The 103,985-nt window shown below is 63.8% G+C and carries 99 protein-coding genes; 48 read left to right on the top strand and 51 right to left on the bottom strand.

The genetic code is table 11. The features are described 5' to 3' along the window. The first annotated feature begins 634 nt into the window (after positions 1-634). Both AB0362_RS24235 and AB0362_RS24230 read left to right on the top strand, forming a co-directional pair. Positions 635-2,971, top strand: a complete 2,337-nt coding sequence (locus tag AB0362_RS24235; protein WP_149405190.1) for a hypothetical protein — start codon at positions 635-637, stop codon at positions 2,969-2,971. A gap of 239 nt (positions 2,972-3,210) precedes the next feature. Next, complete coding sequence (locus tag AB0362_RS24230) at positions 3,211-3,462, top strand: GIY-YIG nuclease family protein (RefSeq protein WP_283347120.1); 252 nt, start codon at positions 3,211-3,213, stop codon at positions 3,460-3,462. A 493-nt stretch (positions 3,463-3,955) separates the two neighbouring features. On the opposite strand, the gene AB0362_RS24225 is transcribed toward AB0362_RS24230, so the two are convergent. Together AB0362_RS24225 and AB0362_RS24220 are read right to left on the bottom strand one after the other, a co-directional pair. Continuing rightward, positions 3,956-5,137 carry a lipase family protein gene (locus AB0362_RS24225; RefSeq protein ID WP_149405191.1) on the bottom strand — a complete coding sequence of 394 codons (1,182 nt, stop codon included), beginning with the start codon at positions 5,135-5,137 and terminating at the stop codon, positions 3,956-3,958. Between the two features lie 247 nt (positions 5,138-5,384). Next, positions 5,385-6,242 (bottom strand): alpha/beta hydrolase, encoded by an 858-nt coding sequence (locus AB0362_RS24220; RefSeq protein WP_262498264.1) that lies wholly within the window; start codon positions 6,240-6,242, stop codon positions 5,385-5,387. 295 nt (positions 6,243-6,537) lie between these two features. Between AB0362_RS24220 and AB0362_RS24215 the strand changes: the two genes are divergently transcribed. After that, positions 6,538-8,031, top strand: a complete 1,494-nt coding sequence (locus AB0362_RS24215) for an MFS transporter (RefSeq protein WP_149405192.1) — start codon at positions 6,538-6,540, stop codon at positions 8,029-8,031. 35 nt (positions 8,032-8,066) lie between these two features. Here the strand turns inward: AB0362_RS24215 and AB0362_RS24210 are convergent, their stop codons facing one another. From AB0362_RS24210 to AB0362_RS24200, 3 genes are all read right to left on the bottom strand, one after another. Further along, a complete protein-coding gene (locus AB0362_RS24210; protein ID WP_149405193.1) occupies positions 8,067-9,251 on the bottom strand; it encodes a PrsW family intramembrane metalloprotease in 1,185 nt (394 codons plus the stop codon). Next, positions 9,248-9,874 carry a hypothetical protein gene (locus AB0362_RS24205; RefSeq protein ID WP_149405194.1) on the bottom strand — a complete coding sequence of 209 codons (627 nt, stop codon included), beginning with the start codon at positions 9,872-9,874 and terminating at the stop codon, positions 9,248-9,250. Before AB0362_RS24205 ends, AB0362_RS24210 begins: the two co-directional genes overlap by 4 nt. Before the next feature lie 586 nt (positions 9,875-10,460). Further along, on the bottom strand, positions 10,461-10,739 hold the full coding sequence (locus AB0362_RS24200; RefSeq protein ID WP_149405195.1) for a hypothetical protein: 279 nt from the start codon (positions 10,737-10,739) through the stop codon (positions 10,461-10,463). Positions 10,740-10,917: 178 nt separating this feature from the next. Between AB0362_RS24200 and AB0362_RS24195 the strand changes: the two genes are divergently transcribed. Further along, positions 10,918-13,371 (top strand): excinuclease ABC subunit UvrA, encoded by a 2,454-nt coding sequence (locus AB0362_RS24195; RefSeq protein WP_149405196.1) that lies wholly within the window; start codon positions 10,918-10,920, stop codon positions 13,369-13,371. Positions 13,372-13,406: 35 nt separating this feature from the next. Here AB0362_RS24195 and AB0362_RS24190 read toward each other — a convergent pair whose 3' ends face one another. Together AB0362_RS24190 and AB0362_RS24185 are read right to left on the bottom strand one after the other, a co-directional pair. Next, positions 13,407-14,720, bottom strand: coding sequence for a lipase family protein (locus tag AB0362_RS24190; protein WP_149405197.1), 1,314 nt, complete (start codon positions 14,718-14,720; stop codon positions 13,407-13,409). Continuing rightward, positions 14,717-15,280, bottom strand: a complete 564-nt coding sequence (locus AB0362_RS24185; RefSeq protein ID WP_188078545.1) for a TetR/AcrR family transcriptional regulator — start codon at positions 15,278-15,280, stop codon at positions 14,717-14,719. The genes AB0362_RS24190 and AB0362_RS24185 overlap by 4 nt, the downstream gene beginning before the upstream one ends. A gap of 77 nt (positions 15,281-15,357) precedes the next feature. On the opposite strand from AB0362_RS24185, the gene AB0362_RS24180 reads away from it, so the two are divergent. Together AB0362_RS24180 and AB0362_RS24175 are read left to right on the top strand one after the other, a co-directional pair. Next, positions 15,358-16,155 carry an SDR family oxidoreductase gene (locus AB0362_RS24180; protein WP_149405198.1) on the top strand — a complete coding sequence of 266 codons (798 nt, stop codon included), beginning with the start codon at positions 15,358-15,360 and terminating at the stop codon, positions 16,153-16,155. 41 nt (positions 16,156-16,196) lie between these two features. Continuing rightward, positions 16,197-17,147 carry an alpha/beta fold hydrolase gene (locus tag AB0362_RS24175; protein ID WP_149405199.1) on the top strand — a complete coding sequence of 317 codons (951 nt, stop codon included), beginning with the start codon at positions 16,197-16,199 and terminating at the stop codon, positions 17,145-17,147. Positions 17,148-17,970: 823 nt separating this feature from the next. Here the strand turns inward: AB0362_RS24175 and AB0362_RS24170 are convergent. From AB0362_RS24170 to AB0362_RS24160, 3 genes are all read right to left on the bottom strand, one after another. Beyond that, a complete protein-coding gene (locus AB0362_RS24170) occupies positions 17,971-19,287 on the bottom strand; it encodes a PQQ-like beta-propeller repeat protein (RefSeq protein WP_262498265.1) in 1,317 nt (438 codons plus the stop codon). Then, positions 19,284-20,663: a hypothetical protein gene (locus AB0362_RS24165; RefSeq protein ID WP_149405200.1), complete on the bottom strand. Its 1,380-nt coding sequence runs from the start codon at positions 20,661-20,663 to the stop codon at positions 19,284-19,286. The genes AB0362_RS24170 and AB0362_RS24165 overlap by 4 nt, the downstream gene beginning before the upstream one ends. Positions 20,664-20,766: 103 nt before the next feature. Next, positions 20,767-21,105 (bottom strand): hypothetical protein, encoded by a 339-nt coding sequence (locus AB0362_RS24160; RefSeq protein ID WP_149405201.1) that lies wholly within the window; start codon positions 21,103-21,105, stop codon positions 20,767-20,769. Between the two features lie 69 nt (positions 21,106-21,174). On the opposite strand from AB0362_RS24160, the gene AB0362_RS24155 reads away from it, so the two are divergent. Beyond that, positions 21,175-22,404 (top strand): hypothetical protein, encoded by a 1,230-nt coding sequence (locus AB0362_RS24155; RefSeq protein WP_149405202.1) that lies wholly within the window; start codon positions 21,175-21,177, stop codon positions 22,402-22,404. A gap of 88 nt (positions 22,405-22,492) precedes the next feature. Here AB0362_RS24155 and AB0362_RS24150 read toward each other — a convergent pair whose 3' ends face one another. Continuing rightward, positions 22,493-22,771: a hypothetical protein gene (locus tag AB0362_RS24150; RefSeq protein ID WP_068046628.1), complete on the bottom strand. Its 279-nt coding sequence runs from the start codon at positions 22,769-22,771 to the stop codon at positions 22,493-22,495. 378 nt (positions 22,772-23,149) lie between these two features. Here AB0362_RS24150 and AB0362_RS24145 point away from each other — a divergent pair, with 378 nt between their 5' ends. The 5 genes from AB0362_RS24145 to AB0362_RS24125 all read left to right on the top strand — a co-directional run bounded on the left by AB0362_RS24145 (position 23,150) and on the right by AB0362_RS24125 (position 28,462). After that, positions 23,150-23,938, top strand: a complete 789-nt coding sequence (locus AB0362_RS24145; RefSeq protein ID WP_366236172.1) for a GGDEF domain-containing protein — start codon at positions 23,150-23,152, stop codon at positions 23,936-23,938. Positions 23,939-23,960: 22 nt separating this feature from the next. After that, positions 23,961-25,274, top strand: a complete 1,314-nt coding sequence (locus tag AB0362_RS24140; protein ID WP_188078547.1) for an EAL domain-containing protein — start codon at positions 23,961-23,963, stop codon at positions 25,272-25,274. 151 nt (positions 25,275-25,425) lie between these two features. Continuing rightward, complete coding sequence (locus AB0362_RS24135) at positions 25,426-26,934, top strand: acetyl-CoA acetyltransferase (RefSeq protein WP_262498267.1); 1,509 nt, start codon at positions 25,426-25,428, stop codon at positions 26,932-26,934. A 40-nt stretch (positions 26,935-26,974) separates the two neighbouring features. Then, positions 26,975-27,574, top strand: a complete 600-nt coding sequence (locus AB0362_RS24130) for a TetR/AcrR family transcriptional regulator (protein ID WP_317532661.1) — start codon at positions 26,975-26,977, stop codon at positions 27,572-27,574. Positions 27,575-27,670: 96 nt separating this feature from the next. Beyond that, complete coding sequence (locus tag AB0362_RS24125; protein ID WP_317532662.1) at positions 27,671-28,462, top strand: enoyl-CoA hydratase-related protein; 792 nt, start codon at positions 27,671-27,673, stop codon at positions 28,460-28,462. 18 nt (positions 28,463-28,480) lie between these two features. Here AB0362_RS24125 and AB0362_RS24120 read toward each other — a convergent pair whose 3' ends face one another. From AB0362_RS24120 to AB0362_RS24100, 5 genes are read right to left on the bottom strand one after another with little or no spacing between them, the layout of a single operon-like run. Next, the gene (locus AB0362_RS24120) at positions 28,481-29,794 is read right to left on the bottom strand and encodes an MFS transporter (protein WP_317532663.1); all 1,314 of its coding nucleotides are present in this window, start codon (positions 29,792-29,794) and stop codon (positions 28,481-28,483) included. Positions 29,795-29,815: 21 nt separating this feature from the next. After that, on the bottom strand, positions 29,816-31,045 hold the full coding sequence (locus tag AB0362_RS24115) for an alpha/beta hydrolase (protein WP_317532664.1): 1,230 nt from the start codon (positions 31,043-31,045) through the stop codon (positions 29,816-29,818). Further along, complete coding sequence (locus tag AB0362_RS24110; protein WP_068046732.1) at positions 31,042-31,287, bottom strand: hypothetical protein; 246 nt, start codon at positions 31,285-31,287, stop codon at positions 31,042-31,044. The genes AB0362_RS24115 and AB0362_RS24110 overlap by 4 nt, the downstream gene beginning before the upstream one ends. Beyond that, the gene (locus AB0362_RS24105; RefSeq protein WP_068046735.1) at positions 31,284-31,919 is read right to left on the bottom strand and encodes a VOC family protein; all 636 of its coding nucleotides are present in this window, start codon (positions 31,917-31,919) and stop codon (positions 31,284-31,286) included. The genes AB0362_RS24110 and AB0362_RS24105 overlap by 4 nt, the downstream gene beginning before the upstream one ends. Before the next feature lie 29 nt (positions 31,920-31,948). After that, positions 31,949-32,701, bottom strand: coding sequence for a maleate cis-trans isomerase (locus tag AB0362_RS24100; protein ID WP_317532665.1), 753 nt, complete (start codon positions 32,699-32,701; stop codon positions 31,949-31,951). Between the two features lie 252 nt (positions 32,702-32,953). Between AB0362_RS24100 and AB0362_RS24095 the strand changes: the two genes are divergently transcribed. Genes AB0362_RS24095 through AB0362_RS24075 form a run of 5 tightly spaced genes read left to right on the top strand, consistent with a single transcriptional unit; the run spans position 32,954 to position 41,347 of the window. Beyond that, entirely contained in the window at positions 32,954-35,056 is a 2,103-nt protein-coding gene (locus AB0362_RS24095) for a hydantoinase/oxoprolinase family protein (protein ID WP_317810834.1), read from the top strand. A gap of 19 nt (positions 35,057-35,075) precedes the next feature. Continuing rightward, complete coding sequence (locus AB0362_RS24090) at positions 35,076-37,397, top strand: hydantoinase B/oxoprolinase family protein (RefSeq protein ID WP_317810835.1); 2,322 nt, start codon at positions 35,076-35,078, stop codon at positions 37,395-37,397. Further along, complete coding sequence (locus AB0362_RS24085) at positions 37,394-39,073, top strand: AMP-binding protein (RefSeq protein WP_317810836.1); 1,680 nt, start codon at positions 37,394-37,396, stop codon at positions 39,071-39,073. Before AB0362_RS24090 ends, AB0362_RS24085 begins: the two co-directional genes overlap by 4 nt. Then, entirely contained in the window at positions 39,070-40,599 is a 1,530-nt protein-coding gene (locus tag AB0362_RS24080; RefSeq protein WP_317810837.1) for an FAD-dependent monooxygenase, read from the top strand. The genes AB0362_RS24085 and AB0362_RS24080 overlap by 4 nt, the downstream gene beginning before the upstream one ends. Before the next feature lie 25 nt (positions 40,600-40,624). Further along, positions 40,625-41,347: a TetR/AcrR family transcriptional regulator gene (locus AB0362_RS24075; protein WP_255183352.1), complete on the top strand. Its 723-nt coding sequence runs from the start codon at positions 40,625-40,627 to the stop codon at positions 41,345-41,347. 26 nt (positions 41,348-41,373) lie between these two features. Here the strand turns inward: AB0362_RS24075 and AB0362_RS24070 are convergent, their stop codons facing one another. Beyond that, a complete protein-coding gene (locus AB0362_RS24070) occupies positions 41,374-42,162 on the bottom strand; it encodes an alpha/beta fold hydrolase (RefSeq protein ID WP_317810838.1) in 789 nt (262 codons plus the stop codon). Between the two features lies 1 nt (position 42,163). Continuing rightward, on the bottom strand, positions 42,164-42,691 hold the full coding sequence (locus tag AB0362_RS24065; RefSeq protein ID WP_317810839.1) for a phenolic acid decarboxylase: 528 nt from the start codon (positions 42,689-42,691) through the stop codon (positions 42,164-42,166). Between the two features lie 65 nt (positions 42,692-42,756). Between AB0362_RS24065 and AB0362_RS24060 the strand changes: the two genes are divergently transcribed. The 5 genes from AB0362_RS24060 (at position 42,757) to AB0362_RS24040 (ending at position 47,083) form a co-directional block, all read left to right on the top strand. Further along, positions 42,757-43,230: a MarR family transcriptional regulator gene (locus AB0362_RS24060; RefSeq protein ID WP_149405209.1), complete on the top strand. Its 474-nt coding sequence runs from the start codon at positions 42,757-42,759 to the stop codon at positions 43,228-43,230. 263 nt (positions 43,231-43,493) lie between these two features. After that, positions 43,494-44,315, top strand: coding sequence for a mycofactocin-coupled SDR family oxidoreductase (locus AB0362_RS24055; RefSeq protein WP_149405210.1), 822 nt, complete (start codon positions 43,494-43,496; stop codon positions 44,313-44,315). A gap of 9 nt (positions 44,316-44,324) precedes the next feature. Beyond that, complete coding sequence (locus tag AB0362_RS24050; protein ID WP_094639745.1) at positions 44,325-45,158, top strand: mycofactocin-coupled SDR family oxidoreductase; 834 nt, start codon at positions 44,325-44,327, stop codon at positions 45,156-45,158. After that, the gene (locus tag AB0362_RS24045) at positions 45,155-46,090 is read left to right on the top strand and encodes a MoxR family ATPase (RefSeq protein ID WP_317810840.1); all 936 of its coding nucleotides are present in this window, start codon (positions 45,155-45,157) and stop codon (positions 46,088-46,090) included. The genes AB0362_RS24050 and AB0362_RS24045 overlap by 4 nt, the downstream gene beginning before the upstream one ends. 69 nt (positions 46,091-46,159) lie before the next feature. Continuing rightward, positions 46,160-47,083, top strand: a complete 924-nt coding sequence (locus AB0362_RS24040; protein WP_317810841.1) for a VWA domain-containing protein — start codon at positions 46,160-46,162, stop codon at positions 47,081-47,083. A gap of 73 nt (positions 47,084-47,156) precedes the next feature. Here AB0362_RS24040 and AB0362_RS24035 read toward each other — a convergent pair whose 3' ends face one another. Then, positions 47,157-47,732, bottom strand: coding sequence for a GNAT family N-acetyltransferase (locus AB0362_RS24035; RefSeq protein ID WP_317810842.1), 576 nt, complete (start codon positions 47,730-47,732; stop codon positions 47,157-47,159). A gap of 107 nt (positions 47,733-47,839) precedes the next feature. Here AB0362_RS24035 and AB0362_RS24030 point away from each other — a divergent pair, with 107 nt between their 5' ends. Both AB0362_RS24030 and AB0362_RS24025 read left to right on the top strand, forming a co-directional pair. Next, the gene (locus AB0362_RS24030; protein ID WP_149405214.1) at positions 47,840-48,328 is read left to right on the top strand and encodes a nucleoside deaminase; all 489 of its coding nucleotides are present in this window, start codon (positions 47,840-47,842) and stop codon (positions 48,326-48,328) included. A gap of 47 nt (positions 48,329-48,375) precedes the next feature. Next, a complete protein-coding gene (locus AB0362_RS24025) occupies positions 48,376-49,710 on the top strand; it encodes an alpha/beta hydrolase (protein ID WP_188078548.1) in 1,335 nt (444 codons plus the stop codon). 11 nt (positions 49,711-49,721) lie between these two features. On the opposite strand, the gene AB0362_RS24020 is transcribed toward AB0362_RS24025, so the two are convergent. The 6 genes from AB0362_RS24020 to AB0362_RS23995 all read right to left on the bottom strand — a co-directional run bounded on the left by AB0362_RS24020 (position 49,722) and on the right by AB0362_RS23995 (position 53,757). Then, complete coding sequence (locus AB0362_RS24020; RefSeq protein WP_149405216.1) at positions 49,722-50,474, bottom strand: ferredoxin reductase; 753 nt, start codon at positions 50,472-50,474, stop codon at positions 49,722-49,724. Between the two features lies 1 nt (position 50,475). Continuing rightward, the gene (locus AB0362_RS24015; protein ID WP_149405217.1) at positions 50,476-51,075 is read right to left on the bottom strand and encodes a sulfite oxidase-like oxidoreductase; all 600 of its coding nucleotides are present in this window, start codon (positions 51,073-51,075) and stop codon (positions 50,476-50,478) included. Next, entirely contained in the window at positions 51,066-51,365 is a 300-nt protein-coding gene (locus AB0362_RS24010) for a hypothetical protein (protein ID WP_262498268.1), read from the bottom strand. Before AB0362_RS24010 ends, AB0362_RS24015 begins: the two co-directional genes overlap by 10 nt. Before the next feature lie 24 nt (positions 51,366-51,389). Then, positions 51,390-51,812, bottom strand: a complete 423-nt coding sequence (locus AB0362_RS24005; protein ID WP_188078549.1) for a YqhA family protein — start codon at positions 51,810-51,812, stop codon at positions 51,390-51,392. A 129-nt stretch (positions 51,813-51,941) separates the two neighbouring features. Continuing rightward, positions 51,942-53,225, bottom strand: a complete 1,284-nt coding sequence (locus tag AB0362_RS24000; protein WP_149405219.1) for a competence/damage-inducible protein A — start codon at positions 53,223-53,225, stop codon at positions 51,942-51,944. A 376-nt stretch (positions 53,226-53,601) separates the two neighbouring features. Continuing rightward, positions 53,602-53,757: a hypothetical protein gene (locus AB0362_RS23995; protein ID WP_188078550.1), complete on the bottom strand. Its 156-nt coding sequence runs from the start codon at positions 53,755-53,757 to the stop codon at positions 53,602-53,604. A 131-nt stretch (positions 53,758-53,888) separates the two neighbouring features. On the opposite strand from AB0362_RS23995, the gene AB0362_RS23990 reads away from it, so the two are divergent. The 6 genes from AB0362_RS23990 to AB0362_RS23965 all read left to right on the top strand — a co-directional run bounded on the left by AB0362_RS23990 (position 53,889) and on the right by AB0362_RS23965 (position 61,077). Continuing rightward, positions 53,889-54,536, top strand: coding sequence for a hypothetical protein (locus tag AB0362_RS23990; RefSeq protein ID WP_149405220.1), 648 nt, complete (start codon positions 53,889-53,891; stop codon positions 54,534-54,536). A gap of 164 nt (positions 54,537-54,700) precedes the next feature. Then, positions 54,701-56,407 carry a transposase gene (locus AB0362_RS23985; RefSeq protein ID WP_317534359.1) on the top strand — a complete coding sequence of 569 codons (1,707 nt, stop codon included), beginning with the start codon at positions 54,701-54,703 and terminating at the stop codon, positions 56,405-56,407. A gap of 155 nt (positions 56,408-56,562) precedes the next feature. Next, a complete protein-coding gene (locus AB0362_RS23980; protein WP_149405221.1) occupies positions 56,563-57,222 on the top strand; it encodes a response regulator transcription factor in 660 nt (219 codons plus the stop codon). Between the two features lies 1 nt (position 57,223). Continuing rightward, a complete protein-coding gene (locus tag AB0362_RS23975) occupies positions 57,224-58,624 on the top strand; it encodes a HAMP domain-containing sensor histidine kinase (protein WP_262498269.1) in 1,401 nt (466 codons plus the stop codon). 124 nt (positions 58,625-58,748) lie between these two features. Beyond that, a complete protein-coding gene (locus tag AB0362_RS23970) occupies positions 58,749-60,113 on the top strand; it encodes an MFS transporter (RefSeq protein ID WP_149405222.1) in 1,365 nt (454 codons plus the stop codon). Between the two features lie 25 nt (positions 60,114-60,138). Next, complete coding sequence (locus AB0362_RS23965; protein WP_317808560.1) at positions 60,139-61,077, top strand: TAXI family TRAP transporter solute-binding subunit; 939 nt, start codon at positions 60,139-60,141, stop codon at positions 61,075-61,077. A 22-nt stretch (positions 61,078-61,099) separates the two neighbouring features. Here the strand turns inward: AB0362_RS23965 and araA are convergent, their stop codons facing one another. From araA to araB, 3 genes are read right to left on the bottom strand one after another with little or no spacing between them, the layout of a single operon-like run. Next, entirely contained in the window at positions 61,100-62,584 is a 1,485-nt protein-coding gene (gene araA / locus AB0362_RS23960; RefSeq protein WP_317808561.1) for an L-arabinose isomerase, read from the bottom strand. 37 nt (positions 62,585-62,621) lie between these two features. After that, the gene (locus AB0362_RS23955; RefSeq protein WP_149405225.1) at positions 62,622-63,299 is read right to left on the bottom strand and encodes an L-ribulose-5-phosphate 4-epimerase; all 678 of its coding nucleotides are present in this window, start codon (positions 63,297-63,299) and stop codon (positions 62,622-62,624) included. Continuing rightward, positions 63,296-64,969: a ribulokinase gene (araB, locus tag AB0362_RS23950; protein ID WP_317808562.1), complete on the bottom strand. Its 1,674-nt coding sequence runs from the start codon at positions 64,967-64,969 to the stop codon at positions 63,296-63,298. Before araB ends, AB0362_RS23955 begins: the two co-directional genes overlap by 4 nt. 255 nt (positions 64,970-65,224) lie before the next feature. On the opposite strand from araB, the gene fdhA reads away from it, so the two are divergent. Next, positions 65,225-66,442 carry a formaldehyde dehydrogenase, glutathione-independent gene (gene fdhA / locus AB0362_RS23945; protein ID WP_068046827.1) on the top strand — a complete coding sequence of 406 codons (1,218 nt, stop codon included), beginning with the start codon at positions 65,225-65,227 and terminating at the stop codon, positions 66,440-66,442. Positions 66,443-66,468: 26 nt separating this feature from the next. Continuing rightward, a complete protein-coding gene (locus AB0362_RS23940; RefSeq protein WP_068046830.1) occupies positions 66,469-66,672 on the top strand; it encodes a zinc-ribbon domain-containing protein in 204 nt (67 codons plus the stop codon). Positions 66,673-66,732: 60 nt separating this feature from the next. Here the strand turns inward: AB0362_RS23940 and AB0362_RS23935 are convergent, their stop codons facing one another. Then, positions 66,733-67,890, bottom strand: coding sequence for a beta-ketoacyl synthase N-terminal-like domain-containing protein (locus AB0362_RS23935; RefSeq protein WP_317532133.1), 1,158 nt, complete (start codon positions 67,888-67,890; stop codon positions 66,733-66,735). 191 nt (positions 67,891-68,081) lie between these two features. Here AB0362_RS23935 and AB0362_RS23930 point away from each other — a divergent pair, with 191 nt between their 5' ends. Continuing rightward, entirely contained in the window at positions 68,082-69,689 is a 1,608-nt protein-coding gene (locus AB0362_RS23930; protein ID WP_317532134.1) for a diguanylate cyclase, read from the top strand. A gap of 113 nt (positions 69,690-69,802) precedes the next feature. Beyond that, positions 69,803-70,735, top strand: a complete 933-nt coding sequence (locus AB0362_RS23925; protein WP_317808803.1) for an arabinofuranosidase — start codon at positions 69,803-69,805, stop codon at positions 70,733-70,735. 14 nt (positions 70,736-70,749) lie between these two features. On the opposite strand, the gene AB0362_RS23920 is transcribed toward AB0362_RS23925, so the two are convergent. From AB0362_RS23920 to AB0362_RS23910, 3 genes are all read right to left on the bottom strand, one after another. Beyond that, positions 70,750-71,775 (bottom strand): phosphotransferase family protein, encoded by a 1,026-nt coding sequence (locus AB0362_RS23920; protein WP_317808563.1) that lies wholly within the window; start codon positions 71,773-71,775, stop codon positions 70,750-70,752. Further along, complete coding sequence (locus tag AB0362_RS23915; RefSeq protein ID WP_317808565.1) at positions 71,772-72,983, bottom strand: acyl-CoA dehydrogenase family protein; 1,212 nt, start codon at positions 72,981-72,983, stop codon at positions 71,772-71,774. Before AB0362_RS23915 ends, AB0362_RS23920 begins: the two co-directional genes overlap by 4 nt. 91 nt (positions 72,984-73,074) lie before the next feature. Beyond that, the gene (locus AB0362_RS23910; protein ID WP_317808567.1) at positions 73,075-73,692 is read right to left on the bottom strand and encodes a TetR/AcrR family transcriptional regulator; all 618 of its coding nucleotides are present in this window, start codon (positions 73,690-73,692) and stop codon (positions 73,075-73,077) included. Between the two features lie 153 nt (positions 73,693-73,845). Here AB0362_RS23910 and AB0362_RS23905 point away from each other — a divergent pair, with 153 nt between their 5' ends. From AB0362_RS23905 to AB0362_RS23895, 3 genes are read left to right on the top strand one after another with little or no spacing between them, the layout of a single operon-like run. Further along, positions 73,846-75,483 (top strand): AMP-binding protein, encoded by a 1,638-nt coding sequence (locus AB0362_RS23905; RefSeq protein ID WP_317808569.1) that lies wholly within the window; start codon positions 73,846-73,848, stop codon positions 75,481-75,483. Then, positions 75,480-76,772: an MFS transporter gene (locus AB0362_RS23900; RefSeq protein WP_068046850.1), complete on the top strand. Its 1,293-nt coding sequence runs from the start codon at positions 75,480-75,482 to the stop codon at positions 76,770-76,772. The genes AB0362_RS23905 and AB0362_RS23900 overlap by 4 nt, the downstream gene beginning before the upstream one ends. A gap of 54 nt (positions 76,773-76,826) precedes the next feature. Then, positions 76,827-77,615, top strand: coding sequence for a MerR family transcriptional regulator (locus AB0362_RS23895; RefSeq protein ID WP_149405232.1), 789 nt, complete (start codon positions 76,827-76,829; stop codon positions 77,613-77,615). Here AB0362_RS23895 and AB0362_RS23890 read toward each other — a convergent pair whose 3' ends face one another. Continuing rightward, a complete protein-coding gene (locus AB0362_RS23890) occupies positions 77,616-78,182 on the bottom strand; it encodes a TetR/AcrR family transcriptional regulator (protein ID WP_149405233.1) in 567 nt (188 codons plus the stop codon). It abuts the gene before it with no gap. A 68-nt stretch (positions 78,183-78,250) separates the two neighbouring features. Here AB0362_RS23890 and AB0362_RS23885 point away from each other — a divergent pair, with 68 nt between their 5' ends. Both AB0362_RS23885 and AB0362_RS23880 read left to right on the top strand, forming a co-directional pair. Beyond that, positions 78,251-78,628 (top strand): hypothetical protein, encoded by a 378-nt coding sequence (locus AB0362_RS23885; protein WP_149405234.1) that lies wholly within the window; start codon positions 78,251-78,253, stop codon positions 78,626-78,628. 110 nt (positions 78,629-78,738) lie between these two features. Beyond that, positions 78,739-79,563: a dienelactone hydrolase family protein gene (locus AB0362_RS23880; protein ID WP_149405235.1), complete on the top strand. Its 825-nt coding sequence runs from the start codon at positions 78,739-78,741 to the stop codon at positions 79,561-79,563. A 41-nt stretch (positions 79,564-79,604) separates the two neighbouring features. On the opposite strand, the gene AB0362_RS23875 is transcribed toward AB0362_RS23880, so the two are convergent. After that, positions 79,605-79,970 (bottom strand): DUF1330 domain-containing protein, encoded by a 366-nt coding sequence (locus tag AB0362_RS23875; RefSeq protein WP_149405236.1) that lies wholly within the window; start codon positions 79,968-79,970, stop codon positions 79,605-79,607. Between the two features lie 159 nt (positions 79,971-80,129). Between AB0362_RS23875 and AB0362_RS23870 the strand changes: the two genes are divergently transcribed. Further along, entirely contained in the window at positions 80,130-81,029 is a 900-nt protein-coding gene (locus tag AB0362_RS23870; protein ID WP_149405237.1) for a 3-hydroxyacyl-CoA dehydrogenase, read from the top strand. 98 nt (positions 81,030-81,127) lie between these two features. On the opposite strand, the gene AB0362_RS23865 is transcribed toward AB0362_RS23870, so the two are convergent. Further along, complete coding sequence (locus AB0362_RS23865) at positions 81,128-82,330, bottom strand: helix-turn-helix domain-containing protein (RefSeq protein WP_317808571.1); 1,203 nt, start codon at positions 82,328-82,330, stop codon at positions 81,128-81,130. Between the two features lie 98 nt (positions 82,331-82,428). Between AB0362_RS23865 and AB0362_RS23860 the strand changes: the two genes are divergently transcribed. After that, complete coding sequence (locus AB0362_RS23860) at positions 82,429-84,093, top strand: FAD-binding dehydrogenase (RefSeq protein ID WP_317808572.1); 1,665 nt, start codon at positions 82,429-82,431, stop codon at positions 84,091-84,093. Further along, a complete protein-coding gene (locus tag AB0362_RS23855) occupies positions 84,090-85,025 on the top strand; it encodes an MBL fold metallo-hydrolase (protein WP_317808573.1) in 936 nt (311 codons plus the stop codon). Before AB0362_RS23860 ends, AB0362_RS23855 begins: the two co-directional genes overlap by 4 nt. An 8-nt stretch (positions 85,026-85,033) precedes the next feature. Here AB0362_RS23855 and AB0362_RS23850 read toward each other — a convergent pair whose 3' ends face one another. From AB0362_RS23850 to AB0362_RS23840, 3 genes are all read right to left on the bottom strand, one after another. Beyond that, positions 85,034-85,795 carry an alpha/beta hydrolase gene (locus AB0362_RS23850; RefSeq protein ID WP_317808574.1) on the bottom strand — a complete coding sequence of 254 codons (762 nt, stop codon included), beginning with the start codon at positions 85,793-85,795 and terminating at the stop codon, positions 85,034-85,036. After that, positions 85,792-87,204, bottom strand: coding sequence for a hypothetical protein (locus AB0362_RS23845; RefSeq protein ID WP_317808575.1), 1,413 nt, complete (start codon positions 87,202-87,204; stop codon positions 85,792-85,794). Before AB0362_RS23845 ends, AB0362_RS23850 begins: the two co-directional genes overlap by 4 nt. A gap of 380 nt (positions 87,205-87,584) precedes the next feature. Next, positions 87,585-87,980 (bottom strand): LuxR C-terminal-related transcriptional regulator, encoded by a 396-nt coding sequence (locus tag AB0362_RS23840; protein ID WP_317808576.1) that lies wholly within the window; start codon positions 87,978-87,980, stop codon positions 87,585-87,587. A gap of 204 nt (positions 87,981-88,184) precedes the next feature. Between AB0362_RS23840 and AB0362_RS23835 the strand changes: the two genes are divergently transcribed. Continuing rightward, a complete protein-coding gene (locus AB0362_RS23835; RefSeq protein WP_317808578.1) occupies positions 88,185-89,432 on the top strand; it encodes a TetR family transcriptional regulator in 1,248 nt (415 codons plus the stop codon). A gap of 26 nt (positions 89,433-89,458) precedes the next feature. Here AB0362_RS23835 and AB0362_RS23830 read toward each other — a convergent pair whose 3' ends face one another. The 7 genes from AB0362_RS23830 to AB0362_RS23800 form a co-directional block, all read right to left on the bottom strand. Continuing rightward, positions 89,459-90,739 (bottom strand): PP2C family protein-serine/threonine phosphatase, encoded by a 1,281-nt coding sequence (locus tag AB0362_RS23830; RefSeq protein WP_317808579.1) that lies wholly within the window; start codon positions 90,737-90,739, stop codon positions 89,459-89,461. Positions 90,740-90,754: 15 nt separating this feature from the next. Continuing rightward, the gene (locus AB0362_RS23825) at positions 90,755-91,204 is read right to left on the bottom strand and encodes an ATP-binding protein (RefSeq protein ID WP_317808581.1); all 450 of its coding nucleotides are present in this window, start codon (positions 91,202-91,204) and stop codon (positions 90,755-90,757) included. Positions 91,205-91,232: 28 nt separating this feature from the next. Next, positions 91,233-91,622 (bottom strand): anti-sigma factor antagonist, encoded by a 390-nt coding sequence (locus AB0362_RS23820; protein WP_149405242.1) that lies wholly within the window; start codon positions 91,620-91,622, stop codon positions 91,233-91,235. Between the two features lie 31 nt (positions 91,623-91,653). Further along, positions 91,654-92,010, bottom strand: coding sequence for an anti-sigma factor antagonist (locus tag AB0362_RS23815; protein WP_317532145.1), 357 nt, complete (start codon positions 92,008-92,010; stop codon positions 91,654-91,656). A gap of 157 nt (positions 92,011-92,167) precedes the next feature. After that, positions 92,168-93,760, bottom strand: coding sequence for an NAD(P)/FAD-dependent oxidoreductase (locus AB0362_RS23810; RefSeq protein WP_366236168.1), 1,593 nt, complete (start codon positions 93,758-93,760; stop codon positions 92,168-92,170). After that, positions 93,757-95,076: an APC family permease gene (locus AB0362_RS23805; RefSeq protein WP_262498270.1), complete on the bottom strand. Its 1,320-nt coding sequence runs from the start codon at positions 95,074-95,076 to the stop codon at positions 93,757-93,759. Before AB0362_RS23805 ends, AB0362_RS23810 begins: the two co-directional genes overlap by 4 nt. Beyond that, entirely contained in the window at positions 95,073-95,510 is a 438-nt protein-coding gene (locus tag AB0362_RS23800) for an SRPBCC family protein (RefSeq protein WP_149405246.1), read from the bottom strand. Before AB0362_RS23800 ends, AB0362_RS23805 begins: the two co-directional genes overlap by 4 nt. Before the next feature lie 210 nt (positions 95,511-95,720). On the opposite strand from AB0362_RS23800, the gene thiD reads away from it, so the two are divergent. From thiD to AB0362_RS23785, 3 genes are all read left to right on the top strand, one after another. After that, on the top strand, positions 95,721-96,512 hold the full coding sequence (gene thiD, locus AB0362_RS23795) for a bifunctional hydroxymethylpyrimidine kinase/phosphomethylpyrimidine kinase (protein WP_149405247.1): 792 nt from the start codon (positions 95,721-95,723) through the stop codon (positions 96,510-96,512). Positions 96,513-96,615: 103 nt separating this feature from the next. After that, the gene (locus tag AB0362_RS23790; protein ID WP_149405248.1) at positions 96,616-96,921 is read left to right on the top strand and encodes a hypothetical protein; all 306 of its coding nucleotides are present in this window, start codon (positions 96,616-96,618) and stop codon (positions 96,919-96,921) included. Continuing rightward, positions 96,918-98,438: a UDP-N-acetylmuramoyl-L-alanyl-D-glutamate--2,6-diaminopimelate ligase gene (locus AB0362_RS23785; protein ID WP_317808586.1), complete on the top strand. Its 1,521-nt coding sequence runs from the start codon at positions 96,918-96,920 to the stop codon at positions 98,436-98,438. The genes AB0362_RS23790 and AB0362_RS23785 overlap by 4 nt, the downstream gene beginning before the upstream one ends. On the opposite strand, the gene AB0362_RS23780 is transcribed toward AB0362_RS23785, so the two are convergent. The 6 genes from AB0362_RS23780 to AB0362_RS23755 all read right to left on the bottom strand — a co-directional run bounded on the left by AB0362_RS23780 (position 98,435) and on the right by AB0362_RS23755 (position 101,906). After that, positions 98,435-98,662 carry a hypothetical protein gene (locus AB0362_RS23780; RefSeq protein WP_149405249.1) on the bottom strand — a complete coding sequence of 76 codons (228 nt, stop codon included), beginning with the start codon at positions 98,660-98,662 and terminating at the stop codon, positions 98,435-98,437. The genes AB0362_RS23785 and AB0362_RS23780 overlap by 4 nt on opposite strands. 28 nt (positions 98,663-98,690) lie before the next feature. After that, positions 98,691-98,951, bottom strand: coding sequence for a lipopolysaccharide assembly protein LapA domain-containing protein (locus AB0362_RS23775; RefSeq protein ID WP_068046905.1), 261 nt, complete (start codon positions 98,949-98,951; stop codon positions 98,691-98,693). Positions 98,952-99,047: 96 nt separating this feature from the next. Next, positions 99,048-99,218, bottom strand: a complete 171-nt coding sequence (locus AB0362_RS23770; RefSeq protein ID WP_008718579.1) for a CsbD family protein — start codon at positions 99,216-99,218, stop codon at positions 99,048-99,050. Between the two features lie 117 nt (positions 99,219-99,335). Continuing rightward, the gene (locus AB0362_RS23765; RefSeq protein ID WP_068283468.1) at positions 99,336-100,142 is read right to left on the bottom strand and encodes a transglutaminase family protein; all 807 of its coding nucleotides are present in this window, start codon (positions 100,140-100,142) and stop codon (positions 99,336-99,338) included. 83 nt (positions 100,143-100,225) lie between these two features. Continuing rightward, positions 100,226-101,245, bottom strand: coding sequence for an LLM class flavin-dependent oxidoreductase (locus AB0362_RS23760; RefSeq protein WP_317808588.1), 1,020 nt, complete (start codon positions 101,243-101,245; stop codon positions 100,226-100,228). 79 nt (positions 101,246-101,324) lie between these two features. Then, a complete protein-coding gene (locus AB0362_RS23755) occupies positions 101,325-101,906 on the bottom strand; it encodes a TetR/AcrR family transcriptional regulator (RefSeq protein WP_230074079.1) in 582 nt (193 codons plus the stop codon). Between the two features lie 95 nt (positions 101,907-102,001). On the opposite strand from AB0362_RS23755, the gene AB0362_RS23750 reads away from it, so the two are divergent. Together AB0362_RS23750 and AB0362_RS23745 are read left to right on the top strand one after the other, a co-directional pair. Continuing rightward, a complete protein-coding gene (locus AB0362_RS23750) occupies positions 102,002-103,144 on the top strand; it encodes an acyl-CoA dehydrogenase family protein (protein WP_094668771.1) in 1,143 nt (380 codons plus the stop codon). 50 nt (positions 103,145-103,194) lie between these two features. Beyond that, positions 103,195-103,985: carboxyl transferase domain-containing protein (locus AB0362_RS23745; protein ID WP_366236165.1), on the top strand; the 791-nt coding region annotated here is incomplete at its 3' end.

Here is a 103,985-nt window from a genome sequence, read left to right as displayed (position 1 = left end):
CACTACGCGATGGCCCACCCACAACACGGGTACGACACGCCCGAGCTGCGGCTACGCCGCCTCACCGAATGTCCACCACCCCACGGGACTTACCCTGCTGACGCTAGCCCTCGTGTACAGACGAAAGTTTGAGCGTCTCGAAGAAGTGGAGAGCGCATGAACGTGGTCCTCTGTCCCGGAGGGCTATGACGATTTCGTCGAACAGCTCTAGCTCTGGCCCGTATCGACTAAAACAGGCAGTCCGCGGCTTGAAGCGCGGTAGTCCGTTTATACAGGGGGCGCAGGCCACGAGTTGGTAGGCATCACCGGTCATGTCGACTGCGACCGGCCGATCCGAGAACTCGGTCGAGCATCGTTTCGTCGACGCCGTCTATTCTTGGCGCTCGAAGCTACGTTCCATTGTTCCGGCGGAACAACGTAAGTGCGCGACAGCACACGGCTTAGAAGGGTAAGTTGCTTTATGGCAAACCATGGTGGGTCAGGTTCCGCCACGCTTGAACACCGGACTGTATCCACAGGCTTGAGGGCGCCCCGCGTCGCGATAGTCATCCCCGGTGGCCCAGATTGGCACTTTTGGGCACGAACAGCCATGCACACGGCATGTGTGACATGGGGTGGTCGTGGATTCATCCTCGTGCCGACCGAAGAGGATGTCGTCAGCCCCGTCATGGTGGCAGCGGTAGTAGCGTACGACCCTGACTACGTCGTCACCTTAGGGGTGACGTACCAAACTCTCGAGCGATTGCAACCGGGCCACATCCGCGAGACCCTCGAAAAATCTGGGATAGCCAGTGAAGATTTTGATCGTCTCGGCGCTGAGCTTGCCGAACGAGTTGTGATGTTCGAGAATCTCGAAACTGCGAGAAAGCTCCTCGTCGACCAAGTCGGTTCGTACCGCCTCATCACACCTGCTACTGGTGGGCGGACACCAACTGAGGAGATCACTCACGAGCGCGTGCGGACCATTCACGAATCCTCTGACCGAGGCCCGCTGATCGGACTCCGCTCAGTGCTAGCAACATCGGACCCGTCTGTGTTCGGAGTATCCGAGCACCTCGACGGAACGCTCGGCGTCGCGGCGACCGCACGCATCGGCCTGGTGAACGCGCCCTCACAGCCTGGCTGTGAACTGAATGGCGACGAAAAGTCGGATGTAGTCAGGTGGCTCGTGAGAACTCCCGGGTCGTATCCCATCGCTCCGCCGGCGCGCATCCTCGACACGTCCCGCACCTTGGGTGCCACGAACGGACCCAGCGCATGGGACATGTCAGTGACCGAGTTAGTAAATGTGTCAGCCGGTGACACAATACGAAACAACGGACTTCTGGTCGTGGGCGATAGCCCCGAGGACTTCTGTCTTGCTATGGCATGGGACCGAACTTACGGAGCGGGTCTCTGGATCGCAGAAGAGTGGTGGGCAGGTGGCGTTAGTGACACGTCGGCGACTCTTTTGGAAGGTCTGCACGATCTCCTCAAACTGGATCGCCGCACGGATTTGCAAGACTGGATTGTCACCTCGGTGTCGCTCGACGAAGAGCGTGTCGCGGACTTTCGTGATGCGGTCGTCACCAGCGCTTCACAGTTCAGTTCGAGTAGCGACAAGGGTCTTTCTCATGCTGATCTATCGGTTTGTGGTTTGGATGTCGACCTGATTTTCCCAAATTCAGGCAAGTATCACTTTGCGGTCGTGGACCAATATAGCAAGAGCACGACTATGCCCGTGCTGGTTGATTCTCAAGGGTCGGTAACACTCGCTGCAGCACCCAACCCGCCTCTGTTGTTGAATAATAGGCTGGCCGAAATTCGCGAGTTTTCTTGGCACGTGGATATCGATATCGCGGCGACTCTGAATCCGTCGTGCAGGTATACGCCTGCTGAATCCCTGCTCAGTCGCGACGAGCCGTCACTTCATACGTGGATTCGGACGGGCCGCCGGGGGCTGTCATACGAAGCCCCGTCGTACGGATTCGTTCCAGCAGGGGCAGCACCGGAGGATCGGTTGAGTCGGCCAAAAGTCCGAAAGCCTAGCTTATTCGCCTGGGCCGAGTCTAAAGCTGCAGGAAATGGATATACTGTCTCGTCGTCCGGTGCCGGTTTGCACGGTGAACTGCTCTCGACGATGCTCGGGTCACGCGAAGGCATCGTAGACACGATGAGTGGACAGATGAGGGCCACGCTACGCTCGTTTATCGCGGACGCGAAGAACGCGCGAAAAGAGTTTTCAGACGGAGGCGGTTGCATCGTCCGAGATAGTGTGTTCCTTACGTTCAGGGAGATGACGCGACGCTTCCCAGGTGAAACTGAAGAACTACGAGAAATACTTGACGAACACTTGTCGAAGGGATTACTGAGACGAGGGCTAGTTCTCGGCTGTGCGTTATGCAATCACGTGGTGTTCCAGCCAGTTGACAAACTTGCAAGTATAAACGAGTGTCCCAGGTGTGGTAACAGAAATGCGCTGCAGCAACCGCGTTGGCGCATACCGCATGATGAGCCGGAGTGGTTTTACGACCTGCATCCCACAGCCGTGCTCCTTATGCGACAAAACGGTGATATCCCAATGCTACTCTCCAAACATCTTCGATCCCGAACATCGCGCCAGTTCGCCTACGTGGACACTTCTGAGTTTGAGTTGAAAAAAGCTGGTAAATCCATTGCGGAGCTCGATCTATTGGCTTTGTCTGAAGGTGATGTATTTGTCGCCGAAGTCAAAATATCAAACGACATTGATTCGAAGTCAAATCGCCTCAGGACAGCACGTAAGAAGGTCTTACTTGCTGAAATCTTTGATGCGAGCCAGATTATTTTGGCCACAACTCAACGCCGCTGGGGTGAGGCGTCGGTGGCAGCGATGAACACTGCGCTCAGAGAGCTGAATCAGCGTAGATACCGTAATGTCCAGCTAAGACTCATCACAGGACTGGGTACGGAGCACGTAGAGGACCAATTTTATAGAGATTGTGCTATTTGAGCTCTAAATACTAACTTGCCTAACCAGTGCAGGACACGCGGAGTCACTAACTCGGTCGATGGCGTAGTCGCTCGTATCGTGCATACCTCGTCGGGCGTGTCGATTCGGTAGGCTGGCATTAGTCGTTAATGCGGTGGGAGCGCGGCGTCCGCAGCCCGATCACAGGAACTTAGTCGCTGCGCCCGTGATTGCGCCGGCTGAAGCCGATGGACTGGGTGTGTAAGCTTTAAGATGCGTTGGTGCCGTTCCGATTCGATGTGCACGCACTGTTCTTCGCGGACGAAGCGGTTTCGGTGGAAGCGAAATTGCGCCGACTCTTTGCGGCCCGGCTAGTGAATCAGGTCAATCAACGACGCGAGTTGTTCTCTGCGACTCCGTCCGAGGTGCTTGAGGCTTTGCGTCGCGATGTCGGTGAAGTCATTTCGTTCACCGAAGCGCCGGAAGCCGAGGAGTGCTTGGTGAGTATCGGGAGGAGATCAGCGTGTTTATGAATTGCCAGGGAAGCCACGGCTTTCCTATCGTTCGAATTCGAAGGAGAAGAGCGGGAGGTTGCCGATGATGGCTCCCAGAACGACGGCTAACAGCGTTCAGACCAGGGTGCAGATTACGAGGCTCGTGCTGTAGTTGGCGGAACAGAAGAGGCGATGGTGGTGGCTGTCGGTGTCACAGGATCCGCTGCCACTCTCCTTGGTAGCTCGACCGTTTGTCCGTCGCATTCCACAGCGGTCCGTGTTCGTTTGGCGCGGTCCGAGGCGCTCGCAGTGTGCAGAGTTCGGTATCACGAGGGTGTCACAAGTGGGTACATTCGTCCCTGGACTGTGTTGGTCGAAGATGAACGAAAAGCGTTGCAATACAATGAAAAAGGCGTCCATGTGGGTCCGCCTGAATCCACTTCTAGGGACTTAAAATCCGCACAGTGTCGGTTCGAGTCCGACTGGGGGCACCATATTCTCCCTGCTCGCAGCGCTATGTCGCTTCGGCGAGCTAACCCGAACCACTGACCGCGAATTGCTTTGCAGTCCAACGCAACGCGAATGGCAGACCGGTCATGGCACCGATGAAGTGGTCGCCTGCCACGGGCTCGTAGTGCACGTCGGCACCCTTGCTGCGCCACTGCTCGATCAGGGTAGTCACGCCGGCCTCGGGGATGAAGCGATCGCCGATCCACTTGCTCGCGGAACCGTGGAAGAACGCGACCGGCGCCGACGGCGCGTCTGCGCCCGGACGGTTCGCGGCGATCACCCGCCGCGCGATGTCGGAGTCGAACGGGTCGGGCTCGGACGCCAAGTCCTCGATTCGCATGCGTACCAAACCACCCAAGGCCAGGGGGAGCACGGACATGTCCTTCACCCACGAGGCCAACAGCAGCCCCTTCGGGCCGAACAACTCCACCATCTCGGGGTGCTCACGCGCGAGACCCATGCTCGCCGCACCCAGCAGGCCGGCCGCGACGGTGCCGTTCATGGTGTCCAGCAGCATCGAGAAGTCGGTGGGCGTTCCACCGGCGACGGCGCCCACCAACCTCACGTCCGGCGCGTACCTCGGCTGCAGTTGCGCCGTCCACGTGGTGGCGATCGCGCCGCCGCTGTAGCCGTAGGCCACAACGGGGCTGTCGGCGAGCTCCGGGGCGACGACCGTCATCCCGCGTAGCGAGTCCAGGACGGCATGCCCGGCCATCGTGCCTTCGGAGTACGACATCCGCGGGCCTTGGTGATCGGCGACGAGGACGGCGTATCCGCGGGCGAGCCAGAGCGGCATCACCGGCGGGAGGTCGGCACCGACGCCGTGCACGAGCCGGTACGACGGCGTGCTCTTGGCTCCGAGGGAATCGATGGCCACGTTGTGGGCAACGACGGGCCGCGGTCCGCGCCCGGTCCACGGCCGCTTCGGAATCAGCAGCGAGGCGGTGACGCCGGCGGGCAGACCTCGCGCGTCGGTAGATCGCACCATGAACTGATGCAGGGCGGTTCGCGGCCGGGGCACCAGACCGCGGGTCGTGCGCTGCCGAATCACCGCACCGGGTGCGAGGTCCTCGATGCCGGGAGGGGTGAGGAAGAAGGCGTCGTTGCCGATCGGGGTTGGAAGGATCGCGGCGTGGGGATCGTCCGGAGGCTCCAGGGGCAGTCGTTTGGTCAATACGCGATCGAGCACACCGAACAGAGTCATGATCCCCCGACATTCTTCTTTAGCCGTACCGATCCCCGCGGTCACCGTACAGTGCGAGGCGGTCGGTGAACGCAAAATGGAGAAGTCCCCGCGGCCCTTGGCTCCCTCGAAATCTGCACAGTGTCGTTTCGAGACCGACTGGGAGCACGGGAGTTCGTATGAATCCAGCGTTGTGAACGAGAACGGCGGGTTCCCGCCCTCTCTATCGCTGCTTCGGATACAGCTGGCGGTGACCAGACAACAGGTGTCAGTGCAGGGCGCTCAGTAGCACGGCATCGAGTTCCCCGGCGGGCAGCATCGGCAACATGTGGTGGCTGCAGCCGGGCAGGACAACGGTATGTGCGTTCGGGAGAACCTTCCCGACTGCGTCGGCAGCACGAGAACTGTTGTGCACCTTGCTCTCGCCGGCAAAGACGACGGTGACGTCCGCGGAGAGCGTCGCCCATCGATCTCCCTTGGGGCGCCGTGGGACCACTGGTTTCGCCGACGGGAAGTCGGTGCCTCGCTCGGTGAGATCGAGCCAGTCGGTGTCGACCGGCGCGTTCTGCGTTTCCCACCGGATCAGAGAACGCATACGTTCGCGAGTCGGTCGCACCAGAAGTGGCACCGCGTGCAGAAGGTACGCCAGGCGCATGCCGGCGAAACACGAAGGGGGATCCAGCAGGACGAGTGCGCCGACGCGCTCCGGTCGGTGCAGCGCGTACGCGAGCGCCACCGTTGCCCCGTACCCATGTCCGACCACCGAAGTTCGCGGGGCATCGAGCGTTTCGAGAACGTGATCGAGCCAGGACATCAGGTCATCGACCGTGCGGATCGGTGTCTCACCGACCACGCTTCGTCCGGGATCACCCATCGGGTCGATTGCGAAGACCCGGTTCTCTCGGGCCAGGGCCGCGATGTTGGCGAACCAGACGGTCGAGGTTGCTCCGCCACCGGGCAGCAGCACCACCGGAGGTCCGTCGACGGGTCCGGAGGCGTTGACTCGGGTTGTGCCGTAGTCGGATTCGACGTCGATGGCGTCGATGGGCGGCGGCCATTTCGCCAGAACACGGTCGTAAGCCGAAAAGAATCCCTCGGCTGCGGGGCTATCACTGAACCGACTCACTGAACCTCCCAAATACCTCGACGATCAAGATATTAGATCATCGTAATAAATTGGGCAACACTCCTCCGGGGGTCTGTGATCCGGAAGAGCTTGCGGTGTAGATGATTTCGCTGTTTGAACCGCAATGGCGAGTAGGCGCGGCACTAGCCGCCGATCAGCAGTCCAGCAACGAAGTCGGGTTCCTTTTGCCTGTTGCTGGCTGTTAGAGTCGGATCACCGGAAGTAAAAGCGAGGGCTTCAGCCCCGTTCATACGCCGCTCACCGAGCTGCCACTTCTCCTTGGATGGAGACGTGTATGCGCCTGAAAAATGAGCGACCAGCCAACACAGACGAGGCGCAGACCTCTTCGACGCGGCACCGTCCGCAGACGCTGAAAGCCGCCGCGGTGGCACTGGCCGGCCTTTCTGCAGTGTTTCTTTTCGAGATGCTCGACAACTCGATCCTCAACGTTGCCCTACCAACCATCGGGCGTGAACTCGGTGCATCGACCACCGCGTTGCAGTGGGTCTCCGGTGTGTACGCGGTCGTTTTCGGGGGACTGATGCTGCTGTTCAGCGCCATCGCAGACCGATTCGGCCGGCGCCGAGTAATGCTGGTCGGCCTGACATTGCTGGCGCTCGCCAGCGCGGCTACCGCCCTCGTCGAGACTCCCGAGCAGCTCATCACCGTCCGCGCCGCGATGGGCGTCGCCGCAGCCATGACCACCCCCGGCTCTATGGCGCTCGCGTTTCGGCTCTTCGATCAGGAGTCCTTACGCGTTCGAGCCCTCACCCTGATTTCGACAGTCGGCCTGGTCGGGTTGGCGATCGGACCGACGGCAGGAGGCTTCGTTCTCGCCTTCGCGCCCTGGCAGGTCCTGCTCCTGATCAACGTACCCATCGCGATTCTCGCGTTCGTCGGAATCCGCATGGGCGTCGCGAAAGACCTCCCAGAGGAGTTGCACCGCGACCCCCTCGATGTCGCTGGGGCGGTGCTCGGCACAGCCACCATCGTCCTGGCACTCCTCGCGCCGACCCTGTTCGTCGAGGTGGGTCCCGCTTCATGGACGCCGTGGGCAGCAACTGTCGGAACCCTTTCCGCAGCAGCAGTCTTCGTCGTCCGCGCTCGCACGGCGAGGTACCCGCTCCTGGACCTCGAACTCGTTGCGCTGCCCCTCGTGTCCAGCGGTCTTGCCTACAAAGCCGCGTCCGGGCTCGCCGTTGCCGGCCTCGGCTACATGGTCACACTGCAGCTGCAGTTCGTATGGAGATGGTCGCCTGCCCTCGCATCGATAGGGATGCTCCCTCAGGTCGTCGTGCTGCTCTTCAGCGGCCGCCTCGTCGCGCCGTTCCTGCGACGAGTGGGGATGAACCACGCCGCCTGGATGAGTGCGGCGGCGGTAGTGCTCGGGTTGGCGGTCTTCGCCGTAGGTAGCCGATTCGGCTATGTCTGGGTCGCTCTTGCCCTCGTCCTCGTCGCGGTAGGTATGCGCATAGTCGGTGTCGTCGCAGGTACCAACGTCATGACCGGTCTCCCCGAGAGCCGCACCACCATCGGGGCCGCCATGGTCGACACGTCGAGTCAGGTCGCCACCGGCGTCGGGATCACCGTCACCGGCACCATCATCGCGGCGCTCTTCACGGGCAACATCTCGAGTGCCACGTGGAGCGCCGAGCAAGCGGCCTCGTTCCAAACCGGAGTCACAGTGGCGGGGTTCGCCATCACGGCTGCGGCGGCAGCACTGGTGTTGCTTGGGATGAGCCGGGCGAGGGCAAGTCGTGGCGCACCAGTAGCACCGGGGGCACCGTGACGACCTGCATGCCCTGGTTCCGGTCCGGTTGTCGGTCAGCCGGCCTTGACGCGCAGACGCTCGACCTCGGAGCGAGAGTGACGCACGGCTTCGGTGTCGGCTCCGTTGTCGTTTGCAAGGTCGTGGGCGAGGTCGAGAATTGCCCGACGTAGGTGCTTGCGTGCTCGGCGCGACTTGTGGTGGGGCGCGGACTTGATGAATGCCTTTCGCGCTTTCTTGTCCAGGATGCCGTCGACCTCGGCGTCCGTCACGGTTCCTGCTTCGACCTCGGGGGCGAGGATGTCGCGGACGAACTGGTACTCGCGCGGCGCTGCTCGCCGGAACGCGATCGTCAAGACCGTGAACCCGAGCACGATGGAGCCGAGCATGACGGGGAAGGTCAGGATGCCACCTCGGCCGAGACCGCCGGCGTCGTCCCAGGTGAAGTGCAGAAACATTCCGACCAACACGAACGCCACACCGCGGCCGATCCGGCGTGGCTGGGCCGCCGTGCCGAGGATGTAGATGACACCGGTGCAGACGAGGGCACTGAACAGCGGGTGAGAGACGAAGCTGACCGCTATGCGCGTGAACGACATCTGCACGGCGTGGTCGACCGGATCGGTACCGAACGCCTGAGCTGTGGAGTTGGCGGCGTAGAGGAAGTCCTCGAAGATCGCGAACCCGAGCCCGATGAACGCGCCGACGATCAGCCCGTCGTTCGCGGTCCGAATCAATCGCGGGGCAAGGCTCATGAGGAGTATGAATCCGCAGAGCTTCGCGGCCTCTTCGGTGATCGGTGCGGTGGCTCCGGCTGCCCAGTTGGCACTCCACACTTGACCGAAAAGCTTGTTGTAAATGCTGATCATTGCGTTGTTCGCGGTGAGGGCGAATGCGAAGGTGGCCGGAATTGCGCCCCACACGAGCGCGGCGAGGATGAGTCGGCCCGGTTGGCGTTCCCATCGGTCGATATGACGGAACCAGGCGAACCACGCCAGCCCGCACAATCCGCACAGCACTGCCGAGATCGCGAAGGCGTCGGCGTACAACCCGGCCTTTGGCGCGAAGTACGCCCATACCTGGAACGCGCCGATTCCGGTCAGCACGACGAACACCCAGAAGGACAGATTGTGGGGTTTCACGAAGTGGAAGCGCTCACCCCACCCGGAGACCTCCATTGCTCTGGCCTGCCGTTGCCGGGCCCCGGAGCTGCTAGTGGTGTCGGTGCCGGTCTCGGTCATGGGTTGTTCCCGTCGACGGTGCGGATACTGGCGATCATGGTCTGGATGTTGTCGACGGCCGCGGTCATCTGAGCGGGAGGACCGTAGGCGGTGATCTTCAGACCCCTGCCGGCGATGACGAATGCTGCGACCACACCGTCGCCGGTCACGCTGCTGTAGGGCTGTGCGACACCGCTCTCGCCTGACGTCGTGGTGAGAGTGGTCCTGTCGCCGTCGACCCTGAAGGTCGGGTCGTCGGTGCGGGATGTGACCTTCTCCACTTGGTCCAACAATTCGTCCGGAGTGCCCTCGAACGTGTCCGACGAGACCTGGAAGGTGACGCCCTTCCCAGCGACGGTGGCGTCACCGGAACGACGGCTTTCGTCGTCGACACGAAAGCCGGCCTCGACATCCCAGCCGGTAGTCGGCGTGAAGACGACGGAGTCCGTGAGCGCGAGTTGCTCACCGGCGAGAACGGGGTCATCCCAGCCGATGGCCGCGTCGACACGTGGGAGGATCACGGTCCAGACGAGAAAGATCGCGACGACGAAGAGTGCCGGTGGAAACGTGCGTCGGTCGAGACCGAGCACACGATGCTCCGCCGGCACCCGATGTTTGTGTGTCGCAGCATGTATCTGTGTCACGGGTACTCCTCGGTGCTGAGTGTCGTTCGTACCCGCCCACGGACCTCATGATCGGTGCAGTCCAGCAGAGGTGGAATGAGCAGGGTGGTGCTTGCTGTTCGGTGTGAACAAGAAAATTTCGATCGGTTTGCAGCAACGAAGCTGCGGTCCCTCATTGCCAGATTCATTGATATCAAGGCAAGTGAAAATCCGTTGTGGCTCTGCTCGAAAAAAACCGAAAGTACATTTACTTCGAGCAAATCGGAAGTTCGACGCGTCGAAATACGGCAATAGCATGCCGTGTTCTGCCATCGATTTCCGCGAAGGATTCGGGAGCCACCGTAATTCTTTGTAGGTGAACCGTACGAAAGGGTCGGCGGATATTCGATCCAGCATTGTTCACGGGATGCAGCCAGGGCGGGAGCGTAGGCGGCCGTCGGTGATGATCCGATCCTCGATGTGGCCCTTGCGAAGGCTGACTACTCGGGTGCCTGCGTCCGTGCGTCGTTCGATGGCCGGCAGGTGGATGGACGACGTCGGTTGGCGAGAGGTATTGCATAGCAACCGATAACAAAGGTTTTCGTGGCACTGCTCACTCTGTCATCGTTCACACGATGGTGGCCGCGTACGCCACGAACACCACGAACATGGCCGCGCCGCCGAGGGCTGCGCTGATCATGGCCTCGCGGCCATTTGTCGCGAGGCCCTTCTCGTCCCGGCTCACCCCGACCCACCCGCACACCACAGCGGCGACACCGGTCGGGACAGCTACGAAATCTCCGATGAAGGGTACGAACGCGCAGATCAGAGCGATGATGCCCAGGATCACCGCGGCACTGCCGGCACCGTTGCGAAACAGCGGCCGTGTGCTGTACTCCTCGGCCATGCCGTCTCCTTCTTCACGGTCCTGATGCAGTGGTTGGATGCCCGTTCGTCGCTCGCGGCACGACGAGCAGACCCACCCGAAAACATACCCTCGATCTCCTCGTGGGCGCGATGGCACCGATGCATCGCATCTCGCACTTCTGGGCCCTCGGTTCGAGGATGCCAGCTAGGCTCGTTCGGTGACGGACTCAACGTGGGACGGGTACGTCCGTGTGCGCGGCGCTACCGAGCACAACCTGGCAGCTGTCGATGTCGACATACCCCGCAATGCATTCGTCGCGTTCACCGGAGTGTCGGGGTCCGGAAAGTCGTCACTGGCTTTCAGCACCTTGTACGCCGAAGCGCAGCGACGCTACTTCGAATCGGTCGCCCCCTACGCGCGTCGACTGCTTCAGCAAGTGGGCGCACCCCACGTTGCCTCCATCACCGGCCTTCCCCCAGCCGTTGCCCTGCAGCAACGCCGGGGTTCGCCCAGCTCGCGCTCCAGCGTCGGCACCATCACCACCATGTCGAACCTGCTCCGCATGCTCTACTCCCGGGCCGGTACCTATCCCGACGGTGCGCCGCTGCTGTCGGCGGAAGCGTTTTCACCCAACACTGTCGCCGGGGCCTGCCCGCGATGCGGCGGTTTGGGCGAGTTCCATGATGTGACAACGGAATTGCTCGTTCCCGATACGTCGCTGAGCATTCGTGAGGGCGCGATCGCGGCGTGGCCGGGTGCCTGGCAGGGCGCGAACCTGCGCAGCATCGTCAGCGGCATGGGTATCGACATCGACGTACCGTGGCGCACGCTGAAGAAGAAGGACCGAGAGTGGCTTCTCTTCACCGACGAGCACCCCAAGGTGTGGATAGAACCGGAAGAGGGCCGAGTCGACCACAGTTACGAAGGCAAGTTCTGGAGTGCCCGCAGCCATGTCATGCATGTTCTGTCCGACTCGAACAGCGAGCGCATGCGAGAACGCGCCCTGCAATTCACCGAGACCGTCCGCTGCCCTATGTGCTCCGGCAGCGGACTGCGCGCCGACGCGCTGGCCGTCACCATCGCGGGCCGCTCGATCGCCGAGATCAATGCGCTCTCACTGACAGAACTTGCCGCCGTACTGCGCCCGATAGCCGAACAGTCGGGGGAGACCACGGAGGTGGCGGTACGCATCACCGCCGACCTGCTGGCCAGGATCGACGTGTTGCTCGAGTTGGGCCTGGGATATCTGGCGCTCGGCCGTAGCTCGACGACGCTGTCGCCCGGCGAGACGCAGCGGTTGCGGATCGCCACTCAGCTCCGTTCGGGTCTGTTCGGGGTGGTGTACGTGTTGGACGAACCCTCCGCAGGACTGCATCCCGCCGATGCCGAGCCACTGCTCGACGTCCTGGACCAGCTGAAGGCGTCGGGAAACTCCTTGTTCGTCGTCGAACACGACATGGACGTGGTGCGCCGCGCCGACTGGGTGGTCGACATCGGACCCGCAGCGGGTGAGGGCGGCGGACGGGTGCTGTACAGCGGTCCCGTCGCGGGTTTGGAGGAGATCGAGGAGTCGGTCACCAGTAGGCACCTCTTCGGTCGAGCGGAATCCGTGCAGCGGGAGGCGCGCCCCACCCAGGGCTGGCTCACTCTGGCCGGGGTCACCCGGCACAATCTGCGGGAGTTGACGGCGGACTTCCCGCACGCGGTCCTGACGGCAGTAACGGGTGTGTCGGGCTCCGGCAAGTCGACACTCGTCAGCCAGGTCTTGTTCGAGGTGGCGCGCCACCGACTCGAGACCGCGGCAGACGAGGACGACGGCATGCAGATCGAGGTCGACGTGGCCGAGGTCTCCGGAATCGAGACGTTCACCCGCCTGGTCCGGGTGGATCAACGGCCCATCGGCCGAACACCCCGATCGACGCTGGCCACCTACGTCGGAATGTTCGACATCGTCCGCAAACTGTTTGCCGCCACCGATGAGGCGAAGGCCCGCGGATGGGCACCTGGACGGTTCTCCTTCAATGTCGCGGACGGACGATGCCCCACCTGCCAGGGCGACGGTTTCGTCGAGGTGGAGCTGCTGTTCCTCCCCGGCACCTATGGTCCCTGCCCCACCTGCCACGGTGACCGGTACAAACCGGAGACTCTCGAAATAACGTGGCGTGACAGGACAATTGCCGAGGTACTGCACATGTCGGTGGACGAGGCTGCGATGTTCTTCGCCGACATCACGGGAGCATCCCGCAGTCTGGAGACGTTGCGCGACATCGGGCTCGGTTACCTTCGACTCGGTCAACCCGCCACCGAGCTGAGCGGCGGTGAAGCGCAGCGCATCAAGATTGCCACCGAATTGCAGCGCACCCGACGCGGCACTGCCCTGTATCTTCTGGACGAACCGACCGCAGGGCTGCATCCCGCCGACGTCGCACTACTCATGCGCCAGCTGCACCTGCTTGTCGACGCCGGCAACACCGTGGTGATGGTGGAGCACGACCTGGATGCCATAGCCTCCGCAGACTGGGTCATCGATCTCGGTCCCGGTGGTGGCGACAACGGGGGCTCCGTGGTATCAACCGGGACGCCTGCCGAAGTCGCGGTGTCCCCGAACAGCATCACGGGACCGTATCTGGCTCGACGGCTCCGATCCTCGACTGCCGCTTCGTCCAATTGAGCTTCAGCATCTCCGGGTCTCGATGTGGTTGTGTATCAACCGATTCGGCCGGCGAATGCGCGTCCGGTGGACACGGCGAGTCCGAGCAATCCGCGCAACCCCGGCAAAGATCCGGCCAGTGACCACACGGTGATCGTCGACGATTCGTCGGTCGGCTTGCCCGCGAAGCGATCCGAGAGCCAATCCAGAGTGACGGGGGCTGCTATCGGGTGCAGCGACAGGTGTTCGCTGAGACGATCGCGGATGTAGGTGACGTTCGCTCCCGCAGCGCGATACCGGCGTACTTGCCCGTCCACGTCGTCGACGTCGATCATCGGATCATGCACCGCCTGCACCACGAGAAGCGGAAACTCGGGTGCCGACTTGCCGGGCTGGATATCCTGAAAAATCTGCACCATCTCGGGTGTCGCCAAGAGGTCTGCCATCGGCATATCGAGGTGCCGCTCCAGATCGTGCATCACCATGGACGCGACGGCGTGCACTGTCGTCTTGCGGTGCAGGGATGAGAGGGTCTCGAGCCCGGCAGCAGCGACGTGTTCGCGAACGAGGCGGTCGAGTACGGGGTAGGTGCGACGGAGGCCTTCCACCACCATCGCGGGCAGCGCCGCGAAGATCGTGCCGTTGAGGCGGGAGAATGCAGATCCGGGGTCGCCGACGGGCGATCCGAGTGCTGCGCCGACGATGTCGAGTTCAGGGGCGTAGCCGGCCGCAGCCTCGGCGGCCCATGACGTCGCCAATCCGCCGCCCGAGTACCCCCACAGCGCGACAGGGGTGGTGGCTGTGAGGTCGAGCGGCTCGAAAGACAGTGCCGCGCGGACGCCGTCGAGTGTGCAGTAACCGGGCTCGATCGGTGCTCCCCACAGCCCGTCCATGCCCTCGTGATCGGGAAGGGACAGAACCCATCCGCGGCGCAGTGCGTACAGGATGATCATGAACTCGAACTGCGGTACGGAGCCGACGGCTCGAGCGCCCGCCCGCAGAACGTAGGACGGGAAACACCGATCCGACACGGCGTCGATCGCGCACTGATAGGACAGCAGTGCTCGCTCCGGTCGCGCTCGGCCCCCGACGGGAAGAACCACCGTCGTGACCGCGACACGCGCTGCCCCGTCGAGGCTGGTGGTCCGGTACAGAAGTTGCCACGCCGACACCTTCTGCCGAATGACACCGAACAACGCGAGGGTCACCGCGCGGGACCGCAATACGGTCCCCGGCTCCGCATACTCGAAACCGGCAGGTGCCCGATAGAACGGGTCCATGCTGGGAATTGCGATGATCGATTCCGAGTCGGCGTGGTCGGCCGCGGCTCGCGGACGACCGGTCGACGCGGTATCGGGTTCGGTACTCATAGTGGATTACTTCCTGATGAGGGTGCGATGGTGTCGACGAGTTGCTCGATGACTGCTCGGGAGACTTCTGGCGACGCCGCGTGAGTCAGCAATCCCTCGACGACGAACGTACCGATACGGAGCATGGCATCGGCCGCCTTTCCGGGCAGTCCTGCAGCCGCGATATCGGCGGCAAACAGCGATTCCGCGAAGGCATGAAACCCGTTGTGCCACTGATCGATGGCCTCGGACTCGGTCACCCGATCGTGCACGGTGGAGACCAGTGGGCCGACTCTGCGGAGCCGCTCCACCAGCCAGAACAGCCGGTCGACAAGTGGTAGATCGACGATCTGGAGATAGTCCGTGGCGTCCTCGGCGGCGATTGCCGTCAGAACAGCGACCAGGATGTCGTCCTTGTCTCCGAAGTACCAATACAGCGTGTTCGCAGTGACGCCTGCTGCTTTCGCCAGACGACTGATCGAGGTGCGATCGAAGCCGTCGGACACGAACATTTCGCGGGCGGCGACCACGATGTCCTCGCGCTTGCTCTCCCGGTCGTGAAGTCCGCGATTCCTGGGCATACGACCAACCATATCTTGAATGGTCTTCAAGACCCTGCTACCTTCCTTGAATACCGTTCAAGAGTGGAGGCCCGTCGATGGCGAAGACCGGAAGAACCGCGCTGATCACCGGAGCATCAGCGGGCATAGGCGCGGCATTTGCTCGACACCTCGCCGCCGAAGGGCACAACCTCGTGCTCGTCGCGCGACGCGAGGACCGGCTCACCGCCCTGGCGGACGAGCTGTCGTCTCGGCACGATGTGCGATGCGACGTCGTGCCCGCGGATCTCGCCGATCCCGCTGCGCCCCGGGCCATCGTCGAAGAAACGAAATCCCTCGGCGTCGACGTCGACATCCTTGTCAACAACGCGGGCATGTCGGGGAACTCCACCTTCGCAGATGCGCCGTTCGACGCACTCGCCGCGGAGATACAGGTGATGATCACTGCCGTCACCGAACTCTCTCATCTCACGGTGCCCGGCATGAAAGAACGCGGATACGGCCGAATCGTGAATCTGTCGTCGTTGGCGGCATTGCTTCCCCCTGGTGCAAGTCTGCTGTACACCGGAATCAAGTCCTATGTGCTCGACATCTCGCAAGCACTCGACATGGAGTTGCGGCCGCATGGCATCCACGTGACTGCGCTCTGCCCCGGCTTCACCCACAGTGAGTTCCACGACGTGATGGGAACCCGAGATGCAGCGACCTCCAAGCTGCCAGCTCTTCTGTGGCAGAGCCCCGAGGACGTCGTCCGAGAAGGTTGGCAGGCCGTGAACAACGGCACGCCGGTGTGCGTGCCCGGGATGGTCAACAAGGTGACTGCTGCTGCCGCGAAGCCGATTCCGACTCGCATCGGCTACTACCTCGGCAAGACCCTCAATCCTTTCAAGCTGTGAGATCCGATCACCACCCTGCTGTAGAACAGAGAGACGAACGCATGACCACCGACGAACATTCCGGCTTCACCCGTACCGAAACGTCGTTTGTGTCGGACGGAGTTCGTTGCGCGGCAACGGTCTTTCGTCCCGCGGTGTCCGCCGCCGTGCCACTACCGGCAATCGTGATGGCGCACGGATTCGGCTCACCTCGGGCGATGCGCCTGTACGCCTACGCCGAGCGTTTCGTCGAGGCCGGCTACGTGGTCTGCGTCTTCGACTATCGGTACTTCGGGGACAGTGAGGGCGAACCGCGCCAGTTGTTGGAAGTGGATGCTCAGCTTGCCGATTGGCGAAACGCAGTCGACTTCGCTCGCTCTCTCGACGGCGTCGACGAGAACCGAATCGTCGGGTGGGGCACGTCCTTCGCCGGCGGCCACGTACTCACGTTGGCGGGCAACGGCGTTCGGTTCACAGCGGTCATCGCACAGGTGCCCCACATCGACGGTATCGCCGCCGTTCGCGCAACCGGGTTCAGGCAGGCACTGCGGCTGGCACCGGCCGCCATCACCGACAGCGTCCGCGCCGCCCTCGGACGGTCGCCGCACTACGTCGACAGTGTCGGGCTACCTGGCACACGCGCTGTGATGGTCTCACCCGACGCGATGAAAGGGCGTGACCGCCTGGTCCTCGAGTCGGGCCTGACCGACGGCGACTACCCCGAGACCGTGGCGGCGCGGATACTGCTGAAAATCTGGCGGTACTCCCCGGGTCGCACGATGTCGGCAATCGACTGCCCAACGCTGGTGCAGATCGCGTCCGAGGATTCCGTCACCCCGGCGTCCGTCGCGCAACGCGCCGCGGCGAAAGTTCGCAAAGCCAAGGTGCGCACCTATTCGGGCGGTCACTTCGATCCGTACGTCGAACCCCTGTTTTCATCGGTCATCGGTGATCAACTCGCATTCCTCGCCGACAACGTGCCCTTGAAATTGCGTACGGTTCCCTCCATCTGATCGTGCGGTTCGCTGCACCCGTCGTTCTCGGATTGGATCACCATGCCCGACGGTACGAACAACTCTGAACTTTGGCTGTTGCGAACATATTTCGGCGATGGCGACGATCCCGCGTGGACGAGCCTGACGGAGCAGGCCCGCCACACGCGATCTTCGGTGTCAGGTGCCGCGCTGGTCGTTTCCTCGGACCGAACGCAGTGTCAGCAACGTATTCGTCGGGTCCTCACGAGACTGGCCACGCGTGCCGAGGCGAACGACGGCTTGTACGTTGTCATTGCAGACAAGCAGACGTTCGTGCGCCACGATCGAATGCTGCTCACCATCGATTGTTCTGCAGTGACACGAAACGCCGAACGTCTTCCCACCATCCATATGGCCCCGCCCGATGCCTTTCGGTTGGGGATAGATGGCCGATCGCCGAATACCCGGCGCTCGATCGAGCCGGTTCGCCGACCGACAACGGAACTCGAACCTGCACAGATCGATTCCGAGCGAACGGTCGCCGAACTCACGGCAAGCGTAGGCGACGCGATCCGAGCCAGTCTGCGGTGGCGAACGGAGATGACGCGAGACGGTTCCTGTGGGTAGACACCGGGAATCGCCGTCGAGAACCCACGGATATCACCCACCGGTCTTCCCCTCACAGTTGAGCAATGGGCATCCGGCCTGTGCGCATTCTGGACCGAGATGGTCGCCTACGGACGCATCGGCGACTTCCGTGCGCCCTGGGTAGGACGGTGACGAATCTACTAGTTTCCCAAGCGCCGGATCGGATGTCGCAACGATCGCGGTTCGGTCGAAGCAGATCGACCTGAGTCGAGGCTCAACGAAGCAAGTTCATTCGCTTCTCGTTGACTGCCACAACGCCGCCGCCAGTGGCAAGCAGTGCAACCCTCTCGGACCGTCCACCGGTATTGCCGAGCAAATCCTCGATCGCGATTGTTTCGAGGCGAGCGCCGGTTTCGGGCTCGATCGCGAGGATCTCCCGAGAATCGGCTACATAGGCCAGGCCCTCGCGCACAGCGGTAGGCATGAAAGGTAGAGATTCGACGTCGGGACCCCACGCCGGATCCCCGGTGAACAGGTTGCGTGCGAGTGGACCGATACCCAAGACGACATCACCGACAATCGCGATGTCCCCCCCGGTGCCGGCGTCGTCCGAGGTCCACAGTTTCTGCCCCGTCGTAGGGTCGAAGGCGCTGCTGCCCAACACAACCGGATCGTCGGGGTCGTTCGCTGCGTCGACCGTCGTGCGCTGGTAGACCTCTTCGTCGGTGGTCGCGACAACTCGTCCGGTGGAATCGACCAGGTCGGTGCGAAACTCGAACAGGTCAGAGCATCGGCGGCCGGCAAGAACGTAGATCTGATCGCCTCGATCGAACTGGTCGCGCGCGCAGTCGGGGGACGAGATGTTGTCGGTGATGTCACCGGATCTGGAGTCGAACAGTGCTGTGCCCGAGGAGAACCGGGCCACTCCCGCATTGCCTGCGAACGCGAGGATTTCTCGTGAGTTGTACGGGTCGACCCAGGTGTCGTCGAGGGTGAGGGACCACGACGCGTCGGGGTCGTCGATCGTTCCTCGATGGATCCGGACGGTGTACCCGTCATTCTCGCCCTCGACCACGTAGAGGTCTTCGCCGTCGGTGCCGACTGAGAATATGTTCCAGTCGGTATCGTGTCGGGTGGCGGTTCCGGTTGCACTGTCGATCGTCACGATCTGATCGGTGCTCCGGCACAGCAGCAGTGTGTCGAGTACGTGGGACGAACAACTTTCGATCCCGTCGGCGGGTGTTTTCCACCGCACCAGACCGGTTGCCGCATCGAACCCGATCAGTTGGGACTGCTCGAACTCGTCCGTCTCCTGATTGATCAACCCTGCCTTGGCGACAAGAATGTCGTCGGCGTCTATGACGCCGCCCTCGACCTCGCCGAATCGTCCACCCACGGGATCATCGAAGGTGGCGAACGGATTGCCGAGCACGTCGGCGGCGTCGAGCGTCCACACAGCGCCGGGCGACGTCGGAGTCTGTGCTGCAAAGGGTTCGGCGTCATGGGGGCCCGTTGCCACCAGCGCGACGGCCGCGCCGACGCTTACGAAAGCCACCGCAGCGGTGACGGCAAGCCGTCGGTACGGGTTCACAGCACATCCAATCCGTCGGCGGTGGCAATGGTGCGCAATGTGTTTGCGCTCAGTGGTTCGTCCGGACGCTCGGCGTGCGATCGGACTTCGACCTCGGTTCCCGACGGGTAGGTGACGGTCACGGTACGGCGCATCCCGCCGTTCGGTCCCTCGGGCAGTGCAGGCGAGTACGAATAGGGTGCCTCTTCGATCCGCAGCACCGCACCGCCGTCGAGCGTCTCGAAGTCGGTCGGCCGATTCTGGTAGGCGGGGTCGTAAATGTCCGGCATCACGGGGAGTTCCTGTCCGCCTCGTATGGATATGGTCAGGTCGGCACCGGTGCCGACGGCATCGACGTGCGTACACACCACACCGGTCTCGAAGTCGGCGAGCCTGAGCGTGTTCAATCCGGGATCGAACCGCTCACCTGCATCGACGCGCTCCAACGCGGTGTTCAAGTTGGTGGCGAGTTCCGCGTCGATCGCTGTGTCGCCGGAGAAGAGGCCGAAGGAGTCGTCGCATCCTTCGCGAGGTTCGGGTGTGTCGGCGGGGACAGGTGCCGATATCCGCAGCTCCGGTAGTGTCACAAGAGCTTTCAGCTCATCGATGGTGAGAACGATGTCGCGGTCTCCGGTGTTGGTCGACTGAAATCCCTCAGCGTCCGATGCGGTTGCGGTGATGTGCGTGCCGTCGGGTGCGTAGGCGGTGACCGTGCGGTAATTGGTTCTCGTACCGCCGAATTCGGACCACGATACGTTGGTGTCGACCACGGTGCCGTCCGCCGATGTCGTGCGTTCCTGCACTGATCCGGCCCTGCACGGTGGCACACCCGTGTTGTCCTGCGCCACGGATACTGCCAGCAGGCCTAGTGTGTTGCCGCGTCCGAGCTCGGCCGATGCCGTTGCCCAACCGGGTTCCTGAGGCTGGCCTGGTTCGCTGGAGGTTTGGGGGATCGGCTGAAACACCAATGACTCGCGCAGGCTTGCGAACAGAACCTCGACACCATGCGGAAGGGCTTCGGCGACAGCATCGGTCATCATCACCGACCTGGGTCCCGAGTACCACGAGGCCTGAGGGTTGTCGTATGCATCCTCGCTGGTGGTGATCCGTCCCCACACCGATGACGTCCCGTCCGGAGGTTCGACGACGTCGCATCCGGAGATAGCCGTCGGGAATATCGCCTCGGGCGTTCTGTAGGTGGTGTCGACGGGTGCAGAAGGGCCAGGAGTGATGGAGTGTGTGGTGGTCGTGGCTACTGACTCGGCGCGGTTCTCGGGCTGCTCTGGCGGTGCGCCGCGCTCGACGAGCGCTGCTACGCACACCCCGATGGCGACGATGGACACGATCGTGAGCGCATCGGCCCACATCCCGGCACGCTGAGGACCAAGTCTGCTCACCGCGTCAAGATACCTGTCATGTGCATCCGATCCGCGCACGGTTCAAAGCTGACCAAAACCGCAATGATCCCCGGTCTCTCTGCGGGCCAGGGCAACTGAATCATCAGAACAGTTGCTCGAACTGGTACCAGTCGCCGTCGAACTTTTCGTACCCGATATCGCCCTCGTGCTGGGGCTCACCGATATACGGTGCGCCGTCGGGGAAGTGCGCCAGGCCGATGGAGTTCAACAGTCCGCCTTCGATGAAGAACAGGCAACCGCCCTCGACGGGCTGGGTCCGATACACCCGGTAGACACCGAGGGTGGTGCCTTCGAACGACTGCACGCAGTGGTCCGCTGCGGTGCTGAGCGAGCGTTCGACACTGCGAACGCAACCTTCGGCGGCGATGCTCGGTAGGTCGCCATCGCCCAGCGCTCCGTTACACACGCTGAGAACGGTCACATTGTGACAGGGTGGGCGCGTGAGAAACCTGTGGGTGTCGATGCCAGCGGTCATCACTCGGGTGACGCGATGAATACCGCTGCACGACGACTACTTCCCCCCGTCACCGTTCTCGTCGGTGCGTTCACGGCGGTCCTGGCTTTGACGACGCCGGTACCGCGCAATTTTGCGTTCGTTGCTGGCGGCGACAGGCTCGATATCCTGCTCGACAGTAGCGCGTCCGCCTGGTCACTCGGCGCGATCGTTGCCGTCGTCACCGCGGTATTCGCGACGCGGAAGCAATCAGCTCTCATTGTGGCAGCCGTTGGCGTCGCGGCCCTGTCGGTTCTACTGTCGGTGCCGATTCCTGCAGAACTGCAGCTTCGGGCGATCGCAGCCGGTTTGATCCTGGGTGGTGCCGCGGCGGTGACCGCCCTCAGTCGAATCCTGCAGCACGCGTTGCTGTTCGGCGCTATCGGCGGTCTGGCGGCATCGAGTGTGTTGCAGAACGTCCCCAGCCAGTACGTGGACTACGCCGGTTCCGCCTTCCAGCAGGCACCGCAGACGCCAGTGCTGCTCGCCCTGGTCGTCTTCGCGGCGCTGCTGGCGGTGTCGTCGTGGGCGAAAGTGTTCGAGGAAGTATCGCCGGTGCAGTCGCGCGGTCGAGTGCTCGCGGTGGGGATCGTCATTCCTCTCGTGGGTCTGGTCTTGTACTGGCTGTTCGAGCGGTCGGTGAACTCGCTCGGTCCGGGCGGTGCAATGCAGAACCGGTGGTTCTTGGGTCTCGCGGTCATACCGCTACTTGTCGGTGCGGCGTTTGTGCTGCCCGCGGTGACAGGAGCGATCCTGCTTGCGGCACTTGCCTTCCTATCGGCCCCGACAGTGGGATCCCTGACGTGGGGGACAGCTTTGGTGTTCGTCGCGATGTTGGTGCTGGGCGGGGTGGTCGGCCATCGTCGGCCGTCTCCGATGGTGGGGTTCGTAGTACTGGCCGTCGTCGCAGCTACGGGAGTGTTCACCGGCCCACCCTTGGACACCGTCAATATCGTTGCGACCCTCGTGGTTCTGCCGCTCGGAGTGGGCGTGGCGTATGCGTCGTTGTTGCCGACAACCGCCCCTGTTGCGGTGATGTCGGTGACGACGCCCATCGTGGTATCGGTTCCCGTCGTCGCCGAATTCGGTTGGACCGCTTACTCTCCGCTGGTCGAGCTCGAGCCCACGTTCTCGCCGAGCACGTGGGTGTGGGTGTCGACGGGCATCTCTGTGGTGTCGGTTCTGGTGGCGGGTGCGGCTCTGGTCGTGTTGAGGCGAAGGGAATAGTCCGACCGGAGATGCCGATTCTGCGCAATCGTGCGAGAGGTATTGCACAGCAATCGATGCATGAGATTTTCGTATTACTGCTCATCGTTCACACAACGGTGGCCGCATATGCCACGAACACCACGAACATGGCCGCGCCGCCGAGAGCTGCGCCGATCATGGCCTCGCGGCCATTGGTCGCGTGGCCCTGTTCGTCCCGACCGACGCCGACCCACCCGCACACCACCGCGGCGACACCCGTGGGGATAGCGACGAAATCCCCGATGAAGGGTACGAACGCGCAGACCAGAGCGATGATGCCCAGGATCAGTGCGGCGCTGCCGGCGCCGTTGCGAAAAAGCGGCCGTGTGGAATGTTCCTCGGCCATGCCGCCTCCCTCTTCGCGGTCCTGATGCAGCGACTCGATGCCCGTTGGTCTCACGCGACACGGCGAGCTCATACACCAAAACATACCCTCGCGATGCTCGCAGGCGCGACGACACCGATGCACTGCATCTTGCCGCCCACGTGCCATCGAGGGGTATCTCTCGCCGGTCTGGATCTTGTCGGCGAGGTCGGTGTCCGTACATAGCACGGGACCGATTCGGCCCGACGGCTTCGACCCTGAACTGGGCTGTCGGTCAGCGCGGCGTAGTTTCTCGCCGTAGGCTTCAGTAACGGCTCGGGGGCCCGTGTGCGCCTACTTCCGCGACAGTCGTTCACTGCGTGCGAGGTGTCGAATTGTCAGGAGTTGCTTGTGCCTCGGATGTGCAGCCATTCGCCCCCGTGCGTTCGGCCCGTGCCGGATGCCGGTGACGATCGTGACGTCGCGGCAGCGGCTCGCGACGCCGTAGCCGATCGAGCCGACCGTGCTGCTGATGCCCGTGATGCGGTGGCCCTGAGCTTGGATTGTGACGACCGATCACACGATCAGTGCCACGGGCGGGGCCGAGCGTATCGGCTCACCGCGGCCGGTGACCGTGCCCGGGCCGGCGCGGATAGGTCCGCGTCGCGCCAGGATCGGATCGCAGCAGCGCATGATCGCCGTACTTCGGCCACCCATGACCTGACCTCTGCATACCGCCGGGACGCGGGGATCGGTCAACTCGAACGCAGCCTCGGTATCGCCCGCGACTCGGGTACCGCCATGGTCGTTTGTTTTGTCGATGTGGACGGCCTCAAGACCATCAACGACACCGACGGACATCCGGCCGGTGATCGCATACTCCGACGGGTCGCCGAGGTCATCGATGATCATTTGGACTGCGACGACACCCTGTTGAGGTACGGGGGTGACGAGTTCATCTTCTCCGTGCTCGGTCCGGCTGCTCTCGACATCGACGACACCACCGATGCAATCGAAGCGAGACTTCGCGAAAGCGATGACATAGCGATCACATGTGGCATCGCGTTCGCGCGCGAGAGGGACACAGTCGCCGATGTGATCGAAAATGCAGACAGGGAGCTGTACCGCCAGCGCCGTGCCTCCCGGACCACAGTTGCTCCACCTACGGCCGCAGACGCGATTCCTGGTCACCGACCGGCCCGATCATGATGAAGAGGAGCACGAGGAAACCTTGACTTCCAGCGCCGTTCGCAGCATCCTCGCGGATCCTCGGTCCGTTCGTCCGCACTACCAACCGATCGTCGAACTCGACAGTGGCAAGGTAGTCGGCTACGAAGCTCTTGCACGGTGGCCGGGCCACCCGTCGGTGGACCCCGGTGCTGTGTTCGCGAGTGCTGCCGAATGCGGAGTGATCGACGAGGTCGATTGGGCTTGCCGGTGCGCTGCGATGACCGGCGCACTCGATGCCGGTATGCCAGAGAATGTTTCGCTGTTCATCAATATCGAGCCGCAATCCTCGCGCATCGTTCCCGCGTACGCGCGCGAGATCATCGGTATGGCTGCGAACCGGTTGAATGTCGTAGTCGAGCTCACCGAGCGCTCACTGTTGGCCAACCCTGCAGAGCTACTCGAAACGGTGGCGCGTGCACGAAAGAGCGGTTGTCTGATTGCCCTGGACGATGTCGGATCGCATCCCGACTCGCTCGCTCTGCTGGAATTCGTTGCCCCGGACATCATCAAGCTCGATTACACTCTCTCGCAGTCGGATCCATCGCCGCAGCAGGCTGCAGTCGTCCTCGCCGTCGCTGCGTACGTGGAGTCGAGTGGGGCGCGGATAGTTGCGGAAGGCATCGAAACAGACGCCCACCTTGACCGTGCGACCGCGCTCGGAGCCACTTTCGGACAAGGCTGGATGCTCGGCCGTCCCGCGCCGCTTCCGACCCTCGGAAACCGGCAGCACTCGGGTGCCATCTCCGCCCGGCCCATCCTGTCGGTGAAATCAGGTGCGCACGCGCGAGCGGACACAGCGGTGCCCTCGGTTCCGTCGGACCTCCTGACGACTTCATCGGCGCAGGTGGGTAGTAAATCGTTGCTACTGGCGTTGACCCGGCAACTCGAAGATCACGCGCGCCACATGCCCGATCCGCTCACCATTCAGGCTGCGTTTCAAGACTCGGCGTGGTTCACGCAGTCGGTGGCCGACCGCTATGCGAGGCTGGCCGCCGTCAACCCGTTCGTGGCGGCCTTGGGAGTCGGGATGGACACCGAACCCGCAGCAGGTGTGCGTGGTGCGGAACTTCATCCCGATGAGCGTTTCGTCGGCGAGTGGACCATCACGATCGTCGGATCTCACTACTGCGCTGCGCTCATAGCCCGCGATCTCGGCGACGACGGTCTCGATCACGACCGTCGGTTTGCGTTCCTACTGACACACGACCGGTTGACCGTCGTCGCTGCGGCACGTTCCATCATGCGCCGGGTCCTGCCGAAATACTCTGTCGCGGAAACAGATCGCGACATCGAGGCCGGTGGCACTGCTCTGTGAGTACTGAGTCACGCGTTACCGGACAGTCAGTCGGTCGATACACAACGCGTCCGGTCTAAGCAGCCCTGCGGCGCGTTGCATAGCCGTTCCGTCTATGGCCGAGTGAATTGCGCAGCATTGCGGACATTTTCTGTCTGTATATGCTGTGTGCATGTCCATCAATGCGGAACGAGTCCCGGTTATCGTGGGCGTGGGTGACCTGAAGTTCACAGGAGACGGCACTCCGCAGAGCACCATCGAACCGCTCGATCTCGTGCTGCGCGCTGTGGATGCAGCGATCGAGGACGCAGGAGCGCCCGGTCTGAGCGCGCAGGTCGATGCGATACACGCAGTTCGCACCACCAGCTGGAACTACGCCGATCTCCCGTCTCTGGTCGCCGAGAGGTTGGGCGTCACCCTCACATCCAGCTTCTCGAGCACGATCGGTGGACATCACCCCGCGCGCCTACTCGACCAGGTCGGTCGAGATATCGCCGAAGGACGCACTACTGCAGCGCTGGTGGTGGGCGGCGAGGCGCAGGCCTCCGTCCGAGCCCTGATGAAAGCGGGTAAGGACCCCGGTGAATCGGGTTGGACCACCGCGCCGGGAGGCCCTCCGTCGTTCTCGCCCGAGGACCTCGGCAGCGCCGAAATGCAGCGAGCAGGAATCCTGGCACCGGTACAGATCTACCCGCTCTTCGAGAACGCTCGTGCCCACAGCCGTGGACTGAACCCCGACCAGGGCCTGCGCGAATCGGCCGACATGTACTCCCGCTTCTCGGCAATTGCGGCCGAACATCCCGTTGCCTGGAGCCCTGTTGCACGCACCTCGGAAAACATCGGCACCGTCAGTTCATCGAATCGTTCTGTGTCCGATTGCTATCCGCTATCGATGAACGCAATGCCCTTCGTCGATCAAGCAGCTGCGGTCATGGTCTGTTCCTTGGCGACCGCCCGCGAGGCCGGTGTGGCAGAGGACCGAATCGTGTACCTGTGGGGTGGCGCGGGTGCAGTCGACAATCCGGATGTGTTGGCGCGCCCGGTGTTCGACGACGGACCAGCTCTTCGTGCGGCTGTGCGGCGGGCACTGTCGAGGGCCGAGGTGGCCAGCGAGGACCTGGCATTCATCGATGCATACAGCTGCTTCCCGATCGTACCGAACCTGTTGGCCGACGAGCTCGGCCTGGCCGAGGGGGCGACTCCCACTGTCCTGGGCGGACATTCGTTCTTCGGTGGGCCGTTGAGCAGCTATTCTCTCCATGCCATTGCGGAATCGACGCGACTGCTGCGCAAGAGTTCCGGCGTCGCATTGGTGCATGCAAACGGCGGCTATCTGACGTACCAGCACGTGGTGCTGCTGGCCACGAGAGCTCATCGCGACGGATACATCGGCGACCCGGAGCAGATGAATGTGTCGGGTACGCCGGCACGCGTCGTGCACGGTTACTCGGGAACGGCGACCATCGAGACGGCTACGGTCACATACGACCGTAGCGGTCTGCCGGAGCAAGCGTTTGTCGTGGCTGCCACCGACGATGGGGCGCGGGTAGCGGGCCGAGCTGGACGTGAATTCGCAACGATGCTTCACGACCTCGTGTCCGTGCAGAACGAGTCGGCTGTCGGACGCCGAATAGACCTGGTGGACAACGAGGGAAACCTTGCCGTCGAATTCTGCATGTAGCCGTCGCGTTCGGCCGGCAGACCGGTGAGAGGATGCAGTCATGTCTGAAGATTCTCCCCGCGGACCGGGCAGGCCCCGTGACGCGGACATGGAGGACCGCGTGTACACCGCCGTGCTCGAGGTGTACTGGGAAACCAGTTGGCGCGGATTCACATTCGACGCAGTCGCGCGGCAGGCCAAGGTCGGCCGCGCCGCGCTCTACCGCCGCTGGGCCGACAAGGAAGAACTTCTGGTCCAGGCGCTCGAAGCTCGGTCGCCGCTGTCGACGCCTATCGACACCGGATCGGTCCGTGGGGACCTCGTCGAGCTCGCGGAACAATTGGCCGTCGGCTACGGGGAGCTCTCCGGCTTGGTCTCGCTACGGGTGACTCTCGACGCGAGGGTGAATCCGGACCTGTTGTCCCATCTCACCGACACTCTCAACCAGAGCCGTCTCGTCACTGCTCGACGCATCGTCCGCCGGGCTGTCGCGCGAGGAGAGCTGCCCGAGGGCACGTCGACGACGTTACTGCTCGAACTCGTGACGGGAGCGGTGTTGGCGCGCGCGCTCTTCTCGCAGGCGCACTCAGGATCGAGAACCACTGCTGCCGTTGACCACTCGACAGTGGTCGTCGACACCGTTCTGCGAGCGTTGAGTTAGCTGTTGAACGACCGGGTCACCGACCGAACCATTGCAGACAGTGACTGTCTGAATTAGTGTTGTGGGGTCTCACGGCCCGAAGAAATGAGGATCGACGTGTCCGAAGTAGTACTCACCGAAGTGCGGGGACACACCCTCGTCGTCACCATCGACCGGCCGGAGGCAGCCAACAGCATCAACGCCGATGTGCACCGCGGTTTGGGCGCGGCGTGGGAGCTTGCACAGGAGACCGACAACATTCGAGTTGTGGTGTTGACGGGCGCAGGCGACAAAATCTTCTGCGCCGGCGCAGATTTGAAAGCTCTCGGCACATCCGGACCCGCGGGGGTGACCCCACCCGAGACCGCGCACTGGGGTTTCGCCGGAATCGTCAAACACCATATTGCGAAACCGGTGATCTCCGCAGTGAACGGCAGCGCCCTGGGCGGTGGGACGGAACTCGCATTGGCCGGTGATCTTGTTGTAGCCGCCGAGAATTCGACCTTTGGACTTCCCGAAGTGAAGCGGGGTCTCATCGCCGGAGCGGGCGGTGTCTTCAGATTGACCACAGCCCTGCCGCGTGCCGTCGCGCTGGAGCTACTGCTGACCGGGAACGCCATGAGCGCCCAGGACGCGCTCCGGTGGGGATTGGTCAACCGCGTCGTTCCTCAGGCCGAAGTGCTGAGCACTGCTCTTGCCCTCGCAGACGTCATCTCCGCGAACGCACCGCTCGCTGTTCAGGCGAGCAAGCGCGTCGCTCGCGGCATCAATGACGGCAAGATCGAGACGGAAGCCCGCAGCTGGGAACTCAGCGAACAGGCCCTGGAGTCACTGAGCCGGTCGGCCGACACTGTCGAGGGAATCATGGCCTTCATGCAGAAACGGGATCCGGTGTGGACCGGAAAGTGAATCCGATCGTGAATGCACTCATTTTGCCTCGGGTACCTGGTGTAGACCTTCCGACGTAGATGCTCGGCCGCTACGCAGCTGTCGTCCCGCCGGAATCAGAATCGTCACCCCGGCTCCGATGATCGCCGGCAAGGCGAAAGCCAGAAGCTGAGTGCTGGTTCCCGCACCCGCGGCGACGAACAGTCCACCGTAGGTGGGCCCCACGATCGCGCCCAGTCGCCCCACCGCGAGTGCGACGCCCAGTCCTGTGGTCCGGCAGGACACGGGGTAGTAACTTCCGATGAAGGTGTTGAGCAGGATCTGCGTCCCGGTCGTTCCCATTCCTGCGATCAGCACCAGAACGTACACGATCCCGATCGGGGGAGTGGTCGCGATCAATGCCAACGACACTGCTGCACAGAGGAATCCGAGGGTGGTCACCGGTTTGATGCCGAACCGATCGGCCAGGTAGGCACCGCCGAGTGCGCCTACTGCACCGCCGACGTTGAGCACCAGCAGGAAGGACAGTGCGGCACCGAGCGGGTATCCGGCCGATCGCATCACTGCAGGCAACCAGGTCGCGACGCCGAACAACACGAGCAGACACAGCAGGGTCATCACCCAGAAGGACAGCGTCACTCGCGCACGGTTCGCGGTGAACAACGCACCGATTCCGCGATCTGTCGATGTCGGCTCACCACCGGAAACCTCGACTGTGTCCTCGAGTCCGTAACGAGTCGAGATCCTTTGTGCTGCATCCGTCCTACCCCGCGCGTTGAGGAAGGCGGGCGACTCAGGGAGGTATCCGATCATCATCGGCAGAATCAACAACGCCGGGATCATCCCAGCTGCGAACATCGCTCGGAAGCCGAATGCCGGGACGAGCCACAGCGACAGGATCCCCGCTGCGATACCGCCGACGCTGGTGCCCACGAACCCCAGTGCGACCGTTCTCGCTCTGGTGTCGAGGCGGGAAAATTCGATCAGCATCGACGCCGCGGTCGGCATCAGAACTCCAGCACCGACGCCGACGACAAATCGCGCTGCTCCGAACATTTCGGGCGAAGGTGCAATTGCGCAACATCCCATTGCGGCCGAGAACAAAGCGACCGCGGCGATCAAGGCGCGTCGTCTGCCCCAACGATCCGCGATGCTGCCCGCGGCCAGTGCCCCGACCAGCATGCCGACTCCCACCACGGATCCGAGTACACCGACGGTCGCTGGATCAAGGTCCCACGGCTCGTACGCCAGGAGCGACGGCACCACCGTTCCGTACATCAGAAGGTCGTATCCCTCCAGCGTCAAGGCCGCCAGGCACAGCGCAACGACGGGAGAAAAAGTGTTACGTGACATGATATTCCGCTCGCGAGAGGGTCAGATGAAGTGTTGGGACAACCAGTCACCGATATCGGCGGCGGCCAGAGACGCGCCGGTGGGCGCGCCATCGCGAATGGGGCCCCCGAAGTGGGTGCCCTCGATCGCCACGTGAGACTTGTCCACTGAGCCCAGAGCCTCGACCATTCTCGAGGCGTCCTCCGGAAAACACGCCTGATCGCCGGTCAATTCGACGAACAACGACGGGACCGTGACCGACGGTGCGCACCGAACGAAGTCGGCATTGGAGCTCAGACCGGACCACGTCGACAGCCAGGCATCCGGGGTGGCCAGACGGGCGAAACCGACAAGCCCGTAATTCGTCAGATCGGGCCGCCGGCCGAACAACGAACCGTAGGGGCGGGCGTTGGAACTGAGCGAAAGGTCGGTGAATCTCAGGTCCGCGTCGGTGCGATAGACAGTCAATATCCGCGGTGCCAACGCATCTCGACGGTCGTGGGCGTTGCCGTTTGTCTTGAAACGCCGTCGGGCCTCGGATGCTTCGGCGACCCGTGACCGCGCGATCACGTCGAGGCGAGCGACGCGCTCGAGCTGAGCGGCGCGGTACTTCTGAACGAAATCGGCGGAATAGTTGGAGCTTTCCGGTGCCTCGACGAATCCGTTCGCACTGTCGAAAGGATCGAGTGCCGGGTCGACGGACATGGGGTCCGATTCGTCGACCACGGACGGATCGATCAGTCGCAGCAGCAGCGCGCCCTGTCCCGGGTGTGGAGCCATGAAAATCGCACCGTCCGGTACGGGCATCTCCGCGGATGCGAGGTCGATCGGCCGGCCGGCCGGCGTTGCCGCCAGCCGCTCCTCGGGCGTGAGCCCGGCCTGCTCGCAGTAGAACGCGAACAGCGTGCCACCGCCCGAGTGACCCAGTGTGACAACGTGATCGAAAGAGTGGGAGCGTAGGAACACCTGCCCGGCGGCGGCGTCGAGCAAAGCCTGCTCGTGCACCAGCGAGATGTCGTTGTTCACCGATCGCGTGCCCTGGGTCCACACTGCATATCCGCGTGCAAGCAGCTCTGGCACGAGAACGTGATGCGTCAGATCCTGGCGCGGGTGCATCAACGCAACGACGAGGTCCGCGCCCGGAACCGTTCTCAACACTCCACTGACCTTGGCGCCATCGGCAGTGGTCAGCTCGTGCGTCGACGTGACAGTGTTCGTCGGTGCCTCGGCCGCATCGAGGTAGCGCCCAGCACCGAGTCGGGTCCGAGTCATGACTGCTCGACGCGCAGGGCGTCTTTGTCCCACTGCGTGATTCGAGACTCCGACAGGCCTGAGACGCTGCTGTACCAGACGGCGTGCCTGCATCCGGTGGCCCGACGGTCGATGACGATGTCCTTGTCCGAGACTATGCGGAAGTACGGGCCGACGTGGTCGACGCGTACGGCTGGGTCGACGTCGGCCACCGAGGCGATACTGGTGTTCTCGGGTATATCGAGCACATACAACGTGGTCACGACACTCCCACCTCGTTCTCGGCCGACCAATCAGCCGCACGTTCGACGATCAGTTCGGCCTTGCGGGTCAACAGGTTCGCCATGCTCGGGTCGGGTCCGCGCACGATGTCGATCAGAGCGTCGATCGTCAGGTTCGCGTCGAGATCTTCCTGCGGCGTGACCGGACGCATCGCGCGGGTGAGCTCGATCATGTAGCCGTTGGGATCGTGTGTGTAGATCGACTCGATCGTCTCGTGTTGGATCTGCATCTCCACGGGCCAATCACTGCCGTCCAACCGTCGCCGATATTCCATCAGGTCCGCTTCGCTGTCGACGTGAATCGCGAGATGACGCGAGCGGATGAAGAAGATCGGTACGTCCTCGGCGAAGCGCGAGTACGAATCACCCTGTGGTCCTCCGTCGAACGGTTCGAGACCGAAGTAGTAGAAGAACGCGAGTCGGTCGTCGTTGCCGATGTCGAAGAAGAAGTGGATGAAGTCCGGATGCTTCTCCGGGCCCCATCCTGCTGCGCAGATGGAGTGGACGACGGGGAACCCGAGAACGTCACGGTAGAACTCGACCGTTGCTGCCGGATCGAACGTGGGGTAGGCGACGTGGTCGACGCCCCGGACCTTGTGTGGCAAGTCGGACATGAAGATTTCCTCTCTGCGAAAGTGGCGATCTAGGACGTGACGACGGCGTCTGCCCGAAGCAGTGAGCCGGCGTCCGGAAGATCGATGGGTAGGTCGAGCGCACGGAGCAGGCTGTAGGCACCTGCTGTCGCGGCCGACAGAACGGGGATGCCGAACTCGTCCTCGGCAGCCTGAACGAGCGGTAGGGACGGCATCTGCACGCACGCGGAAATCACCAAGGCGTCGGCACCGGTGAGATCCAACGACCGTGCCGCGTCCATGACTCGATCGCCTGGGATGCAGCCGACTTCGGCGTTGTCGGACACCTCCAGTGCGCGCCAATCGAGTACGCGAATGCCCTCGGCCTCGATGTAGTCGACCACCTTCTCCGCGAGCGGTCGCATGTACGGCGTCACGAGAACTATGTTCTTGGCGTCCAGCGCACGCAGGCCTTCCACAAGAGCGCCCGCGCTCGACCTGACGGCTGCATCGGACCCGCCCGTGGCGAGTTGTTCCGCTATGAGCCCCTCCACCCGTTGGTGTTCCCCGGGCCCGGCGACCATGAGGGCGACGAGGCACGCATAGAGAACAGCGTCGATTCCGGCATCGCCCAATTCGAGGATGCACCGTTCGCGCTGGGCATTCATGGCCCGCAATTGTTCCGGCGACACGGCCTGCATGCGCATGCGCGAAGAGTGGAACGAAAACCGGGCATGTCGATGTCGCGCCAACAATGCGGGCATCTCCGTTTCCACGGTGACGTTGGAGCTCGGTACGACCAAGCCCACACGATGAATACTCATGAACTGCCTTTCGGTAATTGACGCTGATGACGAGTATTCGACGTCTGCGACGATTCGTCAAGCGGCTTGGACCAGGGAAATCGAATCGATGCGTCCGTTCGGGCAGTATCGAGCAGGGTGACAGCACTCACATTCGTGCTTGACATGTCGTCGTGGACGTCGAATACTCGACGCAGACGTAAGCAGTGTTCGAGGGTGTTTCGCTCTCACACGCCAGGACGTCTTCGACTCGGACCTAAGGAGCACACCGGCATGACCTATGTGATCGGAGTGGACGTCGGCGGAACGTTCACGGACGCAGTACTCGACGACAGTTCCGGGACCGTGGTCGCTGCAAAAGCGCCCTCGACTCCGCCCGACTATTCACAGGGCGTCATCGACGTTCTCGAAGCGTTGGCCGAGCAACTCGGATGCCCGGTGCAGGAAATGCTGGCGAACACCCACCACATCGCGCACGGCACCACGTCCTCGCTCAACGCTCTGGTGATGGGTAACGTCCCGCCGGTCGGGTTCCTGACCACCAAGGGGCATCGCGATTCGATCTACATCATGAACGTCGAGGGCCGGTACCTCGGTGGCTCGCCCGAGCAACTGCAGAACGTGTTGGGGCAGAGCAAGTCCCACGGTCTCGTTCCCAAGCGGCATGCGCTGGAGGTCACCGAACGCCTCGATCGAGACGGCAACGTCGTCGTAGCCCTCGACGAAGAGTCCGCACGTATCGCCATCCGAAGCCTCGTCGACGACGGTGTCTCCGGCATCGCGGTCTCGCTGCTCTGGTCGTTCCGTAACCCTGTGCACGAGCAGCGCATTCGTGAACTCGTGCACGAGATCGACCCCGACATGTTCGTCTCGCTGTCCTCCGAGGTGAGCCCGCGCATCCGCGAGTTCGCTCGTAATGCAACCACGATCATGAGTACCCAGATCGGCCCGGGGTTGCGCGATTACCTCGGCTCGTTGGAAAAGAAGCTACGTGCCCTCGATCTCGCGGGCCCACTGCTGGTGATGCAGAGCAACGGCGGTGCCGTTGCCGCAGCCGAGGCCCCGAAGAACGCCATCAGCACAGTCGGGTCCGTGTTGACCGGCGGTGTGGTCGGAGCGGTGTCGCTCGGAAAGCAGCTCGGTCACAAGAACATCATCGCCACCGACGTCGGCGGAACCACCTTCCTCGTCGGCCTCGTCGTGGACGGTGAGCCGGTGCGTGCGTCGAGCACCATCATCAACCACCACCCGATCAATGTCCCCACCCTGCAGGTGCACGCCATCGGCTCGGGCGGCGGTGCCATAGCGTGGGTGGATGCGGGTGGCAACCTCCAGATCGGTCCGCACAGCGCCCAGGCGGTACCCGGACCCGCCTGTTACGGGCAGGGCGGCACCGAACCCACCAATGCCGACGCCAATCTCGTCCTCGGGATTCTCCCCGAGCGCGGTCTGCTGGGAGGACGCAAACCACTCGACAAAGAGCGTGCGCGCGAGGCCATTCGACGCCGCATCGCGGAACCGCTCGGTCTGTCGGTCGAGGACGCAGCCGCCGCGATCTACGCCGTCCAGAACGCACAGACCGGCGACCTGCTGCGCAAGACCGTCGTCGAAGCCGGGCACGACCCGCGCAACTTCGTTCTCTACGCGTTCGGCGGAGCCGGCCCATCACATTGCGCCGCCTATGCAGCCGAAGTGGGCGTCAAGGAGGTCATCGTTCCGCTCGGGCAGGTGGCATCGGCGTTCTCGGCCTACGGTCTTGCGTCGTCGAACATCGTGCTCGCGGCCGAGCTGTCCGACCCGGCAGCGATGCCACTCGATCCTGCTCGCGCAGAAGCGAATTTCGACGGTCTCGAGAAGCGCGTCCGCGAAGCCCTCGGTCGACAAGGGCTCAATTTCACGTCTGTCCAGGTCGAACGTGAAATCGACATGCGGTACACGATGCAGTTGGCAGAAGTTGCAACAACCATTCCCGAGGGCTCGCTGGACTCGGCGAGCGTCGCACACGCCTCCGATCTCTTCGAGCAGCGTTACGCAGATCTGTACGGCAAGGACAGCGGATTTCGCGAAGCCGGCATTCAGGCGATCACCTATCGCGTGCGTGCAACCGGCGTCCTGCCGTTCTCGCCTACCCTCCCCGAGCTCAAGTCGGCCGACTCCGCCGACGCCTCGGTCGCTCGCATCGGCACCCGAAAGGTCAACTTGGACGGTCGAATCGGCTATGTCGACACCGACATCTACGACTACAGCAAGCTCGCCGCCGGGCACGTGCTCGCCGGTCCCGCCATCGTCGAAGTCCCGACGACCACAGTCGTCGTCCCGCACGGAACCACCGGAACTGTCGACCGCCTCGGCAACCTCAACATCGTCGCCGGCTGAGACCACAGGAGAACCGAACATGACATCAGCGATTCCCGGGTCCGAGATCTTCTCGTCCCGCCCCGTCGACCCCGACGCCCTCGCCCGCACGCTCCCACCGACGCTGCCGGTGCACACCGTCACCCAGCAGCAGATCGACGAACTCGACCCGCTGACCTACGAGGTCATCCGTCACCGACTCTGGTCTGTCACCGACGAGATGGGCGAGGCACTCAAACGAATGTCCGGCTCACCCATCGTCACCGACGCGAACGATTTCGACTTCGCGATCAGTGACGAACTGGGACAGGAGGTTCAGGTGGGCCTCTACAACACCATGCTCGTCGGAGCCGTCGACCTGGCGATCTACTGGACCCTGCAACACCGCGCCACCAACCCGGGGATCGTGGAGGGAGACATGTTCCTCTGCAACGATCCATGGGTCGGCGGGGGACTGCACCAGAGTGATGTCATCGTCTACCAACCCATCTTCCACGAGGGCAAGCTGTTCGCCTGGACCAGCGCGATCTGCCACGAACCCGATCTCGGTGGTTCCGGCCTCGGATCGTTCGACCCGTCGGCGAAAGATGTTTTCTCCGAATCGCTTCCGACTCCGCCGGTCAAGGTGGTCCGCGACTACGAGCTACAGCGCGACGTCGCCGATCTCTGGGTTCGACGCTCCCGTGTTCCCATGCTGGTCGGGCTCGACCTGCGCGCCAAGATCGGCGCGAACACCGTCGGCCGCAATCGCATGCTCGCCGTCATCGAGCAGTACGGTGCCGACACCGTCAAAGCCGTCATGAAGCGCATGATGACCGACGCCGAAGGGCGACTGCGCAGCAAGCTCTCCTCTCTCCCCGACGGGACATGGAAGGCCACCGGCTACCAGGACCAGTCGCACACCGGTGACCGCGAGGTTCACAAGATCACCGTCGCGATGAGCAAGACCGACGACCATCTCACGTTCGACTTCACCGGCACCGACAAGCAGACGGGCGTCATCAACTGCACGTACGCAGGCATGCGCGGCGGCGTCATGCTCGCGTTGCTTCCGATCCTCGCGGGTGACATTCCCTGGTCCGCAGGCGGATTGATGCGATGCTTCGACCTGGTGTCCGAGGAGGGCACCATCAACAACGCGAGCTTCCCTGCAGCAGTCAGCCGTGGTCCCATCGGACCCGCTTGGCTGACCGGAACCCTCATCGCGGAATGCCTGTCGCAGATGCTCGACCGATCGGTCGACCTCGGCAAGAGCGTGCAGGCTGCGTGCTGCGGTACCTGGGACACCGCGGTGATCGCAGGCCTCGACGAACGCGGGGAACAACCCGTTCCGTTCCTCAACATCATGATGGAACCGATGGCAGGCGGTTACGGCGCACGCCCGACCGCGGACGGCATGGACACCGGAGGCCTCTTCTGTATTCCGATGGGGCGCATCCCCGATACGGAAATGACCGAGTTCCTCTACCCGCTGCTCACACTGTGGCGTCGTGAAGAGCCCGACTCGGGTGGACCCGGTCGTCAACGCGGTGGCGTCAGTGCATCGCTCGCTGTGACGCCGTACGGCACCTCGCTCCCGATGGGCCTCGTCCTCGCCTCGGCGGGTAAAGCCGTGGCGCAGAACAACGGCCTCGCCGGCGGGTACCCCGGCAACACCGGACTCGAAATTCTGGCGCGAAGTACCGACGTCATCGAGCAGTTCGCAGCGGGAAAAATTCCCGGAGCCCTCGAAGATCTTGGCGGCGGAAAGGAATTCGGCGCATGCTACGCCGAAAGCTATGTCGCTCCCGGTGAGGTGCTGTACATGCATTGGCAGGGAGGCGGCGGCTACGGAGATCCGTTGCATCGCGATCCGGCGGCTGTGGTCGTGGACCTACGGGAGGGCAAGGTCACCGCAGAGGGGGCGAACGTCGTCTACGGCGTGGTCATCGACGCGGGAAAGGTGGACGAGGCAGCAACTGCGCGACGACGTCGAGACATGATCGACGAACGGCGCACGCGTTCCACCCAGCACTCCGACGCTCCCATCATGGATCTCTCGCTGGCAAGACGTCTCGACGACAACCTGTCCGAGGTGACCGTCGGGGACGTTCGGGTCATCGCCTGTGCACAGTGCGGCCGGCTCCTCGGTGACGAGAAGTCGAGTGGTGTACTGGATCTGGCTCGCTACGAGGGGCCGTCCTCGGCGGCGGGGCCGCAGGTGACATCGGATCCCTCCATCTACGTCGACACGCCCATCGTGTTCCGTCAGCTGTGCTGCCCGGGATGCTGGACGGCCGTGTACTCGGGAATCGTTCCTGCCGATCATCCCGATCATTCGTTGGAGATCTCTCGATTGCTTCCTGCGGTGGCCGAACGATGACGGTGACCACGGAGACGACCCATTCGGACTGGGACGGCAGGCTGGTGGGATACCCGGAGGATCGCGCGCAGGGCTACCGCCGGAGTGGTTCGTGGAGCTCACTTCCCACGAGTCGCCGCTTCCGCGACATCGCTCTTCGGTATCCCGACAGGCTTGCGATCATCAGCGCCGAGGGTTCGATGACGTTCGCCGAACTCGATCGTCGTACCGATGCCATCGCCGCCGGATTGACTCGACTGGGACTGGTGCGCCTGGACCCTGTGCTGTTCCAGATGACGAACAGGCTCGAGACGGTGCTGGCCTGGTACGGCTGCGTCAAGGCCGGACTGGTTCCGGTCGCCACACTGGCCGCGCACCGAATGCACGAGATCGCGCACATCGGTGCCGCGGTGGGCGCGGTCGCGCATGTGGTCGAGGCCGGTCTGCCGTCGTTCGACCTGGTCTCGTTCGCCTACGAACATGCAGAAGGGAGCGAGACCGTTCGCCACGTGGTGACGGTCGGGGCGAACGAGAGTGACGGACTGCGATTGGAGGACCTTGGCCGCGACATCGATGCCACCGAGGCCCGAGCTCTCGTCGACACCATCGAAGCCGAGACGGATCCCGAGGACGTGGTTGCATTCCAATTGTCCGGCGGGACAACGGGAGTACCCAAGGTCATTCCGCGGATCCATGCCGAATACTGGAACAACGCGCTCATGTACGCCCAACGGCTCGAATGGACCGCGGACAGCCGCGTCGCCCATCTGATCCCCATCGTGCACAACGCAGGGATAGCCTGCGGTCTGCACGCCTCGCATTCGGTCGGCGCGTGCCTGGTACTCGCGACCGCCGACGTCGGATCGGCGTTCGACCTGATGGAGCGCGCGGAGGCCACCGAGGTGTTGATCGGCCACGGTCACTACCAGGCCGTGTCGAGCCCCGAGTTCGATCGGGTGCGCGAGCGTCTGCGGCACGTGATCCTGTCCGGTGCCAAAGTGTCACCGGCGCTGATGGACCGCGTCGACGACGGCGGAGATCATTGGGCGGGTCAGCTGTTCGGGATGTCCGAGGGGCTGCTCACCGTCACCCCGGTAGGCGCCCCTCGCCACGCTCGAATCACCACCGTCGGCACTCCTGTCTGCGCCGAGGACGAGGTGCGCATCCTCGATCCCGGCACGGAGATCGAGCTACCCGACGGGGAAGTCGGCGAATTGTGTTGCCGTGGCCCGTACACGATCACCGGGTATTTCGATGCACCCGAGCACAATCGGACTGCTTTCACCTCCGACGGCTTCTACCGGACCGGCGATCTGGCGTCGATCTCCGTCGTCGACGGCGAGCGGTACATCTCCATCGAGGGTCGCATCAAGGACCTCATCAACCGCGGCGGCGAGAAGATCAACGCCGAGGAGGTGGAGCTTCTTCTGCTCGACCATCCGGCCATCGTGGGTGCGGCCGTCGTCGCGATGCCCGACCCTCGACTCGGCGAGAAGACGTGCGCGTATCTCGTCACCGACGGGGCCCCGTTGACGATGGCCGACGTGCAGGACCATCTCACGGGACTCGGTGTGGCCAAGTTCAAATGGCCGGAGCGCCTCGAATGGCTCGACGCGCTTCCCCGAACCAACGTCAACAAGATCGACAAGAAGCGTTTGCGGCTCGACATCGCCGCGAAGCTCGAGAGGCAACCATGAAACTCGACCGCGTCGCAGTCATCGGCGGTGGCCCCGGTGGCCTCTACGCCGCACGGCTACTGAAACTGTCCAAACCCAACGCGGAGATCACCGTCTACGAACAGAGTTCACCGGACACCACGTTCGGGTTCGGGGTCGGCCTCGCCTCACGGACGCAGCGGAATCTCCGTCAGGCCGACGCCGCATCACTCGATGCGATTGTTGCTCAGGCGTACTCACACGAGATGTCGATGCAGGTAGGGAACAGAACGGCCCGCTTGGCTCACGGTGATCTTCTCGCGATAGCGCGGACGTCTCTGCTGTCCGTACTGCAGGAGCAAGCGCGCGATGCAGGAGTGCGGCTCGAGTTCGGCGAACGCCGTGAACCCGCCGACCTAGATGTGGACCTCGTGATCGCCTCGGACGGAATCAACAGCGCGACCCGTACGGCCGACGGTCGATTCGGTGCCGACATCAGCACCGGAACAGGCCTTTACCTCTGGTGCGGAACGGATTTCGCACTACCGAGCGCCATATTCGTACCCGTCACCACCGAGCACGGTACGTTTGTTGCCCACGCGTATCCCTATGCGCCGGATCGCAGCACGTTCCTGATCGAGACGGATCTCGACACCTGGGCCCGGGCGGGCTTCGACGTCACGACTGCTGCCACAGGCGCGGCCGACAGTGACGAGGCATCGTTGCGCTATCTCGAGAGAGCGTTCTCGGTCACTCTTCAGGATCACAGCCTCATCGGAAACCGGACCCGGTGGATGCAGTTCCGAACGGTCAAGTGTCGAAAGTGGTCGGTAGACAACATAGTTCTTATCGGAGACGCCGCGCACACAGCGCACTATTCGATCGGATCGGGAACGAAGCTGGCGATGGAGGACGCCATCGCCCTCGATGCGGCACTGGCGTCGGCTGCGACCGTCGGCGATGCCCTCACCGAGTACGAACGGGTGCGTCGCCCCGCGGTTGAACACCTTCAGCAGATTGCCGTGCGAAGTGAACAGTGGTGGGAGTCCTTTCCGCAGCGCATGGATCTGCCCGTGGACCAACTGATGGTGGCGTACATGACGCGCGCCGGAAAGGTCGGTCTGGAGCGATTCCTCGAATCTGCTCCCGAGGTGGCGTTGAAGGGAATCGCGAGCTACGCGCATGTTCCCGCGGACTCGGAGGTTCCTGCCGATGTGTCCCGCTGGATCCTCTCGCGGCCCATCGAACACGGTGGGCGGTCGTTTTCCGATCGATTCGCCCCGTCCGATCTTCGCGAGGACCCGACGACGACGGTGGTCTCCGTGGACGTCGAATCAGCGTGGAACGAGAAGGCGACGGCCATCGTCGACGAGTGCAGGGCAAGTTCCACGGTGTGGCTGACCGGGTCCGGCGAGCGTGATCACGTCCTGACCCGACTCGATGTCGCGGAGCGAATGATGCGCAGCACCGGCGCGCTCGTCGTCGTCGACGTGCCGGAGGAGTGTTTGTCCGATGCGGTGGCAGGTCTGGTCAGTGCGCGTACCCACCTCGTGTTTGTCGGTTCTTGACGACGGTGACGGTTATTCTTCGTTCATGACACGCGAGGACTCACCACGAGGATCGGCGCGCAATCCGCGTCGGGAGCTGGTCGAGAAGCAAATTCTCGACCAGGCCACGCGATTGTTCGCCGAGAAGGGCTTTGCCAGCACCACACTGCAGGACATCGCGGACGCGACCGGTCTGACCCGCCCGGCGCTGTATCACTATGTCGCGAACAAGGACGAGCTACTCTCGCGCCTGATCAGCGAGAGCACCGAGACCCCGGCCGCAGTTCTGCACGAGATCAATGCGCGATCCGATCTCGGCCCTACCGAGAAGCTACGCAAGATGGCCACCGCGATCGCCCTGAACCAGGCCGAAACCGCCGACCGCTTCAAGCTCATCATCAGGTCGGAAGCCGATCTGCCCGAGGAGATTTCGCGGACGTACCAGCAGAGTCGCAGGCACGTGCTCAAGGAGTTCGTGACGGTCGTCGAAAATGGCGTCAGGGCAGGGGAATTCAGGCCTGTCGACCCGCGCACAGCAGCACTCGGCATCATCGGCATGCTCAACTGGGTCGCCTGGTGGCATCAGAGCGGTGACCCGGACGCCGATCGCAGTGTGGCCACTCAACTCGCCGACATGGCATTGCGGACCGTCGTCCAGGACAGCGGAACGCCTCTTGTACCCGAGGGGCCCGAACGTGCGATCTCGATGCTCCGCGAGGATCTCGATTACCTCGAACGCATCCTGGCTCGGGATCGATCGGAATCGTGATCGACGGACTCGCGCCGGAGCCTTGCTCACCCAGCGCCCGGTAACCCCAGGAACGTCAGCAGACGCCTGAGAAGCTCGTCTCGCCACGCACGCGATGACCAGGTGTGGTCGGCACCGGTGACCTCGGTGAATGTCGCGTGTGGCAACAACTCTGCGTAACGGCGTCCGTACTCGAGTGGCACGATCTGGTCTGCCGTGCCGTGGACGATGTCGACGGGACCGTTGTATCCGGCCGCAGCCTCGTACACATCGAGGCCATTGCGGATGTCGTCGAAAAATGCCAGTCCGAGCCACATGCCGCCGAAGTCGAAGCCGCCGTTCTGTGCGACGGAATCGATGGGCTGGCCCTGGATCTCGTGCTTGACGGTGATGTCGTCGACGACAACGCCTGCAGGTGACCACAGGGTGAGGCTGGCGACACGGTCGGACAAGAGCGTGGCCGCCATTGCCGCTTCCACTGCGCCGAGGCTGTGGGCGAGAACGTGCACCGGTGCAGATCGATCGGCAGCGAACTCCCGGATCATGGTCGACACCTGCTCGACCTCGTCGCGCAGGGTGATGTCCTCGAACTCGCCGTCGCTGATGCCTTGGCCGAGTCGGTCGTACGCGCGGACGACTGCTCCCGCTTCGACGAGGCGTCGAGCGATCTGGACGAAGAGGCGCTGTGGTCCGATGCTCGAGTCGCTGAAGCCGTGCACGATCAGAACGGACGGCGCTGTTCTGTCGGAGTTCTCGGGTCGGTACTCGTTGCCGCGGATCACCTGCCCACGATGGGGAAGTGTGAGCGTGGCCATGCCGGGGTTCTGGAGGTCCATCTCAGTTGCTCCGGTCGGCGAAGCCGGCCGGTAAGTCAGCGGGCGCGGTGTCGATGACGGTGTCGTCGTCGATACCGACATACTCGAACAAGGTGATGTGCGCGAACTCGGGCACGACGTAGATCGGATAGGTGGGACCCTGATCGCGGAATTGACGCATCTCGTCGAGGTGGTCGTTCTGGAACAGGACGGTTTTGGACCCGTCGAGTTCCACCCAGTGCGGGAAGAAGATGGTGCCGTGCAGAACGCGGTCCTCGGGGACGACGTTGACGACGACGCTCGTGCCGGTGGGCTCGTTCCACGAGATCTTGTAGACGCCGCGACCGAGTCCGACGAGATCGACTTCTTGTCCCTTGACCCACCGGCCGCCGACCATTCCGGTGTGGATTCGGTAGTCGATGGTGGTGGCGTTCCTGACGTACATCTCGTACTGCCACCCGTTGGCATAGGTGTAGATGAACCGATGGCCGATGATCGAGTCCAGGGCTTGTTCGGGAGTGGGGTCGGCAACGCTGGTGTGAATGCTCATGACTCCATGATCACCCAGAAATGCGTTTGTTGCAAACCTAAATTTAGACTGAGTAGTCTGGCGCGGTGGACGATTCCGACAGTGCACCCGGTCTCGCGGATATCGCCCGCCATCTCAGCGAGGAGATAGGCCCCTTCCGCCGCGTGCTGCTCAACGCCTCCCGCTCGCGCGCAGGGCTCAAAGCCCTGCCCGACGCGCAGATCGAGATCCTGCGGCGACTCTTTCCGGACAAGTGGGAGGGCCCCACAGTGCTCGGACGTCAGCTGGGGTTGGCTCGCCCCACGATCAGCAACCTCGTCCGAACGATGGAATCGGACGGGCTCGTCGCTCGCCGACCCGACGACTCGGATGCTCGAAGCATGCGCGTCGGCCTCACCGATCTTGCTCGAGAGCAATTGCGCATCTACGACATTGCGGCAGAGGGGCTTCTCGTGAATATCCTCGACGACCTGACGCCGGCCGAGCAACGCACCCTGCGTGACGCCACTGCGCTGCTCGGCCGAATCCGCGAGGCGCTCGAGCACGGCGACGACCTGTAGCGGCGACAGAGTTCGTGAGGGCTCGGCGCGCAATTCAAGTCGATACTTCACTGCGTGTGCACGTCTGAATCAATCGTCCTGTTCTCGCGTCCACGGAACGTAAATCAACAACGATTCAAGTAATTCGGCCACATCTGCACTGGGTGTCATATAGCGTCGAATCATGTCCTCGAAACCGGACATACCGCCCGAGCGTACCCGGCCATTCGGCGAACCGTTCTGCGCTCGTACCGTTTTCATCCGACGATCAAGGAAGTTCGATCATGGGAAAGCTCGACGGAAAAGTAGCCTTCATCACCGGTGCCGCACGCGGACAGGGGCGTAGCCACGCTCTCCGGCTCGCGCAAGAAGGTGCCGACATCATCGCGGTCGACATCTGTGCACAGATCGATACGGTCGCCTATCCGATGGCCACATCGGAAGATCTGGCACAGACCGTGAAAGAAGTCGAGGCGCTCGATCGGCGCATCGTCGCCACGGAAGCCGATGTCCGCGATTACGACGCCATGAAAGCGGCAGTGGACTCGGCGGTAGCCGAACTCGGCCCCATCGACATCATTCTGGCGAATGCCGGAATAGCACCCCAGGGTGCCGAAAACCCCGACGAAGTGAAGACTTTCCGTGATGTGGTGGAGGTCAACCTCTTCGGTGTGTGGAACACCGTTCAGGCCGGGGTTCCGAGCATGATCGCCAAGGGCCAGGGCGGGTCGATCGTGTTGACCAGCTCGACTCAGGGCCTGTCCGGTGCGGGCGGTAACGGATCCGGTGCCGGAGACGGCTACGCGGCCAGTAAGCACGCGGTCGTGGGGTTGATGCGCACGTTCACCAATTGGCTTGCGCAGTACTCCATACGCGTCAACACCGTGCACCCGACCGGGGTGAACACGCCGATGGTCGTCAACGACGTCATGCAGAAGTTCCTCACCGAAAACCCCGACGCCACAGCCATGCTCGGCAATTTGCTACCGGTGCCGATGCTCGAAGCGATCGATATCAGCAACGCCATCGCGTGGCTGGTGTCCGACGATGCGCGGTACGTCACCGGCGTCACCTTGCCCGTCGACGCCGGCTTCCTGGCCAAGTAGGAGACGGACATGGGCAAGCTGGAAGGCAAAGTCGCATTCATCACCGGGGCCGCTCGCAGTCAGGGGCGAAGTCACGCAATACGTCTCGCGCAGGAGGGCGCGGACATCATCGCTGTAGACCTGTGCGGACCGGTCGACACCATCGAGATGTATCCGCCGTCGACCGAAGCGGACCTCGCCGAAACGGTGAAGCAGGTCGAAGCGCTCGACCGACGAATCGTCGCCACCAAGGCCGACGTGCGCGATTCGGCCGCGCTGAGAAAGGCCGTCGACGACGGCGTCGCCGAACTCGGTCGCCTCGACATCGTCCTGGGCAATGCGGGAGTGTTCGAGATCGCGCCGGCACTCGATATCACCGACGACGCATGGCAGAACATGATCGACGTCAACCTCACGGGCGTCTGGAACACATGCAAAGTTGCCCTGCCGCATCTGATCGCCGGCGGTCGCGGTGGTTCCATCGTGCTGACGAGTTCGACAGCGGGCCTCAAGGGCACACCGAATACGGTGCACTACACCGCGACCAAGCACGGTGTCGTTGGCATCATGCGCACTCTCGCAAACGAATTCGGACAACACAGTATTCGTGTCAACACCGTTCATCCGACCGGTGTGGACACCGTCATGATTCAGAATCCCAAGACGTGGGGGTTGTTCGCTCCCGACGATCCGAACCCGTCGCGAGAGAAGTCGGCACCGATCTTCCAAACCACGAACACGCTGCCGGTGCCGTGGATCGAGGCAATCGACATCTCCAACGCGATAGCGTTCTTGGTCTCCGACGATGCTCGATACATCACGGGTGCAACGCTTCCTGTCGATGCGGGGTACACGGTCAAATGACTGCTACCGCGTCGATCGGTGAGGTGCGCCGGCGGATTGCTGCGCACCTCGTGGGTCGAGACCGTGAACTCGACCTCCTGTTGGCAGCGGTCGCGGCCGGGCGGGACCTGCTCCTCGAGGGCCCGCCCGGCACCAGCAAGAGCACGCTGCTCGGCGCGATCACATCCGAGTGGTCCATTCCGCTGTTCTTCGTCGAGGGCAACGCCGATCTGACACCGGCCCGAATTGTCGGGCACCACAACCCGGCTCGGGTTCTTCGCGAGGACTACAGCGAGGACAACTTCGTAGCGGGACCGCTGATCGACGCGATGCGCACCGGCGGTTTCCTCTACATCGAAGAGTTCAATCGCGCACCCGAGGACACCCTGAACACGCTTCTCACCGCGATGGCAGAACGACGCATCGTGGTCCCGCGCGTCGGCACTGTGCACGCGTTACCGACGTTCCGCCTCGTGGCATCGATGAACCCTTACGACAACGTCGGTACAACGCGCCTGTCGACGAGCGTCCACGACCGTCTGTGTCGTCTGGCCATCGGTTACCAGGATGCCGAAGCGGAACGCGGCATCGTGGGTCTCCGTAGCGAATCCGACTCCGCGCGACTGATCGCCGACGCCGTAGCCGTCACTCGGATGACGCGTGAGCACGAGGACATCACCCAGGGCAGTAGTGTGCGCGGGGCAATCGATCTGACCCTCGTCGCTCAGCAACTGGCAGATCTTCGGGAGGTGGCGATTCCGCTCGTCACCGACATCGATCCACCGAGAGGCCTGCCCGAGGACTACCAGCAGGTCATGCTCGACGCGATGTACGTTGCCCTGTCCGGGCGCATTCACATCGACGAGACATCCGACGCACCAGCAGAAATGGTCTTGCACACGATATGGCAGGACCATTTCGTGCTGCGTCCCGCTGCTGCGGCGCCTGGTTGAAGAGCCGTCGAGGCCGAATCTCCGATCACACGGCCGGGGACCCGTAAGCCGGCAGGAACTCTGAAGCCGTTGCGTCGCAAACCGAAACAGCTGACGGAGTCACCGTCGCTGTTTCGTCCCGGCGGCGGAAGCGGTGCGGTACTGATCGCTCAGGGCCGCAGCAAGCCGGGTAAGGCTTCCGGCGAGAACAATCCGTCGGCACCCGGATTCACCGAGGAATCGGCCGAAGTGATTCCGCTGACCGACGCGACCGAAAGCGAGTCGACTGCCGACGCCGCGACTCGGGCCCGCGCCCGAAAGATCGCGGCTCGTCTGGCAGTTCGGCGTCCACGCATCGACACACGCGCACGGCATGGCGTCGGGGAGTTGACGTCTCTGCGCTATCGAGGCGGCAGTGACGAGATCGACCTGGACCGCATGCTCGATGTGTTGGCGGCCAATCCGATACCGGAGGACGATGACATCGTCGTCCGAGAACGCCTGCACACCAAGCGATCCATCGTACTGGTGGTCGACATCTCCGGGTCGATGAAGGGCGAACGGGTGCGGACTGCGGCCGCGACCGTCGGCGCTCTGGCCGGTGAGATGAACCGAGACAACCTCGCGGTCGTCGCGTTCTGGTCCGACGCGGCCGTACTGACTCGATTCGGCGACTCGCGGACCCCATTGGATATTCTCGACACCGTTCTCCGCATTCCGGCGCGGGGATTGACCAACGTGCAGTTCGCGCTCGAGACCGCGGCCGGGCTACTGCGTACGGCGTCCGCTCCCGACCCACGGGTTCTTCTGCTCTCGGACTGCGTCCACAACGCCGGTCCCGATCCACGCCCGACCGCAGCCAGGATCGCGCGCCTCGACGTACTGCTGGACACGTCGGGTGAACATGACGTCGACCTCGGACGGGATCTCGCGCGAACAGGGCACGGTCGTATACGGACCATCAAGACCTACCGCGACGTCGCACCGGCACTGAGTTCACTGTTCGGAGACTGACGTGTGAAGGTCGTGATTCGCGTGTTCTCCCACGACATCGGCATCAGGCACCTCTCGGGTCAGGAGTCGGACGTCACGTACGCAGGTCTTTTCGCATGATGACTCGCGGGATTCCGCCCGATACCGATGTCGTCTCGGCTGCGAATTCGAAGCCTGCCGACTCGAACAGTCCGCGGGTGCCGACGTAGGCCATCGTCAGATCGACCTTCGCACCCTTGTTGTCCACCGGATAGCCCTCGATGGCCGGAGCACCGTGATCGGCCGCGAAGCGAACGGCACCGTCCAAAAGCACGTGCGCGATCCCGCGCTTGCGGTGTCCGGCCTTGACGCGGAAGCACCAGGCCGTCCAGACCGGTAAGTCGTCGACGTGCGGAATCTTGTTCGAGCGCGCGAACGGCAGCTCCGAGCGTAGTGCCACCGCAGCCCAACCGACCACCTCGTCCCCGTCGTAGGCCAGCACACCCGGTGCGACTTTTCGACGGGTCAGCTTCTCGACGTATGCGGCGCGTTCCGGACCGACAAGCGCTCTGTTGGTCGCGGAATCGATTCGATGACTCAGACACCAACAGACCGAGGACGTCGGGTTCTTCGGGCCGAGAATCGTCCGCAGATCTGCGAACGACGTGGCAGGCCGTACCGAGAAGCTCACCCTCCGACCATACCGAGGATCGGTGTCCAATTACCGGTCCGGCAGGCGGTGATTTCGAGGCGGTACGGTCGAGACGTGAACACTTCGACCGTCGCTGCCGGTGCACTGTGAGCATCTCTTCGAGCGACCGTGCATTTCTGGCCCGTGCTGTGGATCTTGCTGCAGAGGCGGCGCGAACGGGCAACGATCCGTTCGGCTCTATTCTGGTGTCGGACAGTGGCCAGTTGCTGGCCGAGGACAGGAACAGGGTCGGCGACCTGAACGATCCCACCCAGCATCCCGAGATCGCACTGTCTCGGTGGGCTGCGACCAACCTGGACGCCGATCAGCGTCGATCCTCTACGGTCTACACCTCCGGTGAGCACTGTGTGATGTGCTCTGCGAGCCACGGCATAGTCGGACTCGGCCGCATCGTCTACGCCACGTCGACGGCTCAATTGCTGACGTGGCTCGAAGAATTCGGTGCTGCACCACTCGCGATCACGCCGTCGCCCATCCAGCAGATCGTGCCCGGCATCGCGGTGGACGGACCGGTCGCCGAGTTCGGCGAGGCCGTTCGCGAACTGCACAGGCAACGCCACACTTCTGCGCAGTGATGGTGCAGGCAGACATCGAAGTCGGAGCAGGGCACCGTACGAGAGCGATGACGACTGCGCTCGCGGTGACCGGCGTCGCCGGCGTCGTACTCGCGTGGCTCGAGTTCGTCCTCATCCGTCAGCAGCTCGCGGTGGGGTTGTGGGTCATCGCCGTGGCAGTGGTCGCGACATGTCTCGTCTTGTCCGATGCCAGAAAGCGTGTAGGCGTGGGGACTTCGCTCGGGTCCGTCGCCGTCGTGACTCAGGTGGCATGGCTGGTGACGGATCTGCACGCCCTGTGGGTCACGGCCTTGGCTGCGTCGATAGTGCTCGGCTTCTATCTGCTCGCGTCGGCATGGGCAGGCCGTTCGAAGACCTCCGCTCGTGGGGTGGCCACCGCCGCCCCAGCGGGCTTCGCCGCAGCGATTGCATTGGTGATTTCCGTCGTGGTCGTCGGCACGGCGGCCAGTCCGGCACCACTGATTCGATCGCTGCATGCGTTGGGGCAGAGCAATTCCTTCGAGCCCGACGCGCAGACGGCCACGGCGGTGGTCGACGGAGCACGCCTCACCAACGACATCGACTACGGCTCGACGCTTCCGAATTCGTTTCTCGACATCTACATCGCCGACGACGATCCATCGATCAGCCGGCCCACGTACGTCGCGATTCACGGTGGTGGTTGGATTGTCGGGGACAAAACCGATGGTGCTCCCAGCGCAGATTCCGGTGGTGCGTCGTGGGCCGGCCCCATGCTCGACGCGGGCTACAACGTGGTGTCGGTGAACTACGCGTTCGCGCCGAGCTACCGATTTCCCACGCAGACAATCCAACTGGGCCAGGCCGTGCAGTTCCTGGAAACGAATGCGGACGGGTACGGACTCGACATGACTCGCGTCGTCCTCGCCGGAACCAGTGCGGGTGGCCACATCGTGGGCAACTACGCTGCCGTGCAGACCAATTCCGATTACGCGCGGGCGCTGGGTATCGAGCCCACCATCGATCGAAGTGCTGTGAAGGCCTTGGTATTCGAGAGTGCTGCCCTTGATGTCGGTAGAGCGGGCGCACCGCAATCACCGAGCCCGTCGAACGGTTTCTTCTTCGACATCGCCGCCCGAAGCTACCTCGACACCACCGACCGAGCGTTGCTGGCGCAGGCGAACGTCATCGACAACGTCACGGCCGACTTTCCGCCGAGTTTCATCTCCGACGGCAACACCGGTACCTTCCCCGACCAGGCAGCCGAACTGAGCGCTGCGCTGGATCGAGTGGGCGTCGACAACCGCCTGAACCTGTACAGCAAGAACGAGGCGAGACTGGACCATTCGTTCATGTCGGTGGATTCGGAATGGACCGACGACTACACCCGACTCAAGATCGAGTTCCTCGGCGACATCGTCTGATCCGCTGCTCCTCAGCTCGGTCCGAAACGCTCCGTTCGGATGTTCGCTGCCGAGTGGCCCCGCTGCACCAGCATGTCGGCCACTGTGTCCACGAAACTCGTGGGGCCACAGATGTAGCAACGCGGCTCGAACTCCGCCGGCCATCCGTGCGCGTCGAGGTCCTCGACCGTGATGCGGCCGAGGGGCCGTGCGTTACCGGCAGGAGCACGCCGCGTATGAATCATGGTGACGTCCACGCCGGCCGGTGGACGAGCCCATTCGTCCGCGAAGTAGACCTCCGCGGGTTCGCGCACGGAGTACAGCACCCGGAACGGCACCCGACCGCCGTCCGCGGACGCCTGCGCACGAACCATCGCGCGGAGCGGGACGATGCCGGAACCGCCGCCCACCAACAGGATCGGTGGAGACGGGGTCTCGGAGGGCCGTGACGGCCGCCAGACGAACCATCGACCCACCGGCCCGCGGATTTCGATGCGGTCGCCGACCTCGACGGCCTCGACCAGGTACGGCGATACCTCGCCGTCCGCGACGTTCTGCACCGTGATCTCGATGCGCGACGTTCCGTCGGGTGCCGACGCCAGGGAGTAGCTTCGCTGTGCGCTGTAGCCGTCCTCGGCGGTGAGCTTGACGTCCACGTGCTGCCCGGCAAGATGGCCGGGCCACCCGTCGACGTCGAGAACGAGGGTGGACGCGGTGGGTGTCTCACGCCGCACGGTCGCCACCGTGGCAACGAGCCAAGGTTTCGCCCCGGCCGCCGATGTCACGTCAGTCGCCCTGGTATCGCTGTTCGCGCCACGGATCTCCGTAGTCGTGGTACCCGCCGCGCTCCCAGAAGCCCTGTTCGTTCTCCACGGTGAGCTCGATGCGTGAGATCCACTTCGCCGATTTCCAGAAATACAGATGCGGGACCAGAAGCCTTGCCGGACCGCCGTGTTCGCGAGTCAGGGGAGCGCCGTCGAACTCGGTGACCAGCCAGGCCTTCCCATCCCTGAGGTCCTCGAGGGGAAGATTGGTGGTGTAGCCGTCGAAGCCGTGCACCACGACGTAGCCGGCATCGCTATCGAGACCGTCCAGCAGAACGTCCAGGCTCACGCCCTTCCAGGTGGTGTCGAGCTTCGACCACTTGGTGACGCAGTGGATGTCGACGGTCGGAGTCTCGTGCGGAAGAGTCGCGAATTCGCTCCAGGTCCAGCTGCGAGTCTCGCCGCGTTCGGTGGTGATCGAGAACGACCACGTGTCGGTCGCGACCACGGGCGCAGGCCCGATCGCGAGGACGGGAAAATCCTTGGTCAGATACTGACCGGGGGGAGTACGCCCGTCGTCGCCGCGTCGACGGCCCACGAAGCCCTTCGAGATCAATGCCATGGTGGCAAATTGTCCTCCCGCGGTCGGGAGTCTGACAAGTCGGACGGTGCGACGATGTCGGAACGGACTGCCCTCGATCGCGGCATGATTCGACTACGGAGAGACAGCACGAATTCGACCGCCTTCCAGTACAGAATCGACAGGGCGAACGCCAACCATGGGTGGTCGTCGCGTAGCGGCAGGTAGACCTGGAAATGGATCAGGTAGATGTACAGCGAGGCGCTCGCCAGCACTCCTGCCACCCGGCTCAGCATCGCGGGGAATGGAATCGACGACAGCCATACCAGCATGCACAGGCCGATAGCGACGATGACTCACGGACTGCGATGCCAGGTTGCGAACACGATCAGTAGACCGCCGACCAACGCGGTGGAAACACTCTGTGCGATGAGCTCATCAGGTTCCGGCCTGGTGATGGACACTTCGAGGAATCGCACGACGAGTACCAGCAGCAGCGTTCCTGCGGTCTGCCTCTTCAACTGACCGAACGAGGTGGTTGTCAGTGAAGGCGGCAGGTCGAGGTCGTGGACGAACAATTCCCACAGACCGAATCCGACGATGAGAAGCACGGTCGCGATCAGGATGGAGTCGATACTTTCGAACAGTTTGACCAGCGCTTTGTCGGAGGAGAGGCCCTCGACGATGAGCAGACGGACGAAGTCCACACCCTTTGCGAAGGCCCACATATAGGTGACGGCCGACAGCAGCAGCGCAGTCGATGCGCCGACGATGCTCATGAAACGGACTTTTTCGACGGCAAGTCGGCGACCCGTTGGCTGCCCGTCCACAGTTGGTTGTGAATGGTGCTCAGAGTGGTCCGTTGGTGATGACATGTGTGGGTCCCTCCTGCGCTGTCTACAAGACCTTCAGCGAGTCTCCAACGCGTCGGCGAGCATATGCATTGCCGCGGTGGTCGACAGTGCACGGACACTTGCCCGGTCCCCGGGGAGATGAAGGGTGTGGGTGACGGTAGGTCGGCCCGTGACGGCGATAGCGAAGCAGACGGTCCCGACCGGTTTGGCCTCGGTGCCACCACCCGGGCCCGCGACGCCACTGGTCGATACCGCGATGTCGACGTTCAGTCGATTCAGTGCGCCTTCGGCCATCAGCGCGGCCACTGGCTCGCTGACCGCTCCGTGTTGGTCGATGACCTCGGCGGGGACGTCGAGCAGGCCCGTTTTCGCCTCGTTGGCGTAGGACACCACCGCGCCGATGACGTACGCCGACGATCCTGCGCGGTCGGTCAGGCGTGCGGCGATCATCCCTCCGGTGCACGATTCTGCCGTGGCGATCCGATGCCCGGACAGACGGTGCGCGACGATGTCGTCGATGGTGGACCCGTCGGTCGAAAAGACTCGTGCACCATGGATTTTCCCGACGAGACGTTCGAGATCCATGTACGCAGGTCTCGCCGATTCGGCGTAACGGGTCACCATTTCGAGCTCGCCGAGACTCAGACAGGTGGTGATCTCGAGATCGTCGAATCCCGTGATCTCGCGCTCTGCCGTTCGCAGCGTTTCGGCGAGGTCGGCCTCGGACAGTCGGTAGCCGCGAATGGTGTCCTGGCGCATCTGCGTGCGGCGGGCGAGGACCTCGGCGACGGGTGCGCTGTCGAGGGCCTCCGGCCACATCGCCTGCAGTTCGCGAGGTGGGCCGGGCAGAATGAGGACGGCGGGCAGTGACCTGGACTCGTCGGACGGTATCGCGACCCCGGGTGCGGTTCCGGTCGGTGAAATGGACTGCGCGCCTTGGGGAACCATCGCCTGCTTCCGAATACCGGCCCGTAGCGGCTCGGAGTCGGCTGCAGAACTCATGCGGCTTCGCCACCGTTGCACGATCGCGTGGATGCGATCTTCGAGCTCGGCATCCAGCGCCAATTCGCGGCCGTACAACGCGGCGACGGTCGGTACGGTGAGGTCGTCCGCGGTCGGACCCAAACCACCGGTGGTGACGATCAAGTCGACACGTTGATCGGCCAGAAACCGCACCTGCGCAGTCAGATCGTCCGGGCGATCACCGCACACGGTGATATGGGCAACGTCTACGCCCATCTCCAGAAGTCGTTGAGCCACCCACGGGCCGTTCCGGTCGGTGACCCGACCGGCCAGAACCTCGGTTCCCGTGACCACCACACCTGCTCGCACAGTCATCCTTAGACCTTACTGACCGAGGTGTGCCGGTGACTTCTGGGGTGGCAAACCTCTGCTGTTCACTGTGGCTGCGGGGCGAACACGTCCGGAACGTCATCCCGCTGCGCCGAACATCGAGTGCGGCGTCCATCAGTGCCGCCGCAAACGCGCGCGCGTTCGCCGGATGCTCGCGGAATAGTGGACGAACTCGCGCGCGTCTGACGGATGCGCGTGCGTTTGCGCGATCTCGTTGTTCACCAATCGAACTCGGGCAAAGATGCTCGCGGGTTCCAGTTACCGAGGAATCAGCACTGACTCGTGGTCAGGCCACCGTAAGGCCGACGTATTCAACGGACGGATTCGTGATCATGTATCGATCATGCCGTCGAACCGCGGTTCAGTTCGGCGCGTTTCCGCTCTCGGGAGGGTGTGGCACGTTTTCCTCGTCCACGTGCGCGCCTTCGACGGCGTCCGTCTCGGGGGTGTGCTCTCGGGGGCCGTCGTTGCTGCCCTGCGAGGGGACTGCATCGCTTGCGTCGGTCGGCATCGTCATGAAATCTCCACGGAGTCGGGGCGACAGGTCGCCGATGGATGTACATCATGGGTGTGCCCCGCTGGGTCCAGAACTACACCCCCGAGATGCCAGAATGACGACACGACCCATCCCGAGACGGCGAGGACTGCATGAATTCGACAGGCGCACAGGGCTCGGTGTGGTCGACGGTTGCGGTGATCGTCGGGATCGTTGCTGCCGGCACAGTTGTCGCCGGCCTGCTGCACGAACCGCAGCCTGACCCAGTCGTCATTCCTGGCTGCGAGGAGGTCGTTCAGCCAGAGGACTTGGTGCGAGTGAACTACGCATTCGTCAGCGAGGGTGACGCCGACATTTCCGAGGTGCCGTGGAGATTCGAGGCCAAAGCACAAGCGATGACCGATGCCCTGATCGCGGCACTACCCACCGGAGCGACCGTCGAACCCGAACCGTTCGCACCGGCCTTCGGCTTCGACGCACTCGCAGTACGGCAGTCACTGGACGGATACGCCGACGCGTTCGGAACCATCACCGTCGGCGATCGGACCGGCACGCTGACAGTCACTGTCTGGCTTTCCTCCGAGCCGGTCGGTCCGTGCTTCGCGGGCGTCGTCGACGAGCGCTCGACGCAGGCCGACGGAACAGTGCTCGACATTCAGGACAGCAAAGACGCGAGTCGCGTCATTGCGCGCGCGACCGACGGCACCCGAATCGATGTGAATGCCAGGGGCGTACTGACGCTCCAGCAGGTCATCGATATCGCACTGGCACCCGGCCTTCGCGCGAGCACCCCAGCCTGACGGGTTCCGTGCTCACACGGGCCGCACCTGAACGTTCACTACCGTCGCCCAACGGCGGTATCCGGGCTGTTGCGAATTGGGCCTGGTTGATGTTGCTGCGTGTTGGTCTGTAGTGGGGTGTGGTCGGCTGGGAGAATGTGCTGGTGGCCAAAGGTTATCGCCCGGTGGATCGGGATCAGCAGTTCTTGTTGCCGGTGGACATGCGTGAGTGGTTGCCGGCATCGGATCCGGTGTTCACCGTGATCGATGTGGTCACCGCGTTGGATACCTCGGCGGTGCATGCGGTGCGCCGCACCGGTGGTGTCGGGCGCGCGGGATACGACCCGGACATGCTGCTAACAGTGCTGATCTTCGGGTGGGCGCAGGGACAACGATCCTCGCGGGTCCTCGAGCGATTGTGTCAGCGCGATGCCGCGTTTCGGATCATCTGCGCGGGCAACACCCCCGATCACGTGACGATCTCCCGGTTTCGCGCTGACGTGGCCCCGTACATGGATGCCTTGTTCACCCAGGTTCTACTGTTGTGCGGGCAACTGGGTTTGGCCAGGTTGGGTGTCGTCGCGCTCGACGGAGTCAAGATCTCCTCCGACGCCTCACTGAGCGCCAACCGCACCGAGAAAGGTCTGCGGGCAGCGGCTGCCGAGGCCGCCGAGCAGCGACTTCGCGAGCATGCGCGGGCTGCCGCCGCTGAGCATGCTGCTGCCGACGCCGCCGAGGACGAGATGTTCGGGCCGGGATCGACCGGCGACGAGGTGCCCGAGGAGATGACCGATCCACGCTCTCGCGCGGCGCGTATCGCGCAGGCGTTGGCCGAACTCGAGAAGATCAACGCCGACAAGGCCGCCGAGCGCGAGCAGATCGAGAAGAACAAGACCGACCGGCGCACTGCGACGCTGGCACGGCGAGAGAAGCTGGTGGCGAATCATCTGCGTCGGCGTGAAGAATCGGGTCCGGTCACCGGCAAACCCCCGACGGAGATCAGAGTCGAAATATTGCAGATGAACCTGGCCGACGCGCGGGCCAGGCATCAGGCCACGATCGAGAACTACCAGGCGAGGAAGGCTGCGGGAACAGCGAAAGGACGTGTTCCCGGCCCAGTGGAGAGGAACGCGAAAGTCATTCGCGTGCAGCGTTTCCTCGACCGTGCGATCGCCGACCGGGCTGCCGCCGACGCCAAAGCCGCAGAGCAGGAACGACTGCGCGCCGCGGTCGATGCTGCCACTGCGGTATCGACGCCGCCGACCACTGTCGGAGAGGCCAAACGCAACGTCACCGACCCTGCGTCGCGGTCGATGCAGCTGCGTGGCGGTGGGTGGATTCAGGGCTACAACTGCCAGGCGGTGACCACCAGCGATGGGATCATCATCGCCACATCGGTGGGCAACAATCCCAACGACGGAACCATGTTCACCTCGATGCTCGACAAGGCTGTCGCTGCCGCCGATATCGTCTCGAGTGCTCGTGTCGATCCGGATCCGAACGCCGACAACGAGATCGGGGTGCTACTCGCCGATGCCGGGTATCTGACCGAGGCGAATTTGACCGCTCCCGGACCCGACCGGTTGATCGCGATCGGCAAGCACGCCGCGGTGTCGAAAGCAGCAGCCGACATGCCCGTCGACGGGCCACCACCACCGGGTGCGACACCGAAACAAGTCATGTCGCATCGGCTGCGGACCCCGGTCGGTGCCGCGCTCTACGGCCTGCGCAGCCACATCGCCGAGACCCCGTTCGGTCACGCCAAACACAATCTCGGATTCCGACGCTTCAGCAGCCGAGGACAACAACGAGCAGCCGCGGAATTCACCTTCCACGCTCTGGTACACAACCTGTTCAAGGCCATCGGAGCACAAACCCCGGCACTGGCTTGAGGCCGGGCCCGCCCGCGACCCCGATAGTTCCTACGCGCACACCCAGCCCAACGACGGCCACCTCGAAATCGAAACAGCCCGTATCCCGCGCATGACACCCGATCGTGAACACTCATGCCCGCGTCCACCCCCGATGGTGGCCTATCTTGAGTTCGATGCGAATTGCTGTGGTGGAAGACGACGACGGACTCGGCGACGCGTTGGTGGACGCGTTGACCGAGGTGGGGCACACGCCTGTCCGTATGCGCCGCGGCGCCGACGCCCTGCTCGGCTACCACGACATGGACGTCGTGCTGCTCGATCTCGGGCTGCCCGACATGGACGGCCTCGAGGTTCTGCGGAAGCTCAGGACGCTGAGTTCGGTTCCGGTGGTGGTACTGACGGCGCGGGACGACGAGCGCTCGGTGGTACGGGCCCTGCGCGGCGGCGCAGACGACTACGTAGTCAAGCCGGCTCGATTGGGTGAATTACACGCCCGACTCGAGGTGGCCGCACATCGTCGAAGTTCGGCGTCGGGACCCGCGGCGGACAGGCTGACGCTCGGGGACGTCGTCGTCGATCTCTCCGGTCGTGCCGTGGAAGTCGGTGGAAGCGCTGTTGCACTGACTACCAAGGAGTTCGACCTGTTGGCGCATCTCGTGACGCGTCGCGGCGAAGCGGTGAGCCGGGAACAGTTGATGGACGCCATCTGGGGCGATGCGTACGTAGCGATCTCGCGGACGCTGGATGTGCACATGACTGCATTGCGTTCCAAGCTCGATCGCCCGGGTGCCATCGTCACCATCCGCGGCTTCGGCTACCGCTGGGACACCTGACGTGCGACGGCGTGTCCTGTTGGTGTTGATGATCTACTCCACCGTCGTCGTGCTTGCGCTGTCGGTTCCTCTCGCGCTCCTGGTCGGTCGCGAACGGGCCCAACGGTTCGGCGAGAACAGGGCCGCGGCAGCATCGTTCTTTGCCGAACTCAGCTCACGAGAAGACGAATCCGGCGTGGCCCGTATCCGAGAATCGGTGCAGCGCTATAACAATCTGTACGAGGAGGGCGTTGCGGTCGTCGACCGCACCGGAGAGGCACGCGCGGTGTCCGGCCTGGACCTGCAGCGCGACGACGTCCAGCAGGCGGTGGCAGGAGCGTTGCGCAATCAGCGTGGTGACCTACCGTCGAGTCTGACGCCGTGGTCGGATTCCTCGGTGTTGATTGCCGCACCGGTCGGTGGGGGCACCCAAGTGGACGGCGCAGTGGTTCTCGAGGCGTCCACCGGTTCTGCGCGTAGGGACGTCGCGATCACCTGGGCGGTCATCGCCCTCGGTGCCATGCTGATTCTCGCAACGGTCGCGGTGATCGCTGTTGCGTTGTCGCGCTGGGTCGTTCGTCCGCTCACCGCACTGTCCTCGCGAGTCCACTCGTTCGGCGACAAGTTCCACGATCAGGCGTCGATCGAAGGTTCGCAACGACTCGAACCGGTGCCCTATGTCGGGCCACCGGAGGTGCGTGAGCTGTCCAGTGCCTTCGAGGCAATGGCCGACGACGTCGAGGCCGCCACCGCTGCGCAACGCCGATTGGTGGCCGATACTGCCCATGCTCTCCGGAACCCACTGGCAGCGTTGCGAATTCGGATGGATGTTCTGGGAATGCGGGTTCCGGATTCGGCAACCGATGCGCACCTGCGGACCACGCTCGAGGTCGATCGTCTGAGCTCCGTTGTGGAAGACCTGCTCGTTCTCGCAGCTGCCGAAACCCCGACGACCACTCGATCCCCAGGGTGTGACCTCGGTGCGGTCGTCGCAGATCGAGTCGGATTCTGGTCGAGCTCGATAGCCGTGGCCGACATGACCGTGCACGTCTCGGAGCCGAAAGCCGACACGGAGTGTCGCGTTGCGATGTCCGAGGACGACCTGACTCGAATTCTCGACGCTCTGCTGAGCAACGCAACCAAGTACGCCGGCTCCGGCACCGGCATCGAGGTCGGCTACCGAACCGGTGACGCGGACGTCACGATGTGGTTGTCCGACAACGGACCCGGCGTGCCTGCAGACGAGCTCGCCAAGGTCGTCGACCGGTTCTATCGAGCGTCGGGTGCGCACGGCGACGGTACCGGTCTCGGTCTGTCGATCGTCCACGCCCTGACCGAGCGAGCCGGTGGATCACTTCGAGTCATGGCGGGTCGACCAGTGGGACTTCGGATCGAGCTGCGGCTTCCGAGGGCCGTTTCCTAAGGGAGTGTTAGGAAATCCGAAACGGCTTGGTTCCAGGCTGTGCTTGCCGTCACAGTAGGGAGGCTTCGGTTGCCGATCGTTGCCCGGCAGCCCAATTGCCCGCTGAATGTGGAAGGACCAAACCATGGCCAACGAGGCCACCTCGCTCACCGGTTCGACGCTCCCGAGTCCACCCGTCTCCTCGCGCGCTGCCACCCGCCGTGCCGTCTTCAACACGTTGCGGGGGTCGTCCGGCAACCTGGTCGAGTGGTACGACGTGTACGTCTACACCGTCTTCGCGACCTATTTCGAGAATCAGTTCTTCGACTCCGCCGACAAGAATTCCACCATCTACGTGTACGGGATCTTTGCGGTCACGTTCTTGATGCGACCGGTCGGGTCGTGGTTCTTCGGCCGCTACGCGGACCGCAACGGGCGCAGGGCAGCGCTGACGTTCAGCGTCTCGATGATGGCGGCGTGCTCGCTGGTCATCGCGCTCACTCCGGGACGAGAGAGCATCGGCGTATGGGCCGCCGTGATCCTGATCCTGTGCCGTCTCGTTCAGGGCTTCGCCACCGGCGGTGAGTACGGTGCGTCGGCGACGTACATGTCCGAGGCCGCCACCCGCGAGCGTCGGGGATTCTTCTCGTCGTTCCAGTACGTCACCCTCGTCGGTGGACACGTGCTCGCACAGGTGACTCTGCTGCTGATGCAGGTGTTCCTCGAGCGCGAGCAGATCGAGGACTTCGGTTGGCGCATAGCCTTCTTCATCGGCGGAGTCGCGGCAGTGGTGGTCTTCTGGCTGCGTCGCAGCATGGACGAATCCCTGACCGAGGATCAACTCGACGCAGTGCGCAGCGGTGCGGACAAAGCCTCCGGCTCACTGAAGGAATTGGTCGCCAACCACTGGCGGGCGTTGCTGATCTGCTTCATGGTGACGGCCGGTGGCACCATCGCGTTCTACACCTACAGCGTCAATGCACCCTCGATGGTCAAGACCGCATACGAGGACCGGGGGATGACCGGTACCTGGATCAACCTCGCCGGTCTGGTCTTCCTCATGCTGCTGCAGCCCATCGGCGGAATGATCAGCGACAAGGTGGGTCGCAAGCCGCTGCTCGTCTTCTTCGGCATCGGAGGCGTGCTGTACACCTACGTACTCATCACGTACCTTCCGACGGCGACGTCGGTGGTCCAGTCACTCGCACTGGTGTGCGTCGGCTACGTCATCCTCACCGGCTACACCTCGATCAATGCGATCGTCAAAGCGGAGCTGTTCCCCTCGCACGTCCGCGCACTCGGCGTCGGCTTGGGGTACGCACTCGCCAACTCGGCCTTCGGCGGCACGGCACCACTGATCTATCAAGCCGCGAAGAACGGTGGGCACGTGGGCTGGTTCATTCTGTACGTGACGGTCGTGATCGCCATCTCGCTGCTGGTGTACATCTTCGTACTGCGCAACAAGTCCGAGACCGTGCTCGACCGAGAGCAGGGCCGAGCGTTCCAGTGACCGGCTACGCCTTACAGTGACTGGCATGGCCGAGCCGGCAGCGTCGTTCTCACGTAGAACGGCGCTGCAGGCCGGTCTGTTGGCCCTGAGCGCTGCCGTCGTGGGTGGCTGCGCCTCGGACCCGCCGATGCAGCTGCGCCTCGCGGCAGGCGAGGTCGGCGGCTTCTTCTGGGAGTTCGCCGGATTGCTGTCCGACGCTGCCGCGAACACCGATGTCGCCGAGGTCGTTCCACTCACGACGGCCGGCTCCGTCGACAACCTCGAGGCGTTGGGTTCACGGCAGGCCGAGCTGGCCCTGACGCTCATGGACGCCGCCTACAGTCATCCGAGCGGAGAGCTGGCGGCGGTCGGGTGCGTTTACGAGAACTACTTCCAAGTGGCTGTACGAGCGGACTCGGATATCGAGTCCATGGACGGTCTGCGAGGGAGAAAGGTGAGCATCGGTGCCCCGGGATCCGGTGCCACCGAAGTGTCACAGCGAGTCCTCCGTGCAGCGGGTGTGGCGGACGGCGGTGCTGTCGAACAGGTTCGGCTGTCGATGAGCTCGGCAGCAGATGCACTGACGGGCAACGAAATCGACGCCGTGATGTGGGCGGGCGGGTTGCCGACTCCGGCATTTGCCCAGCCCCGAGCCGCGATTCGTCTACTGGATCTCGGAACCGTCGTCACTGATCTCAGACGCGAATTCGGTACCGCGTACGAGGCGGTGCCGGTGCCGCCGAACGTGTACGGCGAGCATCCGGAGGTCACCACCGTCGGCATTCCGAATCTTCTGCTGGCACATCCAGAAGTGCCGGACCGCGTTGTCGCTGCACTGGTGAGTGTGCTTCTCGATCAATCGTCCGCGCTGGTGCCCGGTCAGGCGATCGGCAGCCAATTTCTCGACGCGCGGTCATTGGTGATGACCGGAAGCATCCCCCTCCACCCCGGAGCCGAACAGGAATACCGAAGACGTCACGGGTGAGCCGGCGGCCGGAGCAACGACCTCACAACTTCGCCGCGAGTCGGTGGTATGCCGCGTTCCATCGCAGTGTCTGTTGGAATTGACGTGTGGTGGTTGCGGAGTCGATGGTGAGCAGCTCGACGCCGATCATGTCCGAGAATGCCTCCAGCACGGGCAGGCCGATCGCGGTACTGAGAACCGTGTGGTGTGGTGCCCCTGCGGTCAGCCACGACTCGGCCGACACCGACAGCGAGGGCTGCGGTTCCCACACAGCGCAGGCCACGGGCAGATTCGGTAGCGCCTCGTCAGGCTCGACGACGTCGATCACGTTGGCCGTCAATCGGAATCGTTCACCGACGTCCGAGAGTCCGACGACGACACCGTGGCCGGGATCGGCGGTGAAGCGCAGGCGCACCGGATCTTCACGGCCGCCGATGGAGAGCGGATGAATCTCGAGCGTAGGCCGCGAGGTGGTGATCGACGGGCACACTTCGAGCATGTGCGCGCCTAGGATCTTCTCGGCCCCCGGGACGAGGTTGTAGGTGTAGTCCTCCATGAACGACGTTCCACCGTCGAGTCCCTCGGCCATCACCTTCATGGCGCGCAACAACATCGAGGTCTTCCAGTCGCCCTCACCGCCGAACCCGTACCCGTCGGCCATCAGGCGCTGCACCGCGAGTCCCGGCAACTGGCGAAGCCCACCGAGATCCTCGAAGTTCGTGGTGAAGGCCGTGAACCCACCGTCGGTGAGGAACTTCCGCAGCCCGGCCTCGACCCGGGCGCCGTAGCGGAGCGATTCGTGGCGGTCACCGCCCTTGTCGAGACTCGGTGCGATGTCGTACGACGACCGGTATTCGTCGATCAGGTCGGACACGGCCGATTCGCTCACGCCGTCCACGACCTCGACCAGATCGTTGACGCCGTACGTGTTGACGGAGACTCCGAATCGCAGTTGGGCTTCGACCTTGTCGCCCTCCGTCACTGCGACGTCGCGCATGTTGTCGCCGAAACGTGCCAGGCACAGTGACTTCAACTCCGCGCGGCCGAGAGCTGCTCGAACCCACTGCTCCGCACGCTCGATCACCGCGGGGTTGTCGACGTGGCCTGCCACGATCGTGCGCAGAACACCCACCCGAGATTCGACGTGTCCGAACTCGCGGTCCCCGTGGGCGGCCTGATTGAGATTCATGAACTCCATGTCGATGGTCGACCACGGCAACGACATTCCGGCCTGCGTGTGCAGGTGCAGCAGCGGGACGTCCAACGCGTCGAGGCCGGCAATCCACATCTTGGCGGGGGAGAAGGTGTGCATCCAGGTCACGACGCCCACACATTCGTCGGCGGCGTTCGCCTCGCGCATACGGCGCAGAATGGAAGACGCGTCGAGCAGTACCGGCTTCCAGACCACCGAGACGGGCAGTGCCGCATCGAGTTTGTCTGCGATCTCGCGAGACTGAACTGCTACCTGCTTGAGGGTCTCGGGGCCGTAGAGGCTTTGGCTGCCGGTGAGAAACCATATTTCGGACATGGGGGTACCTCCGGGGAGAGAAGATCGGGCGCGCCGGTCAGCGCTGGCCGTAGACGTTCTGATAGCGGTCGTAGAGTGCGTCGACCTTCGAGCTCGGAATGGGAAGAGGCTGTCCCAGTTGATAAGCCAGGTGTACCGACCTCGCGACGTCCTCGCACATGACCGCGGCTTTCACTGCAGATCGGGCGGATGGGCCGACCGCGAAGACACCGTGGTTCTGCATGAGGATCGCCGGAGATCGACTGTCGGCGAGGGTATCGACGATGCCGCGTCCGATCGAGTCGTCGCCTATCACGGCGAAGGGGCCGACCGGAATGTCTCCGCCGAATTCGTCCGCGCACATGGTGGTGACCACAGGGATGGGTTCTCCTCGGGCCGCCCACGCCACCGCGTAGGGCGAATGTGTGTGCACCACACCGCCGATGTGGTCGAGGTGCCGGTAGACATAGGCCTGGGCCTCGGTGTCCGAGGACGGTGCATGGTCACCCTCGACCACCCTGCCGTGCAGATCGCACACCACCATGTTGCCGGGCGTGAGGTCGTCGTAGGAGACTCCGCTGGGCTTGATGACCATGAGGTCCCGGCCGGGGACCCTCGCGGAGACGTTGCCAGCCGTCCAGACCACCAGTCCGTAGCGCACCAACTCGGCGTGCAATCTGCACACGTCACGGCGCACTTCCTCGATGACCTCGCGCACATCGTCGACGACCGTCATGACGCGTCCACCTTTCGAGTCAGTGCGTCCCGTCGAAGCGCCCGCAGGCGGCGCATGGTCGGCACGTCTCGGCCGAATCGATCGTGTAACTCCAGATAGATCTCGAACAGGGAATCGTAGGCCGCCGAGCGTGATTCGTCGGGTACGAATGCGGCCCGACGTACCTTGCCCATCGACTTCGCCGCGACGGGTACATCGGGGTAGCACCCGGCTGCAACCGCGGCATGGATGGCCGATCCCAGTGCCGGTCCCTGTGCAGAAGCGATGACCGACAACGGCATTCGCAGCACATCGGCGTATATCTGCATCAGGAGCGGGTTGCGTGCCAACCCTCCCGCCACCACGAACTCCTCGACCGGAACGCCGCTGTCGCGGAACGTCTCGACGATGACTCGGGTTCCGTACGCCGTTGCTTCGAGTAGCGCGCGGTAGGTGTCCTCGGGCCGCGTCGCCAGCGTGGTTCCGATGACCAACCCGGAGAGTTCGTGATCGACCAGGACCGATCGGTTTCCGCTGTGCCAGTCGAGCGCGACGAGCCCGTGCTCACCCACGTCCTGCGTCTGCGCGAGGCGCGTCAGGTGCTCGTGTACCGACTCACCCGCCGCTTCCGCCGCCTCGCTGTACGACGCGGGAACCGAGGTCCGTGTGAACCATCCGAAGATGTCGCCGACGCCGCTCTGTCCTGCCTCGTAGCCGAAGGACCCGGCCACGATTCCACCGTCCACCACCCCGCACATGCCGGGAACTTCCTTCAGGACGGTCGAGCTCATCACGTGGCAGGTCGAGGTCCCCATGATGGCCACCATCCGGCCCGGTTCCACCGCTCCGGCCGCGGGGGCCGTCACGTGCGCGTCGACGTTGCCGACAGCGACGGCGATGCCCTCGGGCAGCCCGGTCCATCGCGCGGCTTCGGCGGTCAACGTACCTGCGCGAGAACCCAACTCGCCCAGGGGCTGATCGAGTTTGTCGGCGACGAAGGAACCGAAGCCCGGTGCCAACTCGCTGAGAAAGTCCGCGGACGGGTAGTGCCCGTCCTGATAGATCCCCTTGTATCCGGCAGTGCACGCATTGCGCACGTAATGTCCGCAGAGTTGCCAGACGATCCAATCGGCCGCTTCGACCCATCGGTCCATCGCGTCGTAGATCTCGGCGTCTTCCTCATGGATCTGCAGCGCCTTGGCGAATTCCCATTCCGAGGAGATCAGTCCGCCGTAGCGAGGGAGCCAACTCTCACCGCGCTGCTCTGCCAGATCGTTGATGCGGTCCGCCTGCCCCTGTGCTGCATGGTGTTTCCACAATTTCACGTACGAGTGCGGCCGATCGGCGAAGCGCGGGTCCTCACACAGCGGGGTGCCGTCGGAGTAGGTGGGCACCATGGTGCATGCGGTGAAGTCGGTACCGATACCGACGACCTGCTCGGGTTCGATGCCCGCGGCCGCCAGAGCAGCAGGCACCGCGCGGCGCAGGACGTCGCGATAGTCGTCGGGCACCTGCAGTGCCCACGCGTCGGGCAACCGAACCGTGCCGCCGGGCAGCGTCTCCTCGAGCACCGCGTGTCGGTAATCGTGGACTGCCGAGGCAATTTCGGCACCGTCGGACACGCGAACGACGACGGCGCGTCCGGACAGGGTGCCGAAATCGACACCTACCGTGTACTGGTCAACCGGCATGCAGAACTCCTTCGCGGTGCCACTCGCTGTGACGTGTGCAACACAGTGTGAGCGCTAACATCGGTCGAGTCAAGTGCGTGGGATGCATCGGTTCATCGAGTGCGAGGCGAGAGTGTTCACTCGCGCCGATTCGAGTTTCTCGTCAACGCACCTATTCGCAACTGTGCATACTGGTGTGAGGCAGGCCACAGGTGCGATCGGGTCGATGATCTCGGCTCGATGAGCACACAACTCAATCGACGAAGAGGAGAACTCATGGCAGACAACCGCGCAGTGACGTACGCAGGACCGGGCAAAGTGGAGGTCCAGGACATTGCTTTTCCGGGCCTGGAGTTGACCGACGGCCCCGGAGTGAACCCGGCGAACATCGGCCGCAAGTGCGAGCACGGAGTGATCCTCAAGGTTGTCTCGACCAACATCTGCGGCAGTGATCAGCACATGGTTCGCGGGCGAACCACTGCACCCGAGGGGTTGGTGCTCGGTCACGAGATCACCGGTGAGATCGTCGAGGTCGGTAGAGACGTCGAGTTTCTGAAGGTCGGTGACATCTGCTCCGTACCGTTCAACATCGCCTGCGGCCGGTGTCGTAACTGCAAGGAGCGCAAGACCGGAATCTGTCTGAACGTCAACCCCGATCGACCGGGTTCGGCATTCGGCTACGTGGACATGGGCGGTTGGGTCGGCGGCCAAGCCGAATACGTCATGGCACCGTACGCAGATTTCAATCTGCTCAAGTTTCCCGATCGTGACCAGGCCCTGGAGAAGATTCTGGACCTGACCATGCTGTCGGACATCTTTCCCACCGGGTTCCACGGGGCGGTGACCGCAGGGGTGAAACCCGGTGCGACGGTGTACATCGCGGGTGCGGGCCCGGTCGGCCTCGCCGCCGCTGTCGGCGCACAACTACTGGGAGCGTCGGTGGTGATCGTCGGCGACATGAACGCCGACAGGCTCGCCCAAGCGCGAACGTTCGGTTGCGAGACCGTCGACGTGGGCAAGGGAGCTCCGCAGGATCAGATCGAGCAGATCCTCGGAGTCCCCGAGGTCGACGCGGCCGTCGATGCGGTGGGATTCGAAGCCCGTGGACACGGCGGAGATTCGTCTCGTGAAGCGCCTGCGACGGTTCTCAACTCGTTGATGGACATCACCACGGCCGGCGGCGGAATCGGCATCCCGGGGCTGTACGTCACCGGAGACCCCGGTGGCGTGGACGAGGCGGCTCAGCGCGGGGCGCTGTCGTTGAGCCTCGGCACCGGTTGGGCGAAATCGCTGTCGTTCGCCACCGGTCAATGCCCGGTGATGAGCTACCACCGTGAATTGATGAATGCGATTCTGAAGGAACGAGTCTCGATCGCCAAGGCAGTGAATGCCACCGTCATCTCGCTCGACGACGCACCACGCGGCTACCGCGAATTCGACAGTGGAGTCGCACAGAAGTTCGTCATCGATCCACACGGCATGATCGCGAGCTGACGCCGTCCGAACCCTAGGCTGGTGTCATGTTTCTTCTCTTCGGTTTCGGCAGCAAGCGCAAACACATCGGCCCAGGGGCAACCCGAAACTGTCCGCGGTGCCACAACACCACCCAGTGGGCGCGGATGAAGCAGTATCAGCAATTCACGCTGTTCTTCGTTCCGGTCGCACGCTGGAAGCGCGTCGAATTCGAGGAATGCGGAATCTGCGGTAACGCAGCTCAGGTCTGAAGTCCGCACGCCGAGCCGGCAGTCCGCGACCACGCGGGCTGCCGGACCGACGAGTGCAGCTCACGCTGGAGCCAACACCACCACGGAGTTGTGTCCGCCCATTCCCAATGACGATTTCACAGTCAATCCTGCCTCGGCGGTGGTGAATCCGTCGAGCAGCAGGGGATGAGCATCAGAGACCTGCGGGGCCGCCGGAACGAGTCCGCGCTCGAATCCCATGACTGCCGATACGGTTTCGATTGCCGAGGCCGCCCCCTGGCAATGTCCCGTCAGTGGCTTCACCGAGTACACCTGTGCGTGGGATCGAAGCACCGTCTCCAACATCGCAGTTTCGGCCGCATCGCACTGTGCGGTGCCGGGACCATGAGCGTTGAGATACCGCACCTGCCGGGCAGTGACGTCGGCGTCGACCAACGCCTGCTCGAAGCAGGCCCGCACCTGGGTGAGCGCAGGGTCGATCGAGGTGGCATGAAACGCGTCGTGTGTCATCGAACCGCCCAGTACCCGCGCGTACGAGGCCGAGCTTCGCGTCGACAGAACGAATGCCGTTGCAGCCTCACCCATTCCGAACCCGCGGCTGCCTTCCTGGAAGGGGCGGCAGCCGTCCTGGGGCTCCACGTCCACGATGCCGACGCCCAGTTTCACGAAGTGGTCGATGTTCTCCGGAGTCAGAGACAGATCGGTGGCCACGAACACCACGTCGTCGACGAACCCGGTATCGAGCCACATCTTGGCGGTGAGCAGCCCTGCATTGCCCGACGCGCACATCGCCGAGACATTCATGGCCGGCCCGTGAAAGCCGTATTCCTGCATCAGTAGGGACACCGGAGTCGACGGCATCAGCGTGAGATAGTCACGAACCCGGCGTTCGCCGCCGTCGTGCAGATAGAAGTTGCGCCACTCGTCCACTTCACCCAGAACGACGGCGTGGATGAGACCCACTCGTCGACCGGGTTGCCAGCCCCGCGCCATCGCGTCGTCGATGGCCTCCCGCGCTGCCCCGCGAAGTGCCCGCCCGAATCGGCTGGTGCCATCGCTCCGGTCCCCGCCGTCGGGGACTTTCGCCAGCCACACCGGGTTCTGCCCCGGTCGGGTGTGGTCGTGGTGCAGCGTGGCCGCCGCCTTGCCCGTGGACAGGCCGTCCCAGAGGGCGGCTGCGCCCCAGCCGTAGCCGGACAGTGCGCCGATACCGGTGATGTCGATGCCGAGAGAGCTCACGTCGAAATCCGTTTCTTGTCGAGTTACGCGAACCGGATTCGGCTCGCTCCTCGATTTAGCCCCGCAAACAGGCGTCAGGTCCAGCCGAGAAACCGGACATAAAGTTCAAAACAGACATGAGTCGCCAACGGCACGTTCGTAAGTGGTTCAATCGGGTGTTGACCGTCCGTCTACGATCGCGAGGACCGAGCATGGCTCCAGGGGAGCGTGATGGCGTCGGCGACCCCCGATCGAGTCCCGCGTTGCCCGGGCTCGCCGATCGCTACCGGGTTCTCGTCGAACATTCGCCGGACGCCATCGGTGTCCATCGACGAGGCATCCTCGTCTACCTCAACCCTGCCGGGATGCGGTTTCTGCGTGCCGAGGCAGCAACAGACGTCATCGGGCATCCGATCACGAAGTTCATCGCCGCCGAATCGGTGGGCCCCATGCTCGCGCGGATCGCCGCGCTCGACACACACGGCACCGCCAGCGCCGCGTCGGAAGCGACGGTGCTGGCCCTCGACGGGACGACACTGGCGATGGAAGCGGTATCGGTGCGCACGGTGTGGAACGGTGAGCCGGCGTTTCAGGTCATTCTTCGCGATCTCACCGAACACAAGGCGGCGCAGAAGGCGCTGCAGAAGCAAGCCGCTCTGGTCGAGCACGTCAGCGATGCCATCATCGGTGTGTCCGCCGACGGTCTGGTGTCGAGCTGGAATCCCGCTGCGGAGTCGGTCTACGGTCGACCGGCAGCGGACGTGCTCGGCCGTGACGTGTCGGCGGCCGTCGGGGTGCCCTGCGATCCGGCCGCGATTCTCGCTGTCGGCGGCCGACTGACGGATTCCCATCGACATGCCGACGGGACGGCGCTTGCGGTGATCGTGTCGGCTGCCCAGATGCCCGACGGTTACGTGTTGGTCTGCGCCGACCAGAGCGCAGTACGCAGAGTCGAGGATCATTTCACCGCGGTCGTGGAATCGCTGGAGGCCGGTGTCGTCGTTCTCGATCACACCGGCCGTATCGAATCGGCGAACCTGGCTGCGAAGACCATTCTCGACATCCAGGTCGGGTTGGCGACCGCAGGACAGGCATCGGTTCTTCCGTTTCGGGTGTACGGCACCGACGAAGAGCCGATTCACCCGTTCGAGCATCCGGTCGCCGTCACCAGGAAAACCGGTGAGCCCTGCCAGGCGGTGATCGGGGTCGAGCGTCGCCGAGACGGTCGGAACTTCTGGTTGTCCTTGACGGCGACGATGCTCACCCCGGTCGACCCGAATCCCTCCGTGGTGGCGACGTTCGTCGACATCACCGACACCTATCGGATGAGCATGAAGCTCGAGCATGCTGCGACGCATGACGACCTGACCGGTCTGCCGAACAGGCCCCTGATTCTGGCTCGCCTCGACGAACAGCTGGCCAAGCCCGATCGCGAGGACTCCATGGCCGTGCTGTTCATCGACCTCGACAACTTCAAGACCATCAACGATCTGCACGGTCATACTGTCGGCGACGCCGTTCTGGGGGTGGTCGCAGACCGACTGACACGCGCGCTCCCGGCCGATGCCTTCGTGGGTCGTATCGGGGGTGACGAGTTCGTGGCGGTCGTTTCGCGGTGCGTCGGTACCGAGGCCGACGACGTTCGTGCCGAACTGGCCACGCCCATCACCGCCGCGGGACGAGTGTTGACGGTGACGGCGAGCATCGGTGTCGTCACCGTCGACCGCGACGACACCCGAAGTGCACTGGACATACTCGACGATGCCGATCACGAGATGTACCAGGCCAAGCCCGCAACCCAGTACATTTCGCATTCATAACAACATCGGTAACGATCTGTTGTAGCTGTTACCAAAGTTACGCATGGTGCGTACGGGTCGGACATACTTCCTCGGTGACATTCACCGCACGCAGGTTCCTGTTCGTCGTCCCGATGGTGATCCTGACTGTCGCCGGACTGCTGTTCTCCGCCGCAGGGACAGGTGCCGCTGCACCCTCCTCGTGGCGCTACACGATGGTGGCGTTCAGCAACGACAGCGATCGAGACATGGATGTCTACCAGTCCAGCGACGGCACCGATTTCACAGCACTGCAGACATCGGCGTATCGACCTCCGTCCGGAGTGGTGCGCGACGCGAGCATCTTCCGGCACACCGACGGGATGTACTACGTGACGTACACGACCGGCGGCGGTGCGAACATCGGCTTCGCGCGCAGCAGTGACCGCGTGAACTGGACGTTCCTGCAGAACTTCCCGATCCCGTTCTGCTGCGCTTTCCTACCGGGCACCGGAGCCGGTACCGGATCTGCCAGCCCTTCCGGATTCAGCGGATCGGCCGGCTTCTCGGACGGACCGTCGTTGTCTCCGTTCACCACGAAGGCATGGGCACCCGAGTGGTTCGTCGAGGGTGACCGCGTCAGCATCATCGTCTCACTGTCGACCGGCGGCGGGTTCGTGCCGTATCTGATGACGGCGATGGATCCAGGCCTGGGGATGTGGAGCTTCCCGGTTCCGTTCGTCGGCATCGGAGCGGACCACATCGACACCACGGTGGTCAAGGTAGGGCCGACCTACCACGCGTTCACCAAGAACGAGACCCACAAGGTGATCGAGCACTGGACGGCACCGTCGTTGATCGGGCCGTACACCGTCGTTCCCACCCGCGATTTCGGACCACTGAAAGAAGGCCCGGCAGTCATCGAGTTGCCCGACGGCACCTGGCGGTTGTACTACGACGACTACACCAACCGAAAGTACTTCTACTCCGACAGCACGGACGGGCTGAACACCTGGTCCGAGCCACAGGAGCTTCCGGGTGTGTCCGGCACCGTCCGCCACGTCGGTGTGATGAGAGAACCTGCCTGACAGCGGGGTTCGCGTCAGTCGGTGGTTCCTGCGAGTGCTCGCAGCCCGGCCGCGATGAACTCCCCGGTGGCCTCGGCGGCCTTGCCTGCACCGGCCCCGGTGTCGGAGCCCGACAGCGCACGGTAGGTGATTCCCTCGCCGATCACTCCGAGTTTGAAATTGGCGAGGGCGAGGTAGAAGCCCCAATCATGAAGTTCTCGACCGGATTCCACTGCGTAGTGTTGCGCGAGGTCTGCTGCGGAGGGGTACCGATCGCTCGTCCAGGCAGCGTCCGCGCCGAGGACCGCATCGAAGACCGGTTGGCGGTAGATGCACATCAGCGCCACGTCGGTCAGCGGATCGCCGAGCGTGGACATCTCCCAGTCCACCACCGCGGCAACGGAACCGACGTCATGTGCGTCGAGAATCGTGTTGTCGACGCGATAATCGCCGTGCACGATGGACGACGCAGATCCCGCCGGTACTGCTGCTTCCAGCGCGCGATGCAATCGTTCGACATCGGGTAGATCACGAGTCTTGACTCGTTCCCACTGCCGAGCCCACGTCGCGACCTGTCGCGAGACGAACCCGTCGGGACGGCCGAAGCTGCCGAGGCCCACGGCGTCGGGATCGACCGCATGCAGCCTGGCGAGCACTCGGACCAACTCGGCGGCGTTCTCGGTGACCTGCGCATCCGTCAGATCACCGAGATCCTCGCGGCTACGAACGACTCGGCCGGGTACGAAGTCGACGACGGTCATGGGTGCACCGAGCACCGAACCCTCCCGATCGAACGCAATGGTCCCAGCGACCGGAACGTCGGTGGATGCAAGGGCTTCCGTGACGGCCCACTCGCGGGCCATGTCGTGGGCCGAGGGGGTGAGCCCACTCGTGGGAGGGCGGCGAACAACCCATGTCGAGGAGTCGTCGAATGCCTTGTAGGTGAGATTGGAGCGACCCCCGCTGATCATCTCGACCGACAGTTCACCGTCGACCTCGATGCCGTTCCCTCGTAGGAACTGCTCGAGCGCATCGCGATTCATGCCCGGAAGTTCGCTCACGACTGTGCCTCCCGCGCTGCGCGCTTGGCTGCACCGATCGTCCGCTTGGCGATGGCCCAGCGGTGTACCTCGGACGGGCCGTCGTACACACGGAACGGACGCACCTCGCGTGAGAGCCTCGCCAGCGGAAGATCGTCCGATACGCCGAGCCCCCCGCACATCTGAATGCTGCGGTCGACGATGCGGAAGATCGCCTCGGCGGCGAACGTCTTGGCAATGGAGGTCTCGTTGCTCGCGTGCCCACCCCGATCCAGCTCGAAGCAGGCCTTGATCAGCAGCGCGCGGGTGGCCGCGATGTCGATCTCGTTGTCCGCGACCATCTTCTGCACCATGCCCAGATCGCCGAGCTTGCCGCCGAATCCCTCACGCTGAGCGACCTGAGCCACGGCGATGTCGTGGGCCCGCCTGGAAGCTCCGAGCCACCGCATCACGTGAGTCATGCGGGCGGGTCCCAAACGCACCTGGGCGTAGGCGAATCCCTCGTCGACGGCCCCGAGAACGTTGTCGTCGGGCACGAACACGTTCTCGAAGAACACCTCGCAGTGCCCGCCGATCATGGCTTTGTCCAGGGTGCCGATGTGACGGCCGACCGTGATCCCCGCGGTGTCCGCAGGGGCCAGGAACATCGTCGCTCCGCCTCGATCGCCGGGCTTACCGGAGGTACGGGCCATGATGATGAAGAAACCTGCACCATCGGCACCGGTGATGAACCACTTGTGTCCGTTGATCTTCCAGCCACCGTCGACCCGCTCGGCCGCAGTGGTCAGGGCCGAGGGATCGGACCCGGCACCCGGGGCGGGTTCGGTCATGGCGAATGCCGAGCGCATGTCACCGCGCGCCAGGGGAGCGAGAAACTGCTCCTTCTGCGTCGTCGATGCGATGTGGGCGAGCATGTGCACGTTGCCCTCGTCGGGTGCGCCGAGGTTGAGAGCGATCGGTCCGAACAGTGAGTAACCGGCTTCCTCGAACACCGGAGCGCGGTCACTCATGGACAGACCGTGGCCGCCGAATTCGACGGGGGCATGTGGGGCGAACACGCCGGCATCCTTGGCGGCTGCCTGCATCTCGACGCGAAGTCGGTCGCCGCCGGCATCGGCGACGTTCCCCAGAAATCGGTCCTCGATGGGAAGCACGTGTTCGCGAGTGAACGTGCGCGTCCTCTCGATCAACTTCTCGATGTCGGGGTCGAATGTCAGATCGATGGCCACGATGTGCTCCCATTCCGGTGCCGACCGAACACTCGCTCGGTCACTGGAAGGTTGGCACAATCACTCGATCGGGTCAAGGATTCCGGGGCAGCTACTCCCGCGCCCCGGTCGCAGCTCCGACCGTACGACGGGCAATGTCGAGATACACCGCCACCAGCTCGCTCGGAGACAGCGGCCCGTCGGGTCGATACCACGTTGCGACACCGACGCACATCGTCGTGACGGCTCGGCTGGCATCCGCCGGGTGCGGAGTGTCGAAGACGCCGGACTCGACGCCGTCGACGACGATGGCGTCGAGCACTCGTTGTTCCTCGTCCCGCTTCGCGATGTATGCGGCGCGATTCCCGGATTCGAGGCTGCGGATCTCCGTCGAACACACGAAGGCGGCGTCGCGTCGGTGAATGTGGAACAGCAGCAGGGACTCCACGACCGCATCGAATCGATCGCTCGGCAACGGACCTGCTTCGTTCTCGGCCGATCGAGTCCGATCCAGCAGTTCGTCCATCGACGCGTCCATGATGCCGACCAGCAGCGCCTGCTTGGATGGAAAGTGGTGGTACAGGCCGGGAACGGACAGGCCGGCACCTGCAGCGATCTGCCGCACCGATGTGCCGTGGTACCCCTGCTCGACGAACGTGTTCAACGCCGACGCCAATGCTGGGGAGAGGTTCGATCCCTCGTACGTGCGCCAGATGCGGGTCGCGGTCATGCGCTTACCGTAGAGGTCGACCGGGGTGTCGCCGGCCGCTACGCACCGGGTTGACACCGAAGTTGTGATCCGCAACACTGTGAACACCATCACCGAGCGAGTGTTCGGTCGGTCCTCCTGGGCCGAGATTCCGGTCAACCGAAAGGGCCGTCCATGACCCTCGACCGAGCGATCGGGCCTGCAACCGTCCTCGACAAATGGCGTAGGAGAGTGTCCGATGCCCCGGACCGGCCGGCGCTCGCGTACTTCGACACCGTGCTCACCGCCCGCGAGGCGGACGAGGCATCCGACGCCCTTGCGGCCGCCATGATCGACCGCGGAGTGACGCGCGGCGACCGTGTCGGCATCTATCTGCAGAACATTCCGCAGTACCCCCTGACCTTTCTCGCGCTGTGGAAGATCGGGGCGGTCGCGTTGATCCTCAACCCGATGTACCGCAATCGCGAACTGCGAACGCTGATCGACGATGCAGAACCGATCGCGATCGTCTGCGACGAACACGATCTCGAAGTCCTCGGTTCGACACTGCGGGGTAGTACGGTTCGGCTGCTCGTGAGCACCAGTGGACTGGACCTGCAGACCCGCAACGACCCGCGCGTCTTCTCTTCGACGTCTCGCGTGACCCCCCGGCCCGACGACGATCTCATGGGCCTGATCGATCTGTACCGTGGCCGGTCCGTTCCCGAATTCGCCCCGCACCCGGACGATCTCGCACTCCTGGCCTACACGTCCGGAACCACGGGACCGCCGAAGGGTGCGCAGATCTCGCATGCGAACGCATTCGCGACGGCCCTGGATTTCGGGGAACGGGCCGGTCTCGCCGACGGGGACGTCGTGTTCGCCGTCGCGCCGCTGTTTCACATCACCGGCGCGATGCTCGACGCGGCGGTTGCTCTGATACGCGACTGTGTGCTCGTCTTCGCCCACCGTTTCCATGCGGCAGTCACTCTCGACGCCTTCGTCGAACACCGCGTCACGTACACCATCGGGTCGATCACGGTGTTCAACGCGATCTCCGAGACCGAAGGTGCGACGCGTGCCCACTTCGAGTCGGTGAAAGCCTTGTACTCCGGCGGCGCGCCCATCCCGCCCGCAACGGTGACCGCTTTCGAGTCCGCATTCGGGTGCTACATCCACAACGCGTACGGCATGACCGAAACGACAGCGGGCGTCATCGCGGTGCCGCCCGGCACCCGAGCGCCGGTGGACTCCGCCAGTGGGTCGCTGTCCGTCGGGCTGCCGTTGCCGCGAGTGACGTTGCGTACGTTGGACTCCTCCGGGGAGCCGACGGCCGCGGGAATCGCGGGGGAACTGGAGATCTCGGGTCCGCAGGTGGTCTCGGGCTACTGGCGCAATCCCGATGCGACCGCGTCGACGATGCCCGAAGGTCGTCTTCGTACGGGAGACGTGGCGATCATCGACGACGGCGGATGGGTGTATCTCGTCGACCGGCTCAAGGATCAGATCAACGTGTCGGGGTACAAGGTCTGGCCCCGAGAGGTCGAGGACACCCTCTACGAACATCCCGCGGTGTTCGAGGCCGCCGTGGTGGGCAGGCCCGACGACTACCAGGGCGAATCGGTGGTGGCCTACGTATCCCTGCGCAACGGCACCACGGTGACGCCGGATGCGCTGGTGGATTTCGCGCGCGACCGACTGGCGGCCTACAAACGCCCGAAGGTCATTCACATCATCGACGAACTTCCCAAGACCCAGACCGGGAAGATTCGGCGTGCAGCACTCAAACCTGTTCCAGTGCAAACTCATTCGACCGAAAGTGACACTCCATGACCGTCGGATCATCACGCGATACCCGCTCGGCACCCGATATCTCCTCGCGGAAGAAATCGCTGTTCGCCAGCACCGTAGGCAACGTTCTCGAATGGTACGAGTGGAGCGCCTACGCAGTGTTCGCACCGTTCATCGCGGCGGCGATGTTCAGCCAGGCAGATCCGGTCTCGGCACTGCTGTCGACGTTGGCAGTGTTCGCCGTCGGATTCCTGATGAGGCCCCTCGGCGGTATCGTGTTCGGCCGGATCGCGGACAAGAAGGGCCGCAAGTTCGTTCTCGTCACCACGATGCTCATGATGGCGACCGGCAGCCTGCTGATCGGCATCATGCCCACCTACGGTGCGATCGGTGCCTGGGCCTCGGTGCTGCTCTTGCTCGCACGCGTCATGCAGGGGTTCGCGCACGGCGGTGAGTCGGCGACGGCGTACTCCTACGTCGGCGAGATCGCACCGCCGAACCGTCGGGGCATGTGGGGAAGCGTCGCGTTCGTCGCGATCTTCGGCGGGTCGGCCCTGGCGTACACGGTCGGTGGCGTCATCACCTCGACGCTGTCGGAATCGGCTGTCGGCCAGTGGGGTTGGCGTATCCCGTTCCTGCTGGGAGCACTCCTGGCGTTGTTCGCGCTCTACCTGCGCAAGAACATGGACGAGAGCGAGGTCTTCGATTCGGAGCAGAACAAGGTGGAACAGGCGCCGATCGCACGCAAGACCGTCGTCAAGGCGATCGTGTTGATGATCGGAATGACGTCGGGAATCACTGCGGCGCACTACACCTGGACCTCCTACGTCTCGACGTTCGCCATCACACAGCGGGGGATGAACCCGGACACCGCGTACTGGATGCTCGTCGTCGCTCAGTTGATAGCGCTGGTGTCCCTGCCGTTCTTCGGTCGTCTCTCGGATTCGATCGGTCGACGGCCGATGCTGGCCGCCTTCGCCGTGCTGATGTTCGTGCTGCAGATCCCGCTGACGATGATGATCTCGACGCAATGGTGGTCACTGCTGCTCCCGTCGACAGTGGCGCTGCTCGTCATCGCCGTCCCGGCATCCATCCTTTCCTCGACTCTCTCGGAAAGCTTTCCCACCCGACTCCGCACGCAGGCAATCGGATTCGCCTATTCGTTCTCGGTAGCGGTGTTCGGCGGAACTGCGCCGTATCTCAACCAGCTCTTCCTCGGCCTCGACTTGGGCTGGGTGTTCGGTGTGTACATCATGTTCCTGGCCGCTCTGACCGGTGTCGCCTGCTTCTTCATGAAGGAAACCAAGGGAATTCGACTCGAAGACGTGTGATCCGAACCGGCCGAGTTTGCTCCTGACGTGGCGTGAGGTTCTACCGTTGCATGCATGAACAGCAGCGATTCCAGCACATGGGGCATCGGTGACGTGGCCCGTAGAACCGGCGTCACCGAGCGTACGTTGCGCTACTACGAAGAACTCGGTCTGCTCGCTCCCGACCGAGACGGAGGGGGCAGGCGTCGCTACGACGGGGGTGACCTCGACCGGCTGTACCGGATTCGACTGCTCCGAGAACTGGGCACCCCGCTGGGCGATGTGGATCCGGACGCAGCGGATCTCCTGCACCTGAGTCGGCAGCATCTGGCCGACTTGGACCGGCAGATGGCCGAGCTGGCTCGTGTGCGAGAGCGGGTTCGGGCGGTCGAGGACCGGCTACTGCACGGTGCTCTCCTCGGCGACGACGCGTTGTTGGACCTACTCTCGGGCCTGTCGGCCGAGGAGCCGGCAGTCACCAGACGCACCACGTTGCTGGTCTATCGCGACATCGCAGCAGCGCATTCCTACCTCGTCGACGTGTTCGGACTGGCTCCCGGACCCATCGAATACGACGGCGACAGAGCGGTGCACGGTGAAGTGCATGCCGGTGACGGTGTGGTGTGGCTTCACCGCGAGGCCCCCGAACACCGGATGGTGTCGCCGCTGACAACCGGATCGGTCACGGCATCGCTTGCGATCCTCGTCGACGACGTCGAAGCCCACCACGCTCGCGTGGCGGCAACCGGGGCATCGATCGACTACCCGCCCACCGACATGCCCTACGGCGTCCGTGAATACAGCGTGCGCGATCCCGAGGGACATCTGTGGTCGTTCCAGTCGCCGATCGAAGAACAGACGTAGTCATGAACTCGGTCGTTCCTTCGGGGATCCACCGGTGTGCAGCAGAGACGTCGATGCTGTGGCGGCGAGATCGCTGCCTCCCAACAGACGCATGAGCAGCAGGCCGTCGAGCAGTGCCACTGCAGCTGTGGCCTCCATCCGTCGGTAGTCCGGACTACCGACGACAAAGCTGCTGAGCCACTCGATCCAGCCCTCCACCAAGAGTGAGGCCACCGACCGGTAGGGCTCCAGTCCTGCAGTGGCTTGTCCTATCGCCTCGAAATACAGACCGAACAACGGATCGTATTCAGGTTTTGCCACGACCGGCCACGCCGCCGCGACGAGGGAGCGGTGGTCGTTCATCGGCGTCGGGAACGCCGCGGACAGCACGTGCTGCAATCGGTCTCCCACCACCGACAGAACGGACGTCACGAGGTCGTCCTTCGTGGGGAAGTAGTAGACGACCATGCGATCGCTGATCTGCAGACGCGACGCGAGTCGGCCGAAGGTCAAGCGGCTCAGGCCGCCTTCCAGGGCGGCGTCCAATGCGCCGGACAGCATCTCTTCGCGCGAATGTTTGGTGGCCACACCTTGATTGTAGTGGCCACTACAGGTAGCGTCGGTGTAGTAACCACTACAAAACCTGAGGAGACGTTATGCGTTCACAGTCCACCCCGTTGCTCGCACTCTCGGTTCTGCGATCGGCTGCCGGATTGGTGTCGTGGGTGAGCCCTGCGCACTCGTGGCGCGCCTTCGGTCTCGGACCCATGCGCGAACCCGGAAGCGCGGGGGTGGCGACCCGCCTGTTCGGAGTGCGCGATGTGGCACTCGGAATGGCCTTGCATCACCCGTCCTCGGAGGTTCGCAAGGCAGCGGTAGCGGCCGGGGTCGGGATCGATGCCCTCGATGTCGCGGCGAGCGTGCTCGGCCGACGTGCGGGTGCGCCTGCCGCGAGTCTGTTCGGAGTTGCGGCCGGTGCCACGCTTTTCGTCGCGCTAGGTGTGACCATTCTGGCCGACACGGACTCGTGGTGATTGCGCAGGCGACACGTGTTCGATCGACGTCGTGTCGATCCGCGATGATCTAGCTTTGATCGCAAGCGTCGGCTCGGCGCGGTGAACCCTTGGCAGAAGGACGCACTCCCATGACCGATGACACTCTGGCCGACTTCGAGCGAACCGAGTTCACCGCGGACGGGCGGACAGCGCCCGTGTATCGCATCGGAACCGGACCGGCTGTGATCGTGATGTCGGAGATGCCGGGCATCACTCCCAGGGTCGCGGACTTCGCGAGAACCGTCGCCGGAATCGGTTGTACGGCCGTCGTTCCGCACCTGTTCGGAGTCGACGGCAAGGATCCCCTGGCCGCGCCGATGGGAGCGCTCGGCACCGTTGCCACCATGTCCCGCGCCATGGTGCCGGCGTGCATCAGTCGCGAATTCACCATCCTCGCCACCGGCAAGTCGTCGCGCATCGTGGTGTGGTTGCGGGCTCTGGCGGCGCAGGAGCACGAGCGCTGCGGCGGACCGGGCGTCGGTGCCATCGGAATGTGCTTCACCGGCGGATTCGCTCTCGCTATGGCGGCGGACGACCGTCTGATCGCACCGGTGCTCTCGCAGCCGTCGCTTCCGTTCGCGGCATCGAAGTCTCGCGCCCGATCCATCGATATCACCCCGGGCGATCTCGACAAGGTGAAAAGCCGTTGTGCAGCAGGAGAGCTCACGGTCCTGGGGATGCGCTTCGAGGGCGACAAGATGTGCCCGCCTGTGCGATTCCAATGGCTGCGAGAGCAGCTCGGCGACGCATTCGTCTCGGTGGAACTGCCCGACTCCTCGTTCAACCCGGAAGCCTTCGGACCGCCGCATTCCGTTGTCACGGAGGGACTCATCGACGAACCAGGGCAGCCGACACGGCAGGCTTTGGACCAGGTGCTCGACCTGTTCCGCAGTAAGTTGCTCGCAACGCCGTGAGGTCCCTCTTCGCGAACACGATGCGAAGCCGAAGGTCGAATTCACGACCACGGAATGGTGGCCTGCAGAACCGCCTCTTTCAACGCGGCGGTCCGTAACGCCGTCACCGTCTGATATTCGGGATCGGCCACCATCTCGCTGAACGCCTTACGTGACGGGTACTGGACCAGCAGCACTGCATCCCAGTCCTGTCCGTCCTCGGCGGCAAGTGCGGTCGAACCGTCGCCCGCGTACAGCACCGTCGCGCCGTAGCGCGGGAGGAAAGTCTCGTCCAGTGCTTTCGCATATTCCGCGTAGGAGTCGCGACCACCCTCGGCAAACCGAAGCAGGTTGAGCATCACCACCGGACCGCCGGGATCTTCTTCGAGGTAGCGCTTCAGGTCTCTTCCGCGGGGATCGACAGCCATCGTTCGAGTATGCGTGAACCGTCGATCCTGTGGAGTGTAAAGCGCTGTCGTCGGTCGAGTCGGTCCACTGTTGGACCCCACGAGACGATGGCTCCGCGCTCAGCGGTAGAACTTGGAGAGCGGGAAACCAGTGACTCCATAGAGGGAAGTGTGTCGTCCATGACCGAAGTCGATAACGTGACCGTATTCGGAACCGGAGTGCTCGGTTCGCAGATCATGATGCAGGCCGCCTACCACGGAAAAACCGTTGTGGGATACGACATTTCCGACGAACTGCTTGCCAAGCTGCCGGGTCGCTGGGAATGGATGCGCGGATACTACAAGCGTGACCTGAAGACTTTCGACGAGGAGCGATTCGACAAGGCCATCGAATCCATCACGACCACCACCAGCGTCGCCGAGGCCGTTTCGGACGCCGACCTGGTGATCGAAGCAGTTCCGGAGGATCTCGACCTGAAGAAGAAGGTCTGGTCGGCTATCGGCGCGTCCGCTCCGCCGAAAACTATCTTCGTGACCAACTCGTCGTCGCTACTGCCCAGCAGTTTCGCCGAGGCCACCGGGCGGCCGGAAAAGTTTCTTGCATTGCACTTCGCCAATCTCGTGTGGCGGTACAACACCGGTGAGGTGATGGCAACTGCTGCAACAGATCCTGTCTACTTCGATGTCGTATTGAGCTTTGCGGCGGAGATCGGTCTCGTCCCCGTTCCGGTCCGTAAGGAAATTCCGGGATACGTGCTGAACAGTCTTCTGATCCCGCTTCTGCAAGCAGGAGCCAACCTTTACGTCGGCGGGGTTGCCAATCCGGCGGACATCGACAACGTGTGGCGCATAGCCACCGGGGCACCCGCCGGTCCGTTCCAGATATACGACACTGTCGGCTTCAACGTCGCTGCACATATCGCGCGCGCACACGGTGGCGAGGATCAGGTCAAATTTGCCGACATACTGCAAAAGGGTATCGACGCGGGAAAGACCGGTCTCGGGGACGGTGAAGGCTTCTACACGTACGACTCCGACGGCCGGCGACTCGATGCTGTCGAGTCGTGGAACATCAACTGAATCGCTCGACCACCGTCCCATTTAGGTGACGAGACCGCGTATGGGTTCATGCATGGGTGTCCGGGTTTTCGATGTGCCCGGCATTGCCGAAGATCGGATCACCCGAGTTGCCGCAGTTGAATCGCAGTGTCCAACGCGAGGCGATGCCACGCAGATCGGGGATCTCGGCCGGTCAGTTCCTGGGCTCGGCGCAGTCGGTAGCGCAGAGTCTGCGGGTGTACCTGTAGTCGGGTGGCGGCAGCCGTTGCCGTACCGGTGGCGATGAAGGCCGAAAGGCCTTGCAGAATATGTTCGTTCGCCGCCTCGGCCAGCGGACCGAGCACGCTACGTACCACCTCGCTCGTGTCCGCGGTGGGGCGCGCGGTCAGCAGTGCCAGCAGCTGACCGTCACCCTGATCGAGCAGTGCCCGGTCGTCGAACGCGTGATCCGGTGCAGTATCCAGAGCCTCCGATGCGAGTCGCCACGAACTGCTGATACCGGCAATGGTGGATCTCTCCACTAGGCATCCGCGCAGCATCAGATCTCGACACGCGAGGTCCGCCTCGGCGCGGTGGATCGATGGTGGCAACAGCACGATCGCGCGTTGCTCGCGCCGAGTGCACAAGTGGCTCCGCTGACCCGACGGTGCGGTGCGGTCCGGCGGAACGAGTCCTACTGCGAGGACCAGCGATTCGACGGTGTCGTCGGACATGGGTCGGCCCGGATCTGTCGATTGCACCACAAGCAGATTCGGGTGCGTGGGCAGCTTCAGGTCGAGTTCGCGAGAACGATCCGACACCGTCCCGGGTGAGTTGTGTCTGGCAGCCAGCAGGTCGTCGAGCAGCGCGGCATGCGCCTGCGCACGGTTGGATGTGAGCTGTTCGCGCGCAATGACGTACGCGCCGATGATTTCCTCGGAGATTGCGTCGATGGCGTCGAGCACGCCGAGGCCGAGTTCGGCAATGTCCGGTGGTTCGAGTACATCGAGATACTCGGTTGTCACGTGCCGAACGAACACGCTCGACGCGACTCGATACGCACGCAGCACATCGGCCAGCGGGCGCCCGTCCGCTGCGCGCGCGGCACCTATCGCGCGGAATCTACTGTGGTCACGGTCGTCGATCTTCCGATCGCCATGCGCCCACAGGGCCATCAACCGCCTCAGCGACCAATATGCGATGGCCTCGACATCGGCCAACTGCGCACCCTGCAGTGATCGGTAGACCGGGATCGCGTCGCGAATCGCGTGTACTGCGGATGCGACGACGGGGCCCAGCTCCGATTCGATCTTCGCGACTACGGCGACCCGCGCTGGGTACATCGACCTACCTCCCCACTCTTTATCAGTATCTGATAAATCCTATAGTCATTTGAGGCAGTTTCCTTGAGATCCGGCACCGACGACAGCACAGTGGGGCAATGGACGCAGACGTGATCGTGGTGGGTGCAGGCTTGGCCGGACTGGTGGCGACCGCCGAACTGGCCGATGCCGGAAAGCGGGTGCTGATCCTCGACCAGGAGCCCGAGCAGAACCTGGGCGGTCAAGCGTTCTGGTCGTTGGGCGGTCTGTTCATGGTGGACACCCCGGAGCAGCGACGCATGGGCATCAAGGATTCCGCAGAGCTTGCGTGGCAGGACTGGCTCGGAACCGCGACCTTCGACCGCGGCATCGACGATCCCGCGGGCGAGGATTACTGGGGGCACCAGTGGGCGCGCGCGTACCTCGACTTCGCGGCGGGGGAGAAGCGGTCCTGGCTGCACGCGCAGGGTGTGCGGTGGGTTCCCATCGTCGGGTGGGCCGAACGAGGTGGCTACCTCGCCGAGGGACACGGGAATTCGGTCCCGCGGTTCCACCTGACCTGGGGTACCGGGCCCGGGGTCGTCGCGCCGTTCGAGCGCCGCGTGCGCGAGGCCGCCGACAAAGGATTGGTGCGCTTCGGTTTTCGCCACCGCGTCGACGAGTTCATCGTCAGTGCCGGCACAGTCGAGGGAGTCCGCGGAGCAGTTCTCGAACCCAGTGCCGCGGAACGCGGTTCGGGCAGTACCCGCGTCGAGGTGGGCGAGTTCGAGCTGCGGGCCGGAGCCGTGCTCGTCACAGCGGGCGGCATCGGAGCCAACCATGACATGGTGCGCGAGAACTGGCCGGCACGGTTGGGAACGGCTCCGAAGTCCCTGATCTCGGGAGTCCCCGAACACGTCGACGGCCGCATGCTCGGCATCACCGAGAAAGTCGGTGGACGCCTGGTCAACAAGGACCGCATGTGGCACTACACCGAGGGCATCAAGAACTGGAATCCGATCTGGAAGAACCACGGAATCAGAATCATTCCCGGCCCGTCGTCCATGTGGTTCGACGCGCGTGGTCGACGGTTCCCAGTTCCCAACTTTCCCGGATTCGATACCCTCGGCACATTGAAAGCCATCCAGGACAGTGGATTCGACTACTCCTGGTTCGTTCTGACGCAGAAGATCATCGAGAAGGAGTTCGCACTCTCGGGATCCGAGCAGAATCCGGACATCACCGGGAAGAACCTCAAGCTCGTTCTCGGCCGAGTGTTGCCCGGTGCCAGCGAACCGGTCGAGGCATTCAAGAAGAACGGCGAGGATTTCGTCGTCGCCGATTCCCTCGCGGAACTCGTCCAGGGCATGAACAGGATCTCCGGCGAGAATCTGATCGACCTGGTCGATCTGAAGCGGCAGATCGAGTCCCGCGACCGTGAGGTCGACAACCCGTTCACCAAGGACCTGCAGATCTCCGCGATCCACAACTCGCGTCGTTCGCGCGGAGAACGCATCGCGCGTACCGCCTCACTGCACAAGATCCTCGATCCCAAGTCGGGTCCGTTGATCGCCGTGCGGTTGAACATCATCACGCGGAAAACGTTGGGCGGCATTCAAACCGACCTGCAAGGCCGTGTCATGGACGGCGACGGACACGCAATCGACGGCCTGTGGGCGGCAGGTGAGATCGCCGGCTTCGGCGGCGGCGGTGTACACGGGTATCGCTCACTGGAGGGAACGTTCCTGGGCGGGTGCATCTTCGGTGGCCGGCAGGCCGGACGCGCGCTCGCCGCGCAGGCATGACGGTGGTACCGAGAATCGGTCGTCCCGCGCTACCGGGTCCGACGGAGATCGCCACCACTGCGTCGGCGAGTCCCGGGTCGCCGGTGACGGTGTCGTTTCTCGGTGTCAGCACCGTGCTCTTCGACGACGGCCGATCGGCGATCCTCACCGACGGCTTCTTCTCGCGACCGTCGCTTCCGAAAACCCTTGCACGACCTCTGCGGTCGGATATGCGACGCATCGATGCGGCCCTGCGCAGAGCAGGGATCACCACGCTCGACGCGGTGCTGTGTGCCCACTCGCACTACGATCACGCACTCGACTCTGCGGCGGTAGCGCTGCGTACCGGTGCAGTTCTGGTCGGCGGTTCCTCGACCGGTTTCATCGGGCAGGGTTCGGAGCTCCCGGACGACCGGATCGTCGTGGTCGCGAACGGTGAGACAACGGTGCAGGGCAACTTCGCCGTCACGTTCGTCGAGTCGGTTCACTCGTATCCGGATCGTGCGCACGGAACGATCGCGCGGCCACTGGCCCAGCCGGCTCGGGTGCGTGAGTACCGGTGCGGTGAGGCATGGTCGATGCACGTCGAACACGTTCCGAGCGGCCGGACCGCACTCGTGCACAGCAGCGCCGGTTTTCGGTCCGGCATGCTCGAGGGCCACCATGCCGACGTGGTCTACCTCTCGATAGGGCAACTCGGCCGCCGACCGCGCGTGTTCATCGAGCAGTACTGGCAGGAGACGGTCGTGGCGGTCGGTGCACGACGCGTGGTACTGACGCACTGGGACAACTTCTTTCGGTCCCTGGACGAACCACTGCAGGCGCTCGCGTACGCCTTCGACGACATGTCTGCCTCCGTCGATGTGCTGAACGCCTGCGCGCGTAGAGACGATATCGACCTCGAATTGCCGACCCTGTGGCGACGTGGCGACCCATGGGCAGACCGAAGCTGACGTACGGATCAGCCGGTGCCGTCCTCGATCGACTCGACGATCGTGCGCGCGCACAGGTCGGGGTCGTCGATCATCGGAACGTGACCGACGCCGGTCAGCGCAACGAACCGGGCTTCGGGCAGCCGTTGCCGAGCGACGGGAACGAACTCGGCCGGCGGGAAGATGCGATCGTGGGCAGCCCACGCGACGGTCACCGGACACGGAAGTTCGAGGAGCGGCTCCATGTACTCGCGGGTGTCGAGCAGTTCGTACGCCGCCTCGCACCCGACGAGGTCCTGGAACGATCGGACCGCTTGCTGCGCCGTCATTCGTTCTCCGTGGACCGCGATGTCGCGCATGGTAATTCGCCGGCCCAAGCCGAACTTCATCAGCGGCGGAGCGAGATGGCGGGTCGCGTCGGCCAACTTCTTGGTGCGGATCAGCGTGGCCCGGCTCGCACCGGGCTTTTCGTTCTTCTCCCACAACCCGGCCGGTGAGAATGCGCAGACCGACCGCGCCCGACCCCGTCGAGCAAGTTCGACGGCCATCCATCCATCCATCGAGTTTCCGGCGATGTGCACTGCGTCGAGGCCGCGCTCGTCGAGTTCGCGTTCCGCGGTGTCGGTGACGGCGGTGAACGTCGCTTCGGCCAGCGGCGGACCTCCGCGATGGCCGGCAGCAGTGGGGACGATGAGGTCGAAACGGTCAGCGAGAAGCGGTACGACGTCCTCCCACGCTGCTGCAGACATGGTGACGCCGTGCAGCAACATCAGCGCAGGCCTGTCGGTCATCGGCTGAACTCTGCCAGTCGAGTCGAAACCTGTTCCGGGAGGCCGTCGTTCTGCTTCTGAGCCGCCGTCAACACGTCGAGGTGGTTGTAGCCGCGGAGCTCGATGGGAACGTCGCTCGGGCTGTCCGACGCACCGAGGTCGAGCCCGCCGTCGCCCTGCAGCGTCAGCACCGGGTTGCGGGTGACGCCGTCTCGGTAGAGGTAGTGAGCGGCGATCGACGGCGCGGTCGGTTGACCGAGATCGGTGTTGATGGTAGTCGGGAAGTACCACTCGGTGAAGTCCAAGGGCGGTTCGCTCAGGCTCCGCACGATCTGCGAGATGGAGCTGACTTCCTTCGATGGGTCGGTGTACGAGTTCGGGGTCATCTCGTCGTAGTCCTGCCAGGTGTAGACGACGGATGGGTCCCCATAGCTCGTCGGTGCTGCCTTGCGGTCGCTGCCGAAGACCTGACCCAGGAACGGAATCGTCGCGATCACCTCGTTCGGCATCGGGAAGTACTTGTCCTGTACGGGCCCGCTGCCGATGAAGCCGACGCTGGTCTGCAGAAAACCGAGTGGCTGAGAGTTGTCGTCGAGCAACGCGCCGACGACGGCTTCGTTGGTGGCGTACAGCGTCCTGATGTCGGGGAGTCCGGTCGCGGCCATGAGGGGGTCCTTGGACAGCAAGGTCCGCAGTGTCGCATCGAAGTTGAGGCTGCGCGGCAGTCGATCGACGAGGTCGTTGACTCCAGTCGGGTCCAATCGAGCGGCAAGTCCTGCTATCGCAAGCAGATTCGTCGTTTCCGGATTGATGACGGCGGGCAACCGCGTCACCGGGTACACGTCGGTCAACGCACCCGACGCGGCCTCGATGGGTCCGGCGAGCGCCGGCGGAACTTCCGGAAGGTCGAGGTTTCTGATGGGGTTCGGCGGACCGGCCTTGATCACGGTGTCGAGTGCGAAGTACCCGGAGCACTGGTTGTATCCGGCATCGTCGGTGGTTGCCGGGTTGCCGTCGAAATCCCAGTTCGCGAAGTAACCGGTCAGGAACCCACCGAGGGAATGGCCACCGCACAGTACCTTCTGCTTACGGATTTTCTGGTCTGGGAATTCGAGACGCAGCACGTCGTACTGGTCGCGCATGGTCTGCACCAGGCCCTGGTCATCGAGCCACGCGGTGCCTGCTCCGTCGGCGTATCCGGCGAACGTGCGGCCGTCGGCGGTTCCCCCGGCGAAGTAGTAGTCCGTGGCGATGTCGAGGTCGTTCGCGGCGAGTGCCGCCTGGGTTCCGGTGTGGTCCTCGAGGCAGTTCGAGCGGCGGTCCAGGGCCCAGAACTCGATGTGTCTGCCCTCGGCGTCCGCTGCGGCGACAGTGTTGCGTGCGACGGACTCGAAGGCACCCGCACCCTCGAACACTCCGGGCTGTGCCACGAGCACTCGGTCGGCGTCTGCTGAATTCTCGGGACCGTCCGCGGCTCGGTATCGCAGATAGGAGAGCTGATCGCACTGCGCGGGGGTGCGGCGCAGAACCCGCGGGAAGCGGGGCGTCGAGAACGACCACCGTAGCGTCGACCCCGGTCACCGGTGAGGACGACGTGATCTCGCGTTCGGTGCGGCCTGGCACAGGGTCAGCAGACACTGCAGCAGGTACCACGGCCGACATCGACACCACCATTGATGTGCACACGGCACCACGCACGAACGAGCGCCGCGCGAATTCCCCCAGAATTGTCATGGCCCCCACCATCGGCATGAATACATCGTGCGTTCGGGAATTTAGCATCGACGGCGCCGCGGCGAACCGCAATGGGTCAGAGATCGTCGAGGGTGACCAAGCCATCCTGCAGTGCGCGGGCCACGAGCGACGCTTTGGTCGGTGCGGCCCGGCCGACAGTGGCATACTTCGCGCGAATTCTGGTCAGGTGGGTATTGACCGTGCCGAGCGCGATGTGCAGAACCGCACACACTTCTTGTTTGGAGTCGCAGCGCAACCACGCACCCAGAACTGCGATTTCACGCGCGGTGAGTCCGGGATCGGCGAACTTCGCCACGTGCTGCTGTGACTTGGGAGTCTCGGTACCGGAATTCACGGCGGTCCTGGCCCGCACGGTCGATGCACTGCGGCGCGGCGCGAATCGCTGCGCCGGGTGGATCGCGATACCGGACGCAGCCTGAATCGTTGTGGTCGACAGACCTGTACTCGTCACTGGCATTGCGTCCGACCCCCGATGTCCGACTTGGATGTTTCGGACATCCGACCACGCCGGAAAATATGAAACAACACCAACGGGTTCGAGCCCGAACACGGTGTTGGAGATTATTATCGACGTGGCTTTATTTACGAATAAAGTCAGGGGTTCACAGGGCCATTGCTATAGTTCGGTGTCCACCGGATCGAATACCGTAGGCGGTTGTCGTTGAGTCCGAAATCCACACCCCGAGAACAACTGCTCCGGGCGGGCTCACGATTGCTGACCGACCTCGACATGTCGGTGCTGGCCAGATCGTTGTCGATTGCCTCGGTCGTGGAAGAAGCCGGGTTGTCGCATCAGACTTTTCACAACGCATACCCCGGGTCCTCCCGTGCCGGCGAGCATGGTGGCAAGGAAGCGTTCGTCGAGGACCTGCTCGCGCACGTGACCCTGCAGTACACGAAGCCCGACGACGCAGAGCATCCCTCGTCGGATCTCGCGTCCTACTTCGAGCAACTGACCTCCGGTCTGCTGCGCAGGAGAATGATCGGCGCGATGATCGCCTCCGACCACGCCGGGGCACGATCGTCGCTGGCACCCGAATTCGATGACATGGATGCCGCCGTCGAGGATGCCGTCCGACGCAAGCTCCGTGCGCTCGGGGGTTCGGTGAGAACGCCGCTGACGGTGACCGGTCTGTCCACGGTCCTCGTCGCCCTGCTCGACGGGCTCGCTTTCCGTGAAACCCTCAGCCCGGGAACGGTACCCACATCTCGAGCGTCCGAGGCTCTCGAATCGCTGCTGGAGTGGGCCGTGGACCCGGTTCACTCGGATCGTCGTGAGCGCACCGCGGGACCGGCGGATGCGCCTGCTTCTCTCGAGGGTCTCGATCATTCGAGGGCCGACATCGAATCCGACGTCATCGCGGCGACCGAGACGTTGTTCGCGGCACACGGATATTTCTCGGTCACCCTCGCCGACATCGCAACTGCCTCCTCGCTCACCGTTGCCGATCTCAAGCGCCTGTTTCCGAGCAAGGTCGACATCATCGTTGCCGCGCTGACGCCCGAGTTCGAGCGCGTCCTTCGACTGGGTCGCGCGGACGCCCGACTGGAGGTGGAACCCATTGCTGCTCTGAAGCGTTCGGTCAATCGGCTTGCGGAGTTCGTGGCGCGCAACCGCTCGATGAGCTCGGGGATGCTGCTCGCCCTGAGCTTCGAGCAGTTTCACGAGCCGAGCACGGTCACCACCATTCGGGAGCAACTCCCGCTGCCCTCGGCGCTCACCCCGATCCTCGAACGTGGTCAGCGTGGAGGCGACTTCGGTACCGAGGCGTCGGCGAGCGAACTTGCGACGATACTCGCCAACAACGTGGTGATCAGATCCGTCTCACGGTCGGAGGAAGGCCCGGAAGAAGTCTCCGACTACGTCATGCGGGTGTTCCTGTCTGGAATACGCGCACGTTGAGTGAACCCGCGGGCCGGCCCGGACAGCTACGAGTCGGCGTCGACTCGGGGTACCTCGAAGGCGAGCAGTGCGACGTCGTCCTGCAGGCCGTCCCCGAAGGAGGCCAAGAGTGACGTGAGATCGTCGACGATCTTCGGTGCAGTCGTCGGACCCCTTCTGGCAGCGAAGGATTCGAGTCCACCGTCGTCGTCGAAGCGTGTGCGGCCCGGTCCGACGATCGCCTCGGTCAATCCGTCGGTGTAGAAGGTCATGACGTCGCCGGGTCGTAGGGTCACCGATGCCGACGCGAAGTGCGGCTCGGCCAATGCTCCGACCAACTGGCCACCGGTGGTGTCGACGAAGTCCACGACGGCGTCGTGAGTGATGCGCAGTGCCGGGGGATGTCCGCCGCTGGCGAGGTCCACCACCGCGCCGTCCGCTCCCGGAGTGATGGTGCCGAAAACCACTGTGCAGAAACGTGGGTCGTCGCCGTGGAACTCGTGGTGCAGAACGGTATTGAGGTTTTCGAGCACCGAGATCGGGTTGCGGTCGAACACTGCTGCGGCGCGCAGGGTGTAGCGGGTCAGTGAGGTCACGGCGGCGGCTCCGGCACCCTTACCGCTCACGTCACCGAGGAAGAATCCCCACGTCTGCTTGTCGAGGGGAAACACGTCGTAGAAATCGCCACCGACCTCGTCGATGGATGCGGGGTGATAGTGGGCCGCGACGTTCATGCCCGTCGGAGCGGACAGGATCGGGGGGAGCAGGGTGCGTTGCAACGTCGACGCCAGGATCTGCACCTGTGTCTTCTCCGCCTCGGCCTGCTTGCGTGCTTCCTCGGAGGCACCCAGTGCGTCCTGTGATCTGTCCAGTGCGGCTTCGGCGTTGTCCTGCGCGGCCTCGGCGTAGTCCTGGGCGGCCTCCGCATTGTTGCGCGCGTCGACCAGGTCCTTCTCGCGCACATGGCGTTCGGTCTCGTTGTGCAGCGTCATCGTCACCGTCACGGCACCCTCGGGCGTGCGAAGACTGTTGGCGAGTATCGACACGGCGATGGCGTCGTTTCTATCGGGTGCGACGGTCAACTTCGCGGAGGCCCCGATCGGAGAGTCGGCCCGTGAACTCGACGCAACGTCGATCAGCGCCGTCAGTACGGGCTCGAACTCGATCGTGAACAGGTCGGTGACCGATGTCCCCACGAGAGCATCACGACTGCGTGCGGTGATCCTGGCGGCGGCGGCATTGGCGTAGAGGATCCGTGCGGTGGCGACGTCGACAGAGAACACACCGCACGGTGCCGTGTCGAGCAATTCAGCAGCGGTGGCAGACATGGGCACTCCCTTCGTTCATGACGAGCGGGTGGCAGAACTCGAGCGGCTTGCAGAGACCGGATCGGTCCATATCGCGGTCACGATGGTCCCGAACCCCGGCCGGTGGTCGACGAGGAGGTCGTCGGACACCGCGGCAGCGAGTTGCAAGCCATGGCTGCGGTTGGTCGTCGGTGTCGGTGGCCGCCACGTTCCGGTGTCGGAAATCGTCACTGTCAGAGTTCGGTGTTCGTAGGCAGCGGTGACGGTCATCGTTCCGGGCTCGGGCACGGAGTGGTAGGCATGCTCGACAACGTTCGCGAGTGCCTCGTAGACCCCGAGAACGATGTCGTCGACCAGATCGTTGCTCACGCCGAGTTCGAGAGTCCAGTGGTGCAACCGGCGCCGAATGACTGTCGCCACGGCGGGCTCGGCCACAGCGGTGTGACTCCAGCGCTGGGGAGTGGGTCCGGGACTGCTCTCGGTCATCGTCGTCGCCCGACTCGGTATCGGCCGGTCATCGGTCGACCTCCGCGTCGAGAACAGCCGACCGAACGTGGGCAACCGCGTCGGGCACGGTCGTGAAGGTCGCCATCACTCGATCGATTCCGCTGAGCTGCACCGGACGAACCACGACTCCGTCGACCGCTACCAGAGCCATGCGTGAGGCATCGGGTAGCCGATCGCACACTCGCACCAGCACAGTGATCGCGCTCGACGACAGGAAGCTGACGTCGGTCAGATCGACAACGAGACCTCCTGCTGCACTGTCGGCCGCGGGAAACGCGGTGGCGGACAGTTCTGGGATGGTGTCGAGATCCAGCTCGCCTCGAACGGTGAGTACGGTGGCCGAGTCGTGCTCGGCTGCCACGATCTCGAACGGTCCTCCGGTCGGCTCCTCTGACATAACTTGGACGTTACCTGTTGTCGAGTCGGATTCACGACCGAAACGTGTCGACGAACAGGTCACCTGCGCCCAGTACTTCCAGGACCATGCGGACCGAGCGTGCAGGCGCGAATACGGCGATCTTGCCCGGATGTACAAAGGTGAAATCGATGATCGCGTTGGCGACGCCGGAGTACATGAACGAGACCTCCGACAAGTCGACCGTCACCTGCACGGACGCCGATGCCAGGCGGTCGAGGCTGTGCACGAACTCGGCCCGGGTGGACATGTCCAGTTCGCCGAACGCGCGCAGCGTGTTGCGGCGGTCCGGTCGCACGACGGTCTCGAGTCGGAACACGCCTTCGTCGTCGCGAAGGGAGCGTTCCATGGTTGCGGTGCTGGTCAACATGTCTTTACCTCTTCCCCGAAGCGCTCGGACCGGTCGGTCTTCCCGTACGGTGCACGACGCTGAGTTGTTGTGCTTTCAACAATGTCAGTGTCCGATTTCGGTAGACCTCGTCCGAGGTCTCGAACCGGTAACGAAAGATCTCGCTTCGATAACGGCGTCACCGGGTCAACATGTCGATGAGTGAACCGGTGACTTTCTTCTTCACCCAGCCGGTGACACCTCGCTGGCCGAGCGCTGCCCGGGCGGCATTGAGCCCGGCGGCTCCGTGCACTCCGCCACCGGGGTGCGCCGATGCCGAACCCAAGAACAGGCCCTCCACTGGCGTCTCCGCCCGACCCAGACCCGGTGTCGGTCGAAATATCAACTGCTGCTGCAGCTGTGCGGTTCCGCCGTTCACCGCACCACCGTGCAGATTCGCGTCGGCACCGTACAGATCGCTCGGTCGCTGTACGACCCGCCCGACGACCGAATCGAGAAACCCCGGTGCGTGGGCGTCGAGGACTTCGTCCACCCGATCCGCCACGGTGTCGGCGGCCGCGTCGTCGACGACGCCTCTCGGCAGATGCGTGTAGGCCCAAGCGCTTTCGGTGCCCTCCGGTGATCTGCTCCGATCGGCAGTGGTCATCTGACCGAACAGCATGAACGGACTCGCGGGAAGGACTCCGGTCGTGAGATCGGCTGCCCAATGCACGAGACCGTTGTCGTCCGCACCGAGATGAACGGTGCCGGCATCGGCCAGAGACGGTGAATTCCAAGGGATTCTACGATCGAGCGCGTAGTTGACCTTGACCACAGGGGTGTCCCACTCGAAGGTGCGCAGGTCGTCGTGCACACGGCGCGGCACGGCGTCGTACGGAAGCAGTGAACCGTAGAGCGCCGGTGCGGACACGTCGGCCACGATCGCTCGGCGCGCCCGAAACGTGTCTCCGGCGGCGGTGTGCACCGCCCGAGCTCGACCGCCGCGCACCTCGATGTGCTCGACCGCCTGACCGCACTCCAGCACCGCACCCGATGCGGCGCCACGCCGAATCAACGCCGACGTCAGCGCAGAGGATCCGCCCACGGGGGTCGGAAACCCGACGTCCTGGGCCAGCATCGTGAGCAGCCAGCCCATCATCCCGCTCACGGGGGCGTCGGTCGGGACGTCACCGTGCATGGCGTTTCCCAGCAGGAGGCAGCGAGCGGCCTCGCTGTGGAAGAGTTCGTGAGCCATCACGCGGGCGGGGAGGGCGGCGAATCGTGCGAAGCGCAGCGTCTCGGGTACGCCCAAGGCGTGGACGAGGCGAGCCGCGGGGACGACGGGTGGAAACGGTCCGAACAGCGAGTTCATGAAGGGCTCGCGAATGCGCTCCCACTGCTCGAAGAGTCGCAACCAGGTGCGGCCGTCCCGCGCGTCGTGTTCCGACAGCCGCGCGGCGGTGGTCTCGACATCGTGGTGCACGACCGGAGCGTCGGTGTCCTGCGGTGACCGCGCATGGCCGTACACCGCGGGGGAGTGCGACCACTGCAGCCCGTGGCTTTCCAACTCGAGTGCCTTCATGGCAGGCGAGGCGAGCGCCAGTGGGTAGAACGCGCTGAAGAGGTCGCTGGTGAAACCGGGAACGAGCTCGGCGCTGCGCACAGCGCCGCCGGGATGTTCGGCGGCCTCGAGGACCACGACGTCCCAGCCGGCGTCTGCCATCGCTGCCGCCGCGACCAAGCCGTTGTGGCCACTGCCGATCACGATCGCGTCTACTTCGGTCGTGGTCATCGGGATGTACTCCTCTGCTCGGTCTTCGTCCTGCCGGTCAGCACGGTACCGACGAAGTACAGCGCTACGCCTACCGCAAGAAGCAGTCCGGCACGGAGCCACGTTGCTCCCGACTGCTGGGTCAGCAGTACGGCACAGGTGATCAGCGCCAGGACGGGAAGTGCTGTGGGCGTTCGGAAATGGTCGGTCTCTGCCCGATCTCGGCGTAGTACGAGCACGGCGACGTTGGTGCTGACGAAGACGAACAGCAGCAGGAGCACCACGGTTTCGGCCAGTGCCGCAACAGAACCGGTGGTGGCCAGGACCATCGCGACAGCTGTGGTGGCGACGATGGCAGTCCACGGTGTCTTGCGACCCGGCAGAACCTCGGCGAGCACTCCGGGGAGCAGACCGTCGCGCGCCATCCCGAACGTCAGCCGCGATGCCATGATCATCGTCAGCAACGCGCCGTTGGCGACAGCGACAAGTGCGATCAGACCGAAAACCGACGGCGGAATGCCGGCATCCGCTGCAGCGACGACCTCGAGCAGTGGACCGGTGGACTGCGACAGTGTGTCGGCAGGTACGACCGTCGAGACAGCAAGCCCGACGAGCACGTACACCACACCGGCCACGGTGACGGCACCGAGGAGGGCTCGTGGGTAGACCCGGCGCACGTCCTCGACTTCCTCGGCGATGTTCGCGGAGGTCTCGAAACCCACGAACGAATAGAAGGCCAGCAGAGCCGCGCCGAGAACCGCCAAGGTCGGTGTCGTCTCGTCGGTGAATTCGAGGACGCGAGAGGGCACACCGTCGCCGCGGCTCAACACCAGTCCGGCAAGGGCGATGACGACGACCAGCCCGGACACCTCGACCACCGTCATCACGAGATTGGCGCGGAGAGACTCGGTGATGCCGCGCGCGTTGAGCAACCCGATCAACAGCAGGAAGACCACTGCAGCGGGTACAGCAGGCACGTCGAGGAACACGCCCAGATAGTCACCCGAAAAGGCGAGTGCCAGCCCGGCCGCACTGGTGACACCCGCGGCGAGCATCGAGAATCCGACGAGGAACGACACCATCGGTTTGCCGTACGCCTGTTGCGCGAAGACCGCCGCGCCGCCCGCCCTCGGATATTTGGTGACCAACTCTGCGTACGACGCCGCGGTCAGCAGCGCCATCAGCAGCGCGACGAGCATGGGGAGCCAGATCGCTCCGCCGACCTCACCCGCGATCTCACCGACGAGAGCATAGATTCCGGCACCGAGCACATCGCCGAGAATGAACACGAACAGCATTTTTCCCGAAACTGCTTGTCGCAGTGGGGTCTTGGTCACGGTGCAGTGGACCGCTCGGCCAGGAGTGCAAGCCTGCGCAGCGCCTCGGCGTTGCGTGGATGCGCCAGAAGATGTTGGACCCGGTCGGGGACCAGATCGAAGGGTGCCGTGATTGCGTGCTCGATGATTTCGATGCGGCAGCCCGAGGCGAGAGGATGCAGTCGCACTGTTATCGAGGCCTTTCCGAACGGCAGTGCACGGGCTTCGAGCACAAGTTCTCGACCGGCATGGAGTCCCACCGACCGCGTGACGTCACTGAGTACCGCAGGCCACGCACCCACCGAGTGATGAATGGAGCTGCCGACTGCGGGCCAGTTGCCGTCGACAGCGCGGATGCGGGACGCGCCGACGACCCAGGTCGCATAGCTCCATCCGTTCGCCAGGACGTTCCAGACGTCCTCGCAGGTGGCTGACGTATTTCTGCTGGTGGGCACGATTCGGCCTCCGAAACTCTCGTCGTTGTGCGTGATTGCACGATCTCCGATCGTGCTCCGCTACTCCTGGGCTCGAAGTCGATGTACTGCGCGGTGTCGTCGGTTGCTCGAGGAGACGCACCGACTTCGACGTATGCCCCGAAACCTCCGGACCCAATCCCGTGGCGACCACTCGCGTCGGTGCCGATCTGCGATTGTCATACTGAGGCCATGTCGACAATCGCCTATGTCATCGCTGGTTCGGAAGCCACCGGCGGAGCCGGTCTGCAAGCAGATCTCAAGACATTCGAGCGGCTCGGGGTCTACGGAGTCGGCACGATCACGTGCATCGTCTCGTTCGATCCGAAGGCGGGCTGGGGGCACCGATTCGTGCCCATCGACAGCACGGTCATCGCCGATCAGATCGAAGTGGCCACTGCCGCACACGATCTCGATGTCGTCAAGATCGGCATGCTCGGCACCCCCGTCACCGTGGACACGGTAGCGGCGTCGCTGCGCCTGCAGCCGTGGCGGCACGTGGTCGTCGATCCGGTCCTGATCTGCAAGGGCCAGGAGCCGGGTGCCGCACTCGACACCGACAATGCCCTGCGGCGCGAGATCCTTCCGTTGGCCACCGTGATCACCCCCAACCTGTTCGAGGCGCAGACCTTGTCCGGAATGGACGCCATCGACACCGTCGACGATCTGGGTGAGGCCGCCAAGAGAATCGCCGATCTCGGGCCTCGTTTCGTGGTGGTCAAGGGTGGCACAGGTCTGCCCGGCGACGAGGCCGTCGACGTCGTCTACGACGGGTCCGAACTGACCGTGCTGCGCGCCCCCAAGGTGGGCGAAGAGCGCGTGTCGGGTGCCGGCTGCGTGTTCGCCGCAGCCATCACCGCGGAGCTCGCGAAGGGCGCAGACGTGCTCGACGCCGTCGCGACGGCCAAGGATTTCGCGCACGCCGGCATCGTCGGCCGACTCGCCAGCCACGCTCCGTTCGCGGCAGTGAGTTGGCACGACTGATCGTCCGATCCGACCTCAGGTTTACCGCCGGTGACTAGCGGGCAGCCGATACGAACCGCTTGTCTCGAATGGGACGAACGGTCCGTATCCGGAGAGGATCCACATGGCAGACCAGAACACGAGCGAATCCGACGCCGGGGCAACCGACGACGATCGGACGACGCGCGGGCACGCGGGTGAGGCAATCGTCGACACACGCAACTGGCCCGGGTACATCTGTATCGGAGTGGCATTGGTGAGTCTCGGTCTCACTCTCACCGCGGCAGGTTACGGATTCACCGGGTGGGTGTGGATCGGGGCCGTTGCCGCGCCGGTGCTACTCGCTGCCGGGATTGCTCTGGTCCTCCTCGAGCGCAAGCGTGTCAAGGCCAAGGAAGGCAAATCCCTCACCGACCCGGCGGGTCATTGACCGAGCCCGCGGCCGACGGATCCTGGAAGTCGCCGGGCCGAGGTCTCGGTACGGCGCTCGCTGATATCGCTCGCACGATCGGATCACCTGTACCCATCGAATCCGTGCGCGTGACCGGGGCGAGTGACGATTCCCGGACGGTCCGCCCCGGAGACCTGTACTTGGCGTTTCCGGGCTCTCACGGCCACGGGTTGAACCACGAACTCGAGGCGTACGAGCGCGGAGCGGTGGCCGTCCTGTCCGACAGGCCGTCGACCGTGCTGCCGACCGTCGTCGTCGACGACCCGCGCCGAAGCGCAGGCGCGGTCTGCGCACTGATCCACGATTTCCCCGCGGACGCCATGGACGTCTACGGGGTGACCGGAACCAATGGAAAGACCAGCACTGCACTGCTGCTCGCTGCGGGGCTCGAAGCCTCGGGCGAGACGGTCGGCACGATGACCGGCATCGGACTGGCCGGGCCGACGACATGGTCACCCACTGCGCGAACGACACCCGAGGCTGCGACGGTCCAGCGCACGCTCGGCCGCTTTCGAGACGAGGGCGCAACGGCTGTCGCGCTGGAGGTGTCCTCTCATGCAGTGTCCGAACACCGCATCGACGGTATGCGCTTCTCTGCGGTCGGGTTCACCAATCTCGGTCCCGACCACCTCGACTATCACGGCAGCATGGACAGATACTTCGCCGCCAAAGCGGAGTTGTTCGCAGCCCACCGAACAGCAGCCGCGGCGGTGGGTATCGACGACGTGTACGGAAGAAGGTTGGCCCAGCTCGTGGACGTTCCGTGCTGGAGGTGGTCGGTACTCGACATCCGTGCGGAGGTGTTCGGAGAGCACATCGAATGCACCGGCGTCGATACAACGATGACTGTCCGAACACCTACGGGTTCGATCGACGTTCGACTGCCCCTGCTCGGTCCGCACCAGGCCGGTAACGCGCTTGCTGCGCTTGCCACAGCACTGGCCGCAGGCAAGGATCTCGCGGTGGTCGCCGCAGGATTGGAGAGCGTTCGATCCGTTCCCGGACGGCTCGAGAAGGTCGATGCCGGGCAGCCGTTTCTGGCATTGGTGGACTACATGCACAACACCGCGGGACAACGCCGATTGTTGCCGTTCGTACGGACTTTGGTGACCGGTCGGGTGATCGTGGTCGTCGGGGCAACGGGTGAACGCGATCCGGGCAAACGCTTCCCGCTGGGAGCTACCGCAGCCGAACTTGCCGACGTGGTGATCGTCAGCGACGAAAGTCCGCTGTCCGAGGATGCCGACACCATCCGAGCTGCGGTGGCGGAAGGTGCGCGAGCTGCACGGTCGGCGTCGGTGGTCGTCGAGCCGGACCGTCGTACTGCGCTCGCGCTCGCAGTGCAGATGGCCGAACCCGACGATGTGGTCGTGGTCGCGGGCCGCGGCTGTGACACCGAGCAGGCCTACGGTCGAGACATCGTCGAATTCGACGATCGGGTGGTGCTCCGAGAAGTGCTGAAGGACCTCGGCCGAGAAACCGGCGACCGGCTCTAGCGACCGACGCTGCGGGACTTGCGGTCCTGCTTGCCCTGGGACTTGTCGGCTCGCTTCTGCGCGAATCTGCCGGCCGATTTCAGGCCCCTGGACACGAAGTTGTCGTTCCCTGTTCGCTTTTCGAGGCTCTGACCGGCGAAGGCCAGCAGTCGGGCGAGGATGGGTAGTCCGATCGCGACGATCAGGTAGCGGTACAGGTATTTACGGGCAAGCAGGGGAAGCATCGGGCATTCCTTCTCGGGTCGAAGTCGGTCAGCGGACTGCGCGTCGAACCTTGAGCGCTGCGGTCGCGGTCAGCGTGATGACGGCACCGACGACGGCTGCGCCGAGCAGGGAGACACCCTGACCGAGGTCGAAGTTCCAACCCAGGAAGTTGATCGTGGTGTGCACGGTGTTCTGCAGCACGAAGATCACCAGCGCTGCGACCAGGACGAGCGTGATCAGGAGGGCGAACTTCGAGGCGAATCCGCCGCGACGCTTGGGGGCCTTGGTCGTGTCTGTCGATGTGGTCATGAGGGGCATCCGTTCTCTGGTGTGAGGAAAGGTGGGAGTGAAAGGCGAGTGCCGCCGATCATCGAGATCGGCGGCACTCGATGCGATGGGGGGTGGTTACTTGAAGGTGTCCTTGATGTTCTCGCCGACCTTCTTCACGCCTGCCGAACCCTGGTCCTTCTTGCCCTCGGCCTCGAGGTCCTTGTTGTCGGTTGCGTCGCCCACAACCTCCTTGGCCTTGCCGATGGCGTCTTCTGCAGCGTTCTTGGCCTTGTCGATGAAGCTCATGGTGTTGCCCTTTCAGGTGGCTGTGATTGTTGGTAACGGATACTTAGTCGGTTTCCGCCCCTGAAAGCAAACGCCGCTGTGATGTAGCTCATATCACTGCAGTGTTCGCTCGGAGCATCAGGTGAGAGAGACCAGCTCGGTGATGTCGTCCTGAGGCAGCTCGCCGTCGACCACAGCGGTCACGACCGAACTGTTCAGGGTGATCGCACCCTTGTGGTTGTCCAGGAATGCGGTGTCGGCAGCATCGCGACCGACCGAGATTCGCACCAGCGTCGAGCGAGGGGCGAGGCAGGTGGCATCGACAACACGCCACTGGCCGCCCACGAACGCCTCGGCGACGGCGTGAAAGTCCATCGGATCGCAGCCGGGTGCGTACACCGCCACCAGCCGAGCCGGAACGTTGACCGCACGCAGCATGGCGACCACGAGGTGCGAGTAGTCCCGGCAGACACCCTGTCCGGCGAGCAATGTGTCGACGGCTCCGTCGATCGGATCGCTGCTTCCCGGAACGTAATTCAGACGTGCGCCCACCCATGCGGAGATCTTCGCCAGCAGTTCCTCGGAGTCCGCGTAGTCGCCGAATTCGGTTGCGGCGAACCCGTAGAACTTGTCGGCCTCGGCGTACCGGCTCGGCCGGAGATAGAGCGACATGTCGTAGTCGGTGACCGGAGCCGGGGTGGTGTTGCCCAGAATGGTGGCGTCGTACGAGACCTGCAGATTGCCGACGTCGGCGGGCATGACGTGGATCCGGTTGCCGTGCGGTCCGCTCACTTCCTTGGCCTCGATGGGGTTGCCGTCGAGGACGAAGGACAGTGACTCGGTGACCGTCGTACCTGGGTGCGGTGCGACTGCGATCTGGAATTCGAGCGTGGTGGCTGCGGTGATGTCTACATCGAGGCGCGCGGATACGTCGCGTTTGAGCATGGGAACTCCTGGCAGGTGGGGTGGGTGAACCTGCTGCCAGTACCCACGTTCACCGAAGCCAAACGCCGCTGCTCAGCAGGTGATCAACGCCACCCAAGGGCGGGAGCGACGTCGCGCAGCAGTGTCTCGAGCATGTGAGCGCAGTAGTCGACGCCCAGTTGGTTGGGGACGGTGAGCAGCAGAGTGTCTGCGGCAGCGATCGCTTCGTCGGTGGCCAGTTCCTCGATCAGCCGGTCGGGCTCGCCCGCGTAGGTCTTGCCGAACCGTGCTTTGCCGCCGTCGAGGTAGCCGACTTGGTCGTCGCCGGTGCCCTCTCGGCCGAAGTAGGCCCGATCGAGATCGCTGACGATCGGAAAGATGCTGCGGCTCACGGACGTTCGTGGTGCGAAATCGTGGCCTGCATCGCTCCACGTCTTGTGGAATCGTTCGATCTGCTCGGCCTGCAGTTGATGGAACGGCACACCGGTGTCTTCGCTCAGCAGTGTCGAGCTCATCAGGTTCATACCCTGGCGCGCGGTCCACTCGGCGGTCTCGCGAGTACCGGCACCCCACCAGATGCGCTGACGCAATCCGGGGGAGTGCGGTTCGAGGCGCAGCAGTCCGGGTGGGTTCGGAAACATCGGTCGTGGATTGGGCTGCGCGAAGCCCTTGCCTTCCAGGAGGTCGAGGTAGATGCGGGTGTGCTCACGCGCCATATCGGCATGATCGGAGCCCTCGGCGGGTGTGTAGCCGAAGTAGCGGTACCCCTCGATGACCTGCTCGGGCGATCCTCGACTGATGCCGAGTTGCAGCCGTCCGCCGGAGATGAGGTCGGCAGAGCCCGAGTCCTCGGCCATGTAGAACGGGTTCTCGTAGCGCATGTCGATGACGCCGGTGCCGATCTCGATGGTGCTCGTCTTGGCACCCACGGCAGCGAGCAGGGGGAACGGCGACGCGAGTTGGTTGGCGAAGTGATGGACGCGGTAGTACGCGCCGTCGGCACCGAGTTCTTCGGCTGCGACCGCGAGGTCGATGGACTGCAGCAGCACGTCCGACGCAGACCGTGTCTGCGACTGTGGGGATGCCGACCAATGTCCGAAGGACAAGAATCCGATCTTCTTCATCACGCGCTCTTTCGTTGAAGGATCAACTAAGTTCACAGTACTGCAGCGTGTGTCGAGGTGAATTCATTCCCGGCCCCGGCTAGGCACCGATTCCGGCGGTCAAGAGCTTCGCCAATTCCAGATAGGCGTCGCCGTCGCTCAATCCCGTCAGGCGAAACACCTCACGCGTCTGGATGCGCACCATGACCGAGGAGGCGACATCGCCGACGAATGCGGCGTGCACGTCTCGTACTTCACCGCTGGCGACGCCCTCGCTGATCAACTCCTGAACACGCCGAGCGGCGATCGCGGTATTGCGCTCGTACACCGAACGAGCGGATTCGAGAGATGCCAGATCGGTCATGAACTGCTCGGACGCCGATTCCAGGGCTGCGCCGACGGCGGTGAGATACGTGGTGATGCGATTGCGGGTGCCGTCCACCTCGGCGACCGCGTTCTCGACCTGGGTGGTCATGGACTTGAAGTAGTGCACTGTGGCGCCGCCGACGAGTTGATCCTTGCTCGACGCCAGTGTGTACAGCGTGGACTTGGAGCATCGGAGGCGGGCCGCGATGGTGTCGAGCGTCAGGTGGGCGAAGCCCTCTGCCAGAAACAGGCTCACGAGCTGGTCGAAGAGCTCGGAACGGCGTGCCGTGGCATGCGAGGTCACGGGTGCGTTCACATCAGGGATGGTACTGCATCGCCTTGTGCAGTACTGTGCATCAGTACTGCGGATCATCCGGCAGTACTGATCGGAACTTCCCGGAGGTTTTTCACGTGCCCGTCGATCGTCTGTTGCCCACTGCCGAAGCGCGCGACCTCATCGCGCTGACCCGCGACGTGGCAGACAAGGTGCTCGACCCGATCGTCGACGATCACGAGCGGCGTGAGGCGTACCCGGACCATGTGTTCGCCACCCTGGGTGAGGCAGGACTGCTGAGCCTGCCGTACGCGGAGGAATGGGGCGGTGGTGGCCAACCGTACGAGGTCTACCTCCAGGTTCTCGAAGAACTGGCGTCGCGCTGGGCGGCAGTGGCCGTTGCAGTGAGCGTGCACGGTCTGGCCTGCTATCCCGTGATGGCCTTCGGTACCGACCAACAGAAAGCCGACAAGCTTCCCGACATGCTCGGAGGGGCTCAGATCGGTGCCTACTCGTTGTCCGAGGCGCAGGCCGGTTCGGACGCTGCCGCACTCAGTTGCAAGGCCACCCCGACCGAGGGAGGCTACACGGTGAACGGTTCGAAGGCGTGGATCACGCACGGTGGAGTGGCCGACTTCTACAACCTGTTCGCCCGAACAGGCGAAGGATCCAAGGGAATCTCGTGCTTCCTCGTTCCGGACGGAACAGACGGCCTGAGCTTCGGTCGGCCCGAGGAGAAGATGGGGCTGCACGCCGTCCCGACGACCTCGGCGCACTACGACAACGTCCACGTCCCTACCGAATGGCGAATCGGTGCGGAGGGGCAGGGGCTGCAGATCGCCTTCAGCGCGCTCGACGCCGGACGGCTCGGAATCGCCGCTGTAGCAGTGGGAATCGCCCAGGCGGCACTCGACGACGCGGTGAAGTACGCCCAGGAGCGTACGGCGTTCGGCAAGAAGATCATCGACCACCAGGGCCTCGGTTTCGTATTGGCGGACATGGCGGCCGCAGTGGACTCCGCCCGCGCCACCTACCTCGACGCCGCCCGTCGGCGTGACGCCGGACTTCCTTACTCGCGCAACGCTTCCGTGGCAAAGCTGATCGCCACCGATGCGGCCATGAAGGTGACCACCGACGCGGTGCAGGTCTTCGGCGGCTACGGCTACACCCGCGACTTCCGCGTCGAGCGATACATGCGCGACGCCAAGATCACCCAGATCTTCGAGGGCACCAACCAGATTCAGCGTCTGGTGATCGCCCGATCGCTCGCAACCAGCTGACATCAGAACCCATTCGACACGCCCGAACAGCAACCGTAGGGGACTCCTTCATGACCACGACCGAACCCGATATCCATACCACTGCGGGTAAATTGGCCGATCTTCGTAAACGTCTCGCGGTTGCGGAGATTCCGTCCGGTGAGGCAGCGGTGGACAAGGTCCACGCCAAAGGCAAGCTCACCGCCCGCGAGCGGATCACCGCGTTGCTCGACGAGGGCTCGTTCGTCGAACTCGACGCCCTCGCCCGGCACCGGTCGCAGAACTTCGGGCTCGGGGACAACCGGCCCTTCGGTGACGGTGTCGTCACCGGCTACGGCACCGTCGACGGCCGCGATGTGTGCGTGTTCTCCCAGGACGCAACCGTCTTCGGCGGCTCACTGGGCGAAATCTACGGCGAGAAGATCGTCAAGGTCATGGACCTGGCCGTCAAAACCGGACGCCCCCTGGTCGGGATCAACGAAGGCGCCGGAGCCCGCATCCAGGAAGGTGTCGTCTCCCTCGGGTTGTACGGCGAGATCTTCCACCGCAACGTCCGCGCCTCCGGGGTCATCCCGCAGATCTCGCTGATCATGGGACCCGCCGCCGGCGGGCACGTCTACTCCCCGGCACTGACCGACTTCGTGGTCATGGTCGACGGCACCTCCCAGATGTTCGTCACCGGACCCGACGTCATCAAAACCGTCACCGGCGAGAACGTCACCATGGAAGAACTCGGTGGCGCGCACACCCACATGGAAAAGTCCGGTGTCGCGCACTACGTCGCCTCCGGAGAACAGGACGCCCTCGACTACGTCCGCGACCTCCTGTCGTATCTACCGAGCAACAATCGCGCCGACGCGCC

Origin of the sequence: Rhodococcus sp. NPDC079359, from assembly GCF_040702585.1 — a bacterium.
Taxonomy (GTDB): Bacteria; Actinomycetota; Actinomycetes; order Mycobacteriales; family Mycobacteriaceae; genus Rhodococcoides.
The sequence above is the reverse complement of the archived record's forward strand: the minus strand, read 5'-3'. Positions and strand labels throughout refer to the sequence as shown.

Coding starts and splice junctions, on each gene's coding strand:
- thiD (WP_149405247.1), top strand. CDS start 95,721: ATGTCGACAATCGCCTATGTCATCGCTGGTTCGGAAGCCACCGGCGGA.
- AB0362_RS23990 (WP_149405220.1), top strand. CDS start 53,889: ATGAATTCGACAGGCGCACAGGGCTCGGTGTGGTCGACGGTTGCGGTG.
- AB0362_RS23870 (WP_149405237.1), top strand. CDS start 80,130: ATGACCGAAGTCGATAACGTGACCGTATTCGGAACCGGAGTGCTCGGT.
- AB0362_RS23965 (WP_317808560.1), top strand. CDS start 60,139: ATGGCCGAGCCGGCAGCGTCGTTCTCACGTAGAACGGCGCTGCAGGCC.
- AB0362_RS24225 (WP_149405191.1), bottom strand. CDS start 5,137: ATGACTCTGTTCGGTGTGCTCGATCGCGTATTGACCAAACGACTGCCC.
- AB0362_RS24150 (WP_068046628.1), bottom strand. CDS start 22,771: ATGGCCGAGGAACATTCCACACGGCCGCTTTTTCGCAACGGCGCCGGC.
- AB0362_RS24080 (WP_317810837.1), top strand. CDS start 39,070: ATGAAACTCGACCGCGTCGCAGTCATCGGCGGTGGCCCCGGTGGCCTC.
- AB0362_RS23830 (WP_317808579.1), bottom strand. CDS start 90,739: ATGTCTGCCACCGCTGCTGAATTGCTCGACACGGCACCGTGCGGTGTG.
- AB0362_RS24095 (WP_317810834.1), top strand. CDS start 32,954: ATGACCTATGTGATCGGAGTGGACGTCGGCGGAACGTTCACGGACGCA.
- AB0362_RS24050 (WP_094639745.1), top strand. CDS start 44,325: ATGGGCAAGCTGGAAGGCAAAGTCGCATTCATCACCGGGGCCGCTCGC.
- araA (WP_317808561.1), bottom strand. CDS start 62,584: ATGTCCGAAATATGGTTTCTCACCGGCAGCCAAAGCCTCTACGGCCCC.
- AB0362_RS24215 (WP_149405192.1), top strand. CDS start 6,538: ATGCGCCTGAAAAATGAGCGACCAGCCAACACAGACGAGGCGCAGACC.
- AB0362_RS23770 (WP_008718579.1), bottom strand. CDS start 99,218: ATGAGCTTCATCGACAAGGCCAAGAACGCTGCAGAAGACGCCATCGGC.
- AB0362_RS24015 (WP_149405217.1), bottom strand. CDS start 51,075: ATGGCATTGATCTCGAAGGGCTTCGTGGGCCGTCGACGCGGCGACGAC.
- AB0362_RS23860 (WP_317808572.1), top strand. CDS start 82,429: ATGGACGCAGACGTGATCGTGGTGGGTGCAGGCTTGGCCGGACTGGTG.
- AB0362_RS24190 (WP_149405197.1), bottom strand. CDS start 14,720: ATGAGTACCGAACCCGATACCGCGTCGACCGGTCGTCCGCGAGCCGCG.
- AB0362_RS24180 (WP_149405198.1), top strand. CDS start 15,358: ATGGCGAAGACCGGAAGAACCGCGCTGATCACCGGAGCATCAGCGGGC.
- AB0362_RS24070 (WP_317810838.1), bottom strand. CDS start 42,162: ATGGACCTCCAGAACCCCGGCATGGCCACGCTCACACTTCCCCATCGT.
- AB0362_RS24045 (WP_317810840.1), top strand. CDS start 45,155: ATGACTGCTACCGCGTCGATCGGTGAGGTGCGCCGGCGGATTGCTGCG.
- AB0362_RS23875 (WP_149405236.1), bottom strand. CDS start 79,970: ATGGCTGTCGATCCCCGCGGAAGAGACCTGAAGCGCTACCTCGAAGAA.
- AB0362_RS24065 (WP_317810839.1), bottom strand. CDS start 42,691: ATGAGCATTCACACCAGCGTTGCCGACCCCACTCCCGAACAAGCCCTG.
- AB0362_RS23775 (WP_068046905.1), bottom strand. CDS start 98,951: ATGACCACATCGACAGACACGACCAAGGCCCCCAAGCGTCGCGGCGGA.
- AB0362_RS23940 (WP_068046830.1), top strand. CDS start 66,469: ATGTTTCTTCTCTTCGGTTTCGGCAGCAAGCGCAAACACATCGGCCCA.
- AB0362_RS23970 (WP_149405222.1), top strand. CDS start 58,749: ATGGCCAACGAGGCCACCTCGCTCACCGGTTCGACGCTCCCGAGTCCA.
- AB0362_RS24000 (WP_149405219.1), bottom strand. CDS start 53,225: ATGACTGTGCGAGCAGGTGTGGTGGTCACGGGAACCGAGGTTCTGGCC.
- AB0362_RS24145 (WP_366236172.1), top strand. CDS start 23,150: ATGTGCAGCCATTCGCCCCCGTGCGTTCGGCCCGTGCCGGATGCCGGT.
- AB0362_RS23820 (WP_149405242.1), bottom strand. CDS start 91,622: ATGTCAGAGGAGCCGACCGGAGGACCGTTCGAGATCGTGGCAGCCGAG.
- AB0362_RS24175 (WP_149405199.1), top strand. CDS start 16,197: ATGACCACCGACGAACATTCCGGCTTCACCCGTACCGAAACGTCGTTT.
- AB0362_RS24100 (WP_317532665.1), bottom strand. CDS start 32,701: ATGAGTATTCATCGTGTGGGCTTGGTCGTACCGAGCTCCAACGTCACC.
- AB0362_RS24105 (WP_068046735.1), bottom strand. CDS start 31,919: ATGTCCGACTTGCCACACAAGGTCCGGGGCGTCGACCACGTCGCCTAC.
- AB0362_RS23760 (WP_317808588.1), bottom strand. CDS start 101,245: ATGAAGAAGATCGGATTCTTGTCCTTCGGACATTGGTCGGCATCCCCA.
- AB0362_RS23910 (WP_317808567.1), bottom strand. CDS start 73,692: ATGACCGCGACCCGCATCTGGCGCACGTACGAGGGATCGAACCTCTCC.
- AB0362_RS24090 (WP_317810835.1), top strand. CDS start 35,076: ATGACATCAGCGATTCCCGGGTCCGAGATCTTCTCGTCCCGCCCCGTC.
- AB0362_RS23815 (WP_317532145.1), bottom strand. CDS start 92,010: ATGTTGACCAGCACCGCAACCATGGAACGCTCCCTTCGCGACGACGAA.
- AB0362_RS24200 (WP_149405195.1), bottom strand. CDS start 10,739: ATGGCCGAGGAGTACAGCACACGGCCGCTGTTTCGCAACGGTGCCGGC.
- AB0362_RS23790 (WP_149405248.1), top strand. CDS start 96,616: ATGGCAGACCAGAACACGAGCGAATCCGACGCCGGGGCAACCGACGAC.
- AB0362_RS23850 (WP_317808574.1), bottom strand. CDS start 85,795: ATGACCGACAGGCCTGCGCTGATGTTGCTGCACGGCGTCACCATGTCT.
- AB0362_RS24155 (WP_149405202.1), top strand. CDS start 21,175: ATGAATACCGCTGCACGACGACTACTTCCCCCCGTCACCGTTCTCGTC.
- AB0362_RS24025 (WP_188078548.1), top strand. CDS start 48,376: ATGACGACTGCGCTCGCGGTGACCGGCGTCGCCGGCGTCGTACTCGCG.
- AB0362_RS23765 (WP_068283468.1), bottom strand. CDS start 100,142: ATGCTCAAACGCGACGTATCCGCGCGCCTCGATGTAGACATCACCGCA.
- AB0362_RS23865 (WP_317808571.1), bottom strand. CDS start 82,330: ATGTACCCAGCGCGGGTCGCCGTAGTCGCGAAGATCGAATCGGAGCTG.
- AB0362_RS24120 (WP_317532663.1), bottom strand. CDS start 29,794: ATGTCACGTAACACTTTTTCTCCCGTCGTTGCGCTGTGCCTGGCGGCC.
- AB0362_RS24130 (WP_317532661.1), top strand. CDS start 26,975: ATGTCTGAAGATTCTCCCCGCGGACCGGGCAGGCCCCGTGACGCGGAC.
- AB0362_RS23880 (WP_149405235.1), top strand. CDS start 78,739: ATGACCGATGACACTCTGGCCGACTTCGAGCGAACCGAGTTCACCGCG.
- araB (WP_317808562.1), bottom strand. CDS start 64,969: ATGCCGGTTGACCAGTACACGGTAGGTGTCGATTTCGGCACCCTGTCC.
- AB0362_RS24210 (WP_149405193.1), bottom strand. CDS start 9,251: ATGACCGAGACCGGCACCGACACCACTAGCAGCTCCGGGGCCCGGCAA.
- AB0362_RS23895 (WP_149405232.1), top strand. CDS start 76,827: ATGAACAGCAGCGATTCCAGCACATGGGGCATCGGTGACGTGGCCCGT.
- AB0362_RS23900 (WP_068046850.1), top strand. CDS start 75,480: ATGACCGTCGGATCATCACGCGATACCCGCTCGGCACCCGATATCTCC.
- AB0362_RS24185 (WP_188078545.1), bottom strand. CDS start 15,280: ATGCCCAGGAATCGCGGACTTCACGACCGGGAGAGCAAGCGCGAGGAC.
- AB0362_RS24010 (WP_262498268.1), bottom strand. CDS start 51,365: ATGCTGGTATGGCTGTCGTCGATTCCATTCCCCGCGATGCTGAGCCGG.
- fdhA (WP_068046827.1), top strand. CDS start 65,225: ATGGCAGACAACCGCGCAGTGACGTACGCAGGACCGGGCAAAGTGGAG.
- AB0362_RS23955 (WP_149405225.1), bottom strand. CDS start 63,299: ATGACGGTCGTCGACGATGTGCGCGAGGTCATCGAGGAAGTGCGCCGT.
- AB0362_RS23905 (WP_317808569.1), top strand. CDS start 73,846: ATGACCCTCGACCGAGCGATCGGGCCTGCAACCGTCCTCGACAAATGG.
- AB0362_RS23995 (WP_188078550.1), bottom strand. CDS start 53,757: ATGACGATGCCGACCGACGCAAGCGATGCAGTCCCCTCGCAGGGCAGC.
- AB0362_RS23925 (WP_317808803.1), top strand. CDS start 69,803: ATGGTGATCCTGACTGTCGCCGGACTGCTGTTCTCCGCCGCAGGGACA.
- AB0362_RS23825 (WP_317808581.1), bottom strand. CDS start 91,204: ATGACCGAGAGCAGTCCCGGACCCACTCCCCAGCGCTGGAGTCACACC.
- AB0362_RS23980 (WP_149405221.1), top strand. CDS start 56,563: ATGCGAATTGCTGTGGTGGAAGACGACGACGGACTCGGCGACGCGTTG.
- AB0362_RS23930 (WP_317532134.1), top strand. CDS start 68,082: ATGGCTCCAGGGGAGCGTGATGGCGTCGGCGACCCCCGATCGAGTCCC.
- AB0362_RS24115 (WP_317532664.1), bottom strand. CDS start 31,045: ATGACTCGGACCCGACTCGGTGCTGGGCGCTACCTCGATGCGGCCGAG.
- AB0362_RS24075 (WP_255183352.1), top strand. CDS start 40,625: ATGACACGCGAGGACTCACCACGAGGATCGGCGCGCAATCCGCGTCGG.
- AB0362_RS24135 (WP_262498267.1), top strand. CDS start 25,426: ATGTCCATCAATGCGGAACGAGTCCCGGTTATCGTGGGCGTGGGTGAC.
- AB0362_RS23810 (WP_366236168.1), bottom strand. CDS start 93,760: ATGACCACGACCGAAGTAGACGCGATCGTGATCGGCAGTGGCCACAAC.
- AB0362_RS23780 (WP_149405249.1), bottom strand. CDS start 98,662: ATGCTTCCCCTGCTTGCCCGTAAATACCTGTACCGCTACCTGATCGTC.
- AB0362_RS23885 (WP_149405234.1), top strand. CDS start 78,251: ATGCGTTCACAGTCCACCCCGTTGCTCGCACTCTCGGTTCTGCGATCG.
- AB0362_RS24005 (WP_188078549.1), bottom strand. CDS start 51,812: ATGAGCATCGTCGGCGCATCGACTGCGCTGCTGCTGTCGGCCGTCACC.
- AB0362_RS23855 (WP_317808573.1), top strand. CDS start 84,090: ATGACGGTGGTACCGAGAATCGGTCGTCCCGCGCTACCGGGTCCGACG.
- AB0362_RS24085 (WP_317810836.1), top strand. CDS start 37,394: ATGACGGTGACCACGGAGACGACCCATTCGGACTGGGACGGCAGGCTG.
- AB0362_RS24055 (WP_149405210.1), top strand. CDS start 43,494: ATGGGAAAGCTCGACGGAAAAGTAGCCTTCATCACCGGTGCCGCACGC.